The sequence below is a fragment of the Aliivibrio sp. S4MY1 genome, from assembly GCF_028765545.1.
GTDB lineage: Bacteria > Pseudomonadota > Gammaproteobacteria > Enterobacterales > Vibrionaceae > Aliivibrio.
On the sequence record NZ_JARACP010000005.1, the window covers coordinates 1 to 115343 of the forward strand.

Below are 115343 nucleotides of genomic sequence, written 5' to 3' on the forward strand. Positions count from 1 at the left end.
CTAGAAGAGACTAAAAGACATATCTAAGACCCCAACCAATACTGCGCTTGCGCCACAGAAAACTTCCCCGCAGTAGCGCCCTGCGCGGTCGGGGTTAATCCTGTTCGGCGCGCCGTTTTCAGGATAATTTACCAGATTACATCTTTTAGTTATCACAGCAACCTTGTTGCTTATATTAGGGTATATGCTCATTTCACCCCAAGCATTGGTACCCATACCATGGTATATGCTAATAGAAAGAGCATATACCAAGCATATACCAGCATATACCAACATATACCAACAATAAGTGAGCATATACCAGCAAGTACCACAGCATATACCAGCAAGTACCGTTTTAATTCAGCATATGATGATATTGTTGAGCATATACCGGCATATATCGAGACCTCCTATAAGCCTCTATAAATAAGTATATTAGTTATAAAAAAGGTAAGAGTTCTATGGATGTTAGTAAACTAAAGCAAACAAGAATTACAGGAAGACCAATCCGAATCAGTAAAGAAGATAAGAAGAAAATTATTCAATTGGTATTAGATGGGTACACGCAACAATCTGTCGGAGATTTTGTTGGTGTCTCTCAAGGAAGAGTTAGTCAAATAATGAGAGACTACCGAAATGGTGATTTAGTTCTATGACCGAATTTCTCGCATAAAAAAAGCCCATTGCGAGTGGGCTTTTTAATTAAGAAAAACATCTAAATGAAAACAACATTAATGAAAGTAACTATTTTAATGATTATTACTATTTTATTTATAGTAATAATATCATTGATTTCTCCATATTAAACAAGGAAAAAACATGAAAATTACTATTTTTAACAACAACGTTTCTGGAACACCAGAGTTTAAAGTAAATTTATCAAATAAAGCTAAGCAAAATTATTCAAAGGTCTGCACTGTATCTTTGCAAGATAATATTGCAGGAAACCACAACAGCATTGCAAAGCAATGTTGTTTGAATTCAAACATCAGAAGCACATCAAACATAATTAGGAACACACTTTATGAGTATGATTTTATTGGTGCTATTAAAGGTTATCTTGTTGCTTATAATACAGCATCAAAGATATTAATGACTTACGATATAAAAAACAAAACAATTTACTGCATTAAAACTACTCATTTTTCTAGTTGGGAAAGTGATGTTAATACTCATAAAAAATCGTTTAGTTATTTTGGTACTGAAGCGTTAGAGTTTAGCATCCGTACTAACTATAAAAAAATCATTACAGCGTTAGATTCATCAATTAAATTAACCGAGTTAGATGAAGTAGACAAAATTATAGACCAAAGAATTAACGAGCATGCTTCATTGTATAAACATCAAATAAATGAACTGAAAAGAAAACTTGAAGAACGTGACAATGAAATTGCTAGCTTGAAAAAAAAATTAGATAGTAAGGAGAATAATGTGAAATACGAACAACTATTTTTGGAAGAACTCAATGAACTAAAGAATGAGAACATTCGACTATCAGAGATAGAAAACAAAGCTCTTGATTTGTTCAGTAAAACAAAAGAGCTTGGATTTGGTTCTTTTACTGAGTCACTTGATTTTGTTGAAGAAAAACTAAAAACAAGGTTTGAAGTAATTAGTTCTATCGATAGTGAAAGCACTTCTGTTGAAGAGCCTACCTTTGACACAAATACAGATGTTTGTCGAATAAAAAAGGACATTAAACTTGTTAAAGAAACTTACGAGAAAATTATTGATACAAAAGACAACTTAGATTTCAGTGAAACCGATTTAATAGAAAGTTATAAAACCATCCATGAAATAGCTCTATCAAATGATTTAGCGACTCCACTTTGTCATGTAAAAACAAAAACAAAAGAAACTGTTCACTGGATTGTTTCATCTCTTATAGATAAAGCAAAACTAGTCGCGTAAAGATTTACAACTAATCAATCAGGTATATTGAATGAACTTTGATAACGTAATTATTGCCACTAAACCAAACGGAGCACTTGAATTAGTACCATATGTAGTGCATCAGCATAAAAAGGTTTGCCGAAAAACTAGAACCGTTTTAGAAATAAAAAGCGTCCCCAAAATACCATCACATTGGTTAATATCTCGCTTTGGAAAACACCACATTCCAATGAAAGGAAAACTAATTGGGAGATATGTTGAAAAAGTAAGTTCAGCAAAACTATTTCAGTACATCAGAGGACGCACTACTACAGGATTGGAAAATACTTTGAAAGATTGGGAGTTTACTGTCGTACCAATTAATGAAGTAAACGACTACCTAAATGTTTCTCAGCTGAATAGTGAAACTCTACAACACCTAAACGAGATAGCAAATTCTCACAGAAGCAATTAGCTCTTTATAATCAATAGCTTATAGTAAATCCCCAAGATTCGTTCGTTCATTGAAAAACATCAATTAAATCATTAAATATCAATAACATACAACATTTTTGATTATATTATAAACACTCCAGATTTCACGAAACCAGTTTTTGTATATGAATACTAAGAACTTTCACCAGAGTTCACGGTAGCAATTCCGACGAAGCGCTATCACAAATTGTGTTGATTTTAACTACACAATTTGTATATTTTGTATAGTTAAAATCAACAAACAATGTACATGGTGGACTGGCTGTTTAAGATATCCAAAAAGGAGAATCTATGGCATCCGTATCAGCAGTTGTATCAAAACAACAAATCGACACTATCTCATCCAAGTTACGTGCGTACGGACAACAGTACCAAGATGTCTGGGACTTAGGTATCCAACTAGCTTTGAGAATATCTGACCTACTAAACATACGGTACGAAGACATCAGGCACAACAGACTTCGCATCGTAGAAGCAAAAACACAAAAAGTTGTCAACGTGCTGCTAAACGAGAAATCGCTACAAATCATCTCAAGACGACGTAATGATTTCCCAAAAGACGTATATCTGTTTCAGTCACATCATAAAAATGTAAGTGGTACGAAACCACTCACAAGGATTGCAGTGTACAAAACATTCCGTGTTGTGGGTGATGACATTGGAATATCGCTTGGCACCCACTCCATGAGAAAAACACGAGGCTACTTTGTGTACCGTGAATTTGGAATTGGTGAAACAATGCGAATGCTCAACCACTCAAAAGAAGCAGTAACACTTCGATACATCGGAATCACACAACAACGAATGGATGAAGTTAGTAGTATGGAACTATAAGAGACACTTTAACTTCGTATGTATGAATTATCATATTTTTGCATTAGAAGTGACTAAAGATATACACCAAAAACGAGCACTTTTCATAAACACCTTTAAAATCAACCACTTACATAGCTTTATGCTTGTATAAATTGTTTATAAATCAATAGCTTATGTTGTTTTGTTTAAAGCACGTTTTCTTGAATTATTATATTTCTAGAAATTGAAGTTGAGAATATTATGATAAGACGAGTGAAAATGGTACGTTCTGAAGTACCTGCTCTAAATGAGCGTGAATTTACTAAGTATATTAGATTCGTTAATCGAAATCGTACAAAAGAGAAAGGCGAACTACATCACACGTTTCCGTCAGCACTATCTAGAACATCTAAACGATATGATGACAAAACCGATTTCGTGTTTGATATAGATGCTGACTCGTTTGATTTGAAGAATCTGTCGTACCAGAACCATCTAATCGCACATGAAATGTTGGCACATTCTACTGGTCATAAATCTATGTGGTCTGCTTTCTGGTTGATGCTCAATCAGAACAAAAGTATCTATGAAACGAATGGAATTGAAGTCTGTGCCGATCTTTATGCAACTGCGAAAGCCAATTTTAGTGAAATCGTGTCTGGGCAAAACCGCCGAGCTGTACAGAATGGGACGCATCACTTGTTAACAGAACCATGGAACAATCCAAGTACGTTGAAATCAAAGAATGGTAGATTAATGTGGATGTTAATGGAACAACTACATCAACTATGGATACTTAACAAACAACCAAAGCGTGTGAAGTTCAATTATGTGGTTTATACAGTGTTCGGCTTTAAAGTACGAACGGACGCATTAGTGGATGTATTTGAGAACCGATACGAAGAAATGTTAGCAAAATATTGTGATTGGAAGTCTAATTGGACGCATTCTGAAATTGAAACGTATCAGAAGTACCAAAATATTGAACTAAAATCCAATGTATACGAAAAACTGTTCCAACCACCATGGAATACTTTAGCACGGAAAAATCCAAACAGCATGGAACTGTGGCACCAGCTCCCAACTATGCACGAACTATGGCAATCTTCTGGACGACCTACATATCGTAAATTCAACAGAATAGTACTACAAAGTATTGGAATAGAAGCACGCACAGACAGCATGATTAAGTGGTTCAACAAACCTGATGAAGAACTATCAACATTGTTCGAACATTACGAACTGTGGAAACAGAATAACTTCCAGTCGCCCCATAAGCATCCCAACCCACTAATCAATATATCCAATCACTAAATACCAAAAAAGAGCCACAGGGCTGTTTCAGGTGTTTCTGAACTACTTACTACGCTCTAACCGACAGTTCTTCACGAATTCCACTGCATTTAGTTCGTCCACGATAGCTTCTGGGTCAGATTTACTCAAATCAAAGTATTCATAAACACTGGGAAGCTCCGAAACCACAGTTCCAGCTTCCACTAAATCCAGTCTTACTCTAGTCCAATCGGCAATTTCTGAATCCGTGACACCGTTTTTTCGTGCAATAGACACATCTGATGCAGTTCCAGCAGATACTAAAAAATCAGTACAATTCCATTCTACTGATTTGTCTTTGTTAGGCTTATTCTTTACATGACGACTAAGCATCCTCTTTCTCCTCGTAATACGAACTAATCATTTCTTCTAACTCAGACGTGCTCATCCTACGAGTCAATTCACCAAACGCCAGTTTGAGCTCTAAGCTTTCGTTCTTTAATTCGTTCTGTACTTCTGCTAAATAGATGCTGTTACTGTGAGTGATGTGCTTATCTGTAATACGCAGGATCACTTCGTTACGGATCTCATCGCCGTACTTCCCATCAACGATCTCATGAAAAACTTCGGCCACTTTACTACTCATATCATCCGTTAGTAGCAGCTCATCTAGCTTCTTGTTGAAAAGTGTCTTTTTACTTTTACCACGTTTGCTTTTAGCGCCAGCCAGTGATGCTGAAGTGGAATTAAATTTACCCATAACATACTCCCGTTATTTACGTTACTTTCTTCGTTATATAGGAGTATTTATCTAAAAGTGGCCGTGGTACGCACAGGTGTGTTCTGGAGTGTTTTTGGTCATAAAAAAAGGAGCCGAAGCTCCTTTGTAGAATTCAAATTCAATCTAGAAATCTGAAAATCTCTGCTGAGTTGCAGTGTTCTCTTAATGTGTAATATCGGTCTATGAAGAACTCGCACAGCACGTTGTTTGTACCATGATAGTGCCATGCTAATTGATTGTACGTGTACATCGTAATTGCCAATCCAGCAATCTTCTCATCCACAGTTTCTTCAAAGTAATTATTTGGATTAAATAAAACACATTCTCCGATGTGGGGATATGCATACCAGACATCTTCTATTTCTTCAAAGTTCCATGAACCGCCATCATAGTCCTTGATGTATTTACTCGCGAAGTTGTAGATGTTGCTTTCTAAAATTAGATAAGCTGTTGGTGCCATTTTGTGAAACATAGTATCTCTCGTTAATTAAAGATACTGTAATTTTATACAGTAATTTTGTAACTGTACACAAATCGTACACGTATTGTTGTGTACTGAAAATGGGCTTCTGGGGGACGTTCTGTGGTGCTTTTAGATATTATGTATGTGTTATATCAAATAACGTATTTGGAAGTGGCTAGGTGCTTCTGGGGAGTTGGATAATAAAAAGGAGCCGAAGCTCCTTATTTGATTGATTTTTCATTATATACAACATCATCGTGATGCATAATTTCACTGTCTTCAATTTATCTTTTTCATTCGTTTTATCATGTTGTAGATAATCGTTAGCGACTTAAACAGACTGGAGTCTGACAGCGCTGTTTAAGTCGCAACCGAATTGCCGATAACCATATTCCAACAACAAGATGTGTAGCTCTTTGTAGGACATAACAATACGTTCATCAACAAAGCAAAGTCCGTTTTTCGAAGTCAATTACTTTATGTAAGCCACTCACACCATCAGTACCATCATCAGTACCATCATCAGTACCATCATCATCGAAATACATATCTTCTTCAACTAACACACAATATTCTTTTAAGTTCATTAAAGCCTCTCTTTTAGCACACACCACCCCTTAACTGAAAGCGAAAAAGCATACCAACCACAAATATGTTACATAATGTGTCATTGGATTTAGTTAAATAACAACAAAAGGAGAACTAAAATGAATGAACGACAAATTAAAGACTATTTTGCACTGTTAGAACACGCTGATTTAGATAAGTTATCTGAACGAGAAACGGACGAAACTGTTATGACGTTTCTAGAAAAAGTGGATGTGGATAAACTTAGTAAGTCAGTTGATGGGGAAATTTCTAAAGTGATAAAGTATTTCGAAAATATTGTGGATGTAACTGAGATTGAAGAAGCGAAAATCGAGTGGTTAAAGTTATGTTTACTGAAGCATAAGTTGGATAAGTTATGAACTATTTCGAATACAAGACTTCGTTGAAGTACATCAACAAGCAAATTAATGCGTTAAGTGAATTTGTTTCAGTTAATGAGCTATGGAATTACGATTCCCAATTAGGTGATGATATTGATATAGTGGACGATAAGCTTGATATATTGTGGAAAGACCTGCATTTGTGGAAAGCTAGATTAGAATTAGTTTAATGGGAAGCTGTTGCTTCCCATTTTTGTTAATTATGCTTCCCACTCATACGGAGTATGTTTTATCTGATCTAAGAAGCTCTCTACGTTGGCAACATACTTAATTTCTGTGTTACCAAATCCATGCTTTTGATCAAGAATAAATGATATTGAAATTGCGTTTATTTGTTTAATTTCAACACGCCAAACTGAGCGTGTTTTAACTTTCTTAATGAGATGGAACGAAATTTCTTTTATTAGCTTTCGTAATTCTAAATTTCTAACCGAGCTGTCTTCAATATCAATTATGCTTTCAAAAGATACATCTACATCTCTTTGATTATTATCTTCAATAATAGAGCTATCAATTGATGTTTTTATCTCGTTTATCTTAACGTACAAGTCAGCTAGCTGTTCTACCAACCCTCTTTCGATTAGCAGGTTTTCTGTACGTTTAACTACTTCAAGTTGTTTTTGAAGTTCAGGTGTTTTTGATACATAAGTAGATTCATTTTTCTGGTATGTTAGTTTTTTTAATACACGATCCAGATAAATCTCTGGTTGTCTTACCATGTCAGTCTGAGTGCAACTTCCTTCCGTTGACTTTATGCATTTACGGTATAGACGTTGAGAACCTTTGTATGTCGTCGTTCTTTGAACCATACCAGCACCACAGTTGCCACATTTTAAAAGCTGACTGTATGCACCTTTTCTTGTGATTCGCCCACCCAATCCATTAGATGACTTTTGTTGAAGCATCTTCCATTGGTCGAAAGAAATCAGACTTGGGAAAATGTTTAGCTGGATGTCGATTGGTGTTTTGTTCATGCGACCTGTTGCTTTATCGGTATCAAAGTATGCTTTTGCACCGTACAGAGCGACATTTTCAATAATCGAACGAACACCAGAACCAGACCAAGCAGCTCCAGTAGAAGTTGAGTAGTTTTCTTTGTTTAGATTTTTAGCTACAGATTGAAGTGATTGCGCTTGTGAACGAAGTTCTACAAGACGGAGGATTGTCGATTTCATGTGGTTAAAAGCGAATCCCGTTTCCGTTTCAGCTCTTTCAATCCACGCTGGCAGCTTACCAACAACTTTTCGATTTTCACGAGCACGTTTTCTCTGTGCTCTAATTAGATAACTTTTTCGTTCTGATTCTTTGTGTGCTCTATCGGCATTAACCATCAGAACAATGTTGTCGCCAATATCATTAATATTCGTACTATCGTATCGTCGTCCAGTCTTTAGTAACACGACGACAATTCCAAGATTCACCAACTCATGCATGAGATCTTGGGTGATTTTCCAGCCACGTCTTGATAGGCGGTCATCATCTTCAACTAGCAGAAAAGAACCTTGGGCGACCCTGCCCGACTTAGTTGCAGCAATGAATTCACTTAATGCGGGTCTTGTGCCTTCTTTGAAGGCTGATACACCGAGGTCTTCAAACGTCTGATTGGATAGCTCTATATCGTTTCTTGAACACCACTCTTGAGCGGCTAACGTCTGTCGTTCTAACGAATCACCATCTTCCTGACGCTTTGTTGAAAACCTCGCGTATAGATATGCTTTTGACATACATCGTCCTTACTTCTGTACATCAAAAGATCATATCTTTTATATCATAACCTGTACAATACTTTAATCACATGCCAGCCAAATTTAGTTTTTACTAGGTGCGGGACAAGAGTTTCACCACTAAAGCACACTTTATCAAACTGCGGTACCATTTGACCTTTCTTAAATTCACCTAAATCACCGCCTTTTTTACCAGAAGGGCAGCTCGAGTATTTCTTTGCTAATACGTGAAATTTAGCGCCTTTTTTAAGCTGCTGAATAATGTCTTCTGCTTGTTCTTTATGTTTAACAAGAATGTGTAGCGCAGCTGCAGTGCTAGCCATGAATACCTCAAAGTGATTCTAGATAAATTAAGCTTAATTATATCGTTTATTCATCATCAATTGATAGTCTCACCTTTAAAAACCGTCTCAAAAAAACTACAATCAAGTTTATAAAAAATAATTATTTTCAGAAGGCCATTACTTATGAAAAGCAAAGCGAATCAATCGCAAGGTATGCTGCTTTTTAAACTCACGCTAACTCAACGTTTTGCTATTGGTACGTTGAAAGTTCGTGAGATCGTACCTTTTCAAGCGTTGACTTCCATTCCCTACTCTCACCACCATGTATTAGGGACAGCAACCATTCGTGATATGGCAATTCCAATCATTGATATGTCTGCTGCGGTTGGCTTTAGATCGCTTCATCAAGACGAATTTAAAGATTGCTACATTATCATCACCGACTGTATGCGCACTGTTGTTGGCTTTGCAGTAAGAGCAATAGATAAAATTATTGAGTGTGACTGGAAAGCAATTGAAGCCTCACCAAAAACGGCGGGGGCTAATGTATTTGTAACAGGCATAACTCGTGTTGAAGATAATATTGTACAGCTGCTTGATGTTGAGCTTCTATTATCAAAAATCTACCCAGAAGATACCTCAAATTTATACCCAATTTTATCTGATGTAGAAAGAGAAAAACTAAAGCCATTAAATATCTTATTAGTCGATGACTCTTTTGTTGCTCGTAAACAACTGTCAACGGCATTAGATAGCATTAATATCCCTTATCAAGTAGCAATAAACGGATTAGATGCTTATGAAATGCTAAAGAAAGCTTCTGATGAAGGGAATCCATATAATATTGTGGTAAGCGATATTGAAATGCCCGGATTAGATGGCTATGAATTAGCATTTGAAATCCAGAATGACGCTAGATTAAAAGACGCTTATGTGATCCTTCATACCTCCCTATCAAGTGAGATCTGTGTTGAGCAAGCACATCAAGTTGGTGCTCATGAAGCGTTAACGAAATTTGAAGCTACGGAATTAGTTCAAGCCATGTTACGCGGTGCAAATCATAACAATAGACAAGTTGCCTAGTTATACCAACCATTCCAGATACAAAAAACGCGTTACCTTAGCTAGGTTAACGCGTTTTTATTTTCTACTATAAACAGTCTTTAAAACAAGCTAATCAAAAAACTTAAAAGTATAAACGTATTACAGAAACAGCAACACAACCTGGACGGCGACATTTTTCGATTTCGACTTTCACTTCAGTTTCAATTTCTAAGCCACGCTTGATCGGCGTTACCGACATTAGCGTACTTCTTGCACGAATTCGCTTACCCGCTTTTACAGGATATGGAAAACGTACCTTGTTTAAACCGTAGTTTACGGTCATTTTAGCCGTAGGGAACAGTAAATTATCACTGCCTACGTTATCCGTCAGTTTTGACAACATAGACAAAGTTAAAAATCCATGTGCAATCGGTGTTTTAAATGGTGATTCTGCTGATGCTCTTTCTGGATCGGTATGGATCCATTGCATATCTTCAGTGACTGCACCAAAACTATTAATGCGTTCTTGATCCATCATTGACCAATCGCCAATATGGATTTCTTCGCCCAAACGAGCGGTTAACTCTTCAAATACAGCTTGAGTATCTAAGTTCATTTCAATTGGCTCAGGTTGAACAGCCGCGCTTTGCTGCTCATTAACAGCGCGCTTATGCTCTTTAACCCACGAAATAATGTGAATGTTGTTGGCTTTATTTAAAAATTCAATCCAGTAATCTTTAATGGTTGGTGACATCCAATCTTTTAATTCAAAGGGATGTTTCGCCAGATATTCACGCTTATGCTTTAGAAAATCGACAACCTTCATAGAGTAACCTTATTTGATATCTAATCGTAAAAACAATGCTTAAATGCCATGTTTATAATTGTGTTACATGTCACGTTTTTTTGCAAACACTTTCCGAGCATACACGCGCTCGCTGAATTACGACAAACACTTTAAATTCATACAGATAATCCAATATGCACAGTGTACAATTAATTTCAAAAATCAGACCTATCTTCTATTTTATAAAGAGAAATCCGTACTTACACTTTTTTCACAGATCAAAAAAAGAGCATAGTTATATGCTCTTTTTGCTCTATTCATTCATTTCTATGACGGTAACTATGAGCCTCTAGCTCTAATAAACTAACCTCTATAGTAGCGTTGCGGTACAAACGGCATTTTCTCTACGTTCATTGCTAGTTTTTTACCACGAACCTCTGCGAACAATTCTGTACCAATAATGGCCAAATCTGCTCTTACATATCCCATAGAAACCGGCTTTCCTGCTGTTGGGCCCGCAGTTCCCGAGGTCACGATACCAATCTCATTATCAGCCGCATCAAATAACTTACAACCTTCACGTACTGGCGCTTTACTCTGTCCCACTAAACCAACACGTTTACGATTAACATCTTTCGTTTCAATCTGCTTTAAAATGATATCTGCACCAGGGAACCCACCTGCACGCTCGCCGTTTGAACGACGATTTTTGCTGATACCCCACAGCAAACTTGCTTCTACTGGCGTCGTTGTTGTATCTAAATCATGACCATATAAGCATAAGCCACATTCAAGACGCAGCGAATCTCGCGCTCCAAGTCCGATCCACTCCACTTCTTCAAAAGAAGTTAACGCAGTCGCAAGCATTTCGGCTTTATCATTTGGTACTGAGATTTCGTAGCCATCTTCACCTGTGTAACCAGAACGACTGATGTAACACTCAATGCCATTAATCTCAATAACTGCTGTATCCATAAACAACATAGAAGCAACTGACGGTTGAAGTCGAGATAATACATCAGCCGCTTGTGGGCCTTGTAATGCCAATAAAGCACGATCTTCAATCACTTCAAGCTCGACACCTTCAGGAAGGTTCGCTTGTAAATGAGCAATGTCTTGTTCTTTACACGCGGCATTCACAACAACAAACAAGTGATCACCAAAATTAGCCACCATTAAGTCATCCATAATGCCGCCTGCATCATTCGTAAAAAATGCATAACGTTGTTTCTTAGAAGGAAGATCAATAATATCAACAGGCACTAACGCTTCTAATGCCGCGGCTGCACCCTCACCTTTTAATCGAAGTTGCCCCATATGTGATACATCAAACAAGCCAGCAGCATTGCGAGTATGAAGGTGTTCTTTTTTTACACCTAATGGATACTGAACAGGCATTTCATATCCTGCAAAAGGAACCATTTTTGCACCAGCAACTACGTGCATATCAAAAAGTGCCGTTTTATTTAGTTGTTCTGACATTCTTCTTTCTCCATTTGCCTGATATTGGTTAAGTGTGTCGGTTATTCTTGGGATCTAGATTTCTAATAAATAGTGGATTGTGATTCATCAATTACTTAGCGGTAACCCAGAGGATATGTGCATCTTCCTCACTGATGGATACCAATACATGTCCCATACTGGCATCGTAATAAACACTATCCCCTACTGCTAAATTGACTGGCTCGTAAAATTCGCTGTAAAAACAAACCTCACCTTCTAGAACCAATAAAAATTCTTCTCCGTCATGACGTACCCATTCGGCATAAGCATCAAAGTCTCTTGCACGAATACGACTTTTAAATGGCATCATCCTTTTATTGGATAATTGCGTTGCCAATAATTCATGTTCATAGGTCGCCGTTGGGTGGGGCTTACCTTGCTGCGAAAGCGTAATATCTCTACGACCTATCGCCCCTTTTTGTTTCGGCGGCTCAAATATTTGAGGAATATCGATATCCAAACCACTCGCCAATTTTTGCAGGGCCTGAAATGTCGGTGAAATCTGTTCGTTTTCTATTTTTGATAACGTAGAACGAGCAAGTCCAGTTCGCTTACTCGCCTCTTCTAACGTTAATCCAAGTTGAATTCGAATGTCTTTTAATCGCTTACCAAGATCAAGAGGGGCAATCGATTGCTCTTCGTTGTTATTCTCAATTTTAACGATTTTTGCTTCTGCCATTGCATTTTGATGATGACTCAAACGGCGCTCCTTGCTCATTAAGTATTCAATCCACCTTTGTAATACTCATCTTATCAAGAGAAAATTGCGAGATAAAAAGCAACAAGAATGCTTAAAAAGTGCGCTAGGTAGCAAAATGGGAAACAAAGTTTCTTATTGGAAACTTGGTGGTTGAATGTTGTATTTCACACTTGTATGTTTACCAGATGTAATCTAACGGTCGTTATTAATACAGATAACACCTTGTTGAGTTCCACTTAATATAATTCGCTTAAGACAATTCACACTGGAGAAGTATCATGGAAAAAGATCTTAAATTTACAGCAAGCCACGAATGGGTACGTGATAATGGTGATGGCACAGTAACTGTTGGTATCTCAAACCACGCTCAAGGACTACTTGGTGATGTTGTATTTGTTGACCTACCTGATGTAGATGATGAAGTAACAGCAGAAGAAAACTTTTCTTTAGTTGAATCTGTAAAAGCAGCGTCTGATATCTATGCACCTGTTTCTGGTGTGATTGTTGAAATCAATGAAGAACTAGAAGACAGTCCAGAACTTGTTAACGAAGAACCGTATGAAGGCGGTTGGATTGCTAAAATTAAACTGTCTGATGAAGGTCAATTAGAAAATCTAATCCCGGGCGATCAATACCTTGAAAGCATCGAAGAAGAATAAAAATAATTTAAAGGATTAAGATCATGAGTCAGCTTCTTCAACAATTAGGCACAGATAACGAGTTTATTCGTCGCCACAATGGTCCCGCTTCTTCACAGCATCAACATATGCTCAATACGGTTGGCGCTGAAACACTAGAAAAATTAATCGAAGAAACCGTACCAAGCTCAATTCGTTTACCTCAGCCAATGCAATTACCTCACGGCCTTTCTGAAAATGCCATGCTTGCTGAGTTAAAACAAATCGCTCAACAAAACACACTTAATACAAGCTACATCGGCCAAGGTTATTACAATACGCATACACCGAATGTAATTTTGCGTAATGTATTAGAAAATCCAGGCTGGTATACCGCGTATACGCCTTACCAACCTGAGATCTCTCAAGGTCGTTTAGAAGCGCTACTAAATTATCAACAAATGGTGATGGATTTAACTGGTCTTGACATTGCTAACGCCTCTTTGCTTGATGAAGCTACCGCAGCAGCAGAAGCAATGACGCTATGTAAACGCGGTGGAAAGAGCAAGAGTAATACCTTCTTTGTGGCAGACGATGTTCACCCACAAACATTAGCGGTAATTAAAACGCGTGCAGAATTCATCGGCTTTGACGTTGTTGTTGATACTGACTCAAACCTAGATTCACATGATGTGTTTGGTGCTCTACTTCAATACCCTGGCACAACGGGTGAAGTAAAAGATTTATCAACATTGATTGAACAAGCTCAGGCGAAAAAAACCTTAATTATTGTTGCCACTGACCTTCTTGCTTCTGTGCTTCTTAAACCTGTTGGTGAAATGGGTGCAGACATTGCCATTGGTAGTGCACAACGTTTTGGTGTCCCAATGGGATATGGCGGCCCACACGCAGCGTTCATGGCCACGCGTGAAAAGTTAAAACGCTCAATGCCAGGTCGTATTATTGGTGTGTCTGTTGATTCAAAAGGCAACCAAGCACTGCGTATGGCGATGCAAACGCGTGAACAGCACATTCGCCGTGAAAAAGCGACATCAAACATTTGTACAGCGCAAGCGCTACTAGCAAACATGGCCTCTTTCTACGCCGTTTACCATGGTCCAGAGGGCTTAAAAACCATTGCTCGTCGTGTACATCACTTTACCGCAATTGTTGCAAAAGCACTTCAATCAGTAGGGTTTGAGTTAGCGCATCAAAGCTTCTTTGATACGTTAACGGTTAAAACTGAGCAACAAACAGACATTCTTTACACTAAAGCATTAGCAGCAAGCATCAATTTACGTAAGTTTGATACTGAGCTTGGTATCAGCTTTGATGAAACCACCACTGTTTCTGATTTAGTTGCACTACTAACAGTATTTGGTGTTGATAATGCAGAGTGTGATACGCTTTCTAATGAAGTCGGTGCAGATGAGTTTGCTGCTATCCCTGAAACGTGCCGTCGTACTTCTTCATTCTTAACCCACCCAGTATTCAACACGCACCACAGCGAAACACAAATGCTGCGCTACTTGAAAAAACTGGAAAACAAAGATTTCTCATTAACTCACGGTATGATCCCACTAGGTTCTTGTACCATGAAGTTAAACGCTGTGGCTGAAATGCTTCCGGTAACATGGCCTGAATTTGGTGGTATTCATCCATTCGCACCACTTAACCAAGCAGCTGGCTACACGACGTTAGCCACATATCTAAAATCGATGCTTTGTGAAATAACAGGCTACGATGAATTCTCGCTACAGCCTAACTCTGGTGCTTCTGGTGAATATGCAGGCTTAATTGCGATTCAACGTTACCACCAAAGCCGTGGTGAAGGTCAACGTAATGTATGTCTAATTCCAAGCTCAGCGCACGGGACTAACCCTGCGACCGCTTCAATGGTGTCAATGAAGGTCGTTGTGGTGAAATGTGATGATAACGGCAATATCGACATGACCGATTTAGCTGAAAAAATCGCAAAACACCAAGAAAACCTATCAAGCATCATGATCACTTACCCTTCTACACATGGTGTATATGAAGAGCAAGTACGCGAAGTGTGCGACATGGTTCATGAAGCAGGCGGGCAAGTTTACCTTGATGGTGCCAACATGAATGCACAGGTTGGTTTAACGAGCCCAGGCTTTATTGGCTCTGATGTCTCTCACCTAAACTTACATAAAACCTTCTGTATTCCACATGGCGGAGGTGGTCCGGGTATGGGGCCTATCGGTGTTAAGTCTCACCTAGCGCCTTTCTTACCCGGCCACTCTGAAAACGGCGTTCAAGGGTCAGATTACGCCGTTTCCGCAGCGGATCTAGGCAGTGCCTCTATTCTTCCTATCTCATGGGCATACATAGCTATGATGGGTGAAATGGGCCTAACTGAAGCGACTAAAGTGGCGATCTTAAATGCCAACTACGTAATGGAGCGTTTACGTCCGCACTACCCTGTTCTGTACCGTGGTACCAATGGTCGCATTGCTCATGAATGTATTATTGATATCCGTCCGCTTAAAGAAGCAACAGGTATTAGTGAAGAAGACATTGCAAAACGTTTAATGGATTTTGGTTTCCATGCGCCAACCATGTCGTTCCCAGTGGCTGGTACGTTAATGATTGAACCAACAGAATCTGAAGACTTAGCAGAGCTTGATCGCTTCTGTGAGGCAATGATTGCGATTCGTGAAGAGATGAACAAAGTTCAACAAGGCGAGTGGCCGCTAGACAACAACCCGCTAGTGAATGCCCCGCATACTCAAGTCGATTTAATGTCTGATGAGTGGGATCACCCATACACTCGTGAAGTGGCGTGTTTCCCATCAACTCAAGCAAAATCCTCTAAATACTGGCCAATGGTTAACCGTGTGGATAACGTATTTGGTGATCGAAACTTGATTTGTTCTTGTCCAAGTATTGATAATTATGCAGAATAATATTCTACTGTTATAAGTAAACCCAGTACAAACAAACGGCGAACCACTCGGTTCGCCGTTTATTTATATAAAAAATCTATTAATCAAATTGTTAGAATGAAAAATAGATTAAAATTTTTATAAAAAAATGACTAAAAGCACAAACAAAAACTAGTAACCTGATAATCTATATGTAAGAATCTGCCGCTTTTTAAAAAAGCACACATAATTAAATTAAGCGTTTCTCTCTTTTATTGGCTACTGATGGCACAGCATGGCTCACCGACTAAATTCGAGCTTGTAATACCATCACCTATGGGAATAGTTTCATTTGAAAACAAACCTTAACTCAAATTCTTTTAGTACCGCATTCTTAGCGTTTATCAGATCATCACATCAAAAATTTAAAGTTGGCCCCTCAGCTTCCCATTCTTATATTTATGATCTTTCTGCTATTGCATTATTATTACTTCCCTTAACGCTCTCTAATGCAATCGCCGTGCTGCTAGGACATGCTCTTAACCATCTCGACTATACCGCGACTTCAAGTTTATTTTTTCATTTATCTAATTTACTGATCAATATCTATCCACTCTCATTTTGTGTTATTGCTGGGTACTATTTATCTCATAAGACCACTTTCAGTAGCGCATCATTTATTATTTATTCCGTTACTCTGTTTTATCTACTCTCAATAGAAAGTGGAAGCTTATCAGCGTCTTTTAACTTTCCTAACAATCCACTACTGGCATTATTAAGCGCCTCTATTACCTATTTATATTGTTATCGTTTTAATTTACAGCAGCTTGAACCACAATCTCTAGATTTTTCATCCCGTTTATTCAAGCACGTTTTTCATTTTTTTCTCTTTACTAGTTCAGCCATATTCTTGTCTAAAATAATGGCTAAATTGATCACTTATTTTACTACATTGATTGGCAATATGAATGCCGACCCTTTAACCCTCACTGGTGGGATTGTATATCAAACGATACTCGGGCTACTGGGGGCAATTGGTATTAATGGTCATAATATGCTGTTTACGATTAAACAGACTATTTATGCCGATACACAACAAAACATGGCGGACTGGGCTGCAGGTGAAGCTTCCCTTAATATTATTAACCAGGGCTTTTACGATGCTTTTTTATCGATGGGAGGATCAGGTAATACGATAAGCTTACTATTATGTATCTTGCTATTTTCTAAAGAGAAAAACCATATCATGCTTGCCCTAACCGCCTTGCCTTTGGTTATGTTCAATATCAATGAAGTTCTTTTATTTGGCTTACCTATTATCTTTAATCCATTGCTAATTGTGCCATTCGTCGCTCTGCCTATACTCAGTTTTTTAATGACTTACTTAGCCATATTTTCAGGTATTGTCTCACCAGTCACCAATATCGTTGACTGGATGACACCTCCATTATTTAGTGGCTATATTGCTATGGGAGATAATATTGAAGGCACCCTACTACAGCTTGTCATTATTATTACTGGTATATTTGTTTACCGCCCATTCTACCTTGCGTTTGCGGGTAAATATGCGCTGCATAATAAATCTTCGATTACAAATGCCTCAGTAGAGAAATCAATATTTCAGCGCTTATTGACCAATGTAAGAACGTCTGCAGCAAGCAGCTTAGTGCACTCATCTGCTCAAAAACGTTTATCTCAAATGCTTCATAAAGATGGCTTTGTAATGTACTACCAATTATTACAACCTATTGTGAAAAAAGACGCTATTTCATTTGAAGCCTTATTACGTTATCAAGACAGTGCTGGAAATATCTGTCCTCCAACCTTTATTAGTGATTTTCAACTGCTAAAAATGATGCCTACACTAGACAAGTTAGTTATTGATAAAGTCTTGGCAGATATGCAAAAAATGCCCCTTTCTCAAAATCAACGTATTGCCATCAATATTTCTGTTGCTTCAATAGAAGAAGAGGGATTTGCAGAGCATTTGATCAGCAGATTAGAGTACTTCTCTATCCCGCCACAATGGTTAGAAATTGAAATCACCGAAGAGGCTATTTTAAATAACAGTGATAATCTACTGAATACTCTAGAAATTTTAAGATCGTACGGAATAAAGATTGCTATGGATGACTTTGGAACGGGTTATGCGTCGTTTCCTCATCTATTAAAATACCCATTTGATAAAATCAAATTAGATCGCTCTTTATTACTAGACGCAATTACACCAAAAGGAAAGCAGCTTTATCAATTAATTACCAAGATGGGACATATTGCTGAGTGTGACGTTGTTGCTGAAGGTATTGAAACAGAAGAAGAGTTTAAGTTTGTTGCCGACTGTGGGGTTGATAAAATCCAGGGCTTCCTTATCTCAAGGCCTATGCCCCTATCTGATGTTCAGAAATTATTAAAACTACAAGACCGAATTCAGTCATAGAGCTGATAAAGGGGATAAGGACAGTCCCCTTTACCACATCACCAACACTGCCGCGATAGCAATTAAAAGCAACGCCAGCATATCTTTACGCTTAATCCCCTCTTTTAACCAAAAGAAAGAAATCAACATAGTAAAGAATACTTCCACTTGGCCCAGTGTCTTCACTAAGGGAACGGTTTGCAGTGACATAGCGCTAAACCAGCCAAGGGAGCCAATAAAGCTTGCTATGCTAGTCATTATCACCAATTTAGGTTTGGTAAACATCGTTATTAATGTCTTACGATCTTTAGCTAACATGTAACCCACAAGTAATATTGTTTGTAAACAAATCACCAGCAACAACACCCAAGCTGCACGATGTGGAAACGGCAAGTCGATGGTAAGGCTCGCCTCACGTACCCAAAGGGATGTTAAAGCAAAAGAAGTACTGCACGCGAGTCCAATTAATGCGGTTTTTAGAGAAATACTTTTTATTCCATTTGGACAACTCAACATAAAGACCGCAATGGCTCCCACAGCCACGCCGGCCCAGCCTAATAGTGATAATGAGGTACCAAAGAAGAGTACTCCTAAAAATGCAGCAACAGGTGCTTCACTTTTTGCAAGACCAGCACCAATCGCAAAGTTTTTCTGTTTAAACAACACCACCATTAGCCCCGTCGCGACTATTTGCATGATGGATGCACCAATAATGTAGAGATAAGAATAAGCAGTAAACGTCGGAATAGAGACAGGGTCATAATAATACAGAGCAAACAAATAGAGCACCGCTAACGGACCTGCCCACAAGAAACGTGACAAGGTAACGCCAGTCACGTTCATTTCTTTGCTTAATCGACTTTGAAACGCATTGCGCCATGATTGGCTAAATGCTGCCAATAACGTAAATAATATCCAGCTCACAATAATCCTTTATAAACCATCCTTGTGACTACATAGTACCTTAGCTTTCGTTAATGTTCTTATGTTTCAAGTATTGATTATTTATTGCTGCCTATTACCCATAATTAAATACACAAAGTCCAATCCACTTATAAACTAAAGGAGCGTCTCCTCATCACAGATGAAAACCACCTCAGCAGAGATTTGATATGTAGCCCCCGATTTTACCCCATCAGAATGCACCTTTATTTTCTCAAATAAATCAGGTATTAGCTTATCTTTTAATGATTTATGTAACCCTGTCAGTGATTGACGGACAAAATCTTTCGTTAACGTCGCTAACTCGGAATGATCTTTTTGTCGCCATTGCCCTTCATCTTCCAACCCCATGGTTTTATATAAACGAACATCGGCTTTCATTTTATCGAGCACAGTTAAATAATCTACCGTTTGTGTTTTATCGCCTTCAAAGTAACGATCCAACACAGCTTTACGGTTATCTTTAAGTAAAAAGAACAGGTAAATAGCCAACAGCTTGCCCGTTAATTGAATTTTCACCCCTGCGACTTCAACCGTTTTTTCTGTTGTTGAAATACTCACTCTAACTTGCGTGTTATTGGCACTATTTAACGCCGACACGGTTTTAGAAAATGAATGCGTTTCCATTTGATTAATAATGCACTCATCCACCTGACGACGCATGCGTACAAATGGAATTTCAGCTAATGTTACCGTCGCCTCTTTGGCATTAATGACCTTACCCTGCTTGCCTTGTATAAAGCAATCAACAGGCGTTGGGTAATAAAAATCGCTAACAAATTCAAACTCGTCATCCACAAAAACATGACTTAACACATCTTGCTCACGGCCATACAAAGACATCGCATAACCCATGTAAAATGCCATGGTTTTACGGCCACCCGCAATAGAGGCGTGAATCGCCACCTCATTATCTTGAGTTAACAATGCCACTTTACGAGTAATAAAATCCGCCATAATAGATTGATCATCAACGCCTTTAGCGTCCACAAGCGCATTGCTATTATCATCGGTAATCACCCAGATATGATCAGTGTTAAAAGTAATGGGTGGCAAGTGATAATCAGCCAGTAACTTATCCCAATAGCCTTGTACAAACAGCCCTTCTTTAAGCGTCTGTTTTGAATCTTCAGTGGTAATAGCATACACCGCTTCAGGCATGGGTTTACCTTGTGTATGCAGGGCGTAAATCGTCTCTGTTAATACTTGGGGACTGGCGCCAGTAACGGCGATAAGGATATTTTTCATGGGGCCTCAGGGGGGATAAGGAGCTAATACAGCCATTAGCTCCCTGCACTCTTTTTAAAAATGAATATTTAATAATGTATTTTGTAAATTAGATAACTGAGATAAATCCCCTATTTTATTATCTAACTCTTCATCTATTTTATTAATTTCATTTTCAATCACACTTATTTGAGTTGATAAAATATCATTAATTATCTCCTCTACCGATGAAGATAATCCCGATATAATAGATTGAGATATTTGATCCACAGCCTGATAAAGCTCTACTGCTTGCATTCTTTGTCTCTCATTCTCTTTTTCTTGTTGCTCATTCGCTTTATAAGCATCCCAAAAAACAGAAACAACTTGAATCACAATTGCCGCTCGACCAGCCCATTGACCTAATGTTTTCTCCCATCGACCTTTTAGCCCCGGAATTTTAAACTTTCTACCATATAACAAACCTTGCTTAATGGTTTTTTCATCGCTAAAAAACGTTTTTGCTTGGTTAAGTATCGAATCAAAAAATGGGTTATTTTTATCTTCACTTGCTTGTTTCAGTGTATGCAGAACATCGCATGAAAGAGTGCTGTAATGATGACTTAATGACTCTTCCAGCCATAACTCCACTTTTTTATATAAAGGTGATATTAATGCCTCTAATTCTGTGTCCAATTCAATTTGATTCGTCGATTGAGTCAGCGTTTGGCTTATTTGAGCTTTCATTAGTCTGACATTATGCGAGATCATTTCTCTCGATTCTAATATCAGCCCTTTTTTTCTTGCCTGCAAGTGTGCTAAATCTTGTCTGAAATTTAACAGATTATCATTACTCTCATCAGAACCGTCTTGTTTCAATTCCGTAATAATAGGCATATACCAAAGAGTATTTACCGCACTGATAGCATGCTGTAACCTTTCTTGTTCGGCATCATTCATTTTTACCCACTGCTCAAATAATGAGATAAAATTGGTATACCCTGAATGTTCTAACAATTTATCATGCTGATTTAAACGGCCATTTAGTGCTGTTTTAAGGTTAATTGGACACACCACCAACTCTTGGATTTGTTTATCTTCAATGCCATATTTAGGAGCCTGAGACATAACAATTGAATGGATCTTTTTATAAGCAATCGCCTTATCATCATCATTCGTTAATTGATGATTTAATACGATAAATACTTTTTTACCTAATGCTAGCATTTCAAAAAGACGGATATAAAGATCTTTCGAATCTTGATCCCCCTCACGAATAACAAATAACATCACCGAAGAGCGCTTTATTTGTTCATTCGTTGTTTTTTCATGCTCGATTGGTGCATTAACTCCAGGAGTATCTAATAATTTATACCCACACCAATTAAACTCATCTACCTTATCCGTTGTCGGTATATCATTCACAACGGCTAATTCTTCACCCAGTAGGACATTTATTAAGGTGCTTTTTCCTGCGTTATAAGCGCCATATAACATGATTTGAAGCGTATCATTATCTATGATATCGAATAACTCTTTCTTCAACTCATTTGTATCTCGATATTTATTGATCAATGGATCAGACGCGATGATATTTTCTTTAATTTGAGCAAATGCCGTTAGCATACATTAACCCCTAAATTCTTGAATCTGACATTCAAATTTTTCTATTTCACCTAAAATAGCATTTGCAAAACGATCCACCACAAGAACTGAATCTCTCACTTCACTCATCGTATGATGGACTAAATTAGGAATAAGAATCGTTACTTTTCCTGAAATGTGCATAAGCATATCTTCTACAGAAAAGCCTACAACATGTTCAACTTGTTCGGTTTCGACCCAATAATTACCAACAGCAGAACCAGCAGCACCACCTAGCATTCCGCCAATAAAGCCACCAATCGCGGTACCAACTCCGGGTAAAATCATACTCCCAATTAACGCACCACCAGCAGAACCACCAATTCCTCCAACACCCGCTGAAATACTTTTACCAACACTGCCTTTTATTCGCTCAACATTCACCGTCTGTTTTTCAAAATCACCTAAATCATCGGTATTTAGTGAGCTGGATGTCGTATTGATTTGATTGACGAGATCTTTTAACTCTTCTTGTAAAATAAGCGTTAGCTCATGTTCGATTAATTGATTTAAATCTGATGATATCGCCACTTTATCTTGGCTAGCTGAATGCTGTTCAACCACGCCTCTTACTTGAGATTTTACGGTTGTTAACAACTCAGAAATAATAAGGCTTTCTTTTTTCTTTAGATCATCCAATGTTTTTTGTGTCTGATCTTTTAATTTTAAAAGCTGAGGTGAGATATCTTTTTCTAACGTAGATAACACATTATCATTTATAAAATTAATAAGCTGTTGATTTGCTTTCTCTACTTTATATTCTTTTGCTTCATGAATAATATCCGATAACGACGAAAATAATCGATTCAACCCTGCTTGAGATTGTGCATTATCTTTTTCTTGATGCTCTCTATAAGCGTGAATAGAAATAGAAATAGCTGATTTTAAATCATCTACATTCCCTAGTACTTTTACACGCTCAATCACATCAACTTCTTGAAGTTGGCGTATTGATTCTGACTTATTAACAATAGTATGAACCAAATCATTAAGCTCATCACTCCAATCTTCTATCAGTTGATCACTTCGAGTAATAATCGGCAGAAGAGGTTTCTTTTTTTCTAACTCAAGTTTCAGATCCGTCAATTCTTGCACTTGACCTGGAGAACTTGATGGCGTAAGCCACAAAACGGCATCTGCACTGTCTGTAAATCGACGAGTTAAATCGCCATTCTCATCAACAATAGAATGCAGGCCCGGAGAGTCTAATAAAACAAAGTTGCGACCAATCTCTACACCTTGAATCGTTGCGGTTGTTTCTACCACCCCTTCTGCAAAACTCTGTTCAAAATATTCAATACTATTATCAACAAAGCAAAATCGTTTAATCTCTTCATTAGGGAATTGCTCTGTTATGAAATTACAAAACGAACTTTTCCCTGCATTCACCTTACCAAAAACCAATAAAATTATTCTATCTGAATACTCTTCTGATAATTTTTTCATTGGTAAAGAATCAATTAATTTTTCATTCCACTCTTTAATACCATTTAAAACCGACACCTTAAGAGCATCGGTCAAACTAAACAATAATGATTCTTTTTTTAATTTACCATTTGAATTTTTAAGTGTTTTTTTTATTTTACTTTCAAATTCAAATTGCATTTTTGTCAATTCATCTTCGCGGTTATTCACTAAAACAAAGTCACCCGTAAAGTCACGTAAAGATGTAACAAAAACATTTTCATTCTTCACCATTTATATCGATTCCAAATAACGCTGTATCTCTTTTAGTTCTTTTAACTGCTTTTCAAGTTGACTTTCTTCTTCTTTTACTTCGATCATTTTCTTCGAACTAGAAAGTATTTTTTCAATCTCTGATGTTGAATCATTCACACCATTTACAATAATATTTGAAATATACGATTTAAACTCAGTACTTGATAAATCACTGATCTCGTATTTTTCCATTAACCGCATTGATTCTTGATGGATTAATGCTTTTTTCTCTTTTTCTATTTGCCTTTGAACGCGTAACGCTTCGTCTTTTCGAGCATTATCTATTTTTTCTTGCTCTTCTTGACGTAATCGATTTCGCTCTTCTCTTTCCCAACGCTCTTGACGTTCTTTTGCCTCATCTTCTTCAATCGAAGATTTGATCGCAGAACCAACCAATCCAACTACTGCAGCACCAATTAACCATGGAATAGCCATTTTTATTATCCTTATTAAGCCACTTTTGTTATTAATTTACTAAGTTCACAGATAAAGTCAGTATTCAATGACTCCTGCTTATTTTTGTTTATTCTTATCTCTTGATTAAGAGTTAATTCGATATCATTTACTGAAGATGATATTTTATTAATTAATTCAGATTTTTCTTTTTCTCTTGTTTGAATAATGCCAGATTTTATTTTTTCAATTTCATCAAACAATGTTGAAATGCCACTCTTTTCACAAAAGACTGGTTTATTTTCTTCAATACCTCTTAGGTATCGTGTTGCTGAAAGTGGTATGATCGTGAGATTTTGAAACTTAGATTCAAAAGATACTTGCTGCTGAATTTTATCTACAACTGTATTTAGCTCTTCACCCGTTTTTTGATCTATTTGGGTTAAAACTAAACACATCTTTTGTGAGTAATTGGTCGTACTCACTGCAAGGCGATTAAATATATCTAATTCATATTTATCCAACTCACCAGCGGTAACTTGGTGAACTAGAAATAAATAATCAGCCATTTCAAACGCACCCGTTAACGCTGCTGCATCATCTTTACCATGAACATCAGCATCTAACCCTGGCGTGTCAATCCACATAACCTCATTATGTTCGATGGATAAATTCTCTATCGTTTCACGCTTATCTGCCGACTTAAATGCCGCATAGCCAAAAATAGCATTTAGTAATGTGCTTTTCCCGTGATTATATTTCCCAAAAACAGCTATTCGTGGCTTTTGATCACTGTGAATGATTTTATCTAAACGTGATAAAGAGTGTTGAAATGTTTCACTCATTATCGATGCATCTAATTTCATAACCTAACCTTATATATAGCATCCATTACTGCATTCATTTGTAATTGATTGCAGATTTTTGCATTTTCTTTGTAATATTCATCGATTGTAAATCTTGCTTTAAACATTTGGTCATACGCATCATCTACCCGACAAACGATTGGCCTATTTTCATAAATACTGCATTTTTGTTTTTGATAGTAAATGCAGATTCCATCCCCAGAGTGGAACTCTTGAAGCTCCGCTATATTGTGTATCTGCTGACAACATAAACCACAGCCTGTGCATGGAAATGGCATCACACCCTCATTTTACCAAACGTTATTCACCGTAAATATAATTAAATAATACGGCACATTCCACAATAAAAACGTCATTTATCATCATAACTTAGCATTATTATACTCAACTAAGACAGCGGTCACGCTTTACAAACCTGACCGAGTAAACAATCACCTATTCAGTAAATAAATAATAAAATAATCACTGGATTTTTTAGGTTTATAAGCTTACAAAAATGCCCACTCGGGGTGATTGGGCTTTGTTTTAAGGGACGGAGAAAAGATCAAACAAACCGAAAAGCTAGATGTTCAATTAACACAACTTAGTCTGGTTGAGGTTTATTGATATAAATCAAATTAATTACTTATTTGTTTCTAACTAAAAATCTTATTTCAATCTCAGAAAAATATAACCATTTGATTTTATAGCTTAAATAATTATTGGCATTTGACTTTATTTTTATTAAAGCAATCTCAGTCGTTGTCAATAATAAAATTATTTAACAAAAAATTGACATTAGATTCTTCAATCATGAAATTAATAAACTGATGCTATCAATTTTATTTCTTTAATTATTTTTAAACTTATTTAATAGTAAAATAAAAAAACCATTAACAAAAAAGTATAAATTAGAGTTTTAATACTAAAATAAGTTCATTGTCCATAATAATTCAAAATACTCATGAACAGCATTTGTTTTTTTTGTTTTACTGCATTTGTTTTTTAGTTGATATTTACATCAGGAATAAAGAGATTTAAATAAACTCTTTTTGTTGAACTAGACATACAAACTATAAATAAAGTGTATTTATGAAAATTAACTTATCTTTTAATGTGGATGTAGCTGCAAGACAACGTATAAATACTATTTTGGATGGATTCAAACACTTCTATGTTTCATTTTCTGGAGGAAAAGATTCTGGTGTACTTTTAAATTTGATTATTGATGAATCCAGAAAGAGAAATCGCTTACCTGTCGACGTATTGATCATAGATTTAGAAGCTCAGTATAAAAATACTATTGAATATATAGAGGGAATGGTCTCAAAAAAGGAAATAAATGCATTTTGGATTTGTCTTCCTCTTAGTTTAAGAAATTCAGTTTCACAATTTCAGCCTAAATGGATCTGTTGGGACCCATGTTTTCAATATAAATGGTTACGAGAATTTCCAAAAAATAATTCGGTAATAAAAGATATGACTTATTTTCCTTTTTATAAATTTGGTATGGAGTTTGAAGAATTCGTTTTTGAATTTTCTAAATGGTATTCCTTAATGAAAAACTCACAATGTGCCTGTTTTATTGCCATACGTGCTGATGAATCATTAAATAGATATAGAACAATTAAAAATAAACATAAGAGTAAATATCTTAATTTCAAATGGACAACCAAAGTTACTGAAAGTGTTTATCATGCTTATCCAATATACGATTGGAAAGTGACTGATATTTGGATAGCTAATGGAAAATATCAATATTTGTATAATAAAATTTATGACTTGATGCATATGGCTGGTGTTTCATTAGCACAGCAACGCTTATGTCAACCTTTTGGAGACGACCAAAGGAAAAGCTTATGGTTATACCAAATACTAGAGTTTGATACATGGCAAAAACTTGTAGAACGTGTCGAAGGATGCAATTTCGGTGCTAGGTATAGTAAAAGCCAAGGTAGAATTTTAGGCTATTATAAATTTGATTTGCCTGATGGATATACTTACAAATCTTATAGTAAATACTTGTTAAAAACTATGCCACCAGATTTAGAAAAACATTATAGATCAAGGATATTTCAATTTTTATATTGGTGGAGAAAAAATAAAATCAAGACAGGTGTTTATTCAATCCCTGATTTTGGTGATAAAAAATTAGAATCTGCTAAAAAAATACCAAGCTGGCGAAGAATATGTAAGGTTTTAATAAAAAATGATTATTGGTGTTATGGCTTATCGTTTGGTCAGAATAAAAGATTAACAAACTTATATATAGAAACTTATGAAGATTATATTACCGGAAGAGGTTATGTATGAATGAACTTGAAGAGTTATTGGTTATTATAAATCAAATTGAAAGTATAAAAACATCACATTTAAACATTAAATTTCGGGTTGATTTATTTAATCAGCTATCAGACATAGCCTACAGAATTATTGATATTGCACATCCAATTTTAAATGTTAAATTAATAAGTTCAAGTTCAATTAAAAATAATGATTACAACCCTAATGTTATGGCACCACCTGAGTATAAGTTATTAAAACAATCAATTAAAAAAGATGGTTTAACTATGCCAATAGTCGTATCTAAAAATGATAATGAACTATATAACATAATTGATGGTTCACACAGAGTTAAAATGATAAAGAATAATCTTGATATTAAAAACTCATTTCACAGCTATATTCCAACTGTTATTTTAACAAAAAGTAATAACGATAGTATGGCATCATCAGTTAGACATAATATTGCAAGGGGAGTACATCAAGTTGAGTTAACGTCAAACTTAATAATTAAATTAAAACAGTCATCATGGACTAATGAAAAAATATGCCAGGAACTAGGAATGGAACCTGATGAAGTATTAAGAATGCAACAAATTACAGGGTTAGCTCATGCGTATAAAGATGAAGATTTTTCTTTTGCATGGAGGTAATAAATATGGAGATTCATATGATTAAGAAATTATTAATATCTAGTATTTTAATAGCGATATTACCAAAATACGCTATAGCCGCTGATATACCAACAATAAACAAACCGTATAAAAGTAGTGACTCTGGTTTACTGGCAACTAGAGGCGCTCTTAATAATGTAGTAGATCGAGTTAATGAAAATTTTAACGTGGTAAGCGATAATTTAACAGCCGCAGATAGTGCTATCCAATCAAACCGTGAGGCAATAGTCGCTGCTCAAGCGAGCAATGCTGCTACCTCTGCAAGCTTGGATAATGTGAAGCAACTTAGCAAACTGGCAACGTTTGGTACTGTGGTTAATGCTCAAAATACAATAGCAACAAATAATGCAGTTCAAGCGGTAAGCGATAATTTAACAGCCGCAGATAGTGCTATCCAATCAAACCATGAGGCAATAGTCGCTGCTCAAGCGAGCAATGCTGCTACCTCTGCAAGCTTGGATAATGTGAAGCAACTTAGCAAACTGGCAACGTTTGGTACTGTGGTTAATGCTCAAAATACAGTAGCAACAAATAATGCAGTTCAAGCGGTAAGCGATAATTTAACAGCCGCAGGTAGCACTATCCAATCAAACCATGAGGCAATAGTCGTTGCTCAAGCGAGCAATGCTGCTACCTCTGCAAGCTTGGATAATGTGAAGCAACTTAGCAAACTGGCAACGTTTGGTACTGTGGTTAATGCTCAAAATACAGTAGCAACAAATAATGCAGTTCAAGCGGTAAGCGATAATTTAACAGCCGCAGGTAGCACTATCCAATCAAACCATGAGGCAATAGTCGTTGCTCAAGCGAGCAATGCTGCTACCTCTGCAAGCTTGGATAATGTGAAGCAACTTAGCAAACTGGCAACGTTTGGTACTGTGGTTAATGCTCAAAATACAGTAGCAACAAATAATGCAGTTCAAGCGGTAAGCGATAATTTAACAGCTGCAGGTAGTGCTATCCAAACAAACCATGAGGCAATAGTCGCTGCTCAAGCGAGTAATGCTGCTACCTCTGCAAGCTTAGAGCATGATATTAATGCAGTAAAAGATGATTTAAACAAAGTTGGAGAAGCGATTCAAGCAAACCACGATGCATTAGCGAATAGTTCAGGTTCGATGGATAGCTCATATACTAATGACTGGAATAATATGTTTAAAGATTCTATCAACAATCTTCAATCTCAAATTGATAAAAATAGAAAATTATCATCAAGAGGTATTGCCGGAGTTGCTGCAATGACAAATATCCCGACATTAACCGATGGCTCATTTTCAATTGGCATGGGTTATGGCTATTTTGATGGTCAAGATGCGTATGCTTTGGGTATTTCAAAGTCTTTTGAATCAGGGATTGCTGTAAAAACATCATTAGCGACTTCCGGCTCAAAAGATACGACATTTGGTGTAGGTGCAAGCTACAGCTTTAGATAATAATACTTATTTTATTCCAACCTAAAAAAGCACGCGTTTCAGCGTGCTTATAAAATTATCAATTAGCCTTTAGCGGTGGCTTTTTCTGCTTTCTTTCTTGCCGTCTCAGCCTTCTTCGCAGCCTTAGCTAACGCCTCTGCCTCAATGTAAGCCTGTGCAATGCGCTCTAGTAGCTTATCCGCAGGTTCATCGTTTGGATCTTGCGGCACCAACTCACCACGAAACGCCTTAGCTAAAATACTTTGGGTTAAGTTATTCACTCTCGCTTGCGCTTTTTTCACTTGCGCTTCAATGGTGTCAGCGAAAGCGAAATATTGCTCGACGAGACGAACGATCTCTTTTTGCTCTTTTATCGAAGGCAGGTCAATTTCAATATTCCTAATCGATTTAGCATTAATATTCGGTTGGGTCGTCGTTGTTGCACTTAACCCCATAATCTCTTGACCTACTGGTGAAGTTAAGAATATATATACATACTCTACCAACACACTTGGATTGAACCTAAATCTAATCAAGTAGGCACTTGGGATAGCCAAATAGTCCCCTGTAAAAATAGCCATTACACCAACACTCCCAGTTCGTGTAACGAGTAAATCACCTTTATTCACCTTAAATTGTTCCATTTTTTCATCTGGGACTAAAATTCTCGGCGTATCAGGAGTTACATTAATCCCCCCATTAGCAGTCATGTCCGTAGTTCTAATAGTAGGAATTCCCACATCACTATAATCATCTTTACTAAATCTCGGACCATAGAATGAGCTTTCACAAAGAGAATCGAGCTTAATCCCTTTCTTCCATGCTTTTTCCGCGTCCCCACGCCACTCCTCCGTCAACTTCCCCGACACCGCAGAAGCGAGTACCGATTGGCGAAAGCGTTTTAGCAAACTAGGAATACCATCTAAACGCGCTTTAATGGTATCGACCTGTGCCAATACCTCATCCAGTTTTTCAACGATGCGCTTTTGTTCAGCTAGTGGGGGTAATCTCACCATATGAGCTTTAATCAATTGTTGCGATATATTCGGCTGAGCTCCACCTTTACCCTTTTTAATAAAGACTTGCTTTTCACTATTTAAAAAATAATAAAGGAATTCTGTCGTAGTAGTCCCATCAATTGGCTGACCAACAGCACACGCTTGATTAGTTGTAGTATCAAACTTTAAAATTGATGTTTTACCAATAGTTGCCCCATACATTGCAATGGCAACGGAACCCTTTTTAAATAATTTTGCACTAGATTTATCTAAACCTAATTGAGTAATATACTCAGACGCCTCTTTTAGATACTTGGGCCCTAAATCACCAGTTTTCACCCAAGGAATATCACCACCATAGTAAGACGACTCACTACGTTTCGGTGTTCCTCCTGAGCCCCAAGAAGCAATATTATCTAAAGGTGTAATCATCCACCCTTTCGGCAACGAACTCATAGTTCACCGTCCTGCGCCTGAGCGCCCAGCTCCCCACCCCTGAATCCTGAAACCTGCTCTTCCTGCTCTCTCAACCCAAACGCCTCTGCCACCAACAACTTCTGCCCCTCAGCCACATCATCCGCCCCTAGCGCTTGCATCAGCTGATAAATCTCAGACATCGCCTCAGTCAGCTCTGCCATTGCTTCACCTGCTAATACTTCTGGCTCTGGCAAGTTCTCTGCACTGGTGGCTTCTAAATCTTTTAACCACGAAATATCTAACGAGTCGCCTTTTTGATCACGAATGTAATCACGGCTGAATTTGCGGAAACGTGCGTTCTCTAAAGTGTGTTCAACAGAGTCTTCCCCTTCAGCAAAGATGTTACCTAGCGTCTCGTAAACCCCCTCTTCACGAGCAGATAAACCGTTTGCATCGCTGCCATACGCATTCACAAACACATCAAAGTGCTTTTCAGTTAATGGACGGCGCTTACCAAAGGTGTTCATGTTGGTACGTAGGTCAAATACCCATGTCTCCTTGGTGCAGCCTTTATCTTGATTTGGGTTCTCTGGCGTGCCTTTTTGGAAGAAGAGTACGTTGGTTTTTACCCCTGCCGCGTAGAAGATACCCGTAGGCAAACGCAAAATGGTATGTAGATTACACTTATCCATTAAATCACGGCGAATTTCTGTGCCCTTACCACCTTCAAATAAGACGTTATCTGGGATCACTACGGCAGCACGACCGCCCGGCTCTAGCGCATCATAAATATGCTGCATAAAACACAGTTGTTTGTTACCTGTTGGGTGAACAAAAGTACGGGTGATATTGGTGCTTGATGCACTACCAAATGGCGGGTTGGTTAAAATCACGTTGGCTTTAGGTAGGTTTTCACCTGCGCTGCCTAGGGTGTTGCCTAAACGGATTGCGCCTTCGTTCTCATCACCTTCAATGTCGTGCAATAAGCAGTTCATTAACGCCAAACGACGCGTTTCAGGCACTAGCTCTAAACCGACAAAGGCTTTTTTCATTTGGAACTCTTGATCTTCATCTGGGAGTGCAAATAAGTTGTCGGTGTTTGATTTAATGTATTTGTCCGCTTCAATTAAGAAGCCTGCCGTCCCTGCTGCCGGATCTTGGATGATCTCGCGCGGTTGTGGTTGTATAACGTTCACAATGGTGCTGATTAATGCGCGTGGCGTAAAGTATTGGCCTGCGCCTGATTTGGTTTCGTTGGCGTTCTTTTGCAGTAAGCCTTCGTACATATCACCAAAGTCATCACGGCTTTTGCCTTCGTCGCCATCTTCATCACTGTACCAATCAAGGCTGTCCATGTTCGACACTAGCTCAGTTAACTGTGCTGGTTGAGTAATGGTGGTGTTTACGTTTTGGAAAATAGCACGAACAATGGCGTGATCATCTGCACCCAGTTGTACCAACATATTGCGGTAAAACTGGTGTTGCTCTTGACCAATTTTTGCTTTTAGATCGGCCCAGCGAAACCCCTCTGGCAATAAATCGTCTTCTTGCCCTGTTTCTTCACACATTTTAAGAAACAGCAGCGAGGCCAATTCATTGACGTAGTTTTGGTAAGACACTCCGCCATCACGCAGGTTGTCACACAATTTCCACAGTTTGGCGACCAGATCATTATTGTTCATGTTATTTCTCTATTGATTTGTGCGATGGGCACTACTCTGCCCATCGTTAAATGCATTAAATTCGGTATAAAAATTGAGATCAATTGTACCCGCCTAGGCAGGCTCATCCCACATATATTCATTAAATTGAAGCAGTATGCCGTCTAATTCATCATTAAAGACGCTCATTAGCTTACGTTTGCCACCACTACGCTTGTAATTACCCGTTTTGAAGGTGTCGTCATCCAACACCACTTTCTCTTTTATTGAGTTGGCGATGCGATCAAGCCATTGTAGTTGAACGGGTTGCCACTCTTTGCTTGATTTTATTCTGTCTAACGCTATTTCGACTCGCTGCTCAAACGGCAATAACGCATCCCCAATGGCGGCACGACGAATGTGGCCAATTAATCGCGCGGCGATATCTTGGTTTTTGCTCTCTTTCCATGCGGTTTTTAGTGTGGGTTCATTGAAGTTTTGGGCATCGAACCACTCTTGCAGCTCTAATAAGCCTTTTCGTGTTAAATCTCGTGGACGGTTGATGATGATGTCTAACGCGTCTTGTTGATTGGCTGAACGTGTGACTAAGGCATCGAAGGCGTCTAAAAAATCGTCGGCGTTTTTGTGCTCGCCGTACAGGGTTTCGACTTTGATCACCGCATCTTCTATATCTGTGAAGATCGGCATGTCACGCAGTTCATTAATGTCTAGTTTCAATTGTTCTAAACGCCCTACCATGTTTGGCAAAGCATTGAAGATCTCCGCTGACCATTTTGGCCCTTTTTCTTTGAGCGTTTTGGCAAGCCCTAAGAAGTCACACCCTGCGTTGTCGATACACAATTCATCAAAGCGTTTGATGTGTGCTTCGATCTCTTTGGATTTATCACGGTTAAAATGAGCATGACTGGTGATGCGTTGCAATTTGGCTATCAACTGCTCATGGCTGTGCTCGGCAAAACTGCGTCCGTCCGCCTCTATGGTTTTATAGGTTTCTGAATCGGTTATTTCGTTGACTAAGGTTTGTAGATCCACCGTTGGACGAACTACCACTGGACGCATGGTATCAACGCTTTGCAGAGTAGAATACAAATCAACGGCATCAAAAATACGGAAAGATGTTTTGCCAACTTCAGGACACAGACGCGTAGCTCGGCCTTTCATTTGTTCATACAAGATACGGCTGCGTACTTTACGCATAAAGACGATATTACAAATACTTGGGATGTCGATGCCTGTGGTTAATAAATCGACCGTAACTACTATGTTAGGTAGGCGTTCTTTATTAAAACGGGTGATCATCGATTGCACTTTATTGGCGTCTTTATCTGAATCGCCCGTGATTTTGATGATTGCATCGTGCTCTAGTTGTGGGTATTTGGCTTTAAACGCGGTGCGCAGCTCTTCCACCACCGCATCGGCATGGGTGTTGTTCACACAAAAGACTAAGGTTTTTTGCGGGCTGGTTGGGTCAATATGGTGCACTAACTCTTCGCACACCACTTTATTGAAGTTGGAGGCGATTAAGGCTCGGTTAAAGTCAGCAACCTCAAAGCCTTGTTCATCATTTAAGGTGTCGTTAATTAACTCGCCTTGGTTTGATAAACGCTGAACTTCGCTGCCTTGCGATAAATACACGCCACCGTCACTCAATTTGGTGATGATGCGGATTGGCGGCTCTTGATCGGTTAGGAAGCCATCAATCACGGCTTTTCGATAGCTGTAACGGTACACTGGCTGCTTCTTATCGCCACCAAAAATATCGATGGTATGCAGTGCAGGCGTTGCGGTTAGTGCAATTTTCACTGCATCAAAATGATCGATAATGCGGCGATATGAGGAGATAAAATCTAACTCATTACGGAATTTTTCTTCGCCTTCGGTCTGCTCTTTATCAAGAATATAACCTCGGTGGGCTTCATCAATAATAATGCAATCGTAACGGCCAACAGGCATGGTCTCGTCACTTTGCAGTGTGCGTTTTACCAGTGATTGAACCGTTGCTACGTGGATCTTGGTGCTGTCTTCAGGGAAACGGTCGGTTAACCCTTTTACATTAAAAATGCTATTAAACGTGTCGCCTTTGATGTTGGTGTCTTCAAACGAACCTAACGCTTGCTTACCCAATGAAGTTCTATCAACCAAAAAGAGGATGCGTTTAAAGCGTTGAGATTGGATCAAACGATACATTAAAGCAATGGCAGTACGTGTTTTACCTGTGCCTGTTGCCATGGCGAGCAAAATGTCTTGTTGGCCTTTGGTTATCGCCTCTTCTGTGGCTTTTACGGCTTCTTCTTGATAATAACGCAAACCGAGATCGCTCATGTCGCCATTATCGCTAAACCAACGGTTATTGTGTTGATTGTCGCTCTCTAGTTTGGCAAGTAGCTCTTCTGGGCTGTGCCATTCTGGTAGGGTCTTTGGCATATTTGTGGCATGACGAACATCACGATACCAAATTCCACTCTTGGTTTTTATTGCTGAGCGATAAGTACGACCGTTAGCAGAAAAACAGAATGGAATTTTATACGGCTCTGAACTGGATGAGTCAGACCATGTTGGTAAATAGGTTGGTAATGACTCGGCAATTAGATCGAGTGCGCTTTGATCATTGGCGGCGTGCTGTAATTCATTACGCAAAAAGTTGTTATCAAAATATTTGCTATAGCGATAAGCCTCACTCAATTTTGCCACGACGTCTTTATTGGCTTTTTTCGCTTCAATAACCCCAATGGCCTTTAGACCAATGAATAGAACGTAATCGGCAAAGCCTGTTTTACCCGTTTCATCTTTGCCTGTTGGCCATTCAGCAATCGCCATATTTCGACCGATTTGTGGACGAGTACCGTTAGCGAAGCTAAGTAATTTACTGTCGGCATCCCACCCTGCTTTTCGCAGTTGGTTATCAATAAGGTAGCGACTTTCACTTTCGCTGAGATCCAACGAGCGTGAGGCGGCTTGATCGGTGATCTGCTTTTTGTACGCTTTACGCTCTGCTTCTGTTTTCTTGGCAATTTCTTCGTCTTTACGTTGCAGTTGTGCCTCAAGCGCGGCGATGCGTTCTTGGGTTTGGCCTTGGGTTTCTTCTTGTTTACTTTCTAGCACTGAGATATAGCCAGTTAATGCCGTCAGTTTGGCATTTTGTGCAGCGACTTCTGCTTTGGTTTGCGCTTCACCTTGACGAACAAGCAATAACTCTTGTTTTAATGAGTGCATTTCTTGTTCAAATTGGGCTTTGTTTTCTGAGCTTGGCAGAATGAAAACAGGCACCGCGAAATCAAATTGTTTGGTGACTAGGCGGTAATACCAGATGGCAAGACGGAATGCCAAACGTAAGCACATTTCAGCATCTTGCAAATCATTATGGTATTCATGAACGGCTTTGTTGCCAATTTTACGCAGCTTATGAAATACAGTAAGGATGCTGTCGTCAACAAATGGAATTTTTCCTAGCTCACGCAATAGCTCGTGCTGATTATCTGGCGCTTCAATATCCAGTAATTTTGCAAGGTGCTTTGCGGTAGCTTCTCCAAAAATACGCACTTTCACTAAGGTGGTATTTGGGTCATCTGGAAAGTTATTCTCTGCCGCCCGCACAATGACATATAAGAAGTCATTGACGCCTTTTAGAAACTCAAAATTTGATTTTTGCATATGCAACCTAACCGTTTGGTAAACCACGTTTTATTTTAGGTAATGGTGTGGTGTCCCAGTGCTTATCTAGAATTTTTAGTATGTGGCTTTATAGCAGATTTTAAAAAATAAAACGATGACATGGATAGGAGAAATGACGGATTGATTCTTATATTTAGATGACAATAAAAAAGAGCACCGAAATGCTCTTTGTTTATGCTTATCTTTACGCGGCTTCCATGCGTGAGATGATCGTGTCTAGCGGCAGATCTTTGTCTCGGATTAATGCGATTACGGCTTCGATGTCCTCTTCTCGGTTTGCTGCCATGGCTTGGTTAATGTCATCAATTAACATTAACGCTTGGGCTTTGGTTAAGTTGCGTAACAGACTAATGCGATTGTTAGCCGACATAGCCATCAACTCAGTGGCTGAATTACTGTTTTTTGTATTCATGTTTTTATTACTCACTGGTTGCTTTGTTTTTTTAGCCACATTTTTCGCCTCTTTTATCGGGGCGTGTTGGGTTTTATCCTCCAAACTGATGACGTTGTTGGTTAAGGATTCAATTTGCATCGGTTGTTTCTCTGTATGTTTGCGTTTTAATTTACTGTCTAATAGCTCGGCATAATAAGCCATGCTAGGTAACATGAAATTAAGGTGGTTGTGTACTACCCCTTCAATGCTTTTCAACTCTTTTGGTTTGAGGTATGCGCCTTGTTTTCGCGCTTGTAAGGCAAGTAATACTGACTGCTTTACTATCTCGATACGCTTCAAATTGATGCCATTAATGCACTGGCTCTCAAGTACACTCGCTTCTTCTTGCGTTTTTAATGCACTAATACGTGTTCTTAGTGATTTCACGCAGTTTTGAATTAATTTGTCGTTCGATTGCTTGAGCTGGCTGACTAATTTACGTTTTTCTTGTTGTGCCGTTTTCTCCACCTCATTTTTGCTGGCTTTGAGCTCTCTCTTTACTTCTGCCATGAAGTTATTAATTGATTTGCAATCGGATGGTGTTGAGCCGGTGTAAATTGGCTTGGGGATACCTTCAATCAATACTTTTAAATGGTTATTTTTGGCTCTTTCATAAGTGAATGGCGTGTCTGTACCAAGCAGATCGTTTAAAAATTTAATTACGCGTTTTTGGTATTTGCTGTAGCTGCTTTGTTTGCACATGATGCTGTCTCTCAAAGTAATGTCGTTTCGTTGAGAGATATAGTAATTGGCAAGATGAATATGATGCAGTTTATAAGCTTGTGAAAATATTGAATGTGAAAAAATAATAATGTTAAACCTTATATATAACTTTTCTTTCTCTATTTTCAAAAAAATAATGACTGATGAATCATGTCTCTTTACGACAATCTTTCATTTTTGAAACATAAGATTACATTTAAAGACAAAGATAACCCCCTGTCTTTGTTTGACAAATGAAAATCAACCGCAACCAAAAAAGCGAAATAACAACAAAAAACTGACTTTACGCGTCAAAAAACGGACACCCAACATATTACAACCCCAATTCCAATAGTCAAAATAGAAGCAAGATCACATTTTTGATATTTTAAGATATCCTTAAAATTTCTTCTGGTTAAAATGCACGAAAATTCAGCCCCGCTATCAATTTAATAGTGATATGTGAATTTTGTATGGATCGATTGAAGGTTTTCATCTAATTACAGCGACTCAGAAACTAACCTTTATTTAACACAAATAATAAAACAGTCTATCCATCGTACACTTTAATAATTAATAAATTTATCTAGATTAAGATAAATAAAAAGAAGAAAAAGCAGTGATAAAAATAAATAAAATAACAGCCGCTATTACTAGCGTTATGTTCAGTGGGTATCTATACGCCGCTGATGTAAATTTAACGTCTAACATTGTTACTTTTGTTCCAGGTGAAACAAAAGTTCAAAATGGAGATATGGTTTCTTTTAATGGCGACTGTTTTGTTGCTAAAAATAACCCTGGTGTGTGGGAATCTCCTACCGCTGACTCATGGTTTTGGGATGTTGCAGTATGTTCAGGTGAACCTGAGCCGGAACCTGAACCAGAACCAGAACCAGAGCCTGAGCCGGGTCCAGATCCAGATTTAGGTGACGTGATTCCATTTATCCCTGGTAAAACTCAAGTTTCAAATGGCGACGTAGTTTCATACGACAACCAGTGTTTTATTGCTCAAAACAACCCTGGTGTATGGGAAACGCCAAGCGCAAGTTCGTGGTTCTGGTCACTAACAGAATGTTCTGACGAACCAGTTAAGCCTGAACCAGAAGAAACTGAACTGTCTATTCTTGCTCCAACAGCTGGTCAAGTTGTTCAAGCAAATGCAACGATTGCTATCAGTGCACATGTTGACGGTAACCAAGCTGCTAAAGTTGAGTTTTGGGTAAACAACACAAAACTAGCTGAAAAAGCAGTTAACGAAAATAACACTCAGTACTCTCACGTTTGGACTCCAGTTGAAGCGGGTAATGCGGTAGTTAACGTATTTGTATTCGATAAAAATAACCAAAAAATCGAACAAAAATCAGTATCTGTTGTTGTAGAAGCAGAAGTAACTGAAGATTTCGTTGCACCTGTAGTTAAATTTGTTACGCCAACTAATGGCTCTGCAATCAACGTAACTGAAAGCGTTGCTATCTCTGTTAATGCAACAGATGCAGATAACGATTTGACGACACTGGTTGTTACTGCAAACAACAAAGAAATCTGTTCATTTGATGCTGCTAATACCAACACTTTTGCGTGTGATTTCCAGCCTACTCAAGCTGGTAACGTAACACTAAAAGCTATCGCTACTGATGCTCAAGATCTTTCATCTACAACAAGTGTAAAAATCACTGTTGAAGAAGATGTGGTTGAGCCACCTGTAGAGCCGCCTGTAACTCCAGGTGACTTATGTAAAGACTTTAATGTTTACCCTGACTGGACACGTGGTGATCACGCAACTGGTGGTGACATTATGGTTAACAAGAACATCGCTTACTCTGCGATCTACTGGACTAAATCTGTTCCTGGTAGCGATGATTCATGGGCACTTCACCTAAATTGTGATGGTACAGAACCAGGTACAGCACCGCTTCTTTCTCTACCAAACCCAATGGACCCAGTTCGTCTAGAAGTTGCTGGTTGGCCAAACACGTTAGTTGTTGCTAGCCCATCGTCTGCGGCACCAGCAATGCTAACTATTGAAGCAAGCAACAGCGCTGATTTAGCTGATTTTGATAAGCTAACAAGCACGTTTGTATCTATCATTAATAAAGCGGCACAAGCTGGCTCTGCATCAATCATCATCAACACTGATGTTCTTGATCAAGCAACGCAAGATAAAGCATTATCTTCAAACAGCATTGCGGTTAAAGAAGCGCTAACTAAAGCGATGGATATCACTGGCAACAAGATTGACATCGACGATATCAACGCGCTTAGCAATGACTTGAAAGGCTGGGCTACTGCGCACCACCTAATCATCTCTACGCTAGCACCAGAAGCAAACTACGGTTGGTCTCTAAATATTGGTGATTTCGCGTTTGATACTCACTCTGGCAGACAATCTGTTTGGGATGAAGCATCTAACTACAGCGCTGATCTACTAGACAAACTAGAGTTGTTCAAAGCAGATGTTGCAACTAAAGCTGATTTCATTGCGTTCACTAAGTCAAGCTCAACAGCAGCTCTAACTAGCGACCAATGGCATAATGCTCTAGAGTACGTTAAGCAAGTTTCTGATTTTGTTAAAACACCTGTAATGCTAAACAATATCCCTACAGATCAAGCTTCTGCTTATTTCATGGGTGATAATGCAAGCAAACCACAAGTGCGTAAAGCTGCATTCAGCAACGTATTTGCTATCGTATTTGATAAAGATACAGCAAAACTAACTGCTGAAATCGAAGAATACAAAAAAGCTAAAATGCCACTGTACTATGTTGGTGAATCAACAGAAAATGGCCAATTAACTATCATTGATGCGTTAAACCGTGAATTGGCTGACGCTGAAGATACAATGAACAACACTGCATTCTTGTACGAAACACCTCAATCACAATGGGTTCCGTCTACTGTTTATAAGTGGACTGACTTCATGACTGGTCTGAATGCAATGCATAATGTTGGTGTTGCTGGTAACAAGTTCTGGCTACTAGATGAAAACGTTGATGATGCAACCAACATCAAATATGCGAAAGTAGCGATTGCTGCGTTCTTAGCACAGAGTATGCAAGAAACGATTCGTTACAACGCATGTGATGAGAACAACTGGGCTGAAATTAGATACGGTGCTGCAACAGATTACCCAATGTCAGCGAGCTGTGGTCAACTTGGCCAAAAGTATGCTGATTACGGTGTGAACCCTGTTTCTGGTTTGGATCACGCTTACTCTTGTCCTCGTGACAACAAAATGGAAGTAAGTGCACTAACTCACGCTAAATGGTACGGTGCTCCAGCTCCTGTATTTGCTGCTCCAAATGCAGTACTAGAAGAGCGTGGTCTGCTTGTTAACGGTAGCGTTGGTCGTTGGACTAACAGCGGTCACTGTAATGACGTACCTACTTCTGTAGATACATCTAAGCAAGTATGGGAACGTGATACATGTAAAACATACGTAGATCAAAAAGCAGGTAGCTTTATTTGGGATGGCAGTAGCCAAGCTGATGTTGAAGGTTGTGGTTGGTGGGGCCGTGGTGTAATTCAAACTACTGGTCGTCAAAACTTCGGTACACTTAACCACTACTTAGGTCGTTCACACGTTGACCCTGAGACAATTGGTAAAACAATTGATGGTGTTGTTGTTGAAGCGCCACCAGAGAACCCGCTATACGCTGAGTTAGATTTCTGTTCAAACCCAGGCTTAATTTGTAGCTCTGAAGAGAACAAAGAAATCAAGTGGATTGCAGGTCTATTCTACTGGGTTACTTCAGTACAAGCGTACCCAGATGAGTCTGGCCAATACGGTAACTGGAACTACCACAACGAGCTTAAGAAATACGTTGACGGTGGCATGAAAGGCACTGAGTTTATCGATGATGTATCTGGTATCGTAAACCGTGGTTGTCCTGATTTAGTGTGTTCTACTGGTGAAGTTCATAACGTTAAAGAACGTCGTGCTAACTTTAAACTGGTTCTAGAGCAACTAGGTCTAAACCCACAATAATTTGGTTACGTTATCTAGATAATTCGTTATCTAACATATCTAAATGAATAAGAACCCTACTTTTCGAAGTGGGGTTCTTTTTTTTGTCATCAGCAAAGTAAAGAATAAAGTGAACAAATCAGAAGTGGTTTTATACAAATGACAGATACAAAAAAACACGCTATTAAGCGCTTCATTTTCAATAAATTGGAATTTTAAAACAGGGACAATCTCTTGAGGAGGATAAAAAGAGATTGGAGCGTACAGCGGGAATCGAACCCGCATCATCAGCTTGGAAGGCTGAGGTAATAGCCATTATACGATGTACGCACATCGTTGGAACGAGATAGATAATGCCACACTGAGCGCTGAGGTAAAGCACTTTTTTATACTTAACTAATTGATTGCATGATATTTAAGCACAATTTGCAAATTTTAAGCTTTACACGCTATATGGTGGTACAAATAGTAAGCACCGACAGCCTATTTTCTCACTAGGTAGTGTGAGCGATGCTTACTAAAACATTTCTCTCTAATCAGGAGCAGATAGACTTTCAGGATTATCCTCTATCCAACGCTTCAACCATTCTACCTGCTTTTTAGGATCTTCATTTTTTAACTCTTTCCATTTCGCTTGTGCTGATATATTTAACTTCTCTAATTCATGACCCTCTTGAGTCCAAGGTAAATCATTGCCATAAAAACGCTTACTTTTTTGGAGCCTAAGCGCTAGTGGAGAACCAGTAAAATATTTACTCTCTCTCTTATCAATTCCTTCTTGGTACACCCCGAAAAGATGTAATTCAGAAGAATAGATCTCACCGCTCATATTATCTAAGATCGGGCCAAACGGTCTTAATCCTTTTACCTTTTTACCTGTTGGCGAGATATAGTCCAAATCAAACTTTATTACATACAGCTTTTTAGACCCTATCTGATTGAGAAAAAGTTCAGGTGCTTGCATAACTTCTTTGACAACCATAGAAGAAAAGGCTAATAACTCACTCTTATATTTCCCATCTATATTTAATTCAGCTTCTTTCGTTTTAATATCACTGTAAGCAGGCTGCGAAGAGTGATAGCCATAATTGATCTTATAGCTAATATCCATTACATGATGAAGAGAGCTAAAGTAACTTGGCCCTTTTCCCTTTGAGTTCGCTTTTATAAGCACTGAGTCTTGCTCTTCAATACTTAACTTTAACTGCATTGTGATCTTATCAAGATTGAAACCAATACTCTTGTAATCTTCACGGTTATCTTTATCTGCTAATAAAGCCACATAAATCGATGCTGGTTGCTCTTTACTCCAATCAAACTGTTGAGAATTAATTAGCTTTTGTTTATCAAACCATTCAAATTTATTCCCTATGTTTAATGCAGCAAGCGATGTGATATTTCCTTCTATATAAGGTTTTTTACCTGTTCCTTTACTACTTTCATTCGCTTTAACAAAGCTTTCAACAAGTAAATCAACTTCATTAATTACCGCACTTTTATTACCTAACCCATCAAAGAGATATAGCGGTTTAGTTGATGTATCAACACTTCCATAGGTATTGTTATCATCAATGCCATAGTGAATATTGCTCATATCGTAAAGCACGCCACCAACGTCCAGTTTTTCTATCGAAACTTTATGCTGATTCAGCTTAAAGAAATACGACAGAGCTTTGTATTTACCATCTTGTTTCCACGTATCAAAATTTTCATACCAATAACCAGAAAACAGAGGTTTAAGACCGGGGATTTCATACTCACCAAACCAATAGGTTGGTTCAAATTCAACAGCGGTTAACGTTTGTTTTTCGTCTTTATCCGCTGCATAGTCATCGCCTAATTGCTGTGTGTAGTATGACGTCAATTCTTTATCTGATGGCCCGCACACGGTTAAATCAGACACTTCTTTTGCTGATAACAAGACTTGATATTGAGGGCCATCAACATCAAGCCAACCACGATCACAACCATAGCTTAATGTTGCTTTAAAGAATTTCTTCGCATCTTCTGAAGCGTCTTTGGTTAATACTACTTGTAACTTAACACGAGTGAATGGTGTGATACGGTTTGTTTTACCTTCTTCTTTCCACTCTGAATAAGGCATCCATGATTTATCATCATCTCGATCGTTAAGTACCAATAAACGACTAAAACCAATATCGTCTGATTTTAACTCTTGAGCTGTATTGTTAAACAACTTAACAAAATCAACAAAACCATTCTCTTTGTCATCCATATACAAACTGGTTTGCACAGGGAACCCAGTATTAAACGTACCTTGAATTTTAGCTCGTTTAACTAAATGTTTCGTTGCTTCATCCAACGTTGCTTTCTTATTCTTATTGGCATATTCCACAAAGAAAGAGCGTGCTTGCGATGCGCCAGTTTTATCATCTCTCACTCGGTTCAGCCAATTCTGAGCCATGGTATTGTAAGACGACTGAGGGGCTTCCCAATTATCATTAAGAATATAAGTTTCTATGTAGTCTTGAACTCGATCGCTTATGAGTTCTTTTTTATAATCACTATTTGAGCTACTCCCTAGCGATATTCTGGCAAGTAATTCAATTAAACCATTTAACGCCAAAGCTCGAAGTAAGAAGCGTTTTTGTAATTCTTCTGATGTTTTATTCGCCTTTAGAAACGCTTCTACCTCTTCTTTTTTCGTTAACTGCTGTTCAATTTTTATCTTAAACCCACGATACTGTTGCAATACTTCAATGTGAATTTTACCTAACTGGTTTAGCTCATTAACGTTCTTATATTTGGCTTTAAAATCCTTATAAGCCCCTTCTGTTAATATTGAATCTAAAAAGCTTAACCCACTGTCTGCAATAGTAGCACCCTCTTTAATTAACATAACCCCAGCCGCGACAGGGGCGATAGGGGTTAACATTGCCACCCCCATTAAAGAGTTAAATACTGCTGATATTTGCTCTTTTTGATTATTATCTAACCCAACATCAATCGCCTGTTTTGCTTGACGAACTTTCTCTAAGTCAATCATACCCGTTCGGCTAGGAGGTAAAGCTAATGAGTAGGTTGGAGGCAATAGGCTTATTTCAACACGTCTATCTTCCGCTAACGCTGAATCGTCCCCAGTTTCACTCATAGCAACTTTAGCGTTGCCTGCGCTTATTGGTTGAGTGTTGCCATGCGACAAAGTAATAATACGCTCAGGTAATGTGTTATCTTCTTTCGCTTTATCTAAAATTGCCTGTTCAACTTGTTTCGCGCGATCCTCAGCAATCGTCTTATTCGCCTTATCACTGCCGATTCGCCCTGCGTGCCCATCGATTTGAATTCGATAGTCTGGGTGTGTTTTTAGTAGTTCAGCAATTTTCTCACAAACTTTATCGATATCACTGCGTAATGTCGTACCTGTATTTGGTAGCTCCGACGAATTAAATTTGAAGTTTATATGAATAATCGCACGAGAGCCTTGCGTAATAATACGAGCAATTTGCTCCTTACCGTCATTATTCAAAACCTTAGTGGCATCTGAAAGCTGCTTAGCCCAGTCCGCCTCGGCTTTTACCATCACAATTTTTTGCAAATAATCAGTGGTTGCACCATCAAAATTTTCTTGTTCTTTAGTCGATTGTTTCTCTAATTCTCCTTGTTTATCTACTAGCTGATAAAAATCATACATACTGCCAATACTGTCTATAATAGGTAAGCCTTTAGCCAATTTTGTATAAGCACTTCCTTCAAACCAACTTGCCGCAAGGTTTCGAGTACTAACGGATGCCCCTTGGCTTTGAAAGCTTTCTTTCATCTCTTTTAGAGCATTCTGCATAAACGTTTTATTAGCAAAACCGTTACGCACCATTCTTCCAAAAGTTTGTGGCGCAGTTAAATTAAATCGTTGTACTCTTTCGGTGAGCTTAACTGCATCAGTAAACGCATCACGCGCTTCTTTAACCGATTGCAATCCAAATAAGAAACTCGCTCCTGCAGTAAGCGGCTCTGGTAAAGCACCCTCAACGGTTAATTTACCCCAAATATTTTTTGCCACACTGGTTGCAATTTGTTGGCTAGATAAATCACCAAAGACACCAATGCCTTTTGTCGCAAAACCTTGAGCGTAAGATTGCGCTGTCTTTTGCACTGCGGATGCAACACCAAGCGTGGCTACACCAGTGCCTTTTAACGCCACTGTATTTCCTTGCTGCGTCATAAAATCAGAATAGCTAGGTAGTGCCGTTGGGTATTGATAAATTAAACACTCTTCAAGCGAGATTAAATCACCACACACCATCGCCAACTTACCAAAACCGCTTATCGGTTTAAAAGTGACTTTTTCATGCAGCTCATAAGTATAGACGTCTTGTACAGTTCGACTTTCTTCATGTTCAATATGAGTTTCAAATTTCAACTGCCCTTGCTTTACTGAATCAGGAAATGTGGCTTTTACTTCCTCACCTAAAAATTCTTGCTGTTTTTGTAAGTATTCTTCAACCCAAAAACGAGTCCGCAGTAAAAAGTAACCATCATCAATTAATGTAGGATCAAAGTTAAATACCACACTTGGTAGTATTTTCTTTAAGTCTTCTTGCTCTTCTTGAGTTTGAGCTTTTTTCGGATTTTCTTTAGTTACAAAACTCGTAGCCAAGACTTTTTCTGCTTCACCTGAACTGTCTTGCTTTGATTTTACTTGAATAAGAGAAACTTCTGCACCCACATACAAATCACTGCTGAACACTACCCCAAGTGAATGATAGACAGGAGCAATAATGCCTTGAATCTCTTTTACTTCACTCGCTATAATTTTGTTATACCAATCATTATAATCATTTTGTTCATCTGTCAGCGGTTTATCTGATTCATTTTTATAAGGCTCTGCTAACTGACTAACTTTGATTTTACTGATGGTAAATTGAGTTAAATCAGGTTTTTCTGGTAATAGTTTTTTTGAATAAATATCTTTTAATGAATCATTTAATGCTTTAACACTGGTGTGTGTTTCCGCTAGTTGCCCAATCACATTTAATGGCGGAAACGTCAATGAATATGATTGACTTTCACTTAACTCGTTAACGGTTAATGGCGCCTTATGACGTAAAAAGGTTTGTTTTTTTGCTACAGTTTCAGGCACCGTATTTTCATCAAAGTAACCCAGTTGACATAATAAACCGTCTTTATTCGAGCCCCATAGAACAGGATTTTCAACATCATCAACCAAAACAGGAGTGAACGGAATTGGACGAACATTGCGTAAATCAGCCTCTTTAGTTAAATCAGATGAAGCATCCTTATTCCAATCGGGAAATGATTCACTTTGTCCACGACGCTTCCATACAAAATATGCTCCTAACAGATAAACGCCATGATCATAGGTTTTTAAAGCAGGCATTATTTATCCCCCTTAAACCACAGACCATTATTCGCTAATCCATTATATAAAATAGCATCACCTGATAATGTGCCATAATAAAATGCACGCCATGACCACACTCTATCTCCAACACGATCTACTATTCTAACTTTAGCAAAACTATTCAAAGCACTATAACAAGCGTCTTTGCCTAAAATTTGAGCTGGCGTGAAGTCTGTTGTCATTTGCTTTACAGTTCCTTTTTCTATATCAAAAAAGAAACCAAAAGAAGGATTAGAGCCCCAAGCATAATGGCCAGTAGGATCAATAGAACGAACGGTCATTCGCGCTTCTTTAAAAGGAAGCTTCTCATCAACATCGATTAAAAGTTTCTTTTCGTTTGTTATGCTATCAAAAACAGTAACGCCAAATGGATACACTACAGTGCGATTACCACCATAGCTTACAGCCGAAGTTTCTATATCAAAATCAACCTTACTGACCTCACCAGTAACTGAATCCCATCGAGAAAAAAGATCTCTAGCTCTTTCAAAATATAAATAACGACTATCCTCAGACCATAGCATTGCTAAAGGAGACATTGATATACTTAGCTCTACCACTTTACCTGTTTTAATGTCATATACTGTTTTATATCCACCTAGATCAGCCCATGCTACATAACGATTATTAGGTGAACGCGTTAAATTTTTAATGCCATTAACCAACTCTACCGTTACATCCGTCACCAAACGTAAATCAGTGCCATCGGTTTTCATACTCCAAACCTTAATCCCACTCTCATATTCATCTTTTGAGCTTGAGTTCGCCCACGCAAATTGAAAGCGCGGTAAATCGTACGAGCTAGCGTCATTGAGATCTTCTTTTGGCCACTCTTTGGCTTTTTCAATAAAGTAACGAGGAAAATCTTGATACATTACTTTTAAATCTTTTTTTGTCGTGAATTGAATGTCACCACTGCTTTCCATGGTGTAATAGTTATTCTCACCCACATAGGTACGATCTGGATGTTGCTCTGCTCTTAATTGAGCCGCTTCGGCTGCCACACTTTCAGCGTCATTACACCCCATTAAAGTGATGCTAAATAGTGCAAGTAATAGTATTTTTTTCATTGTTCTAGCCTATTAATTCTGAAATTTTAATTTTTGTTAAATGTGAAATTATCTGTACGTTTTTAATTATTAAATCAATCACATTTAATGGTTGCTTATGACGTAAAAAGGTTTGTTTTTTTGCTAGGGTTTCAGGTGCCATATTTTCATCAAAATAACCCAGTTGACACAATAAACCGTCTTTATTCGTGCCCCATAGAACAGGCTTTTCAGTATCATAAACCAAAACAGGCGTAAAAGGGATTGGGCGAACATTGCGTAAATCAGTCTCTTTAGTTAAATCGGACAATTGATGCCAAGCTCTAAACTCTTTTGTTCGTCCGTTATCATGAAGGTCAAAATATGCACCTAAGAGATAAATGCCATGGTCATAAGTTTTCAAAGCAGACATTATTTACTCCCCTTAAACCACAGGCCATTGTTCGCTAATCCATTATATAAAATTGCATCTCCTGATAACGCACCGTAATAGAATGCGCGCCATGACCACACACGATCTCCAACACGATCTACTATTCTAACTTTAGCAAAGCTATTCAAAGCACTAAAATGTGCATCTTTGCCTAAAATTTGAGCCGGAGTAAAATCTGTTGTCATCTGCTTTACAGTTCCTTTTTCTATATCAAAAAAGAAACCAAAGGAAGAGTTTGAGCCCCAAGCATAGCGACCTTCGGGATCAATTGAACTCACATCTAATGAGCGTTCATCCATTGAAAGTGAACGATCTACACCAATCCAATTAATTTCTTCATTGGTATTCGCATCTTCAACCAAAACACCAAAATCTAAAACAGTCGTTCGTTTTCCTCCAAAGTTAACTGCTGTGGTTCTTACATCAAAATCAACCTTACTGGCCTCACCAGTCACTGAATCCCAACGAGAAAAAAGATCTCTAGCCCTTTCAAAATACAAATAACGACTATCTTCAGACCACGACATCGGTAGAGGAGACATTGCTATACTTAGCTCCACCACTTTACCCGTTTTGATGTCATATACTGTTTTATATCCACCTAGATCAGCCCATGCTACATAACGATTATTAGGTGAACGCGTTAAATTTTTAATGCCATTAACCAACTCTACCGTTACATCCGTCACCAAACGTAAATCAGTGCCATCGGTTTTCATACTCCAAATCTTAATCCCACTCTCATATTCATCTTTTGAGCTTGAGTTCGCCCACGCAAATTGAAAACGTGGTAAATCGTATGAGCTAGCGTCATTGAGATCTTCTTTTGGCCACTCTTTTGCTTTTTCAATAAAGTAACGTGGAAAATCTTGATACATTACTTTTAAATCTTTTTTTGTTGTGAATAGGATGTCACCACTGCTTTCCATAGTGTAATAGTTATTCTCACCCACATAGGTACGATCTGGGTGTTGTTCAGACCTTAATTGAGCCGCTTCTGCTGCCACACTTTCAGGGTCATTACACCCCATTAAAGAGATGCTAAATAGTGCAAGTAATAGTATTTTTTTCATTGTTCTAGCCTATTAATTCTGAAATTTTAATTTTTGTTTTCAAAACGGATAATTCGTATTCTGTTGTCCCTAAGTCAGCACTCGCGCCACGAAGAATATCCACTTCTTCAACTTCTTTTGGCCAACCAGAAAAAGGGAGATTTAAGAAACCTTCATCGTCAGCTTTCGCTTGTCGGAAATAGACTTTCTGTGACCATTCTTGGTCTTCATTTCTTAACATCATGAAATCATCAGGTTGGTCTGTCGTGCTGCAAATTCGGTAACGTAATATGATTTGATTTTTTGGTGGCATCACAGTGATTGCTGCAATGTTGCTATCACTTTGCTTATTGATTAATTCTGCTCCAAAAACTGAATTATCAACTATGGGTAACTTGTAAATACTATCGCCTTCAAATGTTTGCTGCTTACTATAAACAGACATTTCATCAGTGGATACCGCGACATTAATATAATCAGTCTCTAGTGCGTTGATGTCATTTTCATTCAATGGTCTTTGACTATAATAGACATAACAATCGGTTTGCTGTTGGCCTAATATTTTATAAGGCAACCAAATATGAGGCATGGGGTGACTTATCCGTTTCGTATTATTTGAGCCATCATCTTTTGTTGGGCTTTCGTGTGTCGCTAGACATATTTCATCGTGATCAAAATCTACAAATTTTAATGTGACCTCTTCTTCTCCTAAATCAAATACTCTTGCTTGTTCACATAGATCGAGTTCACCAGAAAAGACTTTTTTTCCTTTTTGATACAATTCAAATTTTTCAAAAGAGACATTAGATTCTGGCAGAAACTCCGATCCTGTAATATTTACATGGTAGGCTTTTGATTTTCTTGGATTATCACCTTGATGATAATATTCACAAAAATAACCATTTTTATTAATAGCGATTTCTCGCCATACTTTATTTTTCCAAATAACGTAAAAGAAACCAGTTTTATATAATGTGTGTTCGGTTTCTTGCCTCTTCATTGGCACCACTGGTACTAGCACATTATCCCACTCTGCCATTTCTGTTTCTTTGGATACAGGAAGTAATGATTCGCTCAGTAACAGGTTTATCTCTTTGGCTGAGTTCATGCTTGGTAACGTCAAATACAGTGCTCGATTTCTATCATCTAAAGATGTAAATTCGACGAGACTCCGGTGTCCGTTTCTGCTGTCTTTTTTTGGCTTTACTGTCTTTTCATTGATGTTTTTTAATTTTGAAATCGAGATGGATGCTGCGTTATTAGGCCATTGCCCTGCAAACTCAATGACGATTTTATTATCACTCTTTTTTTCAGAAATAGGAGTAATGGATGAGGCGTTTGAACTTGAACGAAGTAAGGTCGGTTTTACTTTTAAACGAGAACGAGTAACAGAGGGGTTAACCACTTTATCAATACGTTTTTTTAAACCGCTTCCTTGAACTAAATGCAGACTATCGACACTTCGATGTTGGTTCATTAACGATAATGCAGCCCACTCCCCCTGTTCAACCAGTTGACGAATACGACTGACGGTTTGAAATACCCCTTGTGAATCACTAATTGCAGAGTGACGCTGTAAATTAATAGGTAACGATGCTTTTAATGAAGGTAAATCAGTAAAGCGATTAAGATGATTCAGTAATTCATTGGGAGTGAGTATATACGGCAAGTCTTTTTGAGTAAGTAGGCGAGCGGGGATAAGTTTAAATTGGCAGAGCATCTGCATCTCCACATTCAGTGTATTGAAAGTATCTAAAAATAAATTGCCTGCTATATAAATATGAACAGAGAACTCAGTCAAACCCTATTCCCCTTCACGCTTGGCTTCCTAGGTCGATATCTCTTGTTTTTGTAAATATCCAACCTCTTAGTTACATTCTTAGCTTTACACTTAATTCTCCTGTACGAAAGAGAAACAAAAAACGGCCCAATTAAGGACCGTTTAATTTGCTATAACCTTCAGATGAGCGCCTAATCTAATTGGTCACCAACTTACTTTTATTAAACGTATTCTCTGGGGTTAATTTAGCGAGTGTTACTACCAATGTAACCTGCGCGATTAACGCTAATATGAAAATAAGTGGGTTATCAAAAATGCCTGCAATTAGAAAACTGACAAGTGCGATTCCACCATTTAATAATGCATAAGGAAGTTGTGTCTTAAAGTGTTCGAACTGATCACATCCAGCTCCTGTTGAAGATAAGATCGTTGTTTCAGAGATTGGTGAACAGTGATCGCCAAACAAACCTCCAGAAAGTACAGCACCAATACAAGCGAACAGTGGCGCATCAATTGCGATAGCTGTCGGAATAACCAAGTGCATCATAATTGCAAATGTTCCCCATGACGATCCCGTAGCAAATGAAATGATCGCTGCCAGTAAAAAAGATACCGCTGGCACTAACCAATATGGAAAGCCGTTTTGAGCTTGCTCTGCAATATAAGCTGCCGCACCTAACTCTTTACCCACAGAGCTCAGAGTCCATGCAAGGATAAGAATAATTGCAACTTGCATCATGTTACCCATCCCTTTCATGTAAACAGAAATCCCATCTGATAGACTTCTTACTTTGTTCATTGCCATCAAGATAATTAATGTAAATGCGGCAAAGAAGTAAGCTGTAGATAAAGCAGAACGAAACACTGAACCAGAGACTTTTTCGAATGGGAAACCTAGAGGCGCAAGCATAAATACTAAAACAGCACCCATCACCAATAGCGGTGCCCATACAAACGAGGCTTTTGCATTTTTATGCGTAAAAATCTCTTTTGAAATATCGGATGATGCATGAAGTTCCCCCTTACTTGCTATTGCTTCAGCTTTTGCCATTGGGCCAAAATCCAATTTCTTTAATGCGACAAGTGGAACAATAGCTATCGCTAAAATTGCGTAGAATTGATATGGAATAGCGCCTAAAAATGCATCCCAATCCGTAATATCAGTAACATTTAATGCAGTAAATTCTTTCTGAATTAACCCCATGATATATACACCCCAACCAATGAATGGAATTAAAATAGCCACAGGTGATGAGGTTGAATCAATAATGAAGGCCAGTTTTTGACGAGAGATTTTTAATTTATCGAAAAGAGGACGAAAAACTGGACCAACAATTAATGGCGTACCTAAATCAGAGAAGAAAATGATGATCCCCCCTAGCCATGCCGAGGTTTGTGCCTGAAATTTACTTTTTACCCAAAGCGTTACTTTTTCTGCAAATGCAAGGCCACCACCCGACTTTTCCATTAGCGCAACAAATCCACCAATGAAAACCAGCAATACAATCACTCCGGCATTATAGCTATCTGTTAGTTGAGGTGAGATATAACTTTTAACCATGACACCAAATGTTTCAAACGGATCAAGCGTGGTAAACAAACCGTTTAGCATTGCTACTCCACTCAATACTCCCGCAAAAAGACCAACGACCACATTACGTGTCGTTAACGAGATAATCAGCGTTATAACAATGGGAATGAGGGAGGTAATGTCTGTCTGTTCCATAGTTGCGTTCCTTTTTATACTGCAAAAGAGTAAATATATATTCAATTAAAGTGACTATATATTTCACTAAGGAGAAAGTATAGTTTTTTATTCACTTTTTATGAATTTAAAATCATTGCATATTCTAAAGTCTCATTTTAAAAACTCAGATGCATTCAACCGAGGAATTTCGAAGCACCCTCTCGTAACAAAAATCAATAAATTAAGATGAAAACCTACTAATTTTATAAACTAAAGATTAAAAGTGCTTAATTAACAGCACATTTATTCTTTATTCTCTTTTTTATTCATTCAAAACACTCTTCAATCATATACAAGCCAGTTAATGAGAGAGCAAAGGTATGCCAAGAATCATTACATTATTAATAATCCTGTGTCTTACATTTAATAGTTATGCAAAAGAAACCATTTGGACTAATGATAATGTTCACTTCAATTCACTAATCTACGCTCAAAATCCTGATGATGCTTTTATTCAATCTGTAGTAACTTATGATTGTAAGAAGATCGAGATTTCAGTGGGGTTTAATGAAGCACCTCAATCCTTTTTAACGGCTGTGGTTAATGACAAAAAGATTAAGCTCAATAAATTTGGTGTGAATTATGATGGGTATGCCGTATAGAAGAACTGTTATTGGAGCAGTTTAAACAAGAAGAGTCGATTCATTTAACGGATACTCTTGGTGATAACTGCTATTTCACGACTCAATATTACTCTCAAGCAATGAAACATAGACTCACAACATACTTAAAAAATCGAGAAAAGTATTCACTGCAAGAAAGTAGTTAATATCTTTAAATAACAAAGCCGAATGCATAATACATTCGGCTTTGTTACTACTATAAAGTAAAAATTAACTATCCGCAGGGAAAACAACACCAGTTTGTTTGCGGATTTCTGTGGTTACTTTTGATATAAGCAATGAACGCTCAACCGCTTGCATATCCATTTGATTCGATTCAACTTGCTCGGCAAATTTAAACGCTTCATAAAACATTGGGTTGGCGTTTTGCTCAAGGGTCAAGTCTTCTGTTTCTCCACCACGATTTACTTTCGTTACTTTTTGGCCAATAGAGATCATCTCAGCTAAGATCGCCCCCTCTTCACCTTGGATCTCACTGGGTACATAAGAATCACTGGTCTTAGAGTGCATAACAACCACATCAAAGCCATCATAGCCACAAATGATACTGCCGTTACCATCAACACCAGAATCTAGCAGATGTGCCTGTGCTTGAATGGATGCAGGTTCACCAAATAACTCAACCATAGATCCTACACAATAAAAACCGATGTCCATAATCGAGCCATTTGAAAACTCAGGATTAAAAGTATTTGGGTTTTCACCATTAAGGTATTTAGGGTAACGAGAAGAGTACTGACAATAAGTGATGTGCGCTTTTCTAATCGCCCCTAAACTTGGCAAGTGTGATTTAATTTGCTGAAAGTTAGGTAAATATGGCGACATAAAGGCTTCAAACAGCACCACGTTATTCTCTTGTGCGGTTTGATAAGCGAGTTGTGCCTCTTGGTAATTTGAGGCGACTGGTTTTTCACAAATGACGTGTTTACCCTGCTTCATCATCTTAATGGATTGTGGAGCATGAAATGAATTAGGGCTTGCGATGTACACCGCATCCACTTCATCACACGCCGCTAATTTATCTAAACAATCAAAAGTTAAACTTACGCTAAATTTATCAGCAAATGCTTTAGCTTGTTCAATTGAGCGCGAATACACTGCAGATATTTGATATTTGCCACTATCTAGTGCAGCCGCTAAAAATCGTTCAGTGATCCAATTAGTTCCAATAACAGCAAGTTTTATCATGATTCAATCTCTTTATTGGTTTTCTGTTGTTTATTTCGCTTGAAGTGCTTGAGTTTTAAACTGAACACCCGCCCAACCGGTTACCATAAAATTTCGAATATTTTGATGATCATCCCCTTGTGGATTCTCTAATACATCCTGACGATAATATTGCCCAAAACATGCTAATGTTTGCTCTACACTGAGTTGATTTAATAAAGCGAAAGAAAAAATCTTACATGAGCCATTATTTTGATCGGCCAAATTAACCATTTTACCATTCGCAAATTCTGTTGGCGTAAAGTCATAGTGAGACTCAATCACGGCCATGGTTTCTGTAAATTCAATCAATTCAGGCTGTGTGCTTAATTTTTCAATAAATGCGTTTAACGTCATCATGACTTCCTTTTATCAACTTATTTCTATCTGATCCAATACAAAAAAACCTAGATAGAAGTTCTACCTAGGTTTCAATTATTTCGCTAATAGGTCTTGCCACTGTGGGTTTTTATTCATGTAATGAACCACATAAGAGCAAACAGGCACGATCAATAAATTGGATGTTCTCATCTCATGTAAGAATGACTCCATCATTACTTTGCCGTAGCCTTTTCCTTGTAGCTCATCAGGGATCCGAGTACTTATTACATCAAGAATATTACCTTTCTTTTCATAATACACTTTAGCAACTGCATCGCCTTCAAGGGCAATTAAATAACATTTATTATCTGGATCATGAGTTATTATGTTCATGCCTACATTTCCCTATTCTTTTAAAGTACAACTACTTTAATCAGTTCCACTTAAAAATGCGAGTCTCGTTTCCTTCTTGTGGCGCTTCTGGGATATTTAACGACAATAAAAATGAGATAAATGCCATCCCTGCCCCTACATAAAACACAGCAGCAGGTGACACAAGCCATATCACACCAAAGCTCACAGGAATAACCACGGCAGCAATATGGTTGATAGTAAAGGCTACACCAGCGGTTGATGCCATATCAGCAGGATCGGCAATTTTTTGGAAATACGTTTTAATCGCTAATGCTAAAGCAAAAAACAGATGATCGATAATGTACAGTGCTGCCGCCATTTCTGAGGTTTGTACCAATGCATAACCAACAAAAACAAAAATCAAACCAATGTATTCAAACATTAATGCTTTGCGCTCACCAACTACACCAATCCAGCGCCCTATCTTCTTGGCAAATAACCAGTTAAATGCATAGTTTGCTAAAAATAATAATGTAATATCAGCAGCTGAATAACCAAACTTCTCAACCATTAAAAAGCCAGCAAACACCATAAAGATCTGACGACGAGCACCACTCATAAAGGTTAATGCGTAATACAACCAATAACGCTTACGTAGTACCAGTTTCTTAGTTTGTTGGGTTTCGGTTTCAAAATTTGGAAACGATAACCACATAAAGATCGTCACGATTAATGCAATAGAACCTGCAATGAAGTAAATCCATTTAAACTCTAATTGAACTAATTCAAGCAATACCCATAACACGCCATAAGTACACAAAGAAGCAAGCGCACCGATAGAGATAAGCTTACCTAGCATCTCTGGTGCTTCTTCTTTGGTTAGCCATTGCAGCGATAGAGACTGCTTTAAGGTTTCAAAATAGTGGAAACCTACCGACATCAATAACGTTGTGCACAATAAGCCATATACGCTTGGGAAGAACCCAGTAATCGCAACACCTACCGCTAACATCACCAAAGAGAGGATCATGAACTTCTGCTCACGAATAAAAAGAAGGACGAAAACAGCAGTAAAGGCTAGAAAACCAGGGATCTCACGCACACTTTGCAATAACCCAATATCTGCACCAGTAAAAGCGGCTTTTTCTATTACAAAGTTATTCAACAGTGCATTCCACGTAGAGAAAGCAATGGGAACTACAATAGAAATTAAGATCAAAAAGGTTTTTGGATTTTTCCAATGAGCTAGGCTCGGCATGATTGTGACTCTTATTAATATTTAGATTTACACACTGTAACATAATTCATTGAAACATCGTCTTAGCCCATGGCGATCTTTACTTTATTTACCTTTTAATAATGATACTAAGTACTGAATACTTTCTGATACTTGTTCTGTTTTGGTATAAATCCCAACACTACCTGATTTTTCTGATCCTTGTGGAAGCTTCACAATGCCCAGTTCTGCCATTTTATCTTTGACTTGATTGGTATAAGGCATGATTGCATCACTGGTTTTTAGCATATCAATACTGGCTTTTAAGGAGTTGAGTTCATATACAACCCCTGTTTTTTGCTGTTTAAGATTGAACGCTTCCATGCCTTCATCGTTCAAAATCTTAGTATGTCTGATGTGATCAGGAGTGACTTTTATTAAAGGGTAATGTTCCAACTCATTTGATATTAGATCATTTGACAATAATGGATGCCCTTCCCTTACAAACCACGCTTCCTGTTCGATAAATAAAGGCATAAACAACACACGATGTCTTGGATCGATATTTTCGATTTCATGACCGATAAAAAGATCAATATCACCATTGAGTAATTGATTTAGCATAGAGAGACCATTACCAAACTCGATATACATTGAATTATTTGGATGCTGTTCCACAAACCGTTTAATGATATCGGCGGCAAAACATTCCCACCACGCCTCACCAATTCCTAATTTTATCTTACCCTGACTTCTGGCTTTCATGTCGGTCAGTTGATGCATCATTTGACTGTGTTTTTCAAACAAATCTTGTACATAACGATAATAAAGCCAGCCAGAACTAGTCAGTTCAACTCCTTTGGATTTTCGATGAAATAAGATCACATCCAAACTTTCTTCTAGTTTTTTAATTGCTGTCGTTAATGTCGGCTGACTAATAAACAGTTTTTCAGAAGCACCTTTAATGCTGCCTTGCCGAGCTACTTCATAAAAATAGCGTGATGATTTATCCATAATAAACACTCAGTAATTATTCTGACTTCACAATACTCATGATATAAATTTTTTCTATATCAGAGTTCAAATTATCAATTATTCATCACCGTTTTTTTTCGCTATATTGCGTTTAATTTCTTTTAGTTAGTGGAATAAAAAATATGGAAAAGCGTTGGTGGCATAACAGTGTTGTTTATCAAATTTACCCTCGTAGCTTCTGTGACTCAAATAATGATGGTATTGGTGATCTACAAGGTATTATTAATAAACTGGATTACTTGCAAGGTCTTGGTATTGATGTAATTTGGCTTTCTCCGGTTTACCAATCGCCAATGGATGATAACGGTTATGACATTTCTGATTATCAAGCGATTGCGGCTGAATTTGGCACCATGGAAGACATGAAGCGTTTAATGCAGCAAGCGGAAGATCGCGGCATTAAAGTGGTCATGGATTTAGTGGTTAACCACACATCAGACGAACACGCTTGGTTTGTTGAAGCTAAAAGCGATAAAAATAGTCAATACCGTGATTTTTATATCTGGCGTGATGCGGGTGAAAACGGCGAAGCACCAAGTGATATTGGATCCATTTTTGGTGGTTCAGCATGGCAGTGGGATGAAGAGAATCAACAATATTATTTCCACTTATTCTCTAAACGCCAACCGGATTTAAACTGGGAGAACCCAGAAGTTCATCAAAAAGTCTTTGATATGATGAACTGGTGGATTGACCAAGGTATTGGTGGCTTCCGTCTAGATGTTATCGATTTAATCGGCAAAGAAGTCGACAAGAAAATCACCGGTGATGGTGAGCGTCTTCACCCGCTTCTTCAAAAAATGAACCAAGCGACATTCGGTGATAAAGACCTGCTTACGGTAGGCGAAACATGGGGAGCAACACCTGAGAGTGCTCAACTTTATAGTGATCCTGCTCGTCAGGAACTCTCTATGGTGTTCCAGTTTGAGCATATTACCCTGCTTTGGGAAGACGGCGATAAATGGAAACCTAAGCCGCTTGATCTCGCCCTATTTAAGCAAGTGATGACCAGATGGCAAGTAGAGCTAAACAATAAGGGGTGGAACTCGCTATTTTGGAATAACCACGACTTGCCTCGTGTTGTCTCTAAATACGGCTGTGATGGCCAATATCGTGTTGAGTCGGCAAAAATGCTGGCAACCACTCTGCATATGATGAAAGGCACGCCTTATATTTTCCAAGGTGAAGAGATCGGTATGACGAACGTCGCATTCGATACATTAGAAGAGTACAAAGACATTGAAACGTTGAACTTCTATCGAGTAAAAACCGAATCAGGTGTAAGTCATGAGAGCATGATGAAAGGGATCCATGCCAATAGCCGTGACAATGCACGCACACCAATGCACTGGGATAACTCTGATAATGCAGGATTTACTCAAGGTACACCTTGGATCAAACTAAACCCGAATTACCCTGAGATCAACGTTGCCGCAGCACTAGAAGATAAAAACTCAATTTTCTATCACTATCAAAAACTGATAGCTCTGAGAAAACAGAATCCAGTGATTGTCTATGGTGATTTTATTCCTCTGTTTGAAGCGCACTCTGCAGTGTTTGCTTATGAGCGTAAAGATAACGAGCAACACTTCGTTGTGTTAAACAACTTTAGTGCAGAGCCACAAACATTAGAATTGCCTGAGCATATTGCCAACCGCTCTGTGGAGTGCCTAATTAGTAATCTTGAACCAACAACACAATTAGGCTCAGATCTGACGTTAGCACCTTATCAAAGCTTGGTTTTAGCGCTTTAAACCTGCGTTTGAACTGCCTTGTAGCGCTCTATTACTTTCACTGGTATAGGGCGTTACTTTTTTGCATTATCACATCCCTTTAAACAAACTTTGAGCACTTCTGCTCACGGGTAATTTCGCGTTACCAATGTGAACACACAAATGCCCAAGTAAATCCTTTTTCACTTTTTTAATTTGAGCAACATTAACAATGCTTGAACGGTGAATTTGCCAAAAATGATCAGGATTGATCTTTTGCTGTAACTCTTTTAGCGAACTGCGAATAAGGTACTCCGTTATATCGATATCATTTTGCTTGGCATAAACCGAAACGTATTTATCCTCTGCTTTAAAATACAAAACATCTGCAACAGAAATTAAATGTAGATCTTCACCTTTGTACGCTTTAATCCAGCTTAAATATTCTGGTTGTTGCTGTGCAGACAATTGCTGTATCTGAGCAAAAAGATCACTCAATACATCTTGATCCTGTTTAGCTTCTGAGTATTTATCTTGTTGAGTTAACCTTTGCTTTAATTTCTCACAGGTAGCTTCAAGTCTGGTTTCAGATATGGGTTTCAACACATAATCAATCGCATTGGTTTCAAACGCTTTTACCGCAAATTCGTCGTAAGCGGTAATAAACACAATTAACGGCGCTACGGTACTTTTTTGTAATTTTGCCGCCAATGCCATGCCATCTAGCTCTGGCATTTTTATATCTAAAAAGGCGATATCCGGTTGGTGTTGCTCTATTGCATCAAGCGCTTCTTTACCGTTAGCACATACCGCTACAATATCTAAATCAAGCCAAAGATCCGATAACATTTTTTCTAAATGAAAGCGTAATAGTGGCTCATCATCGGCAATAACGGCGGTAATTGATTTACTCATGAATATTCCTTGTTTAGTTGAAACAGTTTATCCGATGGAATAATCAGCTCTGCATTTACACCACCGTCTTTATTTTCAGTGATGCGAACAGAAGCACTGCCATCAAACAGATCATGCAATCGTTGTTTAATATTATTTAAGCTCATTCCATGCCCCTTACTCGATGGCATCGGTTCTAACCCAATACCATTATCCGAGATAACAACAATAAACTGGTTATTCTCTTGCTTAAACTGAACCATAAGCCTTCCTCCCTGAGCACTCGGCTCTATACCGTGAGTAATGGCATTTTCAACCAGAGGCTGAATTAACAAAGGAGGCAGAGAAATAAGCTCAACTACCTGATTATCAATCTCATACGTTAAACGATCCCCTAAGCGGATCTGTTGAATCGATAAATAGGCATTTAATAACTCAATTTCTTGCTCAATGGTAATTAATGGATTTCGGTTTGTTTTTAACGATCCTCGAAGTAAATCGGTCAGCTTCTCTAACATCAGTTTTGCTTTATTGCTGTCTAACTCAATTAACGCACTGATATTCGCCAATGTATTAAATAAAAAATGTGGCTCAATTTGACTTTGAAGCTGACTTAACTGGCTTAATACCAACGCTTTCTCTTGCTCTAACTGTTTACGTTTAGAGAGTGCCAACGCTTGCTCTGCTAACATGGTTTTCTCAGTTGCGTGAAAGTAATAAAAGCAGATAGCGGTAAAGATCAACCCTAGTAATACGATGGGTTGAAGTGCTTCTAAGGTGGCGAAATCGTCATATTTATTTAGCCATAATGATGCGTGAAACGTACCTAATGTGATAGAAAGCACCATGGCTAATACAGTGGAGTACGCTTTTTTTAAAGTAGGAAAGTTATTCTCTAACACAAATGAGCATAAAACGGCACTATAGCCATAACCCAAACTAATAATGATGTGCTCATAAAATGGTGATGGCCAAATATTGCTCGTTATCATGGCGATAACCACACAGAATACCGTTGTGATAAGTAAACTTTTTACTAATTGCAGTATCGTTTCTTTTCGCTCACTCATTAGAATCGTCCTTTTATATTCAGTAACAGCATATGCTTATCGGATAAATTTGCATACGCTGAGTCGCTTTTTCCTGTCAAAAAACGCGCGGCAAGTTCCATTTCCACACTTGAATCACCTGAATCATGAAGCAAATAATTTAGCCATTGCGTTGCAATTACTCCGTTATCTTCTGGTGAATACAAGAGATCAAATGTTGGGGTAAACTGACTTAACCATGAGATGTCTTTACTCCACTGCCACGCTGTCCATGCGTTAGGATCCAAACTCCAATGAAACATCATGTTATGCTGAACCATATTGACATGATTAAAGCCTTGTTGATATGACGGTGTTGCTACAGTAAGCGCATTATTCCATTCGTTTTTACTCCATGCTCGACTGTCATACCAATACTCTACAACGACACTGCTTCCGATTTCATTTGCCCAAGTTAGCCCTACCAGCGCTTGATAGGCATTTTCTTCTTTTTCTAAAGTAACAGGATAACGTGTGATACTTGACTGCTGATAAGAAAGGTACTTTGATTGATACACTGCCGAGCCATGAAACTCCCACGCGGTATCTAGCACAGTAACGATACTTGCGCCCAACAACCCTTGTCGAACATCATCATAATAAGCAACCCATTGGTATTCTGTATCTCCCACTAACGCATAGCGTCTTATCCCAATTCCTTGCTGTTCACTTTGCTCTTCTAACTCACTTCCTTTTTGTTGCGTCCATGATGAGTCGGTATAAATTAACGACCATTCACCTTGGTCATCAAAATAAGAGACCGAAGCGACACCGGCCCCTTCCTCTACTTGTATGCCAACAGGGTTTCGACGATAAGGGGTAAAAATATCCAGCGGGCGATATCCATAACCAACCCCCCAATCGACTCTTACTTTACCCAATTGTAGATCCAATGAAATATCGGCAATATCAATGCTGCTTTGCCAAAATAATTCACTGACAATTAACTCAGATTCTGCACTTTTATCTTCTGATTGAATGCTAGATTGGGCATAAAGATCATTACCTTTAAGAGCCACCACCGCATTCCAGTTCTGATAACCGATTTGAACATCCAATAGCCCATTAAACGACTCTTGGTGTTCATTGTCTGTCATTGGAGAAAAAACCGTCTCTCGCTGTTGAACCGTTTCGGCACTCAGCATCCAATCCCACTCGAAAGTCATCTCAGAGGCTTGAGCGCTTAAAGAAGCCACCCAAGCACTACAATACACTAGTCGTTCTAGCCAAGGTTTCATGATCACAAATCCAACTGTTTGGTGCGTGACAGATAAGCAGGGTTATAATATTTATCGGCAATCTCTGTTGGTGTAATTTCTTTATATTCAATCACCGTTTTTTGATTGGTTTGAATTTGATCATTTAACACCATTGAAATCACTTTGGTTTCGCCTTCTCTTATCCCTTTAATAAACCACGCTTCTTTAGCCATTTTTCCTGACCGCAAATACAAATCGGCTTTAATCGGAAAACCCGTTCCTTGCTCTAGCCATAAATCGATAGTGAAATAACTCGCGCCTTTTGTTGTCGCTTTTAGTTTAATCTTCTCAGTTTGAATCGCTTGACCATCGGTTAGGTCGAACGTTGTCGATTCAATCCACTCACCTTGATAATCCTCACTCCACGTTAACGTTGAAATGTCACCCACTGAGGCTTCACCGAGTAACTTTTGCATCGGTGTAATGCGGATTGGGCGGCGGCTTTTGGGCATGAGTAACCAATAGTTATCCCCTAGCATCAACATCTTTTGTCCGGCTTCCACTTGAGAATTAAACAACACCAAAGATTCTCTATTTTCTCGTGTGTATACCGTGTATTGGCGAGTTTTATCTAGCTCGTCATTTTTGTATAGCTTAACCTCAGAGACCACTTTTGCTGAACTTTCACCTAAGCGAAAATCATCGGCCTTTTTCACCAGTTGTTTAACTTGGGCCCCAGTCAAGCTGTTCGTATTATCCATATTTTGCGTTGTTGCGATTGCAGTAGATTGAAAACCAATAAGCACAAACAGAATAAATAAGTGAGATAATTTAGACATAAATAAGCGCCTCCGTAATTGGTTTTTTTACGCCTTTTTTGGCAGATAAGTACGCTGCCAGTAAACAAATACACACAACACCAACGCCTGCATAAGCCACTAATTCAAATGAGAAATAAATATTCAGTGGGTACCCATCCGTTCTTCCCGGTGGTGGTGGCATCTGTACATCCACCACTAGCAACAGTATTGTCGTTAAGGCTGTCATTACTGCACCAAGAACCACACCTATCACCGCAAGTAAGCCAGCTTCTCGTAAGAATGAGTGAATGATCTCATTAGGATAGCTGCCTAATGCGGATAAAGTGCCGATCTCACGCGTTCTTTCTGTTACTGACATCGTCATGGTATTAAACAAAGCCACAAATACGACTAAGCCCATCACAAAGCCCATTACACCAAAGATAAGATCATATAAATCTTTCACTTTGTTGTAGAAAAAAGCACGCTCTTGCCATGGCGTGATTTCAACGTCGTAATCAAGTGGCATTGTTTGTAACTCTTGATCTAATCGTTGATGTAACTCGGAGGTTTTCTCAGTATCAAATAAAAAAACCGATAAGGTACTCACTTTCTCTGATAGCAGTAACTCTTGTGCAGAATCGATATGAATATAAAGCTGACGTTTATCTAACTCGGGAACACCCGTTGAATAGGTGCCATGCACTTTAAAATCAAACGCATTAAGTGCCCCTTCGCTGGTGGTTGCCAGTAAAGTTACCCAGTCACCCACACTGACGTTGAGGTTTCTCGCTAAATCGATCCCAAGCATGATTTCTGGTTCCATTACATCGTATCGACTTGAAGTAATGTCGGTTAAGGTTTTGCCCGTCCTCATGTCTAAAAATGGGCCTTTCATATCAAATTCTCGATCATTCACCCCAGTTCCCATAAAAATCGTCGATTTTACGCCATTAGAAATTAGCCCTGTAAAATCAATACGAGGTTGTACGCCTCTTACTTCATCGTATTTCATCAAGGTGCGAATTAATTCTGATGTCTCTGATAACCCATTGCTTAACGGCATCTCTTCATCACTTTCAAAGTAACCCGGTTGGCTTAATGTAAGATGACCCGTATCTCTTGCTGTGGATTCTTTTAATGAGTCATAAGTATATAAACCAAACCCACCCGCACTGGTTAATGCAAATACGGCAATCGTGATAATTAAAATAGAAAGCGCACTGCGACGAGCATTCCGCAATAAATTCAACCACGCTAAACGCAGTGAATAAGGTAATAGTGAGATTAACTTGCCCATGACACGGCCTCCTTGCTGATGGTTCCATCCAGTAAGTTGATGCACGTATCGCAATGTTGCGCCATTCGATAATCATGCGTTGCAACAATAAAGGTGGTGCCAATTTCCTTCCCGAGCGCTTTCATAATATCAATCACGGTCTCTGCAGTTTGGCTATCTAGACTGGCTGTTGGCTCATCCGCAATAACTAAGCTTGGTTTATGAACTAAGGCACGAGCAATGGCAACGCGTTGTTGTTGTCCACCAGAAAGGTTATCCGGTCGATGGTGAATAAAATCGCCTAACCCCACTTTTTCTAACATTTCAGTGGCTAAGATCGTTTGATCTTTACTGCTGTATCCATTTAACACTAATGGATATGCGACGTTCTCTAATGCGGTCATCACGGGGACTAAATTAAAACGCTGAAACACAAAGCCCAGTTGGTGGCGTCGTAACTTAGCCGCTTGAATGGGATCTTTAGGGTAAAACTCACCGTCCATTTTTATTTCTCCCTGATAATCCATATCAAGTAAGCCTAAGATGTTTAATAAGGTACTTTTTCCTGAACCGGACGGCCCGCATAACGCCACCATGCTGCCTTTTATGATAAAACCATCTACTTTTTTCAGAGCCTCCACACGCTGTGAACCGAGCTGATAGGTTTTTTCTATACCTTTAAAACTGATCATCATTATCTCCTAATTACTTGCGGTAATAAGTGATTGAGCGTTAAGGGATTCTGGGTGAATGTTATCTTGTTTTAACATCACGGCCAGCCATTGATTGGCTTGTGCTTGGTCTTCTGCTCTAAGTGCCGCTTGTACTGCGTATCCGTATACCCAAGCCGTCGCTTCATAAGGCTGCTCTTGGAATGTTGGCTCGGAAAGTAGAGCTAAATAGAGATCATAACCACGCTCAAAGTGATTAAACATATCAGGAAGTTGTGAATAGGTTGCCGCCGCTAGCGCACGAGTGAGATAAGACTCAGGTAAACCTGAAACTATCGGCTGTTCTTCAATTAGTGCATTTTCTGTCGCGAGTAAATTTAACCCTTTCCCTATTTTCGCTAGTCCTTGCTCAACGTATTTCATTGCGGTCCATGGCATCATGGCATCTCGACCTTTTAGGGTTTCTGCACTTCCTAAATAAACCAGTGTCAGTGGTGTTGCTCCATCAGTTTGAATCAATTCCTCAAAACGATCATAAGCAGGCTCTACAAGATCTTCATTTCCAGCCGCTGCTTGGTTATATGTTGAAATGTCTTCATCCGTTAACGCCGCTTGAGTAGAAAACGTCATTACACTTATTAATAAACTTACTATTGCTGTTATTTGTTTCACCTGTCTGTCCTTAATTAAATGATCCTGTTTGATGTTTACAGATTAACTAAAGAAAGGATAAAAAAACGTGGGATGCGACGAACGGTAAATAGAGAGGATGAATGGTAATAATGAGTTTAAATACTTGTCATCGATACCTATTCTGGTTAAGTTTAATGCTTACTAATTAGACAAGGATGCGTGTAATGGAAATAGTGATTCGCCGAACAGAAGTAAAAGACATTGATGGGTTGTGTGAATTATACAGCCAACCTCAAGCTCAGGCGCAAACTCTCCAACTCCCTATTCCATCACGCGCACTCTGGGAAAAACGACTCTCAGCAATACCTGATAATGTTTACAGCTATGTCGCTCTTATTGATGGTAAAGTTGTCGGTAATATTGGCTTTGAACAAGTAACACGCCCAAGAACCCAGCATGTTGCGCACTTTGGTATGGGGGTTCACGATGACTATCACGGTCGTGGGGTTGGAAGTAAATTATTAGAAACGGTGTTAGATCTTGCGGACAACTGGCTCAATGTGAGACGCATTGAAATTGATGCGTTTGTCGACAATCACGCTGCTCTAAGGTTATATAAAAAATTCGGGTTTGTTATTGAAGGAGAAGCGATTGATTCTGCGTTTAGAAATGGTGAATTCATTAACACCTATTATTTGGCTCGCATTAATCGTAACTAACTTCTCCTTTCTTTTAGTGACAAAATTTAATTAAACGCGGCGGGCCGTTTCTAGATATTAGGAGCAACCGCCATACTTAACGTAATTGACTGTCTTTACTTGCTCTGCGGTTATAAGCACTGAATGCTTTTTCACGCGCATCTTCTTTTGCCTGACACTCAACACACAACTCTACACCCGGTATTATTTTTCGTCGTGCTTCTGGAATTAATTCCCCACACTCTAAACAATAATTTGTCTCATTGTGCTCATGATGAAGATGCGATCGAGCACGATTAATTGCATCAATTACGGTGGCATCTATTTGTTCTTGGACGCCACCATCTCTTGTAAATCCATTAGCCATAATGGTCTCCAGTTAATGAAATAACGACTAGGAGAGCATTATCTATTATTAACGGTATTTTGATAATAGCGCTAAATGTGAATTACTATTACAGTTGTGTAATAAACAAATTAAGGGGATATTAAAAAAGCCGCAAAATTAACTTACGGCTTTCATTCATAACTAGAGCATTAAATATGTCGTTAAGCGATAGTTTTTACATACTCTTCCCAATATTGAGTAGCAACTTTAATCGCCTCTTCTCTTGGGTAGTTTTCTGCTCGTTTATTTGCCCACAATACATTGGCCACATTAAAAATAACAGTGTTCGCCATTAGCTGTAATTGTTCTGATTTAGTGCCTAACAAACAAGATTGAGGGACTGGTAAATCTTCAATTAATGCTTCTTCCCAATACAGCTCTTCACATACCCCTTTTGATGCACACCATAGAGACTGGCTAACTTTAGGGTTAAATTCAGATTCTCCCCCCATCCCTTTAAAGCACAGTGCTAATTCAGAGCAGTCATCAGTTGCTTGTTGTAAGCGAGATTCCGCTTCACCATGCAGTTGTGGTAAGCCTGGGTGGAAGCTGCCACGTAATGAAATAGGCGCAGATGCTGGGTTTAACATGCGTGCACAGGTATTCGCAGGGGTACGTAAACCATACTCATGTTGCCATAACAGCATGGTTTCGACTTGAGGAGCGTAAACCGATAGCGGTAAATAAGCGATATTTCCTTCATCTAGTGCTTTTTGTGTCTCTGCAATACTTGTGCAACTTGGAATATTTAGCTTATCAATCACTTGAGATACGTGTTCACGTGTACTGCCTAATTGCAAATGTCCGTGAATAAGCACTCTAAAGCCTTTATTTGCAAGAATTTGTGCTGCGTATAACTGCCATGATGGACCTTGAACTTGACGCTTACCGGCAAAACACGCCCAATCAATATCAACGTTAAGATCTTTTAGCTCTGGCGTTTGTTCGTTACGAATAAACTCACGAATGGCCGTTGTAAAGCCGCTGATCTCCTCAACCGTTTCATTTTGAACTCGGATAAGCATCATTAGCATTGCCATCTTGTCACTAGAGACTTCACCGGCAAGATATTCTTTCATTACTTGGTAAGCTTGATCAAACGTCAATGGTTTACGGCTACGTTCACCACGCCCTACGGTTCTAATGCATTCTATAATTGAGCTCATGACTGTCCTTGTATTTTCTTTATAATTTTCAACTACACAGACGTTATCACATAAACAAAAAAAACCAAGAGGTTCGTAATAATCTACACTCCTCTTGGCTATTTACTCAATCATTCAGTATGTTAATGTGCTTTCTCTTCTCGCTCGACACCTCGAAAGAAAATAGGAAACGACTTAATTAATCGATAACAAACCCAAATTAATACACTGGTTATTATAACTGCGACGACAATAGATGAGACGCGATATAAAATAGCAAAGAAGGCATCTTTTTGGCCAGGTATAGCGCCTGTAATTGGAATAGTCAGCGCAGCCATCGCCGAGAAGCCAATCCCTTTCATTACTGGATTTTCACTGGCTAACCATTTACAAAAATAGCCAGAAGCGATAGCGAAACTTAAAATATACAAAATAGGATTGTCATATAGATCATAAAGGATCAGTTGCATCGCCATCGCGGCTAAACACCCTACGATGGTTCCAATAATACGAATGCGAGCCATCATTAATGAGCCAACTAATGTCATTGGAGAAAGCATAATCAACATAGAGGCTTGTGCTGATAATGAATCGTTTAACGTACCAATTTCAAAGATCAAAAATACAATCATGGCGACCATCCACCCCAAAGCGGTTTGCTCTAGCATCTCTCTTGGATCTTTACTTTGGCCTTCGACCTTTAGAATTGGCGTATGATCTTCTATTGGGTCAGGAAATAGATAAAATGCTAAGGCACAAATTGGCACAACCATAATAGCTGCCACCCATACACCGACAATAAAGTTCTCTAAATCAAATGTACTGTATGAACCAAAGTTCAGTAAAATTGAGCCTACTAATAAGCCTGTATATCCAAATAAATAACTGGCTTTATAATGCATTGCATGGCATTTAAACAGCAGCATAATGCCAACAGCAACGGTCATTAATAGTGGATAAGGCTGTAAAAAACCAACAATTAATACAACTTGAATGCTCACCCAAACAACGCTAACAAATAACTGAATGAACATGCCCCAGTTCCAGCGATTTAGGTTAGATAAAATAAATAATGGTAATAAAGTACCAAACATGCCATTCGACCAGCCAAATACCGTACACATGGCAAAGCCAACAACGCAACCAAACCAAATTCGTAATGCTTTCATGTAAGTCTCACACTAATAAATGTAATGTAAGTAGCTGATCATGGTAATTAAACTATGGCCAATGTAATCAATCACCGTATTTCCTGAAGTGTAAATAATGACGGTTGCACGCGAGCCGACAAACAACCTCGGAGACAATGGCGTATCGCTCGTTAAATTAACACGTACACGCTGTGCATCACGCACCCAACGATTACTCACTTCAACACTACTTAATTGACCATTGGCTTTTTGTTGTGCAGAAGCAACACCATAATCACGGCTCTCTACCAATAATGGAAACACCTCACCCGGCAGTGCATCATAAGCCACTTCTGCACGCATTCCTTTAACCATTTCTGAGGTCGCTTTCTCACGATAATCGGCAGAAACCCACAGTGAATCCGTCGGAATAAATGTCAATAATGGTTGATTCGCATTAGCAAATAAACCGACATGCAATTGCATATTGGTAATAATGCCTTCACTTTGCGCTACCACTTGTGTATTTTCTAAATTTAACTCTGCTTGTTTTAAGGCATTTTTTGCTGAAAGCACAGCACTACTTTGGCCATCACCTTTGCCCAACCTCACTTCTAATGCGTGTAATTTCTGCTTAGATGCCATGAAGTTTGCCGAAGCTTGATCACGCTTAGTAAGCGCTGAATCTAAACCTGATGCGGAAACAGCTCCTGATTTAGCTAAACGTTTAATACGATGATACTCACGGTTTGCATTATCTGCCGTAACTTGAGTCGTTTTAACATTCGAACGTGCTGCTTCGATATCCGCAACTAACGACGCTTCTTGCTCTCTTGCTTGAGCTAACCCAATTTCGGCTTTTTGAACGGCCAATTGATATTTTTCATCATCAATCTTAAACAGTAATTCACCCTGTTTAACTAATTGATTATTAGTATGGTTAACTTCAACTACTCTACCAGACACTTCTGGTGATATTTGAACAACAAATCCCTGAACCTTACTTTGGGTTGTTAATGGCGTTAATCTATCTGCCATCACTAAATAAGCCGTAACGATAAGAAATAATACGATTAGGATTCGCATCCACTGTTTGAATTTTTGTTCTTCAGCTTGCATAGAAGTTCTCAATAAAGTCAAAATTGCCGTGATCTGGTTCTCATTATAGTGCGTGATTTTATTTCGAATAGATGGCAAAATAGTCCACATATGACCTATTAGCAGGACAATAGAGATGAGTAACCATCCAGATAGCTCCGTTTCCTTTGATGATATTTACCTATTTGTTCTTATTGTTAGGCATAAGGGCATTAGCTCTGCCGCGCAATTTGCTGGCTTACAACGTTCAAAGGTTAGTCGTCGCCTACAAGAATTAGAAAAAGCACTTGGTCATCAATTATTGATTAGAACAACAAGAGCGATTGAATTAACCCAGCAAGGGAAATGGCTATATGAGCAAACCTCTAATCCAATCAATACCTTAGTGGATGCAAGCCGATTAATGAAAGAGCACCATTTAACGCCAAGAGGTCGTTTAAAAATTGCAATCCCTCCAGCCCTTGGAATGACGGAAATTTTCTCCCAATTAATTGAACAGTATATGAAAGAGTACACTGAGGTTAAATTAGAGATTGAGCATCATGTTCAATCGTTGGATCTTCGCCGTGAAAGTGTTGACCTACAAATTCTGCCTAGCTATATCGAACCTTTGCATGATGACTATATTCAGCAACGCTTAATTCAAATTCCTTATAGCATGGTTGCTTCTTCTGAATATTTAGCGCTTAACGGCTACCCTGATAATGCGGCTCAATTAAATGACTTTCATCTGCTTGCTAGTCGTTATAACAAAAGCTTGCTCCCTCAAGGGTTAGATTATCAGTTATTTAGTGATGATCTGAATCTTCTACAACGATTAGCACTATCAGGTAAAGGCATTGCTCTTCTACCTTCGATCTTAATTGAAGATAAAATCAAAAATGGCCAACTCATTGAGGTCTTACCCAGAACTTCTTTTACTGATTTAACCATTACTTTAGTTTACCCAACACCAAGCTATTTGCCTGAAAAGACACGAGCTATGGTGAAACTATTTAGAGAAACATTTTCATACCAATGAAATTAATGCCCAAAAAAAGCCAACATCATGAAAGATATTGGCTTCTGTATCTTGTACTTAAATGCGTTTATAGCAATAGAAATTAACTTTCTAACACATCTAAATTAATGTATTTACCCATATTTTTACGCTTAACACTTGGCATGTATGGGATTTCACCTAATTTTGGTGCTGGCATTTTATCTTCTAACATCGCGATAATCTCAGCGTAATGTTCAGTACCTGGGTTTACTCGGTTTGCTACCCAACCAATGATCTCTAAACCATCATGTTGAATCGCCTCAGCCGTTAGCATTGCATGACTTAAACAGCCCAATTTAATGCCTACCACTAATACGACAGGCAATTTCTCTTGCTTAACCCAAGTAGATAAACAGTCATCTTTAGAAACAGGAACACGCCAACCGCCAGCGCCTTCAACCAATACTACGTCTGATTTAGCCTTTAACGCAGCTAAACCTTGAGACAGTACAGAGTAATCAATGACTACGCCTTCCGCTTCCGCTGCAATATGAGGTGATGAAGGCAATAGTAATGCATAAGGGTTTACTTCTTCGTAGCTTAATTCAACATTAGCAGCAGAGCGTAAATGGATTGCATCAGAGTTTTGAACGCCTTCGCCTTTGTCTTCAGAGCCCGCAGCTACAGGTTTGTATGCGGCTGTATTTAGCCCTTTCATATTTAATGCGTCTAAAATCGCTTTAGAAGAAACGGTTTTACCTACATCTGTGTCTGTACCTGCAACAAAAAATGCATCAATCATTACTTATAACTCCAAAGCCTACCTGATAAGTAGCAGGTAACTTATTCAATTCATTCTTAAAAATTTGATACGCTTCTTCTACTGCTAATAGCTTTTCTTTACTCAATAAACCTGAGTGGCGACCATTAGGTAAATGCGTTGCTCCAATTCCTTTTAAATCTTTCATTAAAGCAAGAGCAGAAGAATACGTCATCTCGACTGGCGTGCAGTCTAGTGTAAACTTGTTGCAATCAGATTGCGCTAACGCAAGGTTTACCATAGATGGAGTAATAAAATCGTTAACATGTTGATATGAATCAACCTTTGACCACGCATTTTTTAACTCAAACAGTGAGCCATCTAACAGAGTTGAAAATACAACCTTGCTTTTAGTATGAGTAACTCGATTCATTTCAGCCAGAGGAACGGATAAATCCTGACACCATTGCAACGCTAAACTTGAAATAACCGCGTCAAATTCACTATTAATAAACGGTAAATGCTCAGCATCCCCTTGAACATAACAAATATTAAGTTCACCACAACGTTCTTTAGCTTTATCTAACATCGATTGAGACAGATCAAACGCCACAACCTTTGCACCACGCTTCAACAACTGTTCACTGCAATAGCCCGTTCCGCAACCGACATCTAATATACGCAGCCCTGACAGATCTTGAGGCAAATAAGATAATAAGGTATCCGCCACCTGACGTTGAAATTCAGCCGAGCGATCATAGGTATTTGCCGCTTTACTAAAAGCCGCTTGAATAGCTTGTTTCTCTTGGCTTGGAGTCCAATTAAAGGCTTCTATGGCGACCGCTTGATTAACCATAACTCATCATCCTAATTTTGTTATTGCTTGTGTAAGCTGTGTAATGTCTTGTTGCGAGTGATTGGCACTTAACGTAATTCTTAACCTCGCAGTTCCTGTTGGCACGGTAGGCGGACGAATGGCAGTTGTCCACAATCCTTGATTTTTAAGTGCGGCAGAGACATTCATTGCTTTATCGGCTTCACCAATAATAATCGGTTTTATCGGCGTGTCTGTTTTCAGCGCTCCTGAAAAACCAGCTAGATCAGATTCAAATTGTTGATTTAATTCTTTGAGTTTTTCACGTCGCCATTCTTGTTGCTGGATCATCAATAAGGCATGAGATAACGCATGAGCTTGAGCAGGAGGCATTGCTGTTGAATAGACATGATGACGAGCAAATTGAACTAAGTAATCACCACATTCTTGATTACATAACACCGCGGCACCTGATAGACCAAACCCTTTACCAAACGTGACGACTAAAATATCAGGCGTAACTTGATACAAATCACAGCAACCTCGACCATTACTGCCTAACACTCCACATCCGTGGGCATCATCCACCATGAACCAAGCATTATTTTCTTTGACCACAGTGGCAATATCGGATAATGGGGAGAGATCACCATCCATACTAAATACACCTTCAGTCACCACTAAAGAAGGTGAATCACCACAAGCGTTTAATAATTTAGTTAAATGAGCAATATCGTTGTGTTTAAAACGTTTCATTGTCGCAGGTGACAATATACCCGCTTCCATTAATGATGCATGATTGAGTTTATCTTGCAGTAAGGTATCGCCTTTTTCAAATAATGAAAAAAGCACCGCTTGGTTAGCGCTAAAGCCTGAATTAAACAGTAATGCGCAATCAAACCCAAGCCATTCAGCCAGTTGAGATTCTAAATCGGCATGAGGTTTTGAGTAACCTGTCACTAATGGTGAAGCGCCACTGCCACAGCCATACAAAGAAAGCCCTTGTTGCCATGCTTGTGTTAACTCTGCACTGCCAGCAAGACCAAGATAATCGTTACCTGAAAAGTTAATGTAAGATTGGCCATCCACCACTAATCGAGATTGATTACCTTGCTCTATTACCGTTCGAGAACGATTCAGCCCCGCTTGCTTACGTTGAGTAAGTGCGGAGCTAATACGTCGATTAAACGCTCGCTTCATAGAATAGATCGTCTTTTTCAGGACGAGAAGCAACACGCTCAGCAACGCGATCTAATAATTCATGCTCTTGAACCACATCTGGTTTTTGCGCAACTTGTTGACTATTTACACCCAATTTTTTAAACAGTTGCATATCACTGTCTTCATCCGGGTTTGGTGTTGTCAGTAGTTTACAACCATAAAATACTGAGTTAGCACCGGCCATAAAGCATAAGGCTTGCATCTGCTCATTCATACTTTCACGACCTGCAGACAAACGCACAGCCGATTCAGGCATCATGATACGAGCAACTGCAATCAAACGGATAAAATCAAATGGGTCAACGTCTTCAGCATCCTCTAATGGCGTGCCTTTTACTTTTACCAGCATATTGACAGGAACAGACTCAGGATGCTGAGGAAGATTCGCTAATTCAACAAACAGACCCGCACGATCACTGTCACTTTCGCCCATGCCGATAATGCCACCAGAACAGATCTTCATTCCGGCATCACGAACATGAGATAATGTATCTAAACGATCTTGGTACGTTCGTGTTGTAATAATACTGCCGTAAAACTCTGGAGAGGTGTCTAAATTGTGGTTGTAGTAATCGAGACCCGCTTCTGATAATTCACCCGCTTGCTCTGAGGTGATCATCCCTAGCGTCATACACGTCTCAAGACCCATCTCTTTAACGCCTTTGATCATATCTAACAGATAAGGCATATCACGTTCTTTTGGATTTTTCCAAGCAGCACCCATGCAGAAACGGGTTGAACCTGAGTTCTTCGCTTTTTTCGCAGCATCCAAAACGCTTTCTACTTCCATCAGACGTTCACGATCAACGTCAGTGCGGTAATGAGCACTTTGAGGGCAATATTTACAATCTTCAGGGCAAGCGCCCGTTTTAATTGATAACAGTGTACTTACTTGTACATGGTTTGTTTGTTGATATTTACGATGTACTAATTGAGCATCAAAGATTAAGTCCATAAACGGCTTATCCATCAACACCTGTACTTCTGCTACTGTCCAGTTATGTCTCACTTCCACGTGTAAATTCCTTTCGTTAACATGCTATAACCATTGCTATTGCTAAGATCCGACCACTTTTGATTGTGCTTTTTGGTCTCTATTTATACTTGGCTAGTCTACGGTTAAACGATACACTGTCAACCTTAATAGATAGACAAAGTTTACAACTGGTGAATTAATGAACAATAGCGTCGATTTGGATTTTGACCGTCAGCACATTTGGCATCCATACACTTCTACTATAAACCCACTTTCTTGCTACCCTGTTACTCATGCTAATGGCGTACATCTCTATTTAGAAGATGGTCAAGAGTTGGTGGATGGAATGTCTTCTTGGTGGTCAACCATTCATGGTTACTGTCACCCTCACCTTAATCAAGCGCTTAAAGATCAAACCGATAAAATGGCACATGTGATGTTTGGTGGTATTACTCATCAACCTGCGGTCGATCTTTGTAAAAAACTGGTAGAACTTAGTCCCTCACGATTAGAGCAAGTCTTTTTAGCTGATTCAGGCTCAGTAGCCGCTGAAGTCAGCTTAAAAATGGCGCTGCAATATTGGCACGCCAAAGGCCAACCTCGATCAAAGTTCATTACTGCTCGTCACGGTTACCATGGTGATACCTTTGCGGCTATGTCAGTAACTGACCCTGATAATTCCATGCACGGTTTATATAAGGGTTTTTTACCGGAGCACTTATTTGTTGAATCTCCGACCAGTAAATTTGGTGGTGAATGGAACCCTAAAGATATTCTTCCATTAGAAAAGATGTTGGCTGAACGCCATGAAGAGATCGCCGCAATGATCCTTGAGCCTATTGTTCAGGGCGCAGGCGGGATGCGTCTTTATCACCCTCAATATTTAAAAGAGGTTCGTCGTCTATGTGATCAATACGGCTTACTGCTAATTTTAGATGAGATTGCGACAGGTTTTGGTCGAACAGGAAAACTGTTTGCCTGTGAACATGCCGATATTGAGCCTGATATAATGTGTATTGGTAAAGCGCTCACAGGCGGTTACATGACATTATCAGCAACATTAACCAGTAAAATTGTTGCCGATACAGTATGTAGTGGAGATGCTGGATGCTTTATGCATGGTCCAACCTTTATGGGAAATCCATTGGCTTGTGCTGTCGCTAATGCCAGTTTAGAGCTGATCCAACAAAATCATTGGCAGACTCAAACTAAACAGATTGAAACCTGCTTTTCAGAATTACTGCCTCAACTTAAAAAACACGATGTGGTTGCCGATATTCGATGGCTTGGAGCGATAGGCGTTGTGGAATTAACCACGCCTGTTGAGATGGAAAAAATACAAGCACATTTTGTCGAGCAAGGGGTTTGGATACGACCATTTGGTAAGTTGATTTATATGATGCCACCGTTTATTTCTCAACCTGAACATATTACTAAGTTGGTTAATGCCATTGATAGCGCATTAAGCGATCTATTTTAATTCAAAAGAGCAGGTTAAACCGACATAAAAAAACCGATACATTTAAATAAAAGTGCATCGGTTTTATGTGCTTTTAAACGTAAAATTCGTCGTTATTTAACTTTTGGTTCATTAGTAAAATCATCTTCTACTAGCTTGTAGATAATGAAAATAGCCAGTTCTAATAATGCGGTCAGCACCAAGCTCATGATCACGTAGCGCTCACTGAAAATACCAATACCATGTAGCACGGTTGATTGAATTACAAATGCACCAACAATACCTAAAATCAACAATTGTAAAAACTTAATGAACTTCAGCATGTAAATTCCTTCTTTATTATCATTGTCTTAAAAATAACTTTTACTAGAGTACACCAATTTAGTGACCACTCCATGGCTAACTTTCAATTTAAACCGCTCTTTCTTATATTTATGCCACAAAAATAGAATTATTCTGGTACCCAATGTGCATTTATCTTAGAAGTTAGAATATGATCTTCCCATGCGCCATTAATGTAGAGGTAATCTTTTGCTTCCCCTTCTTTAACAAAACCGAGCGCAGATAACACATTGCCACTTTTTTTATTATGAGGAATATACGCGGCCATGATCCGATGAAGGTGTTGAACCGTGAACATCCAATCCACCGTATGCTCTAGCGCACGCTGCATAATGCCATTTCCTTGATAATGCTCGTCAAGAGAATAGCCCACATGACCGGCGTGAAATGGAAAGCGAGTAATGTTACTAAAACTCACTGAGCCGATAATTTTCTTCTCCTGAGTATCGAGGATCACAAAATAAAACGCCAAATTATGCTTATGTAACTCAACCAATTGCAATAAACGTTGCTTCCAACCTTCAGCGGTAAAAAAAGAGTTCGCACGCTTGGGCTCCCACGGCGCTAAATGATGACGATTACGCATAAAGTAATTAGCAATCATCACAGAATCACTGCTTTTAATTAGACGAACTTGGTAATGATCAAACTCAAAATGCACATCCATGTCGTTCCCCTATTTTTTCCCTATTCCATAATCTCGCAATTTATTGGCTATCGCGGTATGCGAAACGCCTAATCGCTTAGCTAACTTACGACTTGAAGGAAAATCACCGTATAATCCAGTTAGGATCATTGATTCATACGATTTCATTATCTCATCCAATGTTCCATCTACATTGATATCCATCATACTTGCTGTTTTCGCTTCAGATATTGGCAGCATAAAATGAGAGGTCTCTAACTGATTTCTATCCATTTGAGTTAACGCTTTTAGTGTCGAGCTTTTTAGCTGGCGAACGTTACCCGGCCATGAATAACTGCGTAAATACTCATACACTTCTTCTGAAATAGAGGGTTTAACAATATTTAACTCTTTACATAACTGAGCAACAAAAAATTCAAACAAAGTCGCAATGTCTGAAGGGCGCTCACGCAGCGGCGGAATTTCTAAAAATAATACGTTTAAACGATAATAAAGATCCTCTCGGAACACGCCTTGTTCTACTAAGTCTAGTAGCTCTTTCTTACTTGCGCCAATGATCCCAACATCCACGTGGATCTCTTTTTCTTCACCCACTCGACGGAAATTCCCATCTTGAATAAAGCGTAACAGCTTGATTTGCAAGAGCGAGCTCATTTCACTGATCTCATCAAAGAAAACCGTGCCGCCATCCGCTTGTTCAATGATCCCCTTCTTACCTTCTGGCATATTGGGAAATGCACCTGGAGCGTAGCCAAACAATTCGGTTTCAGCGACATCATCAGGCATGGCTGCACAGTTAACCACCATGAAGGCTTTCCCTGAACGAATAGACGCATTGTGACAAGCACGCGCTAACATCTCTTTACCTGTACCTGTTTCACCTTGGATCAATAATGATTGATCAATATCGGACAATTTTTTTGCCTGCGAGATTAACGTTTTATATTTCGTTGATGATCCAACAAAATGCTCAAAGCCAAGATTCGATGACTCTGGAATGAATGGACGAGCCAGTGTTGAATCCATAGCGGGCTTAATTATCACCACTGCGCTAGCTAAGATCGAGGTGTTATCATCATCAGTAATATATACAGGCATGATTTCCATCACGTAATTCATGCCTTCAATATCCATAGACTCTCGCTGACGAACACGGGACTCTTCTAACCAATACATCACATTAAAATTTGGTAATAATACATTCGCTGGCTCACCAATGAGTGCCTCTTTATCTCTATTAAATAAAGACGCGACTGCCTGATTCGCATTATCGATTTTCCCTTTAAGGTTAATCGCAAATACCGGATCAGGTAAGGTGCTTAATACAGCGAGTAATTCCATATTACGACGTTCACTTGGTAAAAATGGAATTTTACGAACATCAATAACACCCTCTATTCTTCGAATTTTTGCCATTAATTGACTAAACTCATCAAAAGCGACTTCTGGAAAATTAAGATAGATTAACCCGGCTTTATTAATCTCAATATCTCGTAAATCAATATTCTGAGACGCGAGAATATCTAGTAATTCACGGGTTAGACCTAATCGATCTTTACATTGCACTTCAAGACGCACAAAAATTCCTCAAATAATAGGTGTCACTAAATGTTTACACCAGTTTGCGTTAGAGAAAAAAAAGAGTCAAGAAACAAGTGATCCAAATGTGCATTTCAACCGTTTAATTTAGAAAGGAACCTAATGGAGAAATAATAATGACGATTAATATTGGGATAAGCTCCTGTGTTATTGGAGAAAAAGTCCGTTTCGATGGCGGTCATAAACATAATAAATTTGTCGAAAAAGTACTTTCTCCTTATTTTAATTACATACCTATCTGCCCTGAAGTAGGGAGTGGGATGTCAGTGCCTAGACCGACAATACGCCTCATCAGTAATGAAGAACGCATCGCTTTGGTTGATTCTAAAGACTCTGCATTAGACTATACAGACTCTATGCTTAACTTCGCGAAACAAACGGCGAACCATTTAAAAACAGCTGAATTATGTGGCTATATTGTTTGCGCTAACTCCCCTAGTTGCGGTATGGAGCGCGTTAAGGTTTACAGTAAAAACAATGCCACCAAAAATGGAGTCGGACTTTACACAGGGGTCTTAATGGAACAAATGCCATGGTTACCCGTTGAGGAAGATGGCCGACTTAATGATCCTGTATTGAAAGAAAATTTTATTACTCGAGTTTTCTGCTTACATGATCTTTATCAATCCATGGAAGGGGAACCAACAGCAGGTAAAATCATTGCCTTCCATTCTCGTTATAAATATACCTTGATGTCTCACTCAACCGCTGGCTATAAAGCACTTGGGCAACTTGTTGCTAAGGTTGCAGAATATGATATTGAGGCGTTTTTTACTCTTTATCGCACGCAATTAATGCAAACCATGTCGATACGCGCAACAAGAAAAAATAACACGAATGTGCTGATGCACTTACAGGGATATTTCAAAAAAGAGCTGGATTCCCCTCAAAAGCAAGCGCTTGCTCAATTAATTCAAGAATACAATCAAGGCATATTGCCTCTGCTGTCTCCTATTACACTAATTAAGCATTATCTTAGCTTGCACAATAACGACTATTTAAAACAACAATCGTTTCTAGACCCGTACCCTCAAGAACTGAGATTACGCTATGGATTATAAACCAACAATGCAGTGCGTTTGGTTTCGTAATGATTTAAGAGCGGCGGATAACCCTGCGTTATCTGCTGCTCTTGCTAATCAAGCCCCTACTGTCGCTATTTTTATAGCCAATGAATTGCAATGGCAACGACACAATAAAGCCTCAATTCAAATTGATTTGATAAAGAGGCGCTTACTTGAGCTTGAAAAAGAGCTTCACTCATTAAATATTCCCTTGCTGGTTTTATCCTGTCCTTGGTTCAAAGATGTACCACTACAGCTTCGCACATTGTGTAAAGATCTTGGTATATCAACTCTATTTGCTAATAAAGAATATGAGGCTGATGAATTAAGCAGAGATGCCAATGTTGTAACACAACTGTCTGATGTTCAATGTGTTTTTTATGACGCAAAATGTGCCGTAGAAGTTGGCAAAGTACTGAATAAAACTCACCAGCCTTATAAGGTTTTTACGCCCTTTAAAAAAGCGTGGAGAGAGTACTTTTATCAACACTTCCCAACCATTGAAAAAGTGACAGTTTCAGTTGAGTTATCGACTCCTCAATTGAACTCACTGCAGCGTTATAGTGAGAAAGATTTTACCAACTCTATTAGTAATGAAAGTAAGGCGTGGTCTGTTTCAAATAAAACGATACTTAATACCATGCGTCAATTTTGTCGTGAAAAATCACAGCGATATAATGACCAACGAGATTACCCAGCAATAGAAGGGACAAGTCAACTTTCTCCTTATTTGGCGATTGGTGCAATTTCAGCAAAGCAATGTATTTTACGTTTGCACTTAGAAGCGAATAACCAATTAACTCAGGGGCAAGAGATTTGGCTTGATGAGTTAATTTGGCGTGAGTTCTATACTCACCTACTTCATTTTTATCCGTTGTTATCTAAAAACCACGCATTTTTGAGTTTTGATAAGTACATTAAATGGAATAACAACAGAGATAAATTTGAGCAATGGTGTAAAGGTGAAACAGGGTTTCCTATTGTTGACGCTGCCATGAAACAACTCAACAATACCGGTTGGATGCATAATCGCTTACGCATGATCACTGCCAGTTTTTTAGTCAAAGATTTACACATTGATTGGCGCTGGGGCGAGCAGTACTTTATGTCAAAACTTATTGATGGTGACTTTGCATCGAATAATGGAGGCTGGCAATGGTGCGCATCAGTAGGCTGCGACAGTACGCCTTATTTCCGCATATTTAACCCAACAACACAAAGCGAACGCTTTGATAATAATGGTATATTTATTAAACATTGGCTACCAGAGTTAACGGAACTAACAGGAAAACTATTGCATCAACCCGATAGCAAACCCCTATTGAAACCTGATAATTACCTAGTTCCTATCATTGAACACTCAGTACAACGGGTAAAGACATTAGATATCTATAAACACGCCAAAGCTCAGGATGTTGCAAGTTAACCATAGCAAGTATTATGATGGTCTCATCTGTTATTAAGAGTTGTATTAATTGATGTCTAATTCACTGCCTTTTATTCTTGCTGGACCTATGGTTCGAAAAACGACTGCTCATGAAATTAACCTATGGTTATCTACCTCTAAACCATTACATGGTCGAACTAAGATCAGTACTAGCAGTGATGAGTACGAGTTTGAGGTAACGCAAGAACAAGGCATTCAATTAGGCCAATACGCTTGGGTTTATCTTTTGCGCTGCCAAGCTGATTTCCCGATTAATCAACGTATCGAATATGATATCGACACTCAAGATGGCTTATTGTCACAGTTGGTTCCCGACGCATTATATGATAATGAATCTTCTTTTACCTTACTCATAAAAGACAAGGCTGATTATGTCTTACATGGTTCTTGTCGTAACCCTCACTATGCCAGTAAAGACAGCTTGGTTATCGCAAACCAACAGCTAAAAACACAAGCCCTTGAAGAGAGATCCGCTTTGTTGATGATGAGTGGCGATCAGATCTACGCCGATGATGTGGCTGGGCCTATGTTGCATGCCATTCAACAGATTATCCCTCAATTAGGATTATTTGAAGAAACACTAGCTCACCCAGAGTTCAGTAAAGATGCTGAGTTATATGCACATCCTCATAATTTGTATTACAGAGATAAGATCTTGCCACATTATGTCGAGAGGAATAATTTTTTATCTCGCTGTAGTCTGTATCAAACTCGCCCTATTTTCAGCTCAACAAAGCATGAAAACCATTTAATGAGTATTGCTGAGTTTTTTGTCATGTACTTACTTGTATGGTCTCCTACTTTGTGGAAGCGCATTACTCTGCCAAACTCATTGCCTAATCTAGAACCAAAATGGCAAAAAATATGGCAAGAAGAAAAAAAGCAGATCGATCTTTTTGTTGCAGGCTTAAACGATGCACAGCAACTGTTTGCGCATATACCGACTTACATGGTTTTTGATGATCACGATATTACCGATGATTGGAACTTAACTATTGGGTGGGAGAATGCTGTAAATGGTGATCCTCTTGCCTCTCAAGTCATTGGTAATGGCTTAATAAGCTATTTTCTGTGTCAAGGTTGGGGTAACAACCCAGAGCAGTTTGATGAAGCGTTCCTAACATCATTCAGAGCGTTATTTGCCAATTACGACAACGTACAACATCATAAATTAATTTGGCAGCTTACGCGCTTTGAGCAGTGGCATTACTCTATCCATACAACACCTAAAATCGTGGTGTTAGACACTCGAACTCGTCGTTGGCGCTCAGAATCCAATACCAATAAGCCCTCTGGTTTGATGGACTGGGAGGCTTTGCTCGATCTACAACATGAGCTAATTAATCAAGAATCGATCATTATTGTCTCAGCAACACCAATATTTGGGGTTAAGTTTATTGAGGCGCTACAAAAAACCATGACGATACTTGGAAAACCATTAATGGTTGATGCCGAAAATTGGATGACTCATCCAGGCTCTGCCAATACCCTGCTGAGTATTTTAACTCACCCCAAAACGCCACAAAATTTTGTGATCTTATCAGGTGATGTTCATTATTCATTTGCTTATGATATTAAGCTACGTCACAGCAAGTCTAGCCCAGATATTTACCAGATCACTTGCAGTGGCTTTAAAAATGAGTTTCCCAATAAGCTATTACGCGTATGTGATTTTATGGACAGAGTGCTTTATAGCCCGCATTCACCATTAAACTGGTTTACGAAGCGTAAGAATTTATTAGTCACCAAACGAGATCCATCCGTTACCAATAACGATAAGCTAATTAATAAAAGTTCAATTGGGGAGTTAAGATTGGATGAAAAAGGCAAGCCAACACAGATATCTATTCTGACTGCAGAAGGAAAATCTATCTCGTTCTTGCCTAAGTAACCTCATTAAATGCGTAGATTACGCTGAAGGTTAGTGATTAATCGTTGAGGGTATTGTCTAGGTTACTCTCAACATCCATTGAAATATGGAAATACAGGCCCGCTTCAAATGCATCTAGCCACTCAAGTTCCACTTCTTCACGATATTTTGTTTTTTCCAGATTGTTATTACTCATCATTATTTCCTTATTTGAGTTTACTTCTAACTCTCCGTTAGATAAATCTTACATCAATCTAAATAAAACCAATTCCAGGAATTTCATTGATATAAGGCTTTGATTATACAGATATCGAATTACAATACTGTGACAATAGTGCACAATTTCTTAAACCGTATTGACTGTATGTCATTATTCTAACAATCACACATTGCTACATAACTGGGAATGATTATTATTTAGATTGATAATATTAACTATTTAATCTAATCTATAAGTCTGTTAGTTAATGAATTTTTTTATTATGAAATCCACTGTTCTATTTTCTCTTACTGCTGCTCTTTTGTTATCAGGTTGCAGTCAACAAATTCAACCAAAATCAGCCCCCTCTCAAGAGATCGCTAGCTTTTATGATTATCAATTGCTATCACCAGCAGGATCTTTGCTATCTCTAAACAATTTACCTCAAGAAATCGTTGAAGCTGATGTGATTCTTGTTGGTGAATGGCACACTCATGCTGGCATCCATCGCTTTCAAACCGATTTATTCAAACAACTCTCCGCAACAAACCTTAAATTAGCGCTATCTATGGAGCAGTTCAGTCGTGATAAACAGACAGTTGTGAATGAGTACTTAACCGGGGGAATTGGCGAACAAACGTTAATATCTGACGCTAACGCATGGCCTAATTATGAAAGTGATTATCGTCCATTAATTGAAATTGCAAAAAAAGAAGAACGTGACGTAATCGCTGCAAATGCCCCAAAATCAATCGTAAAATGCATTGGCCAACAGGGTATTCGTTATTTAGATAAACTCGATATTGATGAAACATCATGGTTAGCTACAAACATCGACCTTGCTGATTCTCCTTATAAATCAAAGTTTTTATCTTCTATGCATCATGGTGATGAAGAACAAACTCAGAAACAATTTGCAGCTCAAATGACGTGGGATGTCACAATGGCGGAAAGTATCGTTAATTACTTAACTTCACACCCTAAAGCGCAAGTAATGCATATTGCAGGAAAATTTCATATTGAAAATGGCCTAGGTACTGCGGCACAAATCACCAAATTAAACCCAAAACTTAATGTTGTTGTTATTACTCCAATTGAAAAAGTGATTAATGAAGGCTCTGACTATCAATTAAAAGTATTAGCGCCACCAAAACGTTTTGTAAAACAAGAAAATATGATGAAAGCATATAAAACGATTAAAAATCGTAACAATGATCTTATTTGTAAATAATTAGCGAATAAGAAATAAAAAACCACTCACTTCGACGAGGGAATTAAAGTGAGTGGTTTTGGCTTGGTGTCATGTTTCATTTCAAGGTAGTTTTACTTTTATTTTCGGATAACAAGTACGACTTCACCAACTTGTACACCCCATTTATAAATAACAGTTTGGTTTATCACAACATTATCTGAGATTTGATAAATCCAATCATCAAATTCAACGTTATATTCTGAATCATCAACATTTAATACCATCGCATATTTCCAATTAAGTGCATTTCCTGCACTTACGCCACTGGCTTGCTCTGGGATATCATTAGCCGTTCCTGTGTAGCTGTTCTCTCCTATTTCTTGGATAACCCAAGTTCGGTTTTGTTTTTCACCATCACTGAATAAGAATTGCTCATCCAAGGTCAGTGTTTTGTCATTCCAACTGGCTTGTAGATCTGCAGTAAAGGTTCTTATTACTCGGCCATTAAAACCTTTTACTATCCCCTCTGCTTTTAAATCACCCTGAAAAAATGAAGTCATCGAAAACACTGGCTTATTATCCGCATAATCATTAATGTCCTGCGAAGAACAGCCTAATAAAATAACGCTAACGATAAATACGAGAATTATTTTCATTATTTTTCTCCTATTAATTCAAGGCGTAATTCAGGGTAAGTGGTTTTTTCAGACACCCAAATATCAAGGAACAGTTGAGAAAAATCTTTACTTGCGATTTCTCCAATCGGTTTATCATTTAGAAAAAACTGATTATTCCCTATCTCATCAATGCTAAAAACCAATTTATCTTCAGGTTTTACATCTGGAAATACTTGCTCTAATTCAAGCAGCCACGAATCTAAATCAGGGTGTTTAATTGATTGCTCTTCCCATTGCTCTTTAGTCGCTTTAATTAAATTTTCTTTAGTGATGTTACGGTAATATTCAATCTCAAGCGCCTGTGGATATTGACCATACTGAAATTTTCCTGAACTGGTAAAAAGTTGTGCCTCATACACTGAGATTAAAAACCATGACAGTTCTGATTTACCACTACTTTGCAAACCTTGTAACGGCGCGGCTACGACACTATTTATTGTTAACAGGCTTACTATTGTGAGTATATTCATCAATGTTCTCATAACTCTTTCCCTCATTATTTATTCTTGCTCTTAAGCGTCTTTGAATAATAATAAATACGGGTAAGTTAACTGCCCAGATCACTCCAATTGAAAATAAAGTTATTTGATATGAATATGAGAAATCCACAGCGCCTAATCGATGACCTGCTAAATAGTTTAATGGCCCAGCAATCGCACCAAGTAAAGCAATTAAACCAAGATGAAAGCGTGATAACCACCCTAAACTGTGTTTAATAGCGAAACCAAAATGACACCATAATAAAATAAGCCAAACAGGAATAAGTGCATTATTTGGAAATTGGTAAACACCTGTAAATGACAGAAATACATCGCCAAAAACACCTAACATCGAAATAAAAATGAGTAAATAAAAGTCTACTTTTCTAGTTGGTGATACTAAAAGGTGAAGTAATATTGAAACCAATAAAAAAGGTATCGCTTGCTGTTGATAAAGGATCACAGAAAACCAAACCAATTGAAACCAAACTGCATTAATGAAGGGGAAATAACGTGACATTGAAGCCTCCTACAATACCAACCTAAATATCTTATTATTAAATAAGTTACCTAGATTGGTATTAATATAAATAGCGGTTAACTAACACACTCCATGTTGTGGTTTAGCAGCGACAAGATGAACCGTACTGATTTTACGTTCTAGAAATCCCCCTTCGCAGTAACAAAGATAAAATTTCCATAACCTGATAAAGTCATCGCCATAACCCATTTGTTTTAGCTCTGCTGCCGACTTATCAAATCGTTGGTACCAGTGATTCAAGGTTTTAGCGTAATCTAGACCGATATCATTTAACGAGGTGATCACCATGTCGGTATTCTCTGCGACTTTATTCGCCATGACACTAACTGAAGGCAGGCAACCTCCAGGGAAAATATAGCGTTGAATGAAATCGACACTCTTACGATAACTATCATAACGTTGATCTGAAATAGTGATCGCTTGAATCAACATTTTACCTTCTGGTTTTAAGTGACGACTACATACATCAAAAAAGGTACTTAAATATTCATGTCCAACCGCTTCGATCATTTCAATTGACACTAACTTATCGTATTGACCCTCTAAGGTTCGATAATCTTGCTTTAATAATGTTATAGAATCTTCTAACCCTAAAGACTTTACTTTTTGCTCTGCGTATTCGTATTGCGCATCAGATATCGTCGTTGTTGTGACTTTTACACCATAATTTTGTGCGGCATAAATGGCTAATGCCCCCCAACCGGTACCAATCTCCAGTAACGTTTCTCCTGGTTTAAGCTCTAAACGCTCACAGATTGTTTGCAGTTTAAATAACTGTGCCTCTTCAAGATTAGCATTCGCATTTGGATAAATAGCACTTGAATAAAGCATCTCTTTATCAAGAAACGTTTTATACATTTCATTACCCAAGTCGTAATGAGCAAGTATATTTTTCTTTGAGCCTTGCTCTGTATTTTTATTTCGCTTGTGATTAAGTAAATCAAAGAACTGAATAATCTTACTAAATCGGTTCTCTACTCTATCCAATACACCTTGTTCACGACCTAATACTTGAATTACTTTTGTTAAATTAGGGCTTGTCCACCACCCTGCAACATAGGCTTCACTTGCACCAATTCCACCACCAAATAATATTTTTCTGTATGCTTCCATATTATGAATTTCAACAACAGCAGCTAAAGTCGTATCTTTATTACCTAAAATAACTTGTCCTAACTCATCATTAATCGTTAGTGATGCTTGTGTCATTTTTGCTAAATAGTCGAGTAACACTTTACGCGTCGTTTTATCTATCCAGCTCACTGGCTTCGTTTCATTTTTTTGAATTGCTGATACGTTCTGATTATTCAACATCGCTGTTCTCCTTAATTCTTTGGATAAGGCACGAAGGGGATCCGTTTTAAAAATAATTTCAGTGCCTGCCAGTAAATTCCATATACTATCTTTACGGTCATCATAGGGATTGAGATCACTTGTTGTTGAATATTTTTTGCTGAAAGTGATTTTCGTGTCATGGCAATGGTTGCATCAAAGATCTTCTCTTGCTGCTCTATGCCTCTGTTTTCTAAATGGAGAGATAGGTGTTTGTTTGGCTCTTTGATCATCCAATAATATTTCATATCAAGGTTTAAAAAAGGAGATACATGAAAGGTTTTATCTATCACTTTATCAGATTTCATCTTGATCAAATAATAGTGCGTTTGGTTCCACGGAGTATTACTCACCTCCGCTAACAAATACGTTAACTGGTCATTTTTATCGTAACAATAATACAAATTGATAGGGCTAAAATAGACACCAAAACAACGAACTTGGCCGACAAATAGTACCCGTGTATTTAATGCATCACCGCCTAGCTCAGCGACTTTATTCCATACAGAATTCTTTAGTGGTTCCTCCTCTTCACCTAAGTAATCACGGCGATTAAAAGAGAGGGCTGAAAATTTGTTTTTTTTAAGCCAACCGATGGATTCAAACTCCTCTAACTCATCCAAATCGAGGGCGAGAAAAAACATCTCATAACTAAAGCTATGCGCTCTAGTTTGAAAGCGTCTGTGTCTCACCTCTCCATGATAAAGACAAGAATGCGTCATAAACTTAATCCAAGTCGCTGACAAACATCTAATGCACTTCTAACTCCATCTTCATGGAATCCGTTATACCAATAGGCACCAACAAAGTGAGTATGATTATGCCCACAAATTTCATTTCGACGCTGCTGTGATGAGATAGTATCTGCATTAAATACTGGGTGATCGTATTTATATGTCCCTAAAATCTTACTTTCATTTATGAGTGGCGAGTTATTTAAGGTGACACAAAACGTCGTATCTTCGGTGTTAAGCCCTTGTAATATATTCATATTATAAGTAACGCTTGATGGCCTATTTTTATCTGTAACATCAAGGTGATAATTCCACGCTGCCCACGCACGCTTTTGCATAGGTAACAAGGTTTCATCCGTATGTAACACCACTTCATTCTCTTGATAGGTAAGCTTAGATAGCACCTCTTTTTCTCGGTTGGTGACATCCGTTAACATCGCTAAGGATTGATTGCTGTGACAAGCTAAGATCACTTCATCAAATTCATGAACCTCTGTATTTTTTATGGTTAATAATACGCCCTCGCTATGACGAGAAATCCCTGTTACTGGGCTATTTAAATGAATGTTATCTTTAAAACGCTCGATTAAAGGGGATATATACGAAAATGAACCATTAGGGATTACATACCATTGCGGACGATTAGCAATATCTAACAATCCATGATTATGGAAAAATCGAATGAAGAAGTGCAATGGAAATGCCTTCATATCTTGCAGGCTAGATGACCAAATTGCTGCACCCATAGGCAAAATATAATGCTCAGAAAAATAGGTACTATAACCATCATTATAAAGCATATCGCCTAATGTACTATCAGTATCAATATGCTCCCTTCCCCATAGTTCTTTACACTGCTTGTTAAAGCGTAATATTTCACTGATTAATGACAAAAATTTAGTATTAAAAATATTAGATCGCTGTGCAAATAATGTATTTAGATTATGCCCATTATACTCAAGGCCTGATATCACATTTTTAACACTGAAACTCATTTCACTCTCTTGGCCTTTAATTCCAAGTTGCGAGAGCAATTCGATAAAATTAGGGTAGGTTCGGTCATTAAAAACAATAAACCCGGTATCAATGTCCCACTCTTTCCCTTCTGCTGTTACTCGCTTAGTTGCTGTATGACCTCCAATATAATCATTAGCTTCAAACAAGGTGACATGATATTTACGACTGAGTACGTAGGCACACACTAGCCCTGAAATACCACTTCCTACTATTGCAATTGTCTTCATTATCGTTTCATCCTTAATGCGACCCACTGCCAAATACGATCAGGCAAACTGCCCATAACAATTAGAAAACTCGTAAATGGAAATGGAAAATGAATATGTTTTTTATTTTTGGTGATGCCACTAATGATGTGCGATGCCGCTTGGCTTACTTCAATCAACATTGGCATTGGGAAATCATTTTTATTGGTTAATGGGGTTTTAACAAACCCTGGAGCAATCACACTTATGGTTAAGCGCTCTGCTGGAATGTCTAATTGCAAAGACTTTGCAAGATAATGGATCGCCGCTTTACTGGCTCCATAGGCTTCAGCTCGTTGAAATGGAACATAAGAAGCACTTGACCCCATTAGCGCAAGATGAGCCCCATACTTCATCTTTGCTATCAATACCTGCAAACAATAACCTATTGAAATGACATTGGTTTGAATGACTCGCTCGAACAAAGCGGCATCAAAATGCTCTGCATTATCGATGTATTCGCAGGTGCCTGCATTCAAAATGGCAATATCTAACGATTCAATATCATTAAGTGAAGTTAAAATTGATTGACTATCGGTTAAGTCAAAAGATACTTCCATCAATTGCAACTTCTGCTTTGCTTCCAATAAAGCTTCTGATTCTTCATAAGCACTGAAGTTTCGACCACAGGCATATACTTTATCTCCTTGTTTTAGATAAGCGTGAACAAGAGATAATCCTATGCCTGACGTTGCTCCTGTAATTAAAACTGTTTTCATGATTGCACCCTCTTTTTGATGAATTTCACCATTGGGCCAATAATTGGAAGGTGCTCATAAAGCATCTGTCCCATATCAATATAATCACGATGGTAATGCACTTTGTCGGTGAATTTTATGAGCGTTGTTCCGTCAACCGTGATTTGCTCTCCTTTATTTATCTTAGGATGAATATAGCGCATCGTCCAAAAAAGAGAGGCTTCCCCCCCTGTTGGGGTTTCTTTTTCAACAACATGGTGAATATGGAAATGACACTCTTTTAAATTACTATAGAGGTGTTCAAAGTAACTTTCGAGATCGTTTAATCCGTTGATTTCATGCACTGCATCAATAAATTGGATGTCTTGTGAATAAAGATCAGCTAAGTAATGAAGAGTCTGCTTATTTAGATCTCCATATAGTTTTATGAACCTTTCAACAAAAGGAGAATAGATCATCATGTGCGTCCTTGTGTTAGTGCAGTGAGCCATTATTTAATTCATGCTCACTGCCAATACCTTTATCAGTGATTACTTATAGATACGTAACCACTGATAAAATGGTTCACTTCCTGTGACCATTAATACAATAAGCCGCCAATGGGATTAAATAATTTACTCAATCCTTTTGTAAAATGAAGCGGAGCATTTTGAACCGTATAACACAAGCAACCTTCAGTCGTTTTGGGGCTGTGTTCGTGTGAGGCGTCTAACCAAATGAAATCACCTTTTTGATAATAACCAGATTCATCTTCAAAACTGCCATCAAGTAGTAAGGTCAACTCAAAACCTTTATGGGTATGATTTGGGATCTCTCCTCCTGCTGCGATATGCAATAGGTTTGATCGTGTGTTTAGCTCTTCAATAAGTCGAGCTCGGCTCACTGCACCTAATTGATTCCATTTCAAGTCATCATAGCGATGCAATAAATACGGTACTTCAAATGTTTTATCAGCAATAGAGACATGATATGCCGGTGTAGACATAAGATAAGAATCGTCTGTATCTAATTGCATAATGCTATCCAACATTGTTGTGTAGTCAATCGTTGGTTCATTGCTTGCTGTGTACATAGTCTGGGTGTTACTTTGCCATGTCATTTTTGCTAACTCTTGACTGATAGCCTCAACCTTGTTTTTACATTCTGAGCACAACTCACAATGTAGAGACACCGCAACAGAAAGAGACTCCGGTAATTCACCATTGGCATGAGAACGCAACAGCTCATCGCTTGGATGGTAAGTAATATTAGTCATTCTCATACTCCTGTCTTAATTTACTCAATGCTAGGCGTAGTCTGGATTTTATCGTCCCTATGGGCTGGCCAAGGTGCTCTGAGAGTTCATGTTGAGTTAGCCCTTGAATATACAAACCTTCAACAACCACTCTTTGTGCCTGTGGTAGCAAACCTATTAAATGATGTAACTGTTTTGACTCTAACCAGTCGGTTTCTTTTGTTTCTACTTGCTTATCAAATAGTGGCCATAAATCACTACTGATTGTATCTTCCTTATTTGATTGCATTTTACGCAACATATCAAAGCTGTGATTACGCATGACGGTAAAAATCCAACCAGATGCATTCCCTTTAGCCTGATTAAATAATCCCGCCTTTCGCCACACTAGCGTCATGGTTTCTTGAACCAAATCCATAGCCAAAACCGGATCATTAAATTTTTTAATTCCGTAGGCACGGATTTTAGGCGCAAACCAAGAGAATAACTGTGAAAATGCCACTTTATCTTGAGTTTCGCCCACCAGATTTAACCAAGAATCTAGCTTGGCGACATCCTCTTCATTTTGTATCGGCTTATAACTAGAGTTCAATCGACTGCTCACTTCTATGTGCTGAGTTTGCATATCTACCTCCATAATAATTTAAAACTACTACGGAAGAGATTACTATTTGGATCACTCTGTAAACTATAGACCGTTTTAATTTGTTATATCTTGAATTAATACACAGAATTCAAAGCTCACTCTCAAATAAAAACAATGGTGTTTATTACGTTTATTTTTATCAAAGAAACAAGATGTTAACTTATGTGATTTAGTGGTAAATATAGCTAAAAAAACTGACTCTTTTCATTGTTCATGCATCAACAATAACTTAATATGAAAATTAACATTAATATGAGTAAAAGCTAACGATAATGATTAAATGGATTTTGATTGCCCTGCTTTGCGCTTCAAACACCGCTTATGCAAATACATTAGGTGATCCTGTTAAAGGTAAATTAAAAGCGCCAAGCTGTATTTTTTGCCATGGTGAAACAGGAAAAGCAATGAATTCAAGCTACCCTAATTTAGATATGCAAAATGAAATGTATTTATATAGCTCAATGAAGTCGTATCAAAATGACGAAAGAAAGGGCCCCCTAGCACAAATGATGAAGGCCCAGTTACAACGACTCAATGATCAAGATTTAAAAGATATTGCTGCGTTTTATGCCAGTGCATCTAATAACGAAAATAAGTAATCTATTTCATCTATGGTGTTGTAGTGCATAAATCCAATCCGAACAACACCACCACACGCTTCTAGATTTAACTGCTTAACTAAGCCAAGCGCATAAAAATGCCCATTCCATACACACACATTATGCAAACCTAACTCTTTAGCTACTACTTCTGGTGTATGGTCTTGAAGTCGAATAGCAAACGTTGGTGTCCGATTAATGCAATTTTCAGGATCACTAATACCAAACAATGAAATCCAAGGCCTACTCTCTAATTTATTTAAAAAATAGTGCGTCAATGCTAATTCATGTTGCTCGTACTGAATAAAACTAGAGATAAGCCTTTCTCGTAAACTCGCCTCTTTTGCTCCCCATTGAGCCAAATACTTAATAGCTGCTGTAACGCCAGCCAGCCCTTCAAAGCTTTGTGTGCCCGTCTCAAATCGGCCTGGTCCTATATTTGTGGCAGGTTCAACTTTATATGGCGAAAGCATTTGTAACCATTTGGTAGACACATAAGCAATACCGACATGGGGGCCAAAAAATTTATACGCTGAGCAGGCTAAAAAATCACAATCAAGATCTTGCACATCAATTAAATGATGAGGGGCGTAGTGAACAGCATCAACATACACCATCGCATCAACACCATGTGCAGCGTTAATCATCGACTTCACATCCACTAAAGATCCTGTGGTATTAGAAGCATATGTCGTGGCAACCAACTTGGTTTTATCAGACAGTAGCGAATAAAAATGATCCATATCTAATGTGCAATCAGTGGTATTAACTCGAACTTGGTGAACAATGACCCCTTTATCTTCAGCGGCTTGCTGCCAGCTTGATACGTTCGAATAGTGATCCAATGCCGTAACTATGATCTCATCCCCCACTTTCCATTCTCGGCTTATCGCTCGACTTAGCTGAAACGTCAACGAAGTCATATTAGCCCCAAAAACAATATTGTTACCGCTTGGTGCATTTACTAACGCAGCACAAGAAGAGCGAGCATTATCCATCACATTATTCGTTATTTGGCTTGAAAAAAAATGGCCCCCTAGATTGGAGTTAGAATAACCAAGGTATTCTGTCATCGCAGTTAGCACAGAATTGGGGACTTGAGAGCCTCCAGGGCCATCTAGAAATACAACCAGAAGCTCATTAGTTGTTTGCGCTAAAGATGGAAATTGCGAACGGGCTTGCTCAGGCGTGAAAGTCATTAATATTATCCTTTGCGGTTAATACAAATACATCCATATGCCCTTCATGACCTTGTTCAATCAATCGAATTGGCTTTCCGTTGTGCCATAGTTTTCTATCATCAACCATAGCGACTTCACCATCTTCTAAAATTTTTCTAAAAAACGGTTCTTCATTTGAATCTTTGTATACAAGTAATTCCCCTCCTTCGATGTTTGAACGATCAATACCAATCAAAGCAATATGGTCGAAACCATCCTGATGAACACCTTCAGGGGCAATTTGGGTTTCTTCATAAATCGCGGCAATGCGCATTTGATGTATTTCAATCTCTTGCCCATTTGGTAAATGATTAAGATCCATAAAGACCTGACACATTTCAGCCATACCTTCACTGTGCAAAATATCACTTTCAATACCTTCAAACTCACGCATGACATCACCTTGATAATGGTTAATCTCTTCACTCTGCACAAAATTATGCTTATTCGTTTCCACCACTTTCTCGTTAACCATTCTAATAACAGAATAACGTCTTAAGCGGAAGTTACCATCTGCATGCAACGTTTTAGGTAATCCAGAAAATGAAGGTGCGAGTTGATGAACCGCAGCATGACTTAACTGTGTCAGCTGCAATGTTGTACCGTGTGAATGTAACATGATGCCTCCTGCAGTAAATTTACAAATTATTTACATATTTATTATTTACGCAGAAATACTGATAAATCAAACTACACAGTGCTTTACTTCGCACAAATTTAAAAATTCAACATATATGTTTATATATTAAATCCAAATCAAAATTAAATACCAACAACCTTTTATGTTAATTAACTAAATTAGAACTCTTCACTAAAAACACTATAACTAATTGATTTTACTTACCACTCTCACTCTGCACTTGTTTGTTCCACAATAAAACAAATAGCATCGTCATCGTAATCACTAAATAAAAGAAACCTAAACTATTTTGATCTACTACCCAATATTTGACCAAATAACCTCCAAGTAATCCTGCTAAACACATTTGAACAGAACCTGACAGTGCCGAAATCGTACCTACTTTTTTAGTATGTGGTGCTAATAATAAATTAATAGAAAGTGGGGTTGAAATCCCTTGGGCCACAGCAAGTAACGTAAAGCCAAAAACCAATGAAAATAGCGATGTTTCAAGAATAACCAAAGATAAGCCTGATATTGTCATTATCCCGAGCGCTATTCCCATCAATTGAATAACACTACAGCGTTTATTTAAACTATTGAGAATAAAGCTACCAATCATGAGCCCCGCCGATGGAATGATCATCACTTGACCATATTCGGCGGCCGTTAATCCTAGTCCATCTTGCAGTAAAAATGGCAATAAAGAGACAGAAACTAAGCTACTTAAGTAACTTACCCAGTTTAAACTCGCACTGGAGATCACCTGAGCATTACCAACAAGAGAACCGTAATCTCGTAATGTTTGTCCAAAGCTGAATTTTTGCGGTTTATATGGAAGTGTTTCAGGTAAAATAAAGTAACCAATAGCTAAGATACTCATTAAATAAATAAGCACAAAACCAAATACCCACTGCCAACTAAAGTGCCAGGCTATCCAACCGCCAATCACAGGTGAAAGAATCGGTAAGATAGAAGCTGTTATTGATATATAAGACATAGCCTTGGTTAAATGATATCCGCTATAACTGTCTCTTAATACACTTCTCCCAAGAACTGATGCACTACCTGCCCCAAGCCCTTGGAGTAGTCGTCCAAACACTAACACTGTAAAATTATCTGTCATTGAAAAGCATAACACGGTACCTAACAAGTAGATCCCCTGCCCTAAAATAAAGATAGGACGTCGGCCTAATGCATCAGATAAAGGGCCATAAAATAGTTGCGAACCACCAAATCCGACTAAAAACAGAGTAACTAAAAGCTGAACATCCGAAGATGAAACCCCAAGATCTTGACTAATTAATGGTAGAGATGGCAGATAAATACTCACACCAACTTGCCCCGTTGCAATGATCATCATTGCAAGAAGTAATGGCGTTTTATTTAAGCGGCCTGATGGCAGCGTTTGCGTCTTATTTTTATTCATATAGCTAGTTTACATTCAATCGATATTATTGATAATAGCAACTAGAGGAATCACATTGCGTCCCATTAGGAATTAATCATGGATTGGATTGAATGCGTCAGAAGTTATATTAAAGTCGTAGAAGAAGGTAGTTTTAATGCTGCCGCTTTTCAAATGAACACGTCAGGTTCCGCTATTAGTAAGCGTATCAACTGGCTTGAGGATCGCGTTGGCGTACAATTATTAACTCGAACAACGCGGTCTGTTCATCAAACTGAAGCAGGGGTCCTCTTTTATCAACGGGCCCGTTTACAGCTTGACCAATGGCAATATTTGGTTGATGAAACACGAGCAATAAATCAGACTCCAACTGGCTTATTAAGGATCGGTGCTACTCTAGCTGTTGGGTCTAAATTTATCATTAAGTATTTGGATGAATTTTTAGCTACCTATCCAAAGATAAAAGTGCAGCTAATTACTACTCTTCCTGGGCAAGTCCCAGAAAGTAATATTGATGTTTTCATCAGCCGTGAATTAGAACAGCTGAATACTTTTAGTTATAAATCGACACCACTTTTTGAGCATCACTCTGGTTTTTTTGCATCTAAAACCTATATTGAAACGCATGGAATGCCTAAAGATCTCGAAGACTTAAAGCGCCATAATATGCTTATCTGGGGTGAGCGTCCTGTCAGAGAAGTCAAATTAGCTAATGGTAAGCGAGTCACTCTACGAGGTAATTTTTCCACCACTAATCCTGAAGCACTATTTCATGCAGCTAAACGTGGGATGGGCGTATTACTAGCCAATAAGCAAATGATCATTGATGATATTGATTCTGGCAATTTAATTACGGTATTACCTGAAATGAGTACTGATCCTGTCTCTGTCAATGCTTACTATCCAACATTGGATTATGAGCACACTCGAACGCAACTCTTTATTCGCTATTTAAAAAGTAAGCTAAGTTGATTTATGTAACACTATTATTATAATTATAGTGTAAACATTTACATTGCATTTCTCTTTAATTTCCGTACTCTGTTTTTCTGTACTTTTTTATCTACTAATCAGAATGAATACGACTATTTTATGGGCTTTTGTTCCTACCTTTTTTTTCGTCTCTGTTACTCCAGGTATGTGCATGACATTAGCACTCAGCCTAGGAATGAGTATCGGTTATAAACGCACACTTTGGATGATGATGGGAGAACTCGTTGGCGTAGCTATTGTTGCTGTTTCAGCAGTATTAGGTGTGGCAGCAGTAATGCTTAATTATCCATGGTTGTTTACTGCGTTTAAAGCGGTAGGTGCCAGTTACCTTGCTTATATTGGTATTCAAATGTGGCGTTCAAAAGGCAAGCTTGCCATGACAGGAGAGGCTACGGAAGCGCCAAAAGGAAAAGATTGGGATTTAGTGGTTCAAGGTTTTGTTACGGCAATTGCTAACCCAAAAGGCTGGGCATTTATGGTTTCTCTGCTGCCGCCCTTTATTGATGGAAGTAATACCATTGCACCGCAATTAATTGCGCTTGTATCTATTATTTTAATCTGTGAGTTCTTATGTATGACACTTTATGCTGTGGGTGGCAAAGGTCTTAAACGCGTGCTTGGTCATTCTAATAACGTGAAAATAATGAACCGAATTTCAGGAAGTTTGATGATCGGTGTCGCTGTTTGGTTATTTGTGGGTTAATTTTTCATAACTTCAGCTAACATATCTAGTTCTTCATCAGTTAATAGTTCATCACTTGACTCAATTTTTACTGATGTTTTTTCCTTCAGCTTTTTATTTACTGCATGCTGAAGGTTTCGTAATTGATAGACTGTTAGCTGATTTAATTCAACTTTTAAAGTTTCTGCATTCATCATTACAAACCTCATTCTTTTTAACATTTTCATCAACACCATGAATGTTACTTCTCTTTTTCCTACACTTTGTCAGACAAATGTCAAAGCTAAAAGTTGCAAAAATTAGTATACTGATCGCATTCTAGTTTAAAGGAGAAAACTAATGCGCATTCAAGTAGATACTCATACCCATACCTATGCTAGCGGTCATGCATATAGCACCATCAATGAAAATGCTTTTTCTGCCTCTCAGCTTGGTTTACCGATGTTTTGCACTACTGATCACGCCTCCTCTATGCCAGGAGCTCCTCATTACTGGTTTTTTAGCAATCAAAGAGTCTTACCTCGTTTTATCCATGGTGTTGCCATTATAAGAGGTTGTGAAGTTAACATTTGCAATATTGAAGGCAATATCGACATTCCTCCTTCTGTAGATCAAAACCTTGATTGGGTAATTGCTAGCTTTCATGAGCCGGTTTTCCCTCCTCAAAATAAAGGAATTCATACTCAAGCTTTACTTAATATTATTCAATCAGGTCGAGTTGATGCTCTTGGGCATTTGGGAAACCCTAACTTTGATTTTAATTTTGAAGAAGTGATTCAATGTGCAGTGGATAACAACGTCGTAATAGAATTCAACAATACCTCTCTAAAAGGCGGCAGTCGTATTGGCAGTATTGATCGATGTTATGAGATAGCTAAGGTGGCAAAAAAACTAGGCGCATACATTACAACAGGCAGTGATGCACATTTTTGTGCAGATATTGGTAAGTTTGAAAAGGTAGAATTACTTATTGAGACTGTAGACTTTCCCGCTGAGAAAATAATTACGCATACACCTAAACAGTTTCTTCAGTTCTTAGCACTACGTGGACGTAAAACTATTCCAGAGTTTAACGTATTTACTAAATAATCTTACGTTGAAGTAACTGAAATTCACTTACGACAGATAATAAAAAATGGAAGGCTATCTCTAGTCTTCCATTTTATTTGTTATCCAGAATATTAGGTTTCTGAATTAGCCTTTTAGGCCTTGTTTTGCTAAGTACTCTTCGTAAGTACCGTGGAAATCATTCACACCATCTTTTGTGATTTCAATGATACGAGTTGCAATTGACGATACGAACTGACGGTCATGAGATACAAACATTAATGTACCTTTGTAGTTCTCTAGCGCCAAGTTCAATGCTTCGATTGATTCCATGTCCATGTGGTTTGTTGGTTCATCCATTAATAGGATGTTTGGCTTTTGCATGATTAGCTTGCCAAATAACATACGACCTTGCTCACCACCAGAAATCACTTTTACTGATTTCTTAATATCACTTTGAGAGAAAAGCATACGACCAAGAATACCGCGAACCACTTGCTCGTCATCGCCTTCTTGTTTCCACTGCCCCATCCAATCTAATAGATTTAGATCTTCAGCGAAATCATGGCCATGGTCTTGTGCGTAAAAACCAATGTTGTTATTTTCAGACCACTTCACCATGCCTGACATTGGTTCCATCTCGCCCGCTAATGTATTTAGGAACGTGGATTTACCGATACCATTTTCACCGATGATTGCAATACGCTCACCTACTTCAACCATTAGGTTTACACCATTGATTAAAATGTTTTCACCGTAACCTTGTTTTAGACCTTCAACTTCTAATGCGTTACGGAAAAGTGGTTTTTCTTGGTCAAAACGAATGAACGGAGATTGACGGCTTGATGCTTTAATCTCTGTTAGTTCAATTTTATCCAAACGTTTCTGACGAGACGTTGCTTGTTTTGCTTTTGATGCGTTTGCAGAGAAGCGGCTTACGAACGTTTGTAAGTCAGCAATTTGCGCTTTCTTCTTAGCGTTATCTGCTTGAAGTTGTTCACGAGCTTGCGTTGCTGCAGTCATGTATTCGTCGTAGTTACCAGGGAACAGACAAATGTCACCGTAATCTACATCAGCCATGTGTGTACATACTGCATTTAAGAAATGACGGTCATGCGAGATGATGATCATTGTGCAGTTACGAGCCAGAAGAACGTCTTCTAACCACGCAATAGTGTGCATGTCCAAGTTGTTCGTTGGTTCATCAAGAAGCATGATATCTGGTTCTGCGAACAAAACTTGTGCTAAAAGAACACGAACTTTAAGACCTGGAGCAACTTCGCTCATTAGGCCAAAGTGTTGTGATTCAGGAAGACCTAGACCTAATAGAAGTTCACCCGCACGAGCTTCAGCTGAGTAGCCGTCCATCTCTGCGAATTCAGTTTCTAAATCGCCAACGCGCATGCCATCTTCATCAGACATTTCTGGTAAAGAATAAATACGGTCACGCTCTTCTTTGATTTTCCACAGTTCTTTATGACCCATGATAACAGTGTCAATTACTGTGAATTCTTCAAATGCGAACTGATCTTGGCCTAATTTAGCCATACGCTCATTAGGATCAGTTGAAACTGTACCGGCAGACTGCTCTAATTCCCCACCTAAAATCTTCATAAAGGTAGATTTACCACAGCCATTCGCGCCGATTAAACCGTAACGGTTACCGTTACCAAACTTAACAGAAATATTTTCAAATAGTGGCTTATCGCCAAATTGCATTGTGATGTTAGCAGTTGATAGCACAGTACATTCCAATTAGTTATTCAAATAGACATAAAAAAACTGGCCCATATGTCCAGCTTTTCAAATTTAGGGGGAGTATAGCAGCATTTGTGATTTCCATCACTTTTTATTCTGTTTCATTACTTATCAACGACTCACAGGATAACTAATTAACGAAAGAATTGCGCAATCCATGGTTTCTATGTAGATATTTCGCTCTCTCTACATCACTTCCAATAAAAACACTGCACATAAAAAAGACCTAAACCGAAGTTTAAGCCTTAATCATCTTAGTTTTACTCATACTCAGCAGAGTACGTTTCTTTATATGTATGAGAATAAAGCTCAAATAAGTTGCCAAATGGGTCTTCTAAATACACCATTTGTGATGTGTTGTTATCATCTTCTGGGTGGTAGCGCATAATATCCATTCGTACTTTACCGCCAAACTCTTCAGTACGAGCGATTACACCGTGGAAATCATCTGTTTGAAGGCAGAAATGGAAGATACCGATTCGAGAGAAATTAACGTCGTGACGTTCTTGACGCTCTTTCATTTCAAATAACTCAAAACCAATGCCGTCTTTCGTTAATAAGTGCGAAATATTGAAGCCTTTAAAGCCTTCACCAAATACAGCAATACACATTCTGCCAATGGCAGTTTCACGCTCTTCCTCAACTTTTGTATTACCCATGACTACTTCAAGGCCAAGCGCTTTAGTATAAAACTCAACCGCTTTGTCCATATCGCCAACCATGATGCCTACGTGATTCATTTTCATAATTTACCTCAAATTCAGTTTTATAATTCATTGTTCGTTTCGATGAGGTAATAATAGTAAAAGCATTGGATAACATAAAATTATTAATAATTATTATTTTGATAATTTTATATTATTAATGATTTAATATTGCGATTACATAACTTTATCTGCGTAGCGCTGATTAGTTCTGAGTCTCTTCAGTAAGCTTTTGTGCTGCTTTTTATTTTTGCATATTCCTTTATTCATTAATGCCGTCTCTTTACTGTTTGTAGGGATTATGTAGCTAAATCCTACCTTTTTTGTATAAACCACATTTTGATTGAACTTCTTCTTGTCCTCTAATGAATCAAAGCAGAAACAACAAGACATCAAGCAATATACGCAATCATCCGAAGCGCAGCCTCATTCAAAATAAAAACCTGTAGACAGCTCATAAAAACACCCAATACAGTTAAAACCATACATATTATATGGTTCTATATCCCAACATGTAACATCACTATTAAGTATTGCAATGACTTCTTTTTCAGTATAAGGACCTGTATCATTTTGCTTAGTCTGATCTTCTATCATCTTTGATTCTCATTAATTAATGCATAGCGTTATTTTAATCTTTTATGCGACATATACTGACGCACAATCAATTTTCATGAGATAATACATCTAAATAAATCAAACAAAAAAACTATGGATAGCGGATTAAGAAAATTAACAATACTCGCTAAATTATCTCGATACAGAAAAATCTCTGCTTCTGAAATTCAAAAGCAATTAGCGGATGAAGGGGAAGTTATTTCATTAAGAACCGTTCAAAGAGATCTTATCGAGCTGGCTAGTAAATTTCCTGTATGTGGTGATGAAAGCAAACCTATCGGATGGTATATAGATAAGCATGCAGAACTAACCTTACCTGATTTTGATCTGACGACATCTATCACTTTCGCAATGGCTGATAAGCATTTAACTCACTTACTTCCTCCAGCCATGCGTAATCGATTAGAACCTTACTTTAGAACAGCAAAGCAATTTTTACGCTCTGAAAGTATAAATAAGAACAGTCATTGGCCTGATAAAATAGCTATTCATAGCAAAGGTCTACCATTACATCCTACTGATATATCCGAATCCATTATTGAATCTATTTTTAGTGCGGTGCTTTCTGAACAGTGCTTAACACTCACTTATCATTCATTAAGCACTAATGATAAGCATTGTTTTACTTTTCATCCTCATGGCATTGTCGTTCGCGGAGAACGTTCGTATCTAATCGGTACATACGATGGTTATTCAGACATAAGACAACTGGCGTTTAATCGAATTACCCATGCAGAAAAGCTGAAACAACAAGCACAGATCGCATCTGAGTTTTCTTTAAAGACCTTTCTTAATACAGGCAGAATGGGGGTTATTCGTGATGATAAAAAACTAGATATAAAACTCTGGATTACCCCTGTTTTAGAAAGAATATTAACAGAAACCCCTTTATCTGAAGATCAATATATAGAGGCAAAAGAAGACGATTATCTTGTTACCGCATCTGTTGATGATACAGAAGAGCTAAGACATTGGGTCTTATCCATGTGTAACCACATTACCGTTTTATCTCCTGTGTCATTACGCGAAGAAATTAAAAATACATTACGCCAATCACTTGAATATTATTAGGTATATAAATGCAAAATAAACACCGAATCGAAGAAGAATTAAAAGTGTTCCTTGAAGCAAAAAATGAACAATCTCGACTAATAAGTGTTATTAATACCATTGAAAAATGTAAGATCACAGGTTGGGAAAAATGGCTACAAATCGAACTTGCCCACTTTCTAAATAACTCATTTATCAATGAAAATGGATATAATTGGTCCAGAGAATATGGGTATACCCCAACAGGAGAAGAAGCTGAAAAAAACCTGATTTTTCCTGATTTTGCCATTTCATTTGATAATGAAAAAACACTATATCTCATTGAGATAAAAGTTAACCACGATAAATCAGCTCTAGAAAAAGGGATGACTGAAGATCTTAAAAAATATGAAAACACAAAAAAACTTGATTGGTACAATCAATCATTCCCTATTAAAGGTGTTTTCTTTCTTGGTATTTTAACAAATTCAAATAAAGACAGTATCAAGTTAATTGATTACCATATAAAAGGAAAAATACCTGAAACAAATTCATCTTATTTTTTGTGTTACAAGGCTTCATGATCGACAAGACTCTCTTTAGGCAACCCCAAAAGAGTCTGCGAGCGTAAGCATTACAAAAGTTGTCGTTTCTTGTGGTTATCCTGAATTATTTGACTTTAAGAAAATCAATACGGTGATAGAATGGATCTTGAATTACCTCTGATTCAAGTCCATCAAAGGCATCCAGATTATCTAATGAAATTTGACCATTAGTATCAATGCCAACAAAGAAAACACCACAATTAAAATAAACATCATACGTTTTATTTCTACAGACTAAATTACGCTTATTTTTAGCCAAATCGATGAATGATCTCCACTTTCTGATATCTTCTTTCATTAGTTTATGGATATCCCCTTTATTGCTTCGCTTAAATTCAATTAGGTAAAAATATTTTTCTATTTTTTCTAGTTTGTTTTTATCAGAAGAAATCCAGAAGTCAGGAATAATATACTTATTATTTTTATCACTCTCATCATAATGGTCTGATTTAGTTATTACTTTATATTCACGATACCAAGAAAATTGAAATTTTTTCTTGTTGTAAACTTCATTCTGTACATAGTGAGCAAACTCAACCTGAAGCCATCCTTCCCACCCTGAGATATCACACTCCTTGATCGTTGAAAGAGTGCTTTGAATACGGGGTTGTTGAATAAACTCATGCAATAACTTGAAAAGTTGTTCTTTATTCATTTTTAGTCCTCATTCCACAAATACTATTTTTAAGCGATTACTTAATTTTTTAGTTCATTATGATGCAAGGTATCTTATAAAAGTAAGCGACAGAATCTGTCGCATACAACCATATACTCTCTCCAAACCAAAGGAGGGAATTTTTATGCCAACTTACACCTTTCACTTAGCTGAGCACTATATTGCAATTCAACACCAGATATCCCACAACGGTGAAGATATTTACAAACTATATGAGAAGTATGGAGAGTCCGTAACTGAATGTTTATTTTTATCTCATTTAATTGAAAAATTTGAATTCACTTCTTGCGGAGATAGTTTGCTTACCATTGCGAGCCAACTTATTGAGTTCGAGTTAATGCACTTTCAACCACCTGAACTTATGCCTCTCTATGACTATAATGAACAACGGTATTTTAAGGGCGAAATTGTCTATTTATCGGACAATGCATTGGTGTCAAAAATCACATCAAACCAATTTCCAACATGGGCGTTACTATTAACTGTTGTGGCAAGATCAACTTATTCAGTTTTACCTGATGTTCAATGGCAAACTCATTTTGAATTATCAACGGTAATTTTATGAAAGTTTATCTTGATGATTGCCGACCTACCCCTCCTGCTCCAACAAAAGCCAATGGGCCAAGCATAAAGGCAACGATAATACAGACCACAATACCAACCCAAGCAAAGCCTCGCGCAATTTTATAAGCCATCTCTGGGATCATGTCTTGTTCAGTGTAATGAATACCCATTGATGTTAGGTGGTAACAACGATGTTTATCTGGTGTAAAAAGATATCTTGAAATCAATACCATCATAGTCAGGAAAGTAAATATCGCCCAAAAAGAATATGAATTTAAGGTTATATCTTCAGAAACAGACCAAAGAAATAACAAGATAAGTAAACCAATAAATACCGAATACCCCCAGTTAAATAGATTATTATATTTTAATCCAGCCCCTTCATAATCCCATGCATAAATAATCTCTGCACTATACAACTCTTCTTTTAATTTAATTATTTGATCTTTAGAACTCATCATTCACCTCAACTTTAATAGTGCGGATGACGTTATCTTTCCGTGCTGGCAATATAACAAGCTCACCTTGACTACTACCTGAAGCGGTATAGCCTAACTGTTCATGCTCTGATGCTTGCCAGTTAAAAGGCAGGCTAATGAAGGCCGTAGTACTATCTTTGGTTGTACCACCTAAATCTAAACGATAGACTGGATTTCCCGTTTCACCTTTACTCCAAATGCCATTTTGTTCATTTACTATCACCGCAGGCTTTGGTGAAGAAGTAACATAGCTATACTTATTTTGCACTGGCGTGCGCGTAACTTGTAAACCAATTGACTTACCTTTTGTGTGCATGGGCAAAGATATCTCTAATTGCCATTGTTGCCCCGCAACGGAACCGTATATTGCTTTAGAAAGAGAGCTAGAAAATACGTTGTTGATCCTTACTTGAGGCTTATGAATAATCTGCTCCAATCGGGTCAACTCATCAACGACTTCCCAATCTTTTGCATCTTTCCCCCATGTGGAATGTAATAACCACTTTTCTAATTCTGTACGCTTAAAAGCATTGATAATTATAATCGAGATAAAAAAGAGAATTGAACTAACCATAAATGTGGTCAGCATCCAAGGGGCAATAATCGCACCGATACTGGTAAGTCCTACACGACTTGAGGCATTTGCAAGAAACTGCCAAAAAAACACCCCTGATTGAGCAACAGTCGATATTCCTTTCAGCCCATAGCCAAACCGTTCCATCGGTGAATGACTCGTATCTTTAAATTTATCATAGCTCTCCCACGTCTCTAATCCTGTCGCGATTAAACCAAATAAAGAACCGCAGCGGTTGTTTTGGCAAAGGTTGCTAAACTTTGTCTAAGTTCGTATGAATGAGTACTACTTCGCAATGCTATTTTCAGTGACTCTGAAAGCAAAGATTGGTTAGTCGCCATCTTATTCCAAGCGACATCTCTCCACATTGCAGTAACAGCCGATACCGCATAACTTGTCGCATAGGTTGCTTCTCTAACAGCAGGGTCGGTCCATAAATCACTCTCTGGATGTTGCGCTGCTTTATGGTGGAGATTTTTAAGTACTGCTGCCGTGTTCCAAAGGTTAAGGATGGCGACAACTCCACCCATCTTACCCATTTTATTCCACGATGCTTGAGTAATATCTTTACCTTGCTGCCAACTGTGCTCTATTGCTTCATTGAGCATTTGCTTAGCGGCATTATTGACGGCTTCATACTTGAGCATCACCATCACAGGAAGTTCACTACTCAATAACTTTTGCATTCTTTGTTGAGCGCTGCGCATGGTTTGTATTTGATGGTTTTTTGGTGTCGGTTGCCCTGATAGTGGCTGACTAATTTGACGAATGAGCATCATTTCTGCATTCATCTTTCGCTGCCACGCGGCAAAGTGTGCAGGGTAATCTGGGTTATGTATCACAACTGCCTCGGGGTTAACCAACGCTTCCAATATGACCAACCTTAAATTACTGATCATCCCCTGAGGCGTTGTTGCCGTGTTCATTTGATGTGGAAACAGTAAATTCGCTATCCCTCGCCAACTCTCTTTAGCTTGGCCTGTCACTGCATTTTGCAGAGCAATAAAACTTAACTGCACAGGCTCAGCTAATACTTTAAACCATTTATTATCTTGAATTCGAATATCCTCTGTAAAGCCTCCCCAACTCGCTATCGCTCCCGATAATGCCCCCATATCACCTGAGCTATTGGCAGACAGAAGGTGATTACTCAACTCTTCCACATGATCATTAAGTGCTTGTAAATTGTCGTTTGAAAAACCCAATGACGCTAATGCAAACAGTGTTTTTGGCGAATCGAGGGAAAGTGCGCTTTCTAGAGTGGCGTACTCCTTCTCGGTATTCACCGCTTGTTTGATTACCTGTAAATATTGGCTGATTACACTTAATAAATAAGTGAGGTGGCCTTCATCTTGATTATCAATACCAATGACTAATGGATCCGTTCCTAATTGCTCAAACGCCTCCATAAAATCTTGATAGAGCATGGCAATACGCTTATCTTGATCTTTAAGTTGGGTGTAGTGTTGAGTTAGAAATTTATCTAACTCACTCCAATTAACCTCATCACTAAAAAGAGTATTCTTTTCCCAAGCGGTTTTCTGCTCATCACTGGGCGTAAAATGGTATTTTTCTTTTAGTTCAGAGTGTTTCTCTAACGCTTCTTCTTGAAGTGGAGTAAATGGGGTATTGCCAATGCTTGGATTTGACTCGAAAGCCGCAGACTCTTTATCTGCCAGAGACTGAATGGCTAGATATTCGGTTAACTGGCGTTCAAATTCCAATACCTTCACTGGATCATAGCTAATTTGCTCAGGTAGATCCTCAGGCTTTAGCCTTACTCGACCCAGATTACGGGTAATCTCAGCCATTTGCAGTTTATGGATATTATCTTCATCTTTGTGTATTGCGCTGCGTAGTGTGATTTCTTCTGCAAGTGGTAAGAATAAATCGGATACATCCGCTAACGGATCATCTAGCGCAATAAACATCCCACAATCTTGGGCTGGTAAATCGACTCGATAATCGACATCCCAACACCCTGGCTTATCTGCTACATGTTTAAAGCTGTCAGTTTGAGCTTCAGTTGAAGTTAATGGTGTGCAAGTCGAGTTAAATATCCCTGTTGGAGCACCATTTACTCCTATATCTGCTGCATAGTGACCAAGCTTAGAAGAAAGTCCAGTGTGAGGGTGAGCCAAGGCCGAGTTAAATTGTTTTAAATTAACCTTACGCATCCATAATGAGCGATTAGATGTGTGAGAGCGCATATGCTCACACAATCGCCATGTCCAACGTTGATGGGCAAATGCCATATAGATCGTATTCTTAGCTGGGTACACTAAGCAACTCTTGGTTTCACCTTTGCTACCTCGTTCATTAGCGAGCTTATCGGCTTCATCGTTTGACCACTCAATTTTAGTAAACTCATACCCTTCAATTTGATATTCATGAAACGTTTTATCTGTTTCATCATACACATACAACCAACCATCACGGAGTTGCCTTAACGTATACTGACGCTGCTTAGGCGTAAATCGACCTTTCCATTGCGTGTCAGTGGCTGGGAATGGGTGCATCTGCAGCCCTTGCTCATTCATATCGTCCAAGGCATAACGAATGGGAATAATACCAATATCACTACGCTGAAAGGGGCACAAGCCAGCAGGACTTTTTGCATCACGGGTTGATGCACACATAGCGGCTTTGTTGGCAGTACTCATTTAATACTCTTCCTTATGTGTATTTAGCATTTACTTTGACTGGCTGATTGCTTACGAAAAACCAACAAGTAAGGTTTCTTGTAAAATCGAGATGAGAAAACTCTATATAGGTGAAAAATAAGACACAATAAAAACCCCTTTCTTAGTGCTTAAAAATTAAATCGACCCGAGAGAGTTCACACTTTGAATGAAAGAGATTGTAGGAAGATAAGTGATTTTTTATTTATAAGGTTGGGGAGAACTTATCAACAATAAAATCAATAGGATGTGAAATTTTGTATTAATTATCTGCAAGTGTTTCCTTTTGTATGTATATGCAATCACAAACCCCAGAAACAAAAAAAGCGAGCCATCACAGCTCGCTTTTTAAATCTATGTTTTTATTATAATTTATAGCAATTCAACAGACTGCTGAGCTATCACGAATTCTTCGTTGGTTGGGGTAGGTAAAGTATTGCAAATTAATTCTGAGTCTCTTTAATAAACTTTTGTGCTGCTTTTTATTTTTGCATATTCCTTTATTCATTAATGCTGTCTCTTTACGGTTTATAGGGATTAGGTAGCTAAATGCTACACCTACCAAATAAAAGCGCTGTAATTACAGTTAGTTAGCTATCTTTCTCAAAAATAAATTTAACCGTCAAGGAAATCCGATTATTTATCTGATGTTTGCGGTGCTATATGTAAATTAGTGGATCTGCGGATTGTTTGTATTATATGTTTGATGGTACATCGGTCAATGTTCAGTAAGTTTGTTTGTTCGGAACAAACGTTTCTAACTAACTTTTGCACGAAATCTTACTAGAATATGCACTCTGTTTTGTTATGTCGAATTAGATAAAGCGCAGTTAGACGTTTTATCTAATTCGGATGACGAGATAAGCATAAAAATGAGAGCCCTATATCTTAGAGCTCAACCATAACCTACAAATCAGCGTAAAAATCATCATCAAACCCACTGCTTATTCCCCAGTCTTTCACTTTTTTAAAACCAACCCCCGTTAAATTCGCTGCTTTTAATGCGGCTACCACGGTTTCATGGAAAAGAAATTGTGGATCTTCTGATAACCTAAATATTAATCGCTCTTGAAGAGGGATTTTGTCCAACAAGTTTTCATCCAATGAGAACGATTCTAATATGAAATCATCATCCACATAAGTTCCATCAATTTTAGAACGACCTTGATGCATAACTCGATAATGATTCCAGATGTGCATGAAATAATGCTCACTCCACACTTGATCACCATTAATGATATCCGCTTGATAAAAATCGACATTTTGAGGTTTAAAGGTTTCTATCACTTGCTTAAACTTTTCAGAAACTAAATCATCTCCTGTATCATGATAGTCACAAGGGCTAAAAAGAGCTTTGTCGCCTTGATTGACGCGTACTTTACCTGAACCTCTGACTAATCTCTTTATCGAACGCTGTGAAAGTAGTCTTTCTAATCCATCATCACTGCCATCAATCTGTCCAAGCATGTACTGCCCCGACGCACCTTGCTCTGTTAATACATAATATTCATCATCGTATTTCATTTTATTTTCCTAGTTCCAATTTACTATTAAATTTACCTTTACCTAACTCATGATTTCTTTCGTCTGGGCACTCTAATGCCCTGTTATTATTTTCTCGCTTAGCTTCAATACCTTCATTGCCACAACAACCCAATTTACTGCTTGGTTTATAATCACGGCTGTCCCAAGCAATTGTCCACTCAAAACTATCGATATACCCTAATATTTTTTTGCTGTGCTCTGTCATTTGCTTTTCAAATTCAGATTTCATTTTTTTAGAGTTATCGGCATATTTACATAAATTACCTTTCTCAACTGAATCTTTAACTTTCTTAATTAGTTTTGTCGCTGCTTTAGGGTAGCGAAAATCATTCCCATTATTCTTAGCAAAAAGCGTATCTTGAAATACCAGTATTTTTTCATTGTTTTTTTCTTTCTCATGTTTATTCAGTGCAGATAAAACACGCTCATCTATATTTAATGCCATTCCTTGATCATGGCTACCTTTGTGCCTCTGAACATTGAGTTCGCAAGCAAGTATGGCTTGTGCAGGTAACACTACGCTGTTGTGAGGGCCATTGATGTTATAGCTGAATTGATTGAACATCTTTCTCCATATTTTATCTTCAACCGATTCACAGGGGATGACATGGTGAACTTCCAGTGATCGATCGCCTGTATACCATATGTGAGTTTTTGGATAACCTGATACTTTTTTACGAATGCCAGCATAAAGAGCTGAGTTTTTACGGGTATTTTCTCCTTTACCTAATGTCGGTTTTGTTTTATTTTTGCAACTCACATCATTACAAATAGGGCACGTTTTCGGGAGCTTAGTTTCACTCTTTTCTTGATGCTGAACTTTATCATGTGTATTAAATTTATCTTTATTTAACTTGCCAATATCACTGATAATATTAATGGTTTCTTCCAGTAGTTTTCCTGTTTTTCTACCCGTGGTAGCCGCTACAGTAATTGCAGCCATTATTGGTGCGCCGACACCGCCTGCAAATGCCCCTGCCGCCGTGCTCCCCGTAATAACAACAGAATCAACACCAGCTTGGCTAACTTGTGAGGCTAATACTTCAGTCACTTTATCCGCAGGCATCGCTTCAAGGATTTTTTTAGGTAAACTCGCCAAAATCTGTCGAGCTTCAGGGTCTGATACAATTAATATCAACATTTCCATCGATTCTGACGCTTCACTGAGCTGCTCTTGATTACGTTGTTTCCAGTCTTTGAAACTCTTTTCTAACTCATCAACTTCCCCAAATGCGATAGCATTCACTAAACTGGTAATGTCGATATTTGCTAATGTCATTAACTCTCCGAACTCACCCAAATCAGGAACATATTCCGTTATACCAGTTTTTATACCAGAGAATGCATGTTGACTTTGTTGCCATGATTGTTCGAGAAAGCTTAAGTTATTAAAATTTTCTTTTTGTATATTGAGTTCAGCAAGGTGTTCATCAACTAGCACTTTAAATTGGGCGACAATGAGCGCTGACGCGGGTTTTTCATTCGCATTATCAAGTAATGTTACAGCTGTTTCTTTGGCAATTTTATCCAGTGCAACATCAAGCGCTTTATAGCTATCTGGCAACTTATCTTTTGCCTCTTGTGCTTTATCTTTATCACCAAATTCAATGTGCGCCGTTAATTTCGGTCCTCCCCATACTTGCGCATAGCCATTTGGATTTAATACCCCTTCAAAGACTTGCTCATTAGAAAAAATGACTTTAAACGGAATATTGGACGCTGGGGTTTTCTCCAGGTCATCATAGTTTAATTGCAAAATAAGTGGTTCAGGAGTTTCATTTAATGCGTGTACGACATGAACAAAGGCATTGGCTTCAATTGAATGCCCAACTTTATCTGTTTTAACGGCAAATACATCATCACTGTCTGTAGATATTTGATTTATTTTATCTTTCGTGTGCTTAAAACACGTGGTGATATCATCTGTCAGTGTACGCTTGAAGGTTTTTAGCTGACTTATATGTGAATTAAATATATAAACCAGAGGAGCATAACGTTTTAAGTCAGCTTGTGTTTTAAGAAACTCAATTCGGTTGATAAGCTTTGAAAGGAGTGAGTCAAGCGCTGTGGCTATTTGCTGTTTTGATGACACCCAATCAAAATTATCAATAAATGCCTTTGGATTGCCTCTGCCTAAATCACGCAATCTGGCTAACAGGTTATGGTAAGACTGCTTCTCTGGGTATTGAATAAATAACGCGATAATAGCCCCAAGTTGATACGTTGGAGGCGAGGCCGCAATTAATAAATTATCAATTACTCTTTGCTCCGAGCCTGCCTCAGGAGAAAGTGCATTAATAAATAACTGAGCCATTATCTGACTTTCTTTTGCATTGATTGCTAATTCAAAATGAGATTGAATTTCGAGTTCTAAAATTTGAATAAAATATTTATCGCTCAATAACTTAGAGCCCATAATACCCCAAATATTATTCCTAGAGGTATTTGTAGATAGTAACCAGAATGCCCTTTCATGATTAACTAATTTATCAAAGAATACGGCATCATCGAGCGCTGAATTATAACGATTGTTCTTCTTTCTGCGGTTTACAAGTGCATAATCCGCTTCACTTTCGTCAAAGTGAACATGACAATAGTCATTTGCCAATGAAGATACCGTACATTTTCCTTTTGCATCAAGTTTACCCTCATGAATAATCACACCATCGTTACTGATTAGCTTAAAAGGCGCATTAGAAAATGGTTTTCCATCACGAGGGTAAGAACAATGTATGTCTATTGTATAATCACCTTCTTCTTTTGTAGATACGTTGACAGAATCTTGATCTATTCCGCCCAGACACATTGTATTAGCTTTGTTCATTGTCATTTGGTCAGAAAGGCGACACACTCCTTTACCTTCAATTCTAACTGTCGGAGAAGAAGTAATAAATTTCGCTTCCCCTTCAATCGTACCTGATGCAATACCTTTCTTATCACCACCTGAGTCACCTGTACTCTTTGAGAATGAACAGCCTTTTATCGCAATACTGTTTCCTCCATCAGCGGTAACAGTTTTACTCCCGTTAGCCAAGTCAGCCGATTTAGCTGAGTTGCCATAAGGAATAGGAACAACAGCGTTCCCTACGGTTGTTAAACAGACATCAGGGAGTGTTGCGTTTGCTTTACCATCAGAATTTTTGTGAACAATGCTGAGTCCATTTGCACTTATCGTTACCGCCATATTGACCCTTTATAGTTTATGGTTATTGGTCAATTATATTCTAGCTTTCATTTTCAAATTATCTGAAATAATAGGTGTTTTAACTAAATGTATATGTAATTTGAGTATAAGTTGTATTTAATGGGATATATCATTAAATATGTGTTTTACAGAGATGATAATGACGAAAGTGAGTAATTCATTTAAGGGGCAGAAACGCTCTACGAAATGCCCACCTTGGTGGGCTAGGAGTCAAGAGGATTACCTCTTGCCCGCAGCTATCGTGCATCTTTTACGAAGCAAAAGTGTAACGATAGCGCAGCGGGTTACATTGTCGTCACACTTTCAGTGAACGCCTATTTCGAGTTGTCCCCAATGCCATCTATGCACTTAAGGTGATAGCTATGTCGTCTAAACGAAATAGATTTACGGCCTCTACAAACAGCTCTGGCTCCAATCGTTTACCATATCTTCCGTAGGTCATGTTTTGATGCTTATGGCCTACAATGTCAGAAACCACATGCTCTTCGAACATTCGCACGTTTTAACTCATCAATAAAGGTATGACGGAATGAATAGGCGGTTGCTCGTTGTCCTGCTTTAAATCCCACATCATTAAGAATGTTGCCGAAGGTCTTTCTATAATCCTTTGACCAATCATTATCTGCACCGCGAAGCATTACATTAAAGAGCAGCGTCTCTTTTGCTCGCTGGCGAGCTTTTACAAACCTTATCAACTGTATTCCATTATTCTAAATTGTGGTTCCGAGAAAGATAAACAAAAATATCTAGCTAGTGGCATCCTAGATGATATTGGCTGGGAGTATTATATCTCCTAGTCACATAGTTAAACAATTCCATCCATCACTTTACTAGTCCCATTCTGACTCATGTTTCCAACAGTTTGCAATAGAGTTGATAATCGAAATATAGGTGGCTTCCAAAGCAGTTAAAGAACCAAGATTTAAAGCATCGCGCTTAATGATGCTGCTTTAGTTTCATTTTTTCCTCTGCGCCTAACACCTGTCAATCGGATAACTTTTAGTAGGGTAAACTAGCATTGATAGGATATGAAGACAGTATCGTTAGTGATGGTTGAATCAACATATAATCGAGTAGGAGGAGGCCTCGCCGCCTCCCTCCTCTCACGCCACCGTACAAGCGTGGGTCGCATACGGCGGTTCCAAATACATTTTTAGTGCCTTTTACCCATCAAGCAATGAGTATAATCCCATTTCTGTCAAACCCACGTTAGTTGTTGCAATCACAAGCCCCAAAAACAAAAAGCGAGCCGTCATAGCTCGCTCTTAACCTTTGTTTTTATTATAATTTACAGTAGTTCAACGAGTTGTTGAGCATTCACAAGTTCTTAATTAATTGAGGTTGGTAAAGTATCGCAAGTTATTTATAAGCATCAGAAAATGTACTTCCCGTATATAGCATCATGAATTACAACAAGATAAAATGCATAAAGTCTTTAAAGTAAATAGGCTATATGCAGTAGATTAAAAAATTAACGATACTGGTTCAGTTACATATATACCGAAAAATCTCAGCCATAATCAATGAATCCATTTTCTTTTACCGCAAATCTCACGATTTTAATCAATACTCGAAATCGCCGATTCATTAATGCTTGCTCTGACTGATAAGAACGCATTGTCATATGCTCAAGGCCATCGAAAAACTCCTCT

Annotated in this window: 106 protein-coding genes and 1 tRNA gene (1 of these 107 running past the window's edge); 31 read left to right on the forward strand and 76 right to left on the reverse strand. The window is 38.3% G+C overall.

Annotated elements, in window-relative coordinates; all coding sequences use genetic code 11:
• Positions 1-443: 443 nt before the first annotated feature.
• The 5 genes from PVK71_RS06800 to PVK71_RS06820 all read left to right on the forward strand — a co-directional run bounded on the left by PVK71_RS06800 (position 444) and on the right by PVK71_RS06820 (position 4458).
• On the forward strand, positions 444-638 hold the full coding sequence (locus tag PVK71_RS06800; protein WP_274420922.1) for a sigma factor-like helix-turn-helix DNA-binding protein: 195 nt from the start codon (positions 444-446) through the stop codon (positions 636-638).
• 163 nt (positions 639-801) lie between these two features.
• Entirely contained in the window at positions 802-1893 is a 1092-nt protein-coding gene (locus PVK71_RS06805) for a hypothetical protein (protein ID WP_274420920.1), read from the forward strand.
• Positions 1894-1924: 31 nt separating this feature from the next.
• Positions 1925-2329 (forward strand): hypothetical protein, encoded by a 405-nt coding sequence (locus tag PVK71_RS06810; protein WP_274420919.1) that lies wholly within the window; start codon positions 1925-1927, stop codon positions 2327-2329.
• Between the two features lie 311 nt (positions 2330-2640).
• Positions 2641-3183 carry a tyrosine-type recombinase/integrase gene (locus tag PVK71_RS06815; protein WP_274420918.1) on the forward strand — a complete coding sequence of 181 codons (543 nt, stop codon included), beginning with the start codon at positions 2641-2643 and terminating at the stop codon, positions 3181-3183.
• 240 nt (positions 3184-3423) lie between these two features.
• The gene (locus PVK71_RS06820; RefSeq protein ID WP_274420917.1) at positions 3424-4458 is read left to right on the forward strand and encodes a hypothetical protein; all 1035 of its coding nucleotides are present in this window, start codon (positions 3424-3426) and stop codon (positions 4456-4458) included.
• 42 nt (positions 4459-4500) lie between these two features.
• Here PVK71_RS06820 and PVK71_RS06825 read toward each other — a convergent pair whose 3' ends face one another.
• From PVK71_RS06825 to PVK71_RS06840, 4 genes are all read right to left on the reverse strand, one after another.
• Complete coding sequence (locus PVK71_RS06825) at positions 4501-4809, reverse strand: hypothetical protein (protein WP_274420915.1); 309 nt, start codon at positions 4807-4809, stop codon at positions 4501-4503.
• Positions 4802-5176 (reverse strand): hypothetical protein, encoded by a 375-nt coding sequence (locus PVK71_RS06830; RefSeq protein WP_274420913.1) that lies wholly within the window; start codon positions 5174-5176, stop codon positions 4802-4804. Before PVK71_RS06830 ends, PVK71_RS06825 begins: the two co-directional genes overlap by 8 nt.
• 139 nt (positions 5177-5315) lie before the next feature.
• Positions 5316-5669, reverse strand: a complete 354-nt coding sequence (locus PVK71_RS06835; protein ID WP_274421781.1) for an antirestriction protein — start codon at positions 5667-5669, stop codon at positions 5316-5318.
• Positions 5670-6100: 431 nt separating this feature from the next.
• A complete protein-coding gene (locus PVK71_RS06840; RefSeq protein ID WP_274420911.1) occupies positions 6101-6247 on the reverse strand; it encodes a hypothetical protein in 147 nt (48 codons plus the stop codon).
• Between the two features lie 120 nt (positions 6248-6367).
• Between PVK71_RS06840 and PVK71_RS06845 the strand changes: the two genes are divergently transcribed.
• Both PVK71_RS06845 and PVK71_RS06850 read left to right on the forward strand, forming a co-directional pair.
• Positions 6368-6628: a hypothetical protein gene (locus PVK71_RS06845; RefSeq protein ID WP_274420910.1), complete on the forward strand. Its 261-nt coding sequence runs from the start codon at positions 6368-6370 to the stop codon at positions 6626-6628.
• Positions 6625-6819 (forward strand): hypothetical protein, encoded by a 195-nt coding sequence (locus tag PVK71_RS06850; protein ID WP_274420909.1) that lies wholly within the window; start codon positions 6625-6627, stop codon positions 6817-6819. Before PVK71_RS06845 ends, PVK71_RS06850 begins: the two co-directional genes overlap by 4 nt.
• Before the next feature lie 30 nt (positions 6820-6849).
• Here PVK71_RS06850 and PVK71_RS06855 read toward each other — a convergent pair whose 3' ends face one another.
• Both PVK71_RS06855 and ppiC read right to left on the reverse strand, forming a co-directional pair.
• On the reverse strand, positions 6850-8373 hold the full coding sequence (locus PVK71_RS06855; protein WP_274420908.1) for a recombinase family protein: 1524 nt from the start codon (positions 8371-8373) through the stop codon (positions 6850-6852).
• A gap of 44 nt (positions 8374-8417) precedes the next feature.
• Positions 8418-8696 carry a peptidylprolyl isomerase PpiC gene (ppiC, locus tag PVK71_RS06860; RefSeq protein WP_274420907.1) on the reverse strand — a complete coding sequence of 93 codons (279 nt, stop codon included), beginning with the start codon at positions 8694-8696 and terminating at the stop codon, positions 8418-8420.
• A 144-nt stretch (positions 8697-8840) separates the two neighbouring features.
• On the opposite strand from ppiC, the gene PVK71_RS06865 reads away from it, so the two are divergent.
• On the forward strand, positions 8841-9740 hold the full coding sequence (locus PVK71_RS06865) for a chemotaxis protein (RefSeq protein WP_274420906.1): 900 nt from the start codon (positions 8841-8843) through the stop codon (positions 9738-9740).
• 103 nt (positions 9741-9843) lie between these two features.
• Here PVK71_RS06865 and PVK71_RS06870 read toward each other — a convergent pair whose 3' ends face one another.
• From PVK71_RS06870 to PVK71_RS06880, 3 genes are all read right to left on the reverse strand, one after another.
• A complete protein-coding gene (locus PVK71_RS06870) occupies positions 9844-10527 on the reverse strand; it encodes a MaoC family dehydratase (RefSeq protein ID WP_130043743.1) in 684 nt (227 codons plus the stop codon).
• Positions 10528-10851: 324 nt separating this feature from the next.
• Positions 10852-11970 carry a glycine cleavage system aminomethyltransferase GcvT gene (gcvT, locus tag PVK71_RS06875; protein WP_274420905.1) on the reverse strand — a complete coding sequence of 373 codons (1119 nt, stop codon included), beginning with the start codon at positions 11968-11970 and terminating at the stop codon, positions 10852-10854.
• 91 nt (positions 11971-12061) lie between these two features.
• Positions 12062-12670: a helix-turn-helix domain-containing protein gene (locus PVK71_RS06880; RefSeq protein WP_274420926.1), complete on the reverse strand. Its 609-nt coding sequence runs from the start codon at positions 12668-12670 to the stop codon at positions 12062-12064.
• A 299-nt stretch (positions 12671-12969) separates the two neighbouring features.
• On the opposite strand from PVK71_RS06880, the gene gcvH reads away from it, so the two are divergent.
• The 3 genes from gcvH to PVK71_RS06895 all read left to right on the forward strand — a co-directional run bounded on the left by gcvH (position 12970) and on the right by PVK71_RS06895 (position 18636).
• A complete protein-coding gene (gcvH, locus tag PVK71_RS06885) occupies positions 12970-13350 on the forward strand; it encodes a glycine cleavage system protein GcvH (RefSeq protein WP_274420904.1) in 381 nt (126 codons plus the stop codon).
• A gap of 23 nt (positions 13351-13373) precedes the next feature.
• Positions 13374-16241 (forward strand): aminomethyl-transferring glycine dehydrogenase, encoded by a 2868-nt coding sequence (gene gcvP / locus PVK71_RS06890; protein WP_274420903.1) that lies wholly within the window; start codon positions 13374-13376, stop codon positions 16239-16241.
• Positions 16242-16602: 361 nt separating this feature from the next.
• On the forward strand, positions 16603-18636 hold the full coding sequence (locus PVK71_RS06895; protein ID WP_274421798.1) for an EAL domain-containing protein: 2034 nt from the start codon (positions 16603-16605) through the stop codon (positions 18634-18636).
• Positions 18637-18666: 30 nt separating this feature from the next.
• On the opposite strand, the gene PVK71_RS06900 is transcribed toward PVK71_RS06895, so the two are convergent.
• From PVK71_RS06900 to PVK71_RS06930, 7 genes are all read right to left on the reverse strand, one after another.
• Positions 18667-19539: a DMT family transporter gene (locus PVK71_RS06900; protein ID WP_274420902.1), complete on the reverse strand. Its 873-nt coding sequence runs from the start codon at positions 19537-19539 to the stop codon at positions 18667-18669.
• Positions 19540-19674: 135 nt separating this feature from the next.
• Positions 19675-20805 (reverse strand): CRISPR-associated ring nuclease Csm6, encoded by a 1131-nt coding sequence (gene csm6, locus PVK71_RS06905; protein WP_274420901.1) that lies wholly within the window; start codon positions 20803-20805, stop codon positions 19675-19677.
• Between the two features lie 54 nt (positions 20806-20859).
• Complete coding sequence (locus tag PVK71_RS06910; protein WP_274420900.1) at positions 20860-22389, reverse strand: GTPase; 1530 nt, start codon at positions 22387-22389, stop codon at positions 20860-20862.
• Between the two features lie 3 nt (positions 22390-22392).
• Positions 22393-24105 (reverse strand): GTPase, encoded by a 1713-nt coding sequence (locus tag PVK71_RS06915; protein ID WP_274420899.1) that lies wholly within the window; start codon positions 24103-24105, stop codon positions 22393-22395.
• A complete protein-coding gene (locus PVK71_RS06920) occupies positions 24106-24561 on the reverse strand; it encodes a hypothetical protein (protein WP_274420898.1) in 456 nt (151 codons plus the stop codon).
• A gap of 14 nt (positions 24562-24575) precedes the next feature.
• A complete protein-coding gene (locus tag PVK71_RS06925; RefSeq protein WP_274420897.1) occupies positions 24576-25385 on the reverse strand; it encodes a GTPase in 810 nt (269 codons plus the stop codon).
• Complete coding sequence (locus PVK71_RS06930; RefSeq protein ID WP_274420896.1) at positions 25382-25663, reverse strand: YkgJ family cysteine cluster protein; 282 nt, start codon at positions 25661-25663, stop codon at positions 25382-25384. Before PVK71_RS06930 ends, PVK71_RS06925 begins: the two co-directional genes overlap by 4 nt.
• Positions 25664-26456: 793 nt before the next feature.
• Between PVK71_RS06930 and PVK71_RS06935 the strand changes: the two genes are divergently transcribed.
• Genes PVK71_RS06935 through PVK71_RS06945 form a run of 3 tightly spaced genes read left to right on the forward strand, consistent with a single transcriptional unit; the run spans position 26457 to position 29754 of the window.
• The gene (locus tag PVK71_RS06935) at positions 26457-27677 is read left to right on the forward strand and encodes a DUF3440 domain-containing protein (RefSeq protein WP_274420895.1); all 1221 of its coding nucleotides are present in this window, start codon (positions 26457-26459) and stop codon (positions 27675-27677) included.
• Positions 27674-28300: a ParB N-terminal domain-containing protein gene (locus tag PVK71_RS06940; protein ID WP_130048831.1), complete on the forward strand. Its 627-nt coding sequence runs from the start codon at positions 27674-27676 to the stop codon at positions 28298-28300. The genes PVK71_RS06935 and PVK71_RS06940 overlap by 4 nt, the downstream gene beginning before the upstream one ends.
• A 17-nt stretch (positions 28301-28317) precedes the next feature.
• Positions 28318-29754: a YadA C-terminal domain-containing protein gene (locus PVK71_RS06945; RefSeq protein WP_274421783.1), complete on the forward strand. Its 1437-nt coding sequence runs from the start codon at positions 28318-28320 to the stop codon at positions 29752-29754.
• Between the two features lie 62 nt (positions 29755-29816).
• Here the strand turns inward: PVK71_RS06945 and PVK71_RS06950 are convergent, their stop codons facing one another.
• From PVK71_RS06950 to PVK71_RS06965, 4 genes are all read right to left on the reverse strand, one after another.
• A complete protein-coding gene (locus PVK71_RS06950) occupies positions 29817-31187 on the reverse strand; it encodes a restriction endonuclease subunit S (protein ID WP_274418741.1) in 1371 nt (456 codons plus the stop codon).
• Positions 31184-32830 carry an N-6 DNA methylase gene (locus tag PVK71_RS06955; RefSeq protein WP_274418740.1) on the reverse strand — a complete coding sequence of 549 codons (1647 nt, stop codon included), beginning with the start codon at positions 32828-32830 and terminating at the stop codon, positions 31184-31186. The genes PVK71_RS06950 and PVK71_RS06955 overlap by 4 nt, the downstream gene beginning before the upstream one ends.
• Positions 32831-32923: 93 nt before the next feature.
• Entirely contained in the window at positions 32924-36460 is a 3537-nt protein-coding gene (gene hsdR / locus PVK71_RS06960) for a type I restriction-modification system endonuclease (RefSeq protein ID WP_274418739.1), read from the reverse strand.
• 205 nt (positions 36461-36665) lie between these two features.
• Positions 36666-37616, reverse strand: a complete 951-nt coding sequence (locus PVK71_RS06965) for a hypothetical protein (protein ID WP_274418738.1) — start codon at positions 37614-37616, stop codon at positions 36666-36668.
• Positions 37617-38235: 619 nt separating this feature from the next.
• Here PVK71_RS06965 and PVK71_RS06970 point away from each other — a divergent pair.
• Entirely contained in the window at positions 38236-41601 is a 3366-nt protein-coding gene (locus tag PVK71_RS06970; protein ID WP_274418737.1) for an Ig-like domain-containing protein, read from the forward strand.
• Between the two features lie 234 nt (positions 41602-41835).
• On the opposite strand, the gene PVK71_RS06975 is transcribed toward PVK71_RS06970, so the two are convergent.
• From PVK71_RS06975 to PVK71_RS07005, 7 genes are all read right to left on the reverse strand, one after another.
• Positions 41836-41910, reverse strand: a tRNA-Gly gene (locus tag PVK71_RS06975).
• A gap of 202 nt (positions 41911-42112) precedes the next feature.
• Positions 42113-46936, reverse strand: coding sequence for an OmpA family protein (locus PVK71_RS06980; protein ID WP_274418736.1), 4824 nt, complete (start codon positions 46934-46936; stop codon positions 42113-42115).
• Positions 46936-48030: a WD40 repeat domain-containing protein gene (locus PVK71_RS06985; protein ID WP_274418735.1), complete on the reverse strand. Its 1095-nt coding sequence runs from the start codon at positions 48028-48030 to the stop codon at positions 46936-46938. Before PVK71_RS06985 ends, PVK71_RS06980 begins: the two co-directional genes overlap by 1 nt.
• 4 nt (positions 48031-48034) lie before the next feature.
• Positions 48035-48421: a hypothetical protein gene (locus PVK71_RS06990; protein ID WP_274418734.1), complete on the reverse strand. Its 387-nt coding sequence runs from the start codon at positions 48419-48421 to the stop codon at positions 48035-48037.
• Positions 48421-49515 carry a WD40 repeat domain-containing protein gene (locus tag PVK71_RS06995; protein ID WP_274418733.1) on the reverse strand — a complete coding sequence of 365 codons (1095 nt, stop codon included), beginning with the start codon at positions 49513-49515 and terminating at the stop codon, positions 48421-48423. The genes PVK71_RS06990 and PVK71_RS06995 overlap by 1 nt, the downstream gene beginning before the upstream one ends.
• A gap of 4 nt (positions 49516-49519) precedes the next feature.
• Positions 49520-51295, reverse strand: a complete 1776-nt coding sequence (locus PVK71_RS07000) for a hypothetical protein (protein WP_274418732.1) — start codon at positions 51293-51295, stop codon at positions 49520-49522.
• Between the two features lie 175 nt (positions 51296-51470).
• Positions 51471-53000 (reverse strand): Na+/H+ antiporter NhaC family protein, encoded by a 1530-nt coding sequence (locus tag PVK71_RS07005; protein ID WP_274418731.1) that lies wholly within the window; start codon positions 52998-53000, stop codon positions 51471-51473.
• Between the two features lie 341 nt (positions 53001-53341).
• Between PVK71_RS07005 and PVK71_RS07010 the strand changes: the two genes are divergently transcribed.
• Positions 53342-53623, forward strand: coding sequence for a hypothetical protein (locus tag PVK71_RS07010; RefSeq protein WP_274418730.1), 282 nt, complete (start codon positions 53342-53344; stop codon positions 53621-53623).
• A 231-nt stretch (positions 53624-53854) separates the two neighbouring features.
• Here PVK71_RS07010 and PVK71_RS07015 read toward each other — a convergent pair whose 3' ends face one another.
• The 5 genes from PVK71_RS07015 to PVK71_RS07035 form a co-directional block, all read right to left on the reverse strand.
• Positions 53855-54832 (reverse strand): Gfo/Idh/MocA family protein, encoded by a 978-nt coding sequence (locus PVK71_RS07015; protein ID WP_274418729.1) that lies wholly within the window; start codon positions 54830-54832, stop codon positions 53855-53857.
• Between the two features lie 30 nt (positions 54833-54862).
• Entirely contained in the window at positions 54863-55210 is a 348-nt protein-coding gene (locus PVK71_RS07020; protein ID WP_274418728.1) for a HopJ type III effector protein, read from the reverse strand.
• 75 nt (positions 55211-55285) lie between these two features.
• Positions 55286-55564: a GNAT family N-acetyltransferase gene (locus PVK71_RS07025; protein ID WP_274418727.1), complete on the reverse strand. Its 279-nt coding sequence runs from the start codon at positions 55562-55564 to the stop codon at positions 55286-55288.
• Between the two features lie 40 nt (positions 55565-55604).
• Positions 55605-56783, reverse strand: coding sequence for an MFS transporter (locus tag PVK71_RS07030; protein ID WP_274418725.1), 1179 nt, complete (start codon positions 56781-56783; stop codon positions 55605-55607).
• An 84-nt stretch (positions 56784-56867) separates the two neighbouring features.
• A complete protein-coding gene (locus tag PVK71_RS07035; protein ID WP_274418723.1) occupies positions 56868-57755 on the reverse strand; it encodes a LysR family transcriptional regulator in 888 nt (295 codons plus the stop codon).
• Positions 57756-57898: 143 nt separating this feature from the next.
• Between PVK71_RS07035 and PVK71_RS07040 the strand changes: the two genes are divergently transcribed.
• Positions 57899-59530 carry a glycoside hydrolase family 13 protein gene (locus tag PVK71_RS07040; protein WP_274418722.1) on the forward strand — a complete coding sequence of 544 codons (1632 nt, stop codon included), beginning with the start codon at positions 57899-57901 and terminating at the stop codon, positions 59528-59530.
• A 69-nt stretch (positions 59531-59599) separates the two neighbouring features.
• Here PVK71_RS07040 and PVK71_RS07045 read toward each other — a convergent pair whose 3' ends face one another.
• The 7 genes from PVK71_RS07045 to PVK71_RS07075 are packed head-to-tail and all read right to left on the reverse strand — an operon-like array spanning position 59600 to position 66091.
• The gene (locus PVK71_RS07045; RefSeq protein ID WP_274418721.1) at positions 59600-60403 is read right to left on the reverse strand and encodes a LytR/AlgR family response regulator transcription factor; all 804 of its coding nucleotides are present in this window, start codon (positions 60401-60403) and stop codon (positions 59600-59602) included.
• On the reverse strand, positions 60400-61452 hold the full coding sequence (locus tag PVK71_RS07050) for a sensor histidine kinase (protein WP_274418720.1): 1053 nt from the start codon (positions 61450-61452) through the stop codon (positions 60400-60402). The genes PVK71_RS07045 and PVK71_RS07050 overlap by 4 nt, the downstream gene beginning before the upstream one ends.
• Positions 61452-62708 (reverse strand): hypothetical protein, encoded by a 1257-nt coding sequence (locus tag PVK71_RS07055; RefSeq protein WP_274418719.1) that lies wholly within the window; start codon positions 62706-62708, stop codon positions 61452-61454. The genes PVK71_RS07050 and PVK71_RS07055 overlap by 1 nt, the downstream gene beginning before the upstream one ends.
• 2 nt (positions 62709-62710) lie before the next feature.
• Positions 62711-63508, reverse strand: coding sequence for an outer membrane lipoprotein-sorting protein (locus PVK71_RS07060; RefSeq protein ID WP_443111712.1), 798 nt, complete (start codon positions 63506-63508; stop codon positions 62711-62713).
• On the reverse strand, positions 63501-64769 hold the full coding sequence (locus PVK71_RS07065; RefSeq protein WP_274418718.1) for an ABC transporter permease: 1269 nt from the start codon (positions 64767-64769) through the stop codon (positions 63501-63503). The genes PVK71_RS07060 and PVK71_RS07065 overlap by 8 nt, the downstream gene beginning before the upstream one ends.
• Entirely contained in the window at positions 64757-65440 is a 684-nt protein-coding gene (locus PVK71_RS07070; protein ID WP_155672431.1) for an ABC transporter ATP-binding protein, read from the reverse strand. Before PVK71_RS07070 ends, PVK71_RS07065 begins: the two co-directional genes overlap by 13 nt.
• Before the next feature lie 9 nt (positions 65441-65449).
• Positions 65450-66091, reverse strand: coding sequence for a hypothetical protein (locus PVK71_RS07075; protein ID WP_274418717.1), 642 nt, complete (start codon positions 66089-66091; stop codon positions 65450-65452).
• A 185-nt stretch (positions 66092-66276) separates the two neighbouring features.
• On the opposite strand from PVK71_RS07075, the gene PVK71_RS07080 reads away from it, so the two are divergent.
• Positions 66277-66771 carry a GNAT family N-acetyltransferase gene (locus PVK71_RS07080; RefSeq protein WP_155651997.1) on the forward strand — a complete coding sequence of 165 codons (495 nt, stop codon included), beginning with the start codon at positions 66277-66279 and terminating at the stop codon, positions 66769-66771.
• A gap of 76 nt (positions 66772-66847) precedes the next feature.
• Here PVK71_RS07080 and PVK71_RS07085 read toward each other — a convergent pair whose 3' ends face one another.
• From PVK71_RS07085 to PVK71_RS07100, 4 genes are all read right to left on the reverse strand, one after another.
• Positions 66848-67117, reverse strand: a complete 270-nt coding sequence (locus tag PVK71_RS07085; protein ID WP_155672434.1) for a DksA/TraR family C4-type zinc finger protein — start codon at positions 67115-67117, stop codon at positions 66848-66850.
• A 182-nt stretch (positions 67118-67299) separates the two neighbouring features.
• Positions 67300-68304 carry a glycosyl transferase family protein gene (locus PVK71_RS07090; protein WP_274418716.1) on the reverse strand — a complete coding sequence of 335 codons (1005 nt, stop codon included), beginning with the start codon at positions 68302-68304 and terminating at the stop codon, positions 67300-67302.
• A gap of 122 nt (positions 68305-68426) precedes the next feature.
• The gene (locus PVK71_RS07095) at positions 68427-69452 is read right to left on the reverse strand and encodes a DUF2955 domain-containing protein (protein ID WP_274418714.1); all 1026 of its coding nucleotides are present in this window, start codon (positions 69450-69452) and stop codon (positions 68427-68429) included.
• 12 nt (positions 69453-69464) lie between these two features.
• The gene (locus PVK71_RS07100; RefSeq protein ID WP_274418713.1) at positions 69465-70532 is read right to left on the reverse strand and encodes an HlyD family secretion protein; all 1068 of its coding nucleotides are present in this window, start codon (positions 70530-70532) and stop codon (positions 69465-69467) included.
• A gap of 115 nt (positions 70533-70647) precedes the next feature.
• Here PVK71_RS07100 and PVK71_RS07105 point away from each other — a divergent pair, with 115 nt between their 5' ends.
• Complete coding sequence (locus PVK71_RS07105) at positions 70648-71532, forward strand: LysR family transcriptional regulator (RefSeq protein WP_274418712.1); 885 nt, start codon at positions 70648-70650, stop codon at positions 71530-71532.
• Between the two features lie 82 nt (positions 71533-71614).
• On the opposite strand, the gene bioD is transcribed toward PVK71_RS07105, so the two are convergent.
• From bioD to bioB, 4 genes are read right to left on the reverse strand one after another with little or no spacing between them, the layout of a single operon-like run.
• A complete protein-coding gene (gene bioD / locus PVK71_RS07110) occupies positions 71615-72295 on the reverse strand; it encodes a dethiobiotin synthase (RefSeq protein ID WP_274418711.1) in 681 nt (226 codons plus the stop codon).
• Positions 72288-73109, reverse strand: a complete 822-nt coding sequence (gene bioC / locus PVK71_RS07115) for a malonyl-ACP O-methyltransferase BioC (protein WP_274418710.1) — start codon at positions 73107-73109, stop codon at positions 72288-72290. Before bioC ends, bioD begins: the two co-directional genes overlap by 8 nt.
• A gap of 6 nt (positions 73110-73115) precedes the next feature.
• A complete protein-coding gene (bioF, locus tag PVK71_RS07120) occupies positions 73116-74267 on the reverse strand; it encodes an 8-amino-7-oxononanoate synthase (protein WP_274418709.1) in 1152 nt (383 codons plus the stop codon).
• The gene (gene bioB, locus PVK71_RS07125; RefSeq protein ID WP_274418708.1) at positions 74251-75303 is read right to left on the reverse strand and encodes a biotin synthase BioB; all 1053 of its coding nucleotides are present in this window, start codon (positions 75301-75303) and stop codon (positions 74251-74253) included. The genes bioF and bioB overlap by 17 nt, the downstream gene beginning before the upstream one ends.
• Before the next feature lie 160 nt (positions 75304-75463).
• Here bioB and bioA point away from each other — a divergent pair, with 160 nt between their 5' ends.
• Positions 75464-76744 (forward strand): adenosylmethionine--8-amino-7-oxononanoate transaminase, encoded by a 1281-nt coding sequence (gene bioA / locus PVK71_RS07130; RefSeq protein ID WP_274418707.1) that lies wholly within the window; start codon positions 75464-75466, stop codon positions 76742-76744.
• 92 nt (positions 76745-76836) lie between these two features.
• Here the strand turns inward: bioA and PVK71_RS07135 are convergent, their stop codons facing one another.
• From PVK71_RS07135 to tyrR, 3 genes are all read right to left on the reverse strand, one after another.
• Positions 76837-77046, reverse strand: coding sequence for a hypothetical protein (locus tag PVK71_RS07135; RefSeq protein ID WP_130043693.1), 210 nt, complete (start codon positions 77044-77046; stop codon positions 76837-76839).
• A gap of 128 nt (positions 77047-77174) precedes the next feature.
• Positions 77175-77732, reverse strand: coding sequence for a ribosomal protein S5-alanine N-acetyltransferase (rimJ, locus tag PVK71_RS07140; protein ID WP_274418706.1), 558 nt, complete (start codon positions 77730-77732; stop codon positions 77175-77177).
• A gap of 9 nt (positions 77733-77741) precedes the next feature.
• Positions 77742-79289, reverse strand: coding sequence for a transcriptional regulator TyrR (gene tyrR / locus PVK71_RS07145; protein WP_274418705.1), 1548 nt, complete (start codon positions 79287-79289; stop codon positions 77742-77744).
• 137 nt (positions 79290-79426) lie between these two features.
• On the opposite strand from tyrR, the gene PVK71_RS07150 reads away from it, so the two are divergent.
• Genes PVK71_RS07150 through PVK71_RS07160 form a run of 3 tightly spaced genes read left to right on the forward strand, consistent with a single transcriptional unit; the run spans position 79427 to position 83712 of the window.
• Positions 79427-80371 (forward strand): YbgA family protein, encoded by a 945-nt coding sequence (locus tag PVK71_RS07150; protein ID WP_274418704.1) that lies wholly within the window; start codon positions 79427-79429, stop codon positions 80369-80371.
• A complete protein-coding gene (phrB, locus tag PVK71_RS07155; RefSeq protein WP_274418703.1) occupies positions 80361-81800 on the forward strand; it encodes a deoxyribodipyrimidine photo-lyase in 1440 nt (479 codons plus the stop codon). Before PVK71_RS07150 ends, phrB begins: the two co-directional genes overlap by 11 nt.
• 52 nt (positions 81801-81852) lie before the next feature.
• Positions 81853-83712: an alkaline phosphatase D family protein gene (locus PVK71_RS07160; RefSeq protein ID WP_274418702.1), complete on the forward strand. Its 1860-nt coding sequence runs from the start codon at positions 81853-81855 to the stop codon at positions 83710-83712.
• A 37-nt stretch (positions 83713-83749) separates the two neighbouring features.
• Here PVK71_RS07160 and PVK71_RS07165 read toward each other — a convergent pair whose 3' ends face one another.
• Positions 83750-83887 (reverse strand): hypothetical protein, encoded by a 138-nt coding sequence (locus PVK71_RS07165; protein ID WP_130043687.1) that lies wholly within the window; start codon positions 83885-83887, stop codon positions 83750-83752.
• Positions 83888-84173: 286 nt separating this feature from the next.
• On the opposite strand from PVK71_RS07165, the gene PVK71_RS07170 reads away from it, so the two are divergent.
• Positions 84174-85121, forward strand: coding sequence for a ChaN family lipoprotein (locus PVK71_RS07170; RefSeq protein ID WP_274418701.1), 948 nt, complete (start codon positions 84174-84176; stop codon positions 85119-85121).
• Positions 85122-85219: 98 nt separating this feature from the next.
• Here PVK71_RS07170 and PVK71_RS07175 read toward each other — a convergent pair whose 3' ends face one another.
• The 10 genes from PVK71_RS07175 to PVK71_RS07220 form a co-directional block, all read right to left on the reverse strand.
• Complete coding sequence (locus tag PVK71_RS07175) at positions 85220-85738, reverse strand: DUF3833 domain-containing protein (RefSeq protein ID WP_274418700.1); 519 nt, start codon at positions 85736-85738, stop codon at positions 85220-85222.
• Entirely contained in the window at positions 85738-86229 is a 492-nt protein-coding gene (locus PVK71_RS07180; protein ID WP_274421786.1) for a chalcone isomerase family protein, read from the reverse strand. Before PVK71_RS07180 ends, PVK71_RS07175 begins: the two co-directional genes overlap by 1 nt.
• On the reverse strand, positions 86189-86758 hold the full coding sequence (locus PVK71_RS07185) for a DUF2878 domain-containing protein (protein ID WP_274418698.1): 570 nt from the start codon (positions 86756-86758) through the stop codon (positions 86189-86191). Before PVK71_RS07185 ends, PVK71_RS07180 begins: the two co-directional genes overlap by 41 nt.
• Positions 86759-86839: 81 nt before the next feature.
• Positions 86840-88093: an SAM-dependent methyltransferase gene (locus tag PVK71_RS07190; protein WP_274418697.1), complete on the reverse strand. Its 1254-nt coding sequence runs from the start codon at positions 88091-88093 to the stop codon at positions 86840-86842.
• An 11-nt stretch (positions 88094-88104) separates the two neighbouring features.
• Positions 88105-88833: a DUF1365 domain-containing protein gene (locus tag PVK71_RS07195; RefSeq protein WP_274418696.1), complete on the reverse strand. Its 729-nt coding sequence runs from the start codon at positions 88831-88833 to the stop codon at positions 88105-88107.
• Positions 88830-90089 (reverse strand): NAD(P)/FAD-dependent oxidoreductase, encoded by a 1260-nt coding sequence (locus PVK71_RS07200; protein ID WP_274418695.1) that lies wholly within the window; start codon positions 90087-90089, stop codon positions 88830-88832. The genes PVK71_RS07195 and PVK71_RS07200 overlap by 4 nt, the downstream gene beginning before the upstream one ends.
• Positions 90089-90826 (reverse strand): SDR family NAD(P)-dependent oxidoreductase, encoded by a 738-nt coding sequence (locus PVK71_RS07205; RefSeq protein ID WP_274418694.1) that lies wholly within the window; start codon positions 90824-90826, stop codon positions 90089-90091. The genes PVK71_RS07200 and PVK71_RS07205 overlap by 1 nt, the downstream gene beginning before the upstream one ends.
• Positions 90823-91266, reverse strand: coding sequence for a nuclear transport factor 2 family protein (locus tag PVK71_RS07210; protein ID WP_274418693.1), 444 nt, complete (start codon positions 91264-91266; stop codon positions 90823-90825). Before PVK71_RS07210 ends, PVK71_RS07205 begins: the two co-directional genes overlap by 4 nt.
• A 119-nt stretch (positions 91267-91385) precedes the next feature.
• A complete protein-coding gene (locus PVK71_RS07215) occupies positions 91386-92060 on the reverse strand; it encodes a ChrR family anti-sigma-E factor (RefSeq protein WP_274418692.1) in 675 nt (224 codons plus the stop codon).
• Positions 92053-92664 (reverse strand): sigma-70 family RNA polymerase sigma factor, encoded by a 612-nt coding sequence (locus tag PVK71_RS07220; RefSeq protein WP_274418691.1) that lies wholly within the window; start codon positions 92662-92664, stop codon positions 92053-92055. The genes PVK71_RS07215 and PVK71_RS07220 overlap by 8 nt, the downstream gene beginning before the upstream one ends.
• A 293-nt stretch (positions 92665-92957) precedes the next feature.
• Between PVK71_RS07220 and PVK71_RS07225 the strand changes: the two genes are divergently transcribed.
• Complete coding sequence (locus PVK71_RS07225) at positions 92958-93284, forward strand: c-type cytochrome (RefSeq protein WP_274418690.1); 327 nt, start codon at positions 92958-92960, stop codon at positions 93282-93284.
• On the opposite strand, the gene PVK71_RS07230 is transcribed toward PVK71_RS07225, so the two are convergent.
• The 3 genes from PVK71_RS07230 to PVK71_RS07240 form a co-directional block, all read right to left on the reverse strand.
• The gene (locus tag PVK71_RS07230) at positions 93251-94483 is read right to left on the reverse strand and encodes a cysteine desulfurase-like protein (protein ID WP_274418689.1); all 1233 of its coding nucleotides are present in this window, start codon (positions 94481-94483) and stop codon (positions 93251-93253) included. The two genes, PVK71_RS07225 and PVK71_RS07230, sit on opposite strands and share 34 nt — an antisense overlap.
• Positions 94467-95123, reverse strand: a complete 657-nt coding sequence (locus PVK71_RS07235; protein ID WP_274418688.1) for a 2OG-Fe dioxygenase family protein — start codon at positions 95121-95123, stop codon at positions 94467-94469. Before PVK71_RS07235 ends, PVK71_RS07230 begins: the two co-directional genes overlap by 17 nt.
• A gap of 217 nt (positions 95124-95340) precedes the next feature.
• A complete protein-coding gene (locus PVK71_RS07240; protein WP_274418687.1) occupies positions 95341-96552 on the reverse strand; it encodes a multidrug effflux MFS transporter in 1212 nt (403 codons plus the stop codon).
• A gap of 78 nt (positions 96553-96630) precedes the next feature.
• On the opposite strand from PVK71_RS07240, the gene PVK71_RS07245 reads away from it, so the two are divergent.
• Together PVK71_RS07245 and PVK71_RS07250 are read left to right on the forward strand one after the other, a co-directional pair.
• A complete protein-coding gene (locus tag PVK71_RS07245; RefSeq protein WP_274418686.1) occupies positions 96631-97503 on the forward strand; it encodes a LysR family transcriptional regulator in 873 nt (290 codons plus the stop codon).
• Positions 97504-97606: 103 nt separating this feature from the next.
• Positions 97607-98227 (forward strand): LysE family translocator, encoded by a 621-nt coding sequence (locus tag PVK71_RS07250; protein WP_274418685.1) that lies wholly within the window; start codon positions 97607-97609, stop codon positions 98225-98227.
• Here PVK71_RS07250 and PVK71_RS07255 read toward each other — a convergent pair.
• Entirely contained in the window at positions 98224-98403 is a 180-nt protein-coding gene (locus PVK71_RS07255; RefSeq protein ID WP_274418684.1) for a hypothetical protein, read from the reverse strand. The genes PVK71_RS07250 and PVK71_RS07255 overlap by 4 nt on opposite strands.
• Positions 98404-98545: 142 nt before the next feature.
• Between PVK71_RS07255 and PVK71_RS07260 the strand changes: the two genes are divergently transcribed.
• Positions 98546-99295 (forward strand): phosphatase, encoded by a 750-nt coding sequence (locus PVK71_RS07260; RefSeq protein ID WP_274418683.1) that lies wholly within the window; start codon positions 98546-98548, stop codon positions 99293-99295.
• 105 nt (positions 99296-99400) lie between these two features.
• Here the strand turns inward: PVK71_RS07260 and PVK71_RS07265 are convergent, their stop codons facing one another.
• The 3 genes from PVK71_RS07265 to PVK71_RS07275 form a co-directional block, all read right to left on the reverse strand.
• The gene (locus PVK71_RS07265; RefSeq protein ID WP_130048839.1) at positions 99401-100996 is read right to left on the reverse strand and encodes an ABC-F family ATPase; all 1596 of its coding nucleotides are present in this window, start codon (positions 100994-100996) and stop codon (positions 99401-99403) included.
• A 275-nt stretch (positions 100997-101271) separates the two neighbouring features.
• Positions 101272-101757 (reverse strand): VOC family protein, encoded by a 486-nt coding sequence (locus PVK71_RS07270; RefSeq protein ID WP_274418682.1) that lies wholly within the window; start codon positions 101755-101757, stop codon positions 101272-101274.
• A 384-nt stretch (positions 101758-102141) separates the two neighbouring features.
• Positions 102142-102312 carry a hypothetical protein gene (locus tag PVK71_RS07275; protein ID WP_274421788.1) on the reverse strand — a complete coding sequence of 57 codons (171 nt, stop codon included), beginning with the start codon at positions 102310-102312 and terminating at the stop codon, positions 102142-102144.
• 114 nt (positions 102313-102426) lie between these two features.
• Between PVK71_RS07275 and PVK71_RS07280 the strand changes: the two genes are divergently transcribed.
• A complete protein-coding gene (locus PVK71_RS07280; protein ID WP_274418681.1) occupies positions 102427-103404 on the forward strand; it encodes a helix-turn-helix transcriptional regulator in 978 nt (325 codons plus the stop codon).
• Positions 103405-103412: 8 nt separating this feature from the next.
• Entirely contained in the window at positions 103413-103946 is a 534-nt protein-coding gene (locus PVK71_RS07285; protein ID WP_274418680.1) for a hypothetical protein, read from the forward strand.
• Positions 103947-104031: 85 nt separating this feature from the next.
• On the opposite strand, the gene PVK71_RS07290 is transcribed toward PVK71_RS07285, so the two are convergent.
• A complete protein-coding gene (locus PVK71_RS07290; protein ID WP_274418679.1) occupies positions 104032-104622 on the reverse strand; it encodes a hypothetical protein in 591 nt (196 codons plus the stop codon).
• 145 nt (positions 104623-104767) lie between these two features.
• On the opposite strand from PVK71_RS07290, the gene PVK71_RS07295 reads away from it, so the two are divergent.
• Complete coding sequence (locus tag PVK71_RS07295) at positions 104768-105208, forward strand: hypothetical protein (protein WP_274418678.1); 441 nt, start codon at positions 104768-104770, stop codon at positions 105206-105208.
• Positions 105209-105212: 4 nt separating this feature from the next.
• Here the strand turns inward: PVK71_RS07295 and PVK71_RS07300 are convergent, their stop codons facing one another.
• The 7 genes from PVK71_RS07300 to PVK71_RS07330 form a co-directional block, all read right to left on the reverse strand.
• Positions 105213-105668 (reverse strand): hypothetical protein, encoded by a 456-nt coding sequence (locus PVK71_RS07300; RefSeq protein WP_274418677.1) that lies wholly within the window; start codon positions 105666-105668, stop codon positions 105213-105215.
• Positions 105655-106407 carry a hypothetical protein gene (locus tag PVK71_RS07305; RefSeq protein ID WP_274418676.1) on the reverse strand — a complete coding sequence of 251 codons (753 nt, stop codon included), beginning with the start codon at positions 106405-106407 and terminating at the stop codon, positions 105655-105657. The genes PVK71_RS07300 and PVK71_RS07305 overlap by 14 nt, the downstream gene beginning before the upstream one ends.
• Positions 106408-106469: 62 nt before the next feature.
• The gene (locus tag PVK71_RS07310) at positions 106470-108923 is read right to left on the reverse strand and encodes a T6SS effector BTH_I2691 family protein (protein WP_274418675.1); all 2454 of its coding nucleotides are present in this window, start codon (positions 108921-108923) and stop codon (positions 106470-106472) included.
• Positions 108924-109847: 924 nt separating this feature from the next.
• Positions 109848-110465, reverse strand: a complete 618-nt coding sequence (locus PVK71_RS07315) for an imm11 family protein (protein WP_130049352.1) — start codon at positions 110463-110465, stop codon at positions 109848-109850.
• A 1-nt stretch (position 110466) separates the two neighbouring features.
• Entirely contained in the window at positions 110467-113670 is a 3204-nt protein-coding gene (locus PVK71_RS07320) for a PAAR-like domain-containing protein (protein WP_130049353.1), read from the reverse strand.
• Between the two features lie 488 nt (positions 113671-114158).
• Positions 114159-114386: a hypothetical protein gene (locus PVK71_RS20490; RefSeq protein ID WP_422836548.1), complete on the reverse strand. Its 228-nt coding sequence runs from the start codon at positions 114384-114386 to the stop codon at positions 114159-114161.
• Between the two features lie 815 nt (positions 114387-115201).
• A protein-coding gene (locus tag PVK71_RS07330; protein ID WP_130049501.1) for a hypothetical protein crosses the window boundary here: on the reverse strand, positions 115202-115343 show its 3' end. The gene runs 365 nt beyond the window's last position; only the last 142 of its 507 coding nucleotides appear in the window; its start codon lies off the right edge, out of view; it ends in the stop codon at positions 115202-115204.

Bases quoted from the DNA above. Each gene is read 5' to 3' on its own strand.
- PVK71_RS06800 (WP_274420922.1), top strand. From the start codon at position 444: ATGGATGTTAGTAAACTAAAGCAAACAAGAATTACAGGAAGACCAATC.
- PVK71_RS06805 (WP_274420920.1), top strand. From the start codon at position 802: ATGAAAATTACTATTTTTAACAACAACGTTTCTGGAACACCAGAGTTT.
- PVK71_RS06810 (WP_274420919.1), top strand. From the start codon at position 1,925: ATGAACTTTGATAACGTAATTATTGCCACTAAACCAAACGGAGCACTT.
- PVK71_RS06815 (WP_274420918.1), top strand. From the start codon at position 2,641: ATGGCATCCGTATCAGCAGTTGTATCAAAACAACAAATCGACACTATC.
- PVK71_RS06820 (WP_274420917.1), top strand. From the start codon at position 3,424: ATGGTACGTTCTGAAGTACCTGCTCTAAATGAGCGTGAATTTACTAAG.
- PVK71_RS06825 (WP_274420915.1), bottom strand. From the start codon at position 4,809: ATGCTTAGTCGTCATGTAAAGAATAAGCCTAACAAAGACAAATCAGTA.
- PVK71_RS06830 (WP_274420913.1), bottom strand. From the start codon at position 5,176: ATGGGTAAATTTAATTCCACTTCAGCATCACTGGCTGGCGCTAAAAGC.
- PVK71_RS06835 (WP_274421781.1), bottom strand. From the start codon at position 5,669: ATGTTTCACAAAATGGCACCAACAGCTTATCTAATTTTAGAAAGCAAC.
- PVK71_RS06840 (WP_274420911.1), bottom strand. From the start codon at position 6,247: ATGAACTTAAAAGAATATTGTGTGTTAGTTGAAGAAGATATGTATTTC.
- PVK71_RS06845 (WP_274420910.1), top strand. From the start codon at position 6,368: ATGAATGAACGACAAATTAAAGACTATTTTGCACTGTTAGAACACGCT.
- PVK71_RS06850 (WP_274420909.1), top strand. From the start codon at position 6,625: ATGAACTATTTCGAATACAAGACTTCGTTGAAGTACATCAACAAGCAA.
- PVK71_RS06855 (WP_274420908.1), bottom strand. From the start codon at position 8,373: ATGTCAAAAGCATATCTATACGCGAGGTTTTCAACAAAGCGTCAGGAA.
- ppiC (WP_274420907.1), bottom strand. From the start codon at position 8,696: ATGGCTAGCACTGCAGCTGCGCTACACATTCTTGTTAAACATAAAGAA.
- PVK71_RS06865 (WP_274420906.1), top strand. From the start codon at position 8,841: ATGAAAAGCAAAGCGAATCAATCGCAAGGTATGCTGCTTTTTAAACTC.
- PVK71_RS06870 (WP_130043743.1), bottom strand. From the start codon at position 10,527: ATGAAGGTTGTCGATTTTCTAAAGCATAAGCGTGAATATCTGGCGAAA.
- gcvT (WP_274420905.1), bottom strand. From the start codon at position 11,970: ATGTCAGAACAACTAAATAAAACGGCACTTTTTGATATGCACGTAGTT.
- PVK71_RS06880 (WP_274420926.1), bottom strand. From the start codon at position 12,670: ATGGCAGAAGCAAAAATCGTTAAAATTGAGAATAACAACGAAGAGCAA.
- gcvH (WP_274420904.1), top strand. From the start codon at position 12,970: ATGGAAAAAGATCTTAAATTTACAGCAAGCCACGAATGGGTACGTGAT.
- gcvP (WP_274420903.1), top strand. From the start codon at position 13,374: ATGAGTCAGCTTCTTCAACAATTAGGCACAGATAACGAGTTTATTCGT.
- csm6 (WP_274420901.1), bottom strand. From the start codon at position 20,805: ATGAAAAATATCCTTATCGCCGTTACTGGCGCCAGTCCCCAAGTATTA.
- PVK71_RS06910 (WP_274420900.1), bottom strand. From the start codon at position 22,389: ATGCTAACGGCATTTGCTCAAATTAAAGAAAATATCATCGCGTCTGAT.
- PVK71_RS06915 (WP_274420899.1), bottom strand. From the start codon at position 24,105: ATGGTGAAGAATGAAAATGTTTTTGTTACATCTTTACGTGACTTTACG.
- PVK71_RS06920 (WP_274420898.1), bottom strand. From the start codon at position 24,561: ATGGCTATTCCATGGTTAATTGGTGCTGCAGTAGTTGGATTGGTTGGT.
- PVK71_RS06925 (WP_274420897.1), bottom strand. From the start codon at position 25,385: ATGAAATTAGATGCATCGATAATGAGTGAAACATTTCAACACTCTTTA.
- PVK71_RS06930 (WP_274420896.1), bottom strand. From the start codon at position 25,663: ATGCCATTTCCATGCACAGGCTGTGGTTTATGTTGTCAGCAGATACAC.
- PVK71_RS06935 (WP_274420895.1), top strand. From the start codon at position 26,457: ATGAAAATTAACTTATCTTTTAATGTGGATGTAGCTGCAAGACAACGT.
- PVK71_RS06940 (WP_130048831.1), top strand. From the start codon at position 27,674: ATGAATGAACTTGAAGAGTTATTGGTTATTATAAATCAAATTGAAAGT.
- PVK71_RS06945 (WP_274421783.1), top strand. From the start codon at position 28,318: ATGATTAAGAAATTATTAATATCTAGTATTTTAATAGCGATATTACCA.
- PVK71_RS06950 (WP_274418741.1), bottom strand. From the start codon at position 31,187: ATGAGTTCGTTGCCGAAAGGGTGGATGATTACACCTTTAGATAATATT.
- PVK71_RS06955 (WP_274418740.1), bottom strand. From the start codon at position 32,830: ATGAACAATAATGATCTGGTCGCCAAACTGTGGAAATTGTGTGACAAC.
- hsdR (WP_274418739.1), bottom strand. From the start codon at position 36,460: ATGCAAAAATCAAATTTTGAGTTTCTAAAAGGCGTCAATGACTTCTTA.
- PVK71_RS06965 (WP_274418738.1), bottom strand. From the start codon at position 37,616: ATGTGCAAACAAAGCAGCTACAGCAAATACCAAAAACGCGTAATTAAA.
- PVK71_RS06980 (WP_274418736.1), bottom strand. From the start codon at position 46,936: ATGCCTGCTTTAAAAACCTATGATCATGGCGTTTATCTGTTAGGAGCA.
- PVK71_RS06985 (WP_274418735.1), bottom strand. From the start codon at position 48,030: ATGAAAAAAATACTATTACTTGCACTATTTAGCATCACTTTAATGGGG.
- PVK71_RS06990 (WP_274418734.1), bottom strand. From the start codon at position 48,421: ATGTCTGCTTTGAAAACTTATGACCATGGCATTTATCTCTTAGGTGCA.
- PVK71_RS06995 (WP_274418733.1), bottom strand. From the start codon at position 49,515: ATGAAAAAAATACTATTACTTGCACTATTTAGCATCTCTTTAATGGGG.
- PVK71_RS07005 (WP_274418731.1), bottom strand. From the start codon at position 53,000: ATGGAACAGACAGACATTACCTCCCTCATTCCCATTGTTATAACGCTG.
- PVK71_RS07010 (WP_274418730.1), top strand. From the start codon at position 53,342: ATGCCAAGAATCATTACATTATTAATAATCCTGTGTCTTACATTTAAT.
- PVK71_RS07015 (WP_274418729.1), bottom strand. From the start codon at position 54,832: ATGATAAAACTTGCTGTTATTGGAACTAATTGGATCACTGAACGATTT.
- PVK71_RS07020 (WP_274418728.1), bottom strand. From the start codon at position 55,210: ATGATGACGTTAAACGCATTTATTGAAAAATTAAGCACACAGCCTGAA.
- PVK71_RS07025 (WP_274418727.1), bottom strand. From the start codon at position 55,564: ATGAACATAATAACTCATGATCCAGATAATAAATGTTATTTAATTGCC.
- PVK71_RS07030 (WP_274418725.1), bottom strand. From the start codon at position 56,783: ATGCCGAGCCTAGCTCATTGGAAAAATCCAAAAACCTTTTTGATCTTA.
- PVK71_RS07035 (WP_274418723.1), bottom strand. From the start codon at position 57,755: ATGGATAAATCATCACGCTATTTTTATGAAGTAGCTCGGCAAGGCAGC.
- PVK71_RS07040 (WP_274418722.1), top strand. From the start codon at position 57,899: ATGGAAAAGCGTTGGTGGCATAACAGTGTTGTTTATCAAATTTACCCT.
- PVK71_RS07045 (WP_274418721.1), bottom strand. From the start codon at position 60,403: ATGAGTAAATCAATTACCGCCGTTATTGCCGATGATGAGCCACTATTA.
- PVK71_RS07050 (WP_274418720.1), bottom strand. From the start codon at position 61,452: ATGAGTGAGCGAAAAGAAACGATACTGCAATTAGTAAAAAGTTTACTT.
- PVK71_RS07055 (WP_274418719.1), bottom strand. From the start codon at position 62,708: ATGAAACCTTGGCTAGAACGACTAGTGTATTGTAGTGCTTGGGTGGCT.
- PVK71_RS07060 (WP_443111712.1), bottom strand. From the start codon at position 63,508: ATGTCTAAATTATCTCACTTATTTATTCTGTTTGTGCTTATTGGTTTT.
- PVK71_RS07065 (WP_274418718.1), bottom strand. From the start codon at position 64,769: ATGGGCAAGTTAATCTCACTATTACCTTATTCACTGCGTTTAGCGTGG.
- PVK71_RS07070 (WP_155672431.1), bottom strand. From the start codon at position 65,440: ATGATCAGTTTTAAAGGTATAGAAAAAACCTATCAGCTCGGTTCACAG.
- PVK71_RS07080 (WP_155651997.1), top strand. From the start codon at position 66,277: ATGGAAATAGTGATTCGCCGAACAGAAGTAAAAGACATTGATGGGTTG.
- PVK71_RS07085 (WP_155672434.1), bottom strand. From the start codon at position 67,117: ATGGCTAATGGATTTACAAGAGATGGTGGCGTCCAAGAACAAATAGAT.
- PVK71_RS07090 (WP_274418716.1), bottom strand. From the start codon at position 68,304: ATGAGCTCAATTATAGAATGCATTAGAACCGTAGGGCGTGGTGAACGT.
- PVK71_RS07095 (WP_274418714.1), bottom strand. From the start codon at position 69,452: ATGAAAGCATTACGAATTTGGTTTGGTTGCGTTGTTGGCTTTGCCATG.
- PVK71_RS07100 (WP_274418713.1), bottom strand. From the start codon at position 70,532: ATGCAAGCTGAAGAACAAAAATTCAAACAGTGGATGCGAATCCTAATC.
- PVK71_RS07105 (WP_274418712.1), top strand. From the start codon at position 70,648: ATGAGTAACCATCCAGATAGCTCCGTTTCCTTTGATGATATTTACCTA.
- bioD (WP_274418711.1), bottom strand. From the start codon at position 72,295: ATGATTGATGCATTTTTTGTTGCAGGTACAGACACAGATGTAGGTAAA.
- bioC (WP_274418710.1), bottom strand. From the start codon at position 73,109: ATGGTTAATCAAGCGGTCGCCATAGAAGCCTTTAATTGGACTCCAAGC.
- bioF (WP_274418709.1), bottom strand. From the start codon at position 74,267: ATGAAGCGAGCGTTTAATCGACGTATTAGCTCCGCACTTACTCAACGT.
- bioA (WP_274418707.1), top strand. From the start codon at position 75,464: ATGAACAATAGCGTCGATTTGGATTTTGACCGTCAGCACATTTGGCAT.
- PVK71_RS07135 (WP_130043693.1), bottom strand. From the start codon at position 77,046: ATGCTGAAGTTCATTAAGTTTTTACAATTGTTGATTTTAGGTATTGTT.
- rimJ (WP_274418706.1), bottom strand. From the start codon at position 77,732: ATGGATGTGCATTTTGAGTTTGATCATTACCAAGTTCGTCTAATTAAA.
- PVK71_RS07150 (WP_274418704.1), top strand. From the start codon at position 79,427: ATGACGATTAATATTGGGATAAGCTCCTGTGTTATTGGAGAAAAAGTC.
- phrB (WP_274418703.1), top strand. From the start codon at position 80,361: ATGGATTATAAACCAACAATGCAGTGCGTTTGGTTTCGTAATGATTTA.
- PVK71_RS07160 (WP_274418702.1), top strand. From the start codon at position 81,853: ATGTCTAATTCACTGCCTTTTATTCTTGCTGGACCTATGGTTCGAAAA.
- PVK71_RS07165 (WP_130043687.1), bottom strand. From the start codon at position 83,887: ATGAGTAATAACAATCTGGAAAAAACAAAATATCGTGAAGAAGTGGAA.
- PVK71_RS07170 (WP_274418701.1), top strand. From the start codon at position 84,174: ATGAAATCCACTGTTCTATTTTCTCTTACTGCTGCTCTTTTGTTATCA.
- PVK71_RS07175 (WP_274418700.1), bottom strand. From the start codon at position 85,738: ATGAAAATAATTCTCGTATTTATCGTTAGCGTTATTTTATTAGGCTGT.
- PVK71_RS07180 (WP_274421786.1), bottom strand. From the start codon at position 86,229: ATGAATATACTCACAATAGTAAGCCTGTTAACAATAAATAGTGTCGTA.
- PVK71_RS07185 (WP_274418698.1), bottom strand. From the start codon at position 86,758: ATGTCACGTTATTTCCCCTTCATTAATGCAGTTTGGTTTCAATTGGTT.
- PVK71_RS07190 (WP_274418697.1), bottom strand. From the start codon at position 88,093: ATGTTGAATAATCAGAACGTATCAGCAATTCAAAAAAATGAAACGAAG.
- PVK71_RS07195 (WP_274418696.1), bottom strand. From the start codon at position 88,833: ATGACGCATTCTTGTCTTTATCATGGAGAGGTGAGACACAGACGCTTT.
- PVK71_RS07200 (WP_274418695.1), bottom strand. From the start codon at position 90,089: ATGAAGACAATTGCAATAGTAGGAAGTGGTATTTCAGGGCTAGTGTGT.
- PVK71_RS07205 (WP_274418694.1), bottom strand. From the start codon at position 90,826: ATGAAAACAGTTTTAATTACAGGAGCAACGTCAGGCATAGGATTATCT.
- PVK71_RS07210 (WP_274418693.1), bottom strand. From the start codon at position 91,266: ATGATGATCTATTCTCCTTTTGTTGAAAGGTTCATAAAACTATATGGA.
- PVK71_RS07215 (WP_274418692.1), bottom strand. From the start codon at position 92,060: ATGACTAATATTACTTACCATCCAAGCGATGAGCTGTTGCGTTCTCAT.
- PVK71_RS07220 (WP_274418691.1), bottom strand. From the start codon at position 92,664: ATGCAAACTCAGCACATAGAAGTGAGCAGTCGATTGAACTCTAGTTAT.
- PVK71_RS07225 (WP_274418690.1), top strand. From the start codon at position 92,958: ATGATTAAATGGATTTTGATTGCCCTGCTTTGCGCTTCAAACACCGCT.
- PVK71_RS07230 (WP_274418689.1), bottom strand. From the start codon at position 94,483: ATGACTTTCACGCCTGAGCAAGCCCGTTCGCAATTTCCATCTTTAGCG.
- PVK71_RS07235 (WP_274418688.1), bottom strand. From the start codon at position 95,123: ATGTTACATTCACACGGTACAACATTGCAGCTGACACAGTTAAGTCAT.
- PVK71_RS07240 (WP_274418687.1), bottom strand. From the start codon at position 96,552: ATGAATAAAAATAAGACGCAAACGCTGCCATCAGGCCGCTTAAATAAA.
- PVK71_RS07245 (WP_274418686.1), top strand. From the start codon at position 96,631: ATGGATTGGATTGAATGCGTCAGAAGTTATATTAAAGTCGTAGAAGAA.
- PVK71_RS07250 (WP_274418685.1), top strand. From the start codon at position 97,607: ATGAATACGACTATTTTATGGGCTTTTGTTCCTACCTTTTTTTTCGTC.
- PVK71_RS07255 (WP_274418684.1), bottom strand. From the start codon at position 98,403: ATGATGAATGCAGAAACTTTAAAAGTTGAATTAAATCAGCTAACAGTC.
- PVK71_RS07260 (WP_274418683.1), top strand. From the start codon at position 98,546: ATGCGCATTCAAGTAGATACTCATACCCATACCTATGCTAGCGGTCAT.
- PVK71_RS07270 (WP_274418682.1), bottom strand. From the start codon at position 101,757: ATGAAAATGAATCACGTAGGCATCATGGTTGGCGATATGGACAAAGCG.
- PVK71_RS07275 (WP_274421788.1), bottom strand. From the start codon at position 102,312: ATGATAGAAGATCAGACTAAGCAAAATGATACAGGTCCTTATACTGAA.
- PVK71_RS07280 (WP_274418681.1), top strand. From the start codon at position 102,427: ATGGATAGCGGATTAAGAAAATTAACAATACTCGCTAAATTATCTCGA.
- PVK71_RS07285 (WP_274418680.1), top strand. From the start codon at position 103,413: ATGCAAAATAAACACCGAATCGAAGAAGAATTAAAAGTGTTCCTTGAA.
- PVK71_RS07290 (WP_274418679.1), bottom strand. From the start codon at position 104,622: ATGAATAAAGAACAACTTTTCAAGTTATTGCATGAGTTTATTCAACAA.
- PVK71_RS07295 (WP_274418678.1), top strand. From the start codon at position 104,768: ATGCCAACTTACACCTTTCACTTAGCTGAGCACTATATTGCAATTCAA.
- PVK71_RS07300 (WP_274418677.1), bottom strand. From the start codon at position 105,668: ATGATGAGTTCTAAAGATCAAATAATTAAATTAAAAGAAGAGTTGTAT.
- PVK71_RS07305 (WP_274418676.1), bottom strand. From the start codon at position 106,407: ATGGAACGGTTTGGCTATGGGCTGAAAGGAATATCGACTGTTGCTCAA.
- PVK71_RS07310 (WP_274418675.1), bottom strand. From the start codon at position 108,923: ATGAGTACTGCCAACAAAGCCGCTATGTGTGCATCAACCCGTGATGCA.
- PVK71_RS07315 (WP_130049352.1), bottom strand. From the start codon at position 110,465: ATGAAATACGATGATGAATATTATGTATTAACAGAGCAAGGTGCGTCG.
- PVK71_RS07320 (WP_130049353.1), bottom strand. From the start codon at position 113,670: ATGGCGGTAACGATAAGTGCAAATGGACTCAGCATTGTTCACAAAAAT.